Raw genomic sequence first — 112878 nt, 5'->3', positions numbered from 1 at the left:
CCGAAGCGGAAGCTCTGGAAGCTGGTCACGTACGTGAGGATCGGAAGGACCTCGACGTCGGCGGGAGCCGGAACACCGAACAGCACGAACGGGAGCGTGAAGTTGTTGATGTGGTGCAGCATGCCGATCAGGAATGCCAGAGCGAGGGGTCCCTTGAGGTACGGGAAGATGACGTAACGCAGCTTGTTCCACCACAGCGCACCATCCAGCGCAGAGGCCTCATGGACTTCATGGTCCACAGACTGCAAGCCGGAGAGTGCAAGCAGATAGATAAAAGGCCACGAAGCCCAGATCTGGACCAGGATGAGCGTCCAATAAGTCTGCGGCCCATTAAGCCAAAGCCCGGCATCCATCCCGAACGTTCCCAAGGCGGAGTCCACTACCCCGTTGGGCTGGAACATCGTCCGCCACACAGTGGCCACAACGAAGGACGGGAGCACGTAAGGGATCAGGAAGATCGATCGGATCACGGCGCGGCCCTTGAACGAGTTCTGGGTTGCCACCGCCGCAGCAATACCCAGCGGCAGCGTGACAATCATGGCGATCAGCGAGTAGCTGACGCTCAACCACACGGAGTGAAGCAGCGGCGAGTCGGTCAAGGCCTCCACAAAATTTCCGACGCCGATAAACGGTGCGCTGACCCACTTGCGGAGCGAGTACTGGTCCAGGTTGAGGGCCGACATGTAGATGCCAAGGAACAGCGGCAGAACAATGATGACGAACATCAGGAGCCCGCCCGGGATCAGCATCCACAAGGGGCGGTTGCGCTCGCTCAAACCCTTCCGGCGGACGGGTTTCTTCCCGCCTCCAGCCGGCTGGATGGTGCCTGTGCCCGCATCCGGCAACGTGCCGCCGTCGGACGCTTGGGCTGTTGTGGCCGGCCGGGCCAGCTGCCCTTCGGCAGCCGGGCCCGTCATGGCCTTCATTTCCCTGAAGGAATCAGTGGACATGGGAGACCCTGCCTAGGACTTCGCGGCCCGGTCGAGGGATGCTTGTCCCTTTGCCTGTGCGTCCTTGAGCCGTTGCTCCAAGGCTGCGTCGTCCACGGCGCCGTTGGCCAGTTCCGGAATGGACTGGACCGTGACGTTCAGGAGCCCAAGCTGGATGTCTCCCCACGCACCGGTGAAGGGGGTGGCCTTCGACTTGCCCGCGGCATCGGCAATCGGCTTGAGTTTCGGATCTGTCAGCGATGCCAGCGCGTCCGCGTTCGCGGGAAGTTCCCCGAAGATCTTCTGGTAGTTCAACTGCTCATCCTTTGACGTAATGAGCTCGATGTACGCGAAAGCCAGATCCTTCTGCTGCGAGTAGTCCGCAACCACCACGTTGTCGCCGGAGAGGATGCTAGCGGCTTTGTCGCCGTCGCCCTTCGGTGAAGTTTCTCCCGGTGCCGTGGTGGGCATGATGGAGTACGCGTACTTGCCTGCGATAGCGGACTTGTCCAGGGTGGGGACTGAACTCGACGTCGTCATCATCAGGTAGCCGGCCTTGCCGGAGGCGAAGGCGGCCACGGCGTTGCTGTTGCTCCAACCAATCGCGGCCGGATCCACCACCTTGTCCTTGGTCAGCCAGCCGAAGTAAGTCTCGTAGGCCTTCTTGACGGTGGGATCGTCCATCTTCAGTTTGTCGCCGTCCACCAAGGGGTTGCCGGCCTGGACGGACATGGCCCAAATGAACTTCCATGGGTCGAAGTTGTCCTTGTAGCCGGTGGCGAGGCCGAAGGTTCCCGTGCTGGCGTTGGTCATCTTCTTGGCTTGTTCGGCGAGTTCGTCCCACGTGGTTGCCGGCTTCTCGATCCCTGCAGCGGCAAGGATGTCTTTGTTATAGGCCATCACGAAGGGGCGGCTAACAAAAGGAATGCCGGCCTGGTGCTCAGAGTCCGGGCCGGAGATGCCCAGCGCTGCCTGGTTGAAGCGGTCCTTGCCGCCAACCTTCTTCCAGTCATCCGCAGAGAGGGTGACGAAGGCTTTGGTGGCGTATGCAGTGGGTGTGAACGTGGTGCCCAGGCTGTAGACGTCAGGGCCCTGGCCGGAAACCACCGACGTTTGGATCCGGGTCAGTTCGTCGTTCGCGGATGCGAACGTCTCGAATTCAACATCGGCGCCTGTCTTGGCCTTGAACTTGGCCGCGATGTCCTTGAACCATTCCTTCTGTTGCTCAGGGTACTGGCTGTTGACGCCGGTCAGGACGCTCAGCTTCTTGCCGGCGCCATCCACGGCACCTCCGGAGCTTTCAGAATTGCTGCTGCTTCCCCCGCAGGCCGTCAAAGCCAGCGCAGCCGTTGCGATGACGGCGGCCAGCTTTGCTGATGGTGCAAACCTCATTGTTTCCTCCTTGGATACCAAGCCCGCAGGTGTGGTGTCGTGCGTCACAGGGGCTTCGTTGTCGAGTCTAGGGAGTTGGCAATCAAAGCGGCAAGCGTTTGCCAAAAGTTGCCAAAAGTGCTGCAATTGCCACATGGCAGATGCAAAAGCCCGCGCGGCAGGGGCGCCTCCCACCATCCGTGACGTTGCGGAACTAGCGGGAGTCGCAACCTCAACCGTGTCCCGGGCGTTGTCCAATCCCGGCAGGGTGAACCGCGTGACCCGCGAGCGCGTTGAGCAAGCGGCAGCCTCGCTGAATTACGTGCCCAGCTCGCAAGCACGCGGGCTGAGTTCGGGCCGCACCAATGCAATCGCACTCCTGGTGCCCGACGTCACCAACCCCTTCTACTTCGACATCATCCGGGGCACCCAGAACCAGCTCAAAGCCGCCGGCTATACGCAGCTGCTCGTGGACACGGAAGAGTCCGCTGAGATGGAAGCCGATACCCTGCGCAAGATGCAGCGGACAGCGGACGGTTTCATCCTGGCCGCCTCCCGCCTCACGGATGCGCAAATCCTCGAAGCCGCCTCCTCACAGGCCATCGTCACCATCAACAGGTCCTCCGCCAACGCCCCCACGGTGATGATTGACACCCCCGGCGCAGTGGTTCAGGCCTTGGAACACCTCACCTCACTGGGACACTCCAAGATCTGCTACGTCGGTGGACCGGCGTCGTCATGGTCCAATGCCAAGCGCTGGAAGACGTTCGAAGACGAGAGCCGGGATCGGGGACTGACAACCTCCCACGTTGGCCCCTTTACGCCCAAGACGACGTCCGGCGCAGCGGCCGCCGACGCTGCAGCCCGCACGGGCGCGACAGCGTGCATCGTCTTCAACGACCTCTTGGCCATCGGTATGCTGCAGCGGCTACGCGAGCGCGGCATCCGGGTCCCTGAGGACATGAGCATCGTGGGCTGCGACGATATCTTCGGGGCTGACTTCTGCAACCCTCCACTCACAACCATTGCCTCGCCCATTGAGCAGGCCGGACGCGTGGCGGTCTCCATGCTGCTCGCGCAACTGGATCCATTGCACTCCGGCTCCACCCGCCGCTTGGCCGTCATGCCCACCCACCTCACAATTCGCGGCTCCACGGGTCCGGTCTCGACCTAGGTCCTGCGCGTTGTAGGCGTTGCTCTCTCACATCCTGCGGGTTTTCGGCGGTCGCTCTCCCACATCCTGCGGGTTTTCGGCGGTTGCTCTCCCACATCCTGCGGGTTTTCGGCGGTTGCTCTCCCACATCCTGCGGGTTTTCGGCGGTTGCTCTCCCACATCCTGCGCGACGCCGGATGGCCGCCATGCGCTAAAGTCCGACGCCGGCACTCCCGGGGGGAGTGTCCGTTTAACGGTGGATTCGGGTGTTGGTGTTTATGTGATTCTGCCTTCGAACGTGATGGCGAAGGCATTCAGTGCCGGTTTCCATCGTGCTATCCATCGTGCTCTGCTCCGGCCGGTGGGGTCCAGTGCCCGGGTGGCCAGGTAGAGGCATTTTAAGGCGGCGGGGATGGTGGGGAAATGTCCGCGTGCTCTGACTGCCCGCCGGTATCGTGCGTTCAGGGATTCGATGGCGTTTGTGCTGCAGATGACCTTACGGATCTCCACGTCGTAGTCCAGGAACGGGATGAACTCGCTCCAGGCGTTCTCCCACAGCCGGATGATGGCCGGATACTGCTTGCCCCATTTACCGGCGAACTCTCCGAGGCGTTCTTTGGCCGCGGTCTCGGACGGTGCGGTGTATATCGGGCGGAGGTCCCGGGCCATTTCGGTCCAGCACTTCCTTGAGGCGTAACGGAAGGTGTTCCGGACCAGATGCACGATGCAGGTCTGGACTACAGCCTGGGGCCAGACGGTATTGATCGCATCCGGCAGGCCTTTGAGCCCGTCGCAAACGGTGATGCACACGTCCTCGACGCCCCGGTTCTTGATCTCGGTCAGCACCGCGAGCCAGAACTTCGCCCCTTCACCGCCGTCGCCGGCCCACAACCCAAGGACGTCACGTTCACCATTGACGGTGACACCAATGGCCACGTAGATGGGCCGGTTGGTGACTTGCCCGTCGCGGACTTTGACGTGGATAGCGTCAATGAACATCGCCGGGAACACCCTGTCCAGAGGACGGTTCTGCCATTCGGTCATTTCTCCAACGACCTTCTCGGTGATCCTGGAGATGGTGTCCTTGGAAACCCTTGCGCCGAACACGTCAGCGAAGTGGGCCGCGATTTCCCCGGTCGTGAGTCCTTTAGCGCTCAATGACAGGATGATCTCGTCCACACCGGTCAAACGGCGTTGTCGCTTCTTCACCGTCTGGGGATCAAACGTGGAACCGGTATCCCGGGGCACGTCGATCTCCACCGGCCCGATCTCCGTCAGCACTGTCTTCGAACGGGTGCCGTTGCGTGAATTCCCGCTGCCCCGCCCTGCCACTTCGTGCTTGCCGTATCCCAGATGCTCATCCATTTCCGCTTCCAGGGCGGTCTCCAGGACGTTCTTGGTCAGTTTGTTCAACAGCCCTCCCGGTCCAACAAGCTCAAACCCCTGTTCCTTGGCCTGAGACAGGAGCTGCTGCGCCAACTCTTGCTGATCCACCTCGGTCGCCATGGGGCCCATGATCTCGCTCATGATCAGTCCTCCCCGCCAAGCAACGCTTGGCGTGTCAGGCCAACCCCGGATCCACCGTTATTCCGACACTCCCCTCCCGGGAGTGTCCGACGTCGGGCGGTGCGGCCGTCAGGTTTTTATCACACGGCGGATGTGAGAGAACGATCGCCAAATATCTGTTGGATGTGAGAGAGGATCCTGGAGGGCTATTTCCACCAAGTATCGAAGATAGTGACCGGCACGGTGCGCTTGTGGCGCGTGCGGAGGTACTTCTGCTCGATGATTTCAGCGACGCCGTCGGGAACTTCGCGGCCTTCGAGGTAGTCGTCGATCTGGTCGTACGTGACTCCCAGTTCGTCTTCATCGGTCCGGCCCGGTTTGTCGTCCAACAGGTCAGCCGTGGGTACCTTCTGCCAAAGTCGCGCGGAAGCGCCCAGCTCGGCCAGGAGTTCGCGGTTCTGGCGCTTGTTCAGCCCGAACAGCGGCAGGATGTCCGCACCGCCGTCGCCATATTTGGTGAAGAAGCCCGTGACGGACTCGGCGCCATGGTCTGTGCCGATCACCAGGTAGTTGTGTTCCCCGGCGATTGCATATTGGGCAACCATGCGAGCGCGGGCCTTTGTGTTGCCTTTGTGGAAGTCGGAGATTTCGGCACCGGTGGTTTTCTCGAACTCTTCCTCGAATCCGTCCACTGCGCGGGAGATGTTGAAGGTCCGTTCGGTCTTGGCCTTGATGAAGTCCAAGGCCGCCTGGGCGTCGTCTTCGTCGTGCTGGATACCGTAAGGGAGCCGGACCGCGACGAAGTTCGCATTGACGCCTTCAGCTTCCAGTTCCTCGACGGCCAGCTGTGCCAGTCGACCGGCAAGGGTGGAATCGAGTCCGCCGGAGATGCCGAGCACAAAACCGTGGGTACCTGTGGCTTTCACATATTCCTTCAGGAACGTAACCCGCTTGCGAACCTCCTCTTGGGGGTTGATCCGGGGCTGGACGCCCATTTCCTCGATGATCTTGGCCTGGAGTTCGCGCATGTGTCCAACACTAGTCAGCCCGATAACAAAGGCTCAACCATATTGCGCCGTGATTCGGCCCCGCTGTGATGCGAGCCAGACGGCGTTGGACGTGAGAGAACAATCCCCAAAAACCCGTTGGACGTGAGAGAGCAACCACCCAGACGGCGTTGGATGTGAGAGAGCAACCACCAAAAACCCGTTGGACGTGAGAGAGCAACCGCCAAAAACCCGTTGGATGTGAGAGAGAATCAGGCGAGGAAGCCGCGCAGGAGTGAAGCTGTCCCTTCAAGGTGTTCGATGGTTGCACGCTCGGCGGCGGGGGCATCGCCGCGCAGAATCGCTTCGGCGATCTCGGCGTGTTGTTCGTTGGCATGCTCCAGGTTGGTACTGAGCAAGGGGATCCGGTCCAGGAGTTCGTTGAGCCGGGACCGCGTTTCCGCCACCGCGCCTACCAAACTCGCAGAGCCGGACAACTCGGCAATCGCAATATGGAACCGGGCGTCGCGCGGACGGTAGCCCACGGCGGGGGAAGCGCTGACTTCAGAGAGGCAGACCTGCAGGTGCCTGCGGGCAGCCGCGGACAGGTCCGCTTTGGCGGCCAAAGAAGCAGCGGCAGGCTCGATGATGGACCTGAACAGGAGGACATCCTCCACCTCGGCGGGATCGAGCGGCCCCTGGTCCGGCTGCCGCTGGACCGCTGTGGTGGAGACGTACGTACCGCCATACCTGCCGCGCTGGACTTCCAAATAGCCGGCACTCTGCAACTCCCCCAACGCATCCCGAAGGGTGGCGCGGGAAACGCCCAGTTGTTCGGCCAGTTCGCGCTCGGGCGGCAGTTTTTCGGCGGGGGCGAAGATCCCCAGCTTGATGGTCTGCAGGATGTGTTCGATGGTCTCTTCGAACGCGTTGCCGCCCCTGACTGGGCGCAGCATCGAGAACGACGGGCCAAACGGTGAGTCCGGCACGGCATCTCCTTCCACGGAATGCGGGCTGCGCCAATCAGTGAGGCCATCCACAGACGCTGCTGCCTCCATGCTACCCATGCGAACCAATAAAGGTCATCAAATAAACCATTGGACACACCTTCAATGTGATCCCAGTCATCAGGTTTTTTAAAAAAGTCTTGACTCCCGGCGAATCACGCTCCAGACTTTGAAGCACACTTTGGACTGAAAACAGTCCTTTAGGATCTGGAAGATCCCCCGCTCGACTTTTCCCAGAAGCATTCCTCAGACGATAGGAACACGCATGGAAACAGTGCACCAGCCGCCCGGCGGCGAGGATGAATACCTGAAGCACCGGCGCCTCAAACGAGGTGCCGCCGGATGGGTTCTCCTCGCGGGGCTTGGAGTGGCCTATGTGATCTCCGGCGACTTCGCGGGCTGGAACCTTGGCCTGGCCCAAGGAGGTTGGGGTGGCCTGCTGATCGCCTTCCTGCTCATGGCCGTCATGTACACCTGCATGGTTTTCGGGCTCGCTGAACTCTCATCAACGCTCCCGACGGCGGGGGCTGGCTATGCGTTCGCCCGCCGGGCTTTAGGCCCACTCGGCGGATTCGCCACTGGCATGGCGGTCCTGATCGAATACGCGGTGGCCCCGGCCGCTATTGCCACCTTTATCGGCGGCTATGTGGAGGCACTTGGCCTCTTCGGCCTCACCAACTCGTGGCCGGTCTACCTGGTCACCTACGTCATCTTCATCGGGATCCACATCCGCGGAGTGGGCGAAGCCCTCAAGATCATGTTCGCCATCACCGCAGTGGCCACAATCGCCCTGGCCGCCGCCGTCGTCGGCCTGTTTCCAAAGTTCGATTCCGCCCGGCTGTTCGATATTGTTCCCGACGGATCCGCGGGGTCCAGCGCCTTCCTGCCAATGGGTATCAGCGGCATCCTCGCGGCACTGGTTTACGGGATCTGGTTCTTCCTGGCTGTGGAGGGCGTTCCCCTCGCTGCCGAGGAAACATCGAATCCCAAGCGGGACATGCCCCGGGGAATCATTGTGGCGGTCATTATCCTGGTCATTTTTGGCGCCCTCATGCTAGTGCTGGTCCCGGGAGCAGCTGGGTCGCAAGCCATGAGCGAGTCGGACAATCCCCTGCCGGAAGCGCTGCGCATCGCTTATGGCGGCAACACCTTTCTGGCCGACTTCATCAACTACGCTGGCCTGGCCGGCCTGGTGGCCAGCTTCTTCTCCATCATCTACGCCTATTCACGCCAACTGTTCGCCCTCTCCCGGGCGGGCTACCTCCCCCGCTGGCTGTCCCTCACCGGCAAACGTCGCACCCCCTACTGGGCGTTGATCGTCCCGGGCACGGTCGGCTTCCTACTGGCCGCCCTGACGCGGGACGGTGCCTTGCTCATCAACATCGCGGTCTTCGGCGCGACGGTTTCCTACGTCCTGCTGAACCTCTCGCACATTGTGCTTCGCAAGAAGGAACCCCATCTGGAACGCGGCTACAGGACGCCGGGTGGGATCGTCACGACGTCGATTGCCCTGGTCCTGTCCGCCGTGGCAGTCGTGGCGACGTTCGTCGTCGACGTCTTTGCCGCTTCCATCACGGCAGCCATCTTTGCCGCTGCCCTCCTCTACTACTGGCTCTACAGCCGGCACCGGATCGTGGCGGGCGCACCCGAAGAAGAGTTCGCCCAACTCGCCATGGCCGAAGCCGAACTGAAGTAACAGCCGGCAGAACCTGACATCCACTCACAGAACCACACTGCGGAGACATCATGAATTCCCACATCCAAGAGTCCAGCCGGAACCGGCAGCTCACCGTCGACGAACTGCGCGAATCCGTTGCAAGCGGCGAAATCGATACTGTCATTGTCGCAATCACCGACGCATTGGGACGCCTCCAGGGCAAGCGTTGCGGCGCACGCTCCTTCCTTGAGGACGTTCTGGATCACGGCGCGGAGGGCTGTAACTACCTGCTGGCCGTAGATGTTGAAATGCAAACGGTGGACGGTTACGCAATGTCGTCCTGGGAAACCGGCTACGGCGACATGGTGATGCTGCCGGACGTCTCCACCCTTCGCCGGGTTCCTTGGCTCGAAGGCACAGCCATAGTGCAGTGCGATGTCCTGTGGACGGACCGGACGCCGGTGGCCGCATCACCCCGGCAGATCCTGAAGGCCCAAATCGAGCGGCTCGAAAAGCTTGGCTACCGGGCCCACGTAGGGACCGAGCTTGAGTTCCTTATGTTCGATGACTCTTACAACCAGGCATGGCAGAAGAACTACACCGGCCTCGCGCCGTCCACGCAGTACAACGTGGACTACTCGCTCCTGGCCACCGCGCGGCTGGAACCAGTGATCCGCTCTATCCGCAACAACATGGAAGCAGCCGGCCTGGTGGTCGAGTCGTCCAAGGGCGAATGCAACCTCGGCCAGCAGGAAATCACGTTCCGCTTCGATGAAGCCCTCGCCGCCTGCGATAAGCACGCGTTCTACAAGAACGGCGCCAAGGAAATCGCCGACCAGCACGGCAAGAGCATCACGTTCATGTCAAAGTTCAACGAGCGTGAAGGCAACTCCTGCCACATCCACTTCAGCCTCACCGATTTGGACGGCAACCCCGTACTGGCGGGCGACGGCGAACACGGCTTCAGCCCCCTGATGGAACGGTTCGTTGCGGGTCAACTCGCGGCGCTGCGCGAACTGGCCTATTTCCTGGCGCCCAACATCAATTCCTACAAGAGATTCGTGGAAGGCAGCTTCGCCCCAACAGCTATCGCTTGGGGCCTGGACAACCGCAGCTGCGCGCTCCGCGTGGTGGGTCACGGCCGCGGCCTCCGCACCGAGAACCGCGTGGGCGGCGGCGACGTCAACCCCTACCTGGCGGTGGCAGCAATGATCGCCGCTGTCATCCACGGCATCGAAAACGATCTCCAGTTGCCGGCGATCACCAAGGGCAATGCCTACGACTCGGACGCTGAACGGCTGCCCACTACGTTGCGGGACGCGCGGGATCTCCTGGCCGAGAGCAGCATTGCGCGCAAGGCGTTCGGCGATGACGTGGTAGACCACTACGTCCACGCCGCCAACGTGGAGCTCACTGCTTACGACAGCGCCATCACAGATTGGGAGCGGGTCCGTGGCTTCGAACGACTCTGAAACGTACCGCCCGCGAATCGCGCTCACCAGTTACCTTCAAGAGGCCTCCTGGGGAGTTTGGAACACGACGGCGGCGATTCTCCCCGGAACGTACGTGGAGGCAGTGGTCGCAGCCGGAGCAACACCGATGCTGCTGCCGCCGCTCGGCACCGACGAATCCGTGCTGGAGCTTGTGGACGGCTTGGTTGTGGTGGGAGGTCCCGACGTCGATCCTTCCCTGTACGGTCAGCCACCGCATCCCACCACCAAGTCCCAACCACTGCGGGACAAGCATGACTCAGCGCTGATCCGTGCGGCGCTTGAGCGTGAGCTCCCGCTGTTCGCCATTTGCCGGGGAGCCCAGCTCCTCAACGTGGTTTTGGGCGGAACGCTGATCCAGCACATCCCTGACGTCATTCCCGGCAGCAACAGTCAGCCGGCACCAGGTGTGTATGGTGAGGCGGCATTCGACACCACCCCAGGCAGCCTCATCCATGGCCTTCTCGGCGATTCCGCTACGTCGCCGTGCTACCACCACCAGGCCCTGGACTCGGTGCCGGGCACCCTCCGTGTGACCGCCCGCTCCGCCGATGGCCTGGTCCAAGCCGTTGAAACTACAGACGCCGGATGGGTCCTTGGAGTCCAGTTCCATCCGGAACAGAACCCAGATGACCTAAGGCTGTTCCACGGCTTCGTGGAAGCTGCCGCTGGCTACCGCTCAGACCAGACCGCAACCATGAAAGCGATGTCCCCCGCATGACAGCAACAGTGTTTGATGTGATCAATCCGGCCACCGAGGAGGTCATCCAGACCGTGCCTCTGGCCGGCCTGGCGGAAACTGACGCCGCCATCGCCAAGGCAGCTGCCGCCTACGAAACCTGGCGCGCCGTTGCCCCGGCGGATCGTGCCTTACTGCTGCGCCGGTTCGCTGCCGCCGTCGACAATGACTTGGAGAACCTCGCCCAACTGGAGGTGCGAAACGCCGGGCATACCGTTGGCAACGCGCGATGGGAAGCCGGTAATGTCCGCGACGTCCTCACGTACTACTCCGCCGCGCCGGAACGGCATTTCGGCCGCCAAATTCCTGTGGCAGGCGGGGTCAACGTGACGTTCCACGAACCCCTGGGCGTTGTTGGCATCATTGTTCCCTGGAATTTCCCCATGCCCATTGCAGGCTGGGGCTTCGCTCCGGCCCTCGCCGCAGGAAACACGGTTGTCCTCAAACCCGCGGAAATCACTCCTCTGACTGCCATCCGCCTTGGCGAATTGGCCCTTGAGGCCGGCATACCCGAGGGTGTCTTCCAAGTGATTCCCGGCAAGGGATCCGTGGTGGGACAGAGGTTTGTCACGCATCCGGCGGTCCGCAAAGTGGTTTTCACCGGCTCCACAAGCGTGGGCAAGCAGATCATGGCAGGCTGCGCGGACCAGGTGAAGCGCGTGACGCTGGAGCTGGGCGGCAAGAGCGCCAACATCATTTTCGCTGACGCCGATCTTGAGATGGCTGCGGCCGCCGCTCCCGGCGGCGCTTTCGACAACGCCGGGCAGGACTGCTGCGCACGTTCCAGGATCCTGGTGCAGCGCAGCGTCTACGACCGCTTCCTGGAGCTGCTGGAACCAGAGGTCCTGGGCATGCGCGTCGGAGACCCCGCAGATCCCGCCACCACTATGGGTCCGCTGATTTCCGCCCAGCAGCTGAGCACCGTTTCCGCGTTCGTGCCCGACGGCGCACCGGTCGCCTTCCAGGGGAAGGCGCCGGAAGGACCAGGCTTCTGGTTCCCGCCCACGGTGCTGACACCGGATTTGAAGGCGCCTTCCTTCACGGACGAGATCTTTGGTCCGGTAGTCGCCGTCGTGCCGTTCGACGACGAAGCCGACGCTATTCGGATAGCCAACAACACCGAGTACGGATTGTCAGGCTCCATCTGGACATCCAAGGTGGACCGCGCATTGCGTGTGGCCCGGGGCGTCGAGTCCGGCAATCTTTCCGTGAATTCGCACTCCTCCGTCCGGTACTCCACACCATTCGGTGGCTTCAAGCAGTCCGGCCTTGGCCGTGAGCTCGGCCCCGACGCACTTGACGCCTTCAGCGAGGTCAAGAACATCTTTATTTCCACCCAGTCCGCCTGAACTTTTCCACTTTTTCAAAGGAGAGCACCAATGCAAGCAGTAGTTTCGAACCGTCTCGCCGGCCGCAGCGCAGTCATCACCGGCGGCGCCAGTGGCATCGGCCTTGCCACGGCGCGCCGGATGGCAGCTGAAGGCGCCAATGTTGTCATCGCCGACATCGAACCGACCTCCGGGATTGCAGCGGCCAACGAAGTAGGCGGCCTGTTCGTCAAAGTCGACGTGACCAGCGAAGAAGAAGTCCGCAACCTCTATGCGCAGACAAAAGAGACGTATGGCAGCGTGGACATCGCTTTCAACAACGCGGGCATCTCCCCCGCTGATGACGCCTCGATCCTGGACACCGGAATCGACGCGTGGCGCAGGGTCCAGGAAGTGAACCTGACCTCCGTCTATTACTGCTGCAAGTACGCCATCCCCTACATGCAGGAACAGGGCAAGGGATCCATCATCAACACGGCATCCTTCGTGGCTGTCATGGGAGCGGCAACGTCGCAGATTTCCTACAGCGCGTCCAAGGGCGGCGTTCTGTCCATGAGCCGCGAACTCGGTGTCGAGTTTGCGCGTCAGGGGATCCGCATCAACGCCCTTTGCCCCGGCCCGGTGAACACTCCCCTGCTGAAGGAACTCTTCGCCAAGGATCCTGAGAAGGCCGCACGCCGGTTGGTCCACGTTCCTCTGGGCCGCTTCGCGGAACCGGAAGAACTGGCCGCAGCGGTCGCGTTTCTTGCAAGTGACGACGCTTCCTTCATCACGGCGTCCACCTTCCTTGTGGATGGCGGCATCTCGGGAGCTTACGTCACTCCCCTCTCGTAGCATCCCGCCCGCGGTTCATCCGGCTGCCCCTGCCCTCTTTGGGCGGGGGCAGCTTTCACGTTTAGGAGTCTTGACGTCGCGATACTTACCGATATATCGTTAAGTATCGCCGATAATCCTTCGGCGAACCATTACACCGAAAGGACGATGCTGTTATGAAAGGCATCCACGAACACGACAACACCTTCCCGGAACATGGTTCCGGACTCCCCGAGCACGGCCACGGAAGAGGTCGCTTCAACCGAGGCAAAGGGCGCCGCGGTCCCCACGGACACGGCGGGCCCGGCTTCGGACCCGGCGGTTTCGGTCCTGGCTTCGGCCCCGGCGGCTTCGGACCCAGGGGCTTCGGTCCCGGTGGCGGGCGAAGGGCAAACCGCGGCGACGTCAGGGCAGCCATCCTGTCACTGCTGGCTGAGTCTCCGTCCAACGGCTATGGGCTGATCAAGACGATTGCGGAGAAGACGTCCGGAACATGGCGTCCCAGCCCCGGATCCGTCTACCCCACGTTGCAGCAGTTGGTTGATGAAGAGCTCATCACAGCGGTGGGCGAAGGGCGCCGCACGGAATTCACCTTGACCGACGACGGGCGCGCCTACGTTGCCGAGCATGAAGAAGAACTCGCCAACGCCTGGAACACCGAGGCCGACGGAAACATGCAGGAGTTCCACCAAAGCATCGGAAAACTGATGGGCGTCGTCCACCAGTTCCGTGCCGCAGCAACCGACGAACAGCGGAGGGCAGCGATCGAAAAGCTCGATGAAACCCGCCGTGCGCTCTACCTGATCCTGGCTGACTAAATCCCCCATCCACCCTTGACCTTGACGTAACGTCAACCATTACTGTCAAAGGACAAGCCAGGAACGAGAGGGCCAGGACGGAGGACCCATGGACTGGTCGATCCAGGAAATCGCCAAGATGGCAGGGACCACCAGCCGCACGCTGCGTCACTACGACGACATTGGGCTGCTCAAGCCAAGCCGGACCGGTCATAACGGTTACCGCTATTACGACGGTCCGGCCTTGGTGCAGCTCCAGCGGATCCTCCTGCTCCGGGAACTTGGGCTCGGTTTGCCTGCGATTGCCGATGTGCTTGCCCGGGAGACCGACACCGTCAAGGCGTTGAGCGGCCATCTGGAATGGCTTGGTCAGGAGCAGGACCGCCTGGCGCGGCAAATCGCGTCGGTGCGGCAAACCATTGAGACATTAAAGGGGGATGGAAATTACATGGCACAGGACATGTTCGACGGCTTCGACCACACTCAGTACAAGGACGAAGTAGAGGAGCGCTGGGGCAAGGAAGCGTACGCCACAAGTGACGCTTGGTGGCGCGGCATGAGCGCCGAAGAAAAGCAGGCGTGGAAGGACCGCTCCCGGAAGCTCGGGAGCGACTGGATCGCCGCCGCCGAATCCGGCGTCGCGCCGGATAGCGCCGAAGCACAAGAACTGGCAAAACGGCACGTCGAATGGCTCCGCGGAATCCCCGGCACACCATCCGCCACACCCGATGGGGACGTGAAAGGGTACGTCACGGGCCTCGGCGAGATGTACGTTGCCGACCCTCGATTTGCCGCCAACTATGGCGGAGAGTCAGGAGCTACGTTCGTTCGGGATACCCTGCGGGTTTACGCCGAGGCGAACCTGTAGGCAGCCGGGATGCGCCGATCCGGGTTAGGCAATAGTCTGGCCGAATGGGTACAAGCACCGTAAAGGCCGGCGAACAGGCTGACAGGCAGACACGCATTCTCGAAGCGGCCCTGGAACTACTGTCCCGCCACGGCATTTCCGGTATCAACATGCGCGCCGTGGCGCGTGAAGCCGGCGTCGCACTCGGGCTCGTGAACTATTACTACGAAGACAAATCGAGTTTGATCCGTGCGGTGCTGCACCAAATTGAACAGCACGACCTCATGCTGGTGGAGCCGGCGCCGGCCTCAAGCCCGGACGAGGAACTCCGAAAGGCACTTCGGCGCGTTGCGGACCCCGAACTCCTGACTACGCGGTACCTGTCCCTTCGCCTCCACCTGTGGGCTCTCGCCCAGGCTCATGAGGACTTTGCGCAGATCAACGCCGCCGCGTTTGATGGGTATCTCCAGGGCCTCGCGACCCTGATAGGGAATGCGATGTCCGGGCTGTCCCCGGAAGAATGCAAGGATCGGGCAGCCGACATCGTCGTAGTGCAAAACGGCATGTGGCTCACCACGCTCCTGGGCATAGACAAGGCTGCCATCGAGAGAGGCATTGCCCGCACAGAGCAGATCGCTTTCGCGCCTTCGCGGGACAACGACCGGCGGTGATGCGGCCGACCAACCGACATGGGCAGTAGGACTATGTGCCCTTCCGCCCTTGATCTGCGGTGGCGTAATTTCAAGCCCATGAAGACGCGGAAAGAAGGCGCCAACTGGAAGGTCGCTCCTTCGACGCGCTTGGGTTGGTGGGCTCTCTGGCTCGCAGCCGCCGTCGTCTTATACCCCCTGTACTGGAGCATCCTGCTCATCCTCCCCTCAGCTGCGGGACCGTGGGTGGGAGTGGTCCTGGCAATCCTTGCCATTGCGGCCATCTCTGCTGGATGCATAGCTGTTTTCCGGCGCCGGGACCGGAGTCGGCTGCTGCTCGCTGTCCTGATGCTGTTGGTCGTCTCTGCCATGTTCTTCATCGGCGGCGAGTTTCTGTTCCCGCATTAATATGAACGGCTCAATATGAACGGCGCCGAAAGCTGGACCATGCCGCGCTCGCCGTCATGGCATGCGCGCGAAGACCCGGCACACGGCGAGGCTAAACCAGAGCTGAAGGTCATGGAATCTGTCTCGGAGCAGGTGGCCGGCGAAGAGGCCGCTCGGCTCTTGGCGGTCAGCAAGCCAGTCCCGCGCCCGGTCGGTTTTCTTCGTCGTTAGCTCGGGTTGGATGTTGCTTATGGAATCGAGGGCGGAGACGAGATCGGTCATCCAGAAGGGGAAGCTGAATTCGGTCCAGTCGGCGATCCTCCCTTTGTCCCGGTAGGCGTCAGGCTCGAAGAAACGACTCGCCAGCAGTTCCGATGCCTTCCTCGCGGAGGGGCCCGAGCGGTGCCGGGGATGTGCCGCGTAGGCCCTGAGCACAACGCCTGTGATGAGGTGCGAGAACGGCCGGGTCGGATCCGGGGCAATAGTGGACGACTGGTCCAAGGCATCGAGGTTTCTTCCCCGCGTACGCAGTGGTAGGGCCCATCCGCCGTCGTCCTGTCGAGCGGACTCGAGCCACGCGAACGCGAGGTCAACCCTGGGGTCGTCCGTGTACCCGGCCTTGACAAGGAGTTCGATAAAGCCCGCGGTGTAGTTGGGGGAGTATTGGTTTCCGTAGATTCCCCGCAGGTCGCCTTCGGGTGTCTGATGGGACAAGACGTATTGGGCTGCTGCCGCAAGGGCGGGGTGCTCGCGCGTGAGTCCGAACATCTCCACCAGGAATCCGAGATTCCGGTAGGTCTCGAGCAGGTCGTAGTCTGTCCGGGAGCGGGGCCGCCTGCCCGGGTAGGGCCACGACCCGTCTGGGCCCTGATGCCGCATGATGCGCCGGGGAATGGGGAGATCCCAGAGGGCGGTCTCTGCCGTGCCAGCGGAACCCTGCAGGAACTCCCGCTCGGCCCAGTAGCGGACGGCCGGGTGCCCGCTGGACACCAGCGGGGCGATCGGGTCAAAACGGAGGCCATTAAGCCAAGTCATGTCCACCATCATGCCGCCATCACCAAAACGCAGCTACCATTCTTGAACATTTGTTCATACTGACTCTTGAACAGATGTTCAAGATCAACTAATCTGCAACGTATGACCCAAGCCACATTCTCCGATTCCGCATCCACTCTTTTCATCAACGGCTCGTGGGAGCCGGCTGCATCCGGCGCAGTCCGTCAAATCCACAACCCGGCCGACGGCGAACTGGTCGCCACAGTGTCCGAGGCCGGTCGAGAAGATGCCGAGCGCGCCATTTCTGCCGCTCGTGCAGCCTTTGACTCCGGCGTCTGGTCTTCAGTCCCCGCTCCCGAACGCGGCGCGTTCCTGCTGAAGGTCGCCGCAGAACTGCGCGAACGCCGGGAGAAGTTCGCCCGTGCCGAATCGCTGGACACCGGCAAGCGAATCATCGAAAGCCGCATCGACATCGACGACATCGCTGCCTGCTTCGAATACTTCGGAAGGCTCGCAGGGCAGTCCGCGGGCCGGGTAGTCGATGCCGGGGACAACGCCGTCGCCAGCAAAATCGTCTACGAGCCCGTTGGCGTCTGTGGCTTGATCACGCCGTGGAACTACCCGCTGCTGCAGGCCGCTTGGAAGATCGCACCCGCGCTGGCGGCTGGCTGCACCTTCGTCCTCAAGCCCGCCGAGCTGACCCCGTCCACGGCAATCCTTGCCATGCAGTTGCTCAAGGACCTTGGCCTGCCGGACGGCGTCGCCAACCTTCTCACCGGACCCGGCCGCAAGGTGGGCGCACCGCTCACCGAACACCCCGAGGTCGACCTCGTTTCCTTCACGGGCGGCTTGGAAACCGGCAAGCGCATCGCTGCTGCCGCTGCCGCTACGGTCAAGAAGGTCGCGCTTGAACTCGGCGGCAAGAACCCCAACGTCATTTTCGCGGACGCCGACTTCGACGCCGCCGTCGACAACGCCCTCAACGGCGCCTTCCTCCACTCAGGCCAGGTCTGCTCCGCTGGGGCACGACTGGTGGTGGAGGAATCCATCGCCGAGCGCTTCGTTGACGAGCTGGTCCGCAGGGCAAAGGACATCCGCCTTGGTGGCCCGTTCGATGAGGCCGCCGAAACCGGCCCGCTCATTTCCGCCGAACACCGCGACAAAGTCCACGAGTACGTCCAGCGTGGCGTGGCGGAAGGTGCGCGGTTGCGGTGCGGCGGCGCGGCCCCTGAAGGGGAGAAGTACGACGCCGGTTATTACTACCAGCCGACCATCCTGGACCGCGTCCAACGGGGAATGTCAGTGGTCGTCGACGAAGCCTTCGGCCCGGTAGTAACGGTGGAAACCTTCCGCACTGAAGACGAAGCCGTAGCCACCGCGAACGACACCATCTACGGACTGGCCGGCGCCGTCTGGACCCAGGATGCAGGCAAGGCGCAGCGGGTAGCAGGCCGGCTGCGGCACGGCACCGTTTGGATCAACGACTACCACCCCTACCTTCCACAAGCCGAATGGGGCGGCTTCGGCCAGTCCGGCGTCGGCCGCGAGCTCGGTCCCACCGGACTCGCTGAATACCAGGAGGCCAAGCACATCTACCAGAACACCAACCCGCAGGTAACCGGCTGGTTCGCTGACCGCAGCAAGGAGAAATAGATGCACACCGACAACATCGAGAACCTCAATGACCGAGGGTTCGACTACGTCGTCATCGGCGGCGGCTCTGCCGGAGCCGCTGTAGCCGCCCGACTGAGCGAGGATCCTTCCGTTTCCGTGGCGCTGGTTGAAGCCGGTCCGGATGACCGCGGCCTTCCAGAGATACTGCAGCTTGACCGCTGGATGGAACTGCTGGAGTCGGGATACGACTGGGACTACCCGATCGAGCCGCAGGAAAACGGCAACTCGTTCATGCGCCACTCGCGCGCCAAGGTCATGGGCGGCTGCTCAAGCCACAACTCCTGCATCGCCTTCTGGGCCCCGCGCGAAGACCTTGACGAGTGGGAGGCCAAGTACGGGGCCACCGGATGGAACGCTGCCACCGCCTGGCCGCTGTACCAGCGGCTGGAGACCAACGAGGACGCCGGCCCGGACGCACCCCACCATGGTGACTCGGGACCGGTGCACCTGATGAACGTACCCCCGGCGGACCCCGCCGGCGTTGCACTCCTTGATGCCTGCGAAGAAGCCGGCATCCCGCGCACGAAGTTCAACACAGGCGCAACCGTGGTCAACGGTGCCAACTTTTTCCAGATCAACCGCCGTTCGGACGGAACGCGTTCCTCCAGCTCGGTGTCCTATATCCACCCCATTGTCGATCGCGAAAACTTTACACTGCTGACCGGCCTGCGGGCCCGCCAACTGGTGTTCGACGCGGACAAGCGTTGCATCGGTGTCGACGTCGTGGATTCTGCCTTTGGCCGGACGCGCCGCCTCTCAGCGCATCATGAGGTCATCCTGTCCACCGGCGCCATCGACTCGCCCAAGCTCCTCATGCTCTCCGGCATCGGCCCGGCGGCGCACCTCGAGCAGCACGGCATCGAGGTCCTGGTCGATTCCCCCGGCGTCGGCGAGCACCTGCAGGACCACCCTGAAGGCGTGGTGCAGTTCGAGGCCAAGCAGCCCATGGTGCAGACATCCACCCAGTGGTGGGAGATCGGCATCTTCACTCCCACCGAAGAGGGTTTGGACCGCCCGGACCTGATGATGCACTACGGCTCTGTCCCGTTCGACATGAACACCCTGCGGTACGGCTACCCCACAACGGAGAACGGCTTCAGCCTCACGCCGAACGTCACCCACGCCCGTTCACGCGGGACCGTCCGGCTGCGCAGCCGTGACTTCCGCGATAAGCCCATGGTCGACCCCCGGTACTTCACCGATCCGGAGGGGCACGACATGCGCGTTATGGTTGCCGGGATCCGCAAGGCCCGGGAGATCGCCGCGCAGCCGGCCATGGCTGAGTGGACCGGCCGGGAGCTCTCCCCTGGCATCGAGGCACAGACCGACGAGGAACTGCAGGACTACATCCGCAAGACGCACAACACCGTCTACCACCCGGTGGGTACGGTCCGCATGGGGCCAGTGGACGACCAGCTGTCACCGCTGGATCCCGAGCTACGTGTCAAGGGCGTTACCGGCCTGCGCGTGGCCGACGCCTCTGTCATGCCTGAACACGTCACGGTAAACCCCAACATCACCGTCATGATGATCGGCGAGCGGTGCGCGGACCTCATCCGGGCCAGCCGGACGGATGAAACAACGACGGCGGAGGCGGACTTCAGCTTGTCCCTTGCCTGAGCAGGCGATCGCCGCTGAACGGAAACACCGGTGAAGGGTGCCCGCACCCCCACCGGCGTTTTTCGTGCCCTCGCGGGCAATCAGGGGCTGGAAATGCGCACGCATTATTCTTGAACATTTGTTCATGCGCAAGTCTTGAACGCCTGTTCAATCTGAACTAATCTGCTTCTTATGACCCACGCCACACCCAAACGGTTGCGGCTTGGCGGGCATGGACCGGACTTCGACTACATCGAGGTCCAGCAAGCCACGCAACAACAATGGGGGAAACAGCCGGAGGCACACAGTGGTGCCCGGCCTTTTGATTTCGACTGCGTCCAATGGCGGCCGCAGGTCATCACCATTCGTGCATGTCTGAGTTAGGAGTTCCGAATGTTAGAACCCAGCAAAATAGGACCCAGCAAGAGCGATACAAGCGGCATGGACGAGTTTGGCTACGCCCAAACCCTCGACCGCAGCATCGGTAAGTTTGCCAGCTTCGCCGCCGGCGTCAGCTACATCTCCATCCTCACCGGCGTTTTCCAACTTTTCTACTTTGGCTTTTCCACGGCTGGACCCGCCTACGCGTGGTCGTGGCCCATCGTCTTTGTCGGCCAATTGATGGTCGCCTTGTGTTTCGCGGAACTGGCGGGGCGGTACCCCGTGGCAGGATCTGTCTACAACTGGGCCAAGCGGCTCTCGACCGGAACCTGGGCCTGGCTGGCAGGGTGGTTGCTGTTGCTTTCCTCGATCATGGCTCTGGGGTCCGTTGCCTTGGCCCTTCAAATCACCTTGCCGCAGATCTGGAGCGGCTTCCAGCTTGTGGGCGATGGAACAGGTCCCTACGACTTCGCCGTCAACGGCGTCATCCTCGCCAGCATCATGATCGGCATTTCCACACTCATCAACGCATTCGGCGTGAAACTCATGACCATGATCAACAGCGTGGGCGTGTTCGTGGAACTGGTTGCGGCCGTCCTGCTGATCGCGGCGCTGATATGGCATAGCGTACGGGGACCGGAGGTCCTCCTGGACACCGCCGGATTCGGTGAAGAACATCCCCTGGGCTTCTTCGGAGTGTTCATGATTGCCGCCATGGCTTCCGGCTACGTCATGTACGGGTTCGACACGGCCAGTTCCCTGGGCGAGGAAACCAAAGACCCCAAGCGCACGGCTCCCAAGGCCATCCTGCGCGCCGTGACCGCGTCATTCCTCTTGGGGGGACTGCTCCTCCTGGGCGGGATCCTGGCCGCGCCCGACCTGTCCGATCCCAAGCTCGGTGCTGCCGATGGTGGACTCCAGTACATCGTGCTTTCCGTGCTGGGCGGCCCCTTCGGCAAGGCCTTCCTGGTTTGCATCGTGGTGGCAGTGATCGTCTGCACGCTTGCCGTCCATGCAGCAGCTATCCGGATGATGTTTGCCATGGCCAGGGACAACAACCTTCCCTTCAGCCGCCAGCTCAGCAAAGTGCACCCTACCCGGAAAACCCCCACAGTGGCTGCCATCGTTATCGGTGTAGTGGCTGTGATTCCGCTGATCGTTAACATCTCCCAGCCGGCCATCTTCACCATTCTCTCCAGCATCAGCATCGTCCTGATCTACCTCTCCTACCTGCTGGTGACGGTACCGATGCTGCGGCGCCGGTTCCTGAAGAAGTGGCCCCTGAAGGACGACGGGTCAGAACCGGGGTTCAGCCTCGGCAAATGGGGGCTGCCCGTGAACATCCTGGCAGTGCTCTGGGGTGGTGCCATGACAGTGAACCTGATCTGGCCACGGCCGGAGATTTACAACTCGGTGCCGCCGTTCGAGTGGTACCTGCAGTGGGGCGGCGTCATGTTTGTTGCCGCGGTAGTCATCGGCGGAACGCTCCTTTACCGCCTCCGCATCAGGCACCGGACAGGAGTCCTGGCCGAGCACGCCGCGGTGGCCCCGACCCCGGAACCGGAGCCCGCCCAAGTCGTAGTCCAAAGTTCGTAGCAGTCACGTCAGCAGTTCCCCAACGAGCATCCCTCCGCCAGCGTTCCACCGGCGGAGGGATGCTTTTTGGTTGTTGCCTCAGACGAAGGCGGACTTCCCCGTTACCGCCCTGGCCACGATCATCGAGTTGATCTCATAGCTGCCCTCGTAGGTGTACAGGATTTCGGCGTCGCCAAAAAGTTTGCCCATCTCGTAATCCGTGGTGATGCCATTTCCGCCCATCAAGGATCGGCCCATGGCCACGGACGAGCGCGCCAAACGCGTTGTGGTCGCTTTGCACATCGCTGCCTGCACCATTTCCAGTTTCCCGGCTTGTTGGATGCGTGCGAGTTCCACCATCATGGACAGTGAAGCGTTGGCGTTGCCCAGGATGTCCGCGAGTTGCTGCTGGATGAGCTGGAAGCGGGCCAATTCCTTGCCGAACTGCTTGCGTTCCAGGGCGTAGGACCGGGCAATATCGAAGGCCGCCAACTGGATGCCCGCGGCCTGCCAACCAACCCAGGCCCGCGAATCCCTCAACAGGTCATTGGCCCGCGAGAACGCCGTAGCTCCGGGCAGCAGGTTATCCAAAGGAATACGGACTTCGTTCAACGTGATGTCCGCATTCTGCATGATGCGGAGGCCGATCTTGTTGGTGATCTTAGTGGCTGAATAGCCGGCCCGGTCAGTCTCCACAATGAAACCCTTGATCTGGTGATCGGACACGTCACGCGCCCACACCAAGGCAAAGTCGGCGATCGTGCCGGCCCCGATCCAGCGCTTGGCACCGTTGATGACCCATTCGCCGCCGTCGCGCCGCGCCGTCGTCGAGAGTCCTCCGGCAATGTCCGAGCCGTGATCCGGTTCCGTGAGCGCGAAAGCACCCAATTGCGTGAAGGCCTCCAGTCCGGGCAGCCACTTTTGCTTCTGTTCGGAAGAGCCGAGCTCATGGATCATCCCGACGATGAGCTCGTTGTGGATGCCCACGAGCGCGGACAGCGAGACGTCGGCGCGAGCTACCTCGGTGTACATGAGGCCCTTGAATAGCTTGGAGGAGCCATCGGTCTGCAGTCCGCCGAGCCCGAACGCGGCCATCTCGGCCAGGAGCCCGAAGGGGAACTCTTCCCGATTCCAGTATTCGATGCTGGCAGCCCGGATCCGCGCCTGGAGGAACTCCCGCACCTCCAGGTACCGCGCACGCTCCCTCGGGGGAAGCAGGTCCACCACATGCATAAGGTCCGCCTCCGGATAAGGAGGCAGGATACTTTCTGTCAGTGCGCCGCTGGTAGCGGTTCCGGCAGCTGCTTTTTCGTCGAGCATTTGACCCCTTCGTCATGTCCAACGCAGGCTCTTCCAAACCCTTGGATGTCCTAGTATATTGCAAGGTGATGAGGATCACTAGGCGGGATGCTCCGGCGACGACGCCAAGGCAAGATCCCCCAGCGAAAGGTGGACTATGACAGTCACAGAAGACTTCCGCGCGGCCCGGGACCGGCTGCTGGAACTGCGTGAGGACTACAAGCAGGCGCACAGCGAATTCGAATGGCCACGGTTCGAGGAGTTCAACTTTGCCCTGGACTGGTTTGACCACATCGCGGCGGATCCCGAACGCGGCAACAAGCCCGCATTGGTCATCGTTGAGCAGGATGGCAGTTCCACACGGCGCACCTTTGCGGACCTTTCGCAACGATCCTCCCAACTCGCCAACTGGCTGCGCGGCCGGGGCGTGAAGCGCGGCGACCATATGATCATCATGCTCGGCAACCAAGTGGAGCTATGGGAGCTCATGCTGGCGGGCATCAAGCTGGGCATCGTCATGATCCCCACCACCACGCTCATGGGCGCCCGGGATCTGCAGGACCGCGTCGAGCGGGGCGGGGCCAACTGGGTGGCCGTGGGCAGTGCCAACATCGGCAAGTTCGCGGACGTCGCTGGTGATTACACGCTGATTGAGGTCGGGGCGGACCGCGCCAACGCCCAGGCGCTCCAGTACGCGGATTCGTACGACGCCGGCACGAACTTCACGCCCGATGCCCCCACCCGCGCAGACGAGACACTGCTGCTCTACTTCACGTCAGGCACCACCTCCCGCGCCAAACTCGTGGAGCACACGCACACGTCCTACCCCGTTGGCCACCTCTCCACGATGTATTGGATTGGCCTTGAACCCGGCGACGTGCACCTCAACGTTGCCTCACCCGGTTGGGCAAAGCACGCCTGGTCCAACGTTTTCACGCCGTGGATCGCCGAGGCCTGCGTCTTCATCTACAACTACCAACGCTTCGACGCCGCCGCCCTCATGGACCAAATGGGCCGCGAAGGAGTCACGAGTTTCTGCGCGCCGCCCACCGTCTGGCGCATGCTCATCCAGGCAGACCTCACGCAGTTGACCGCGCCGCCGCACAAAGTGGTGTCCGCCGGCGAACCGCTCAATGCCGAGGTCATCGGCCAGGTGGAGGAAGCGTGGGGCGTCACAATCCGCGACGGTTTCGGCCAGACGGAATCCACGGTGCAGATCGCCAATACGCCGGCCCAGTCGGTAAAGATCGGTTCCATGGGCCGGCCGCTGCCTGGGTACGACGTCGTCCTCGTCGATCCTCTCACCGGCGAGGAAGCCGACGACGGCGAGCTCTGCCTGCGCCTGGACCCCCGCCCCGTGGGGCTCATGAAAAGCTACTTCGGCGACGAAGCCAAGACGGCCGAGGCGTTCCGCGACGGTTATTACCACACCGGCGACATGGCCAGCCGTGACGCTGACGGCGTCATCACCTATGTCGGCCGGGATGACGACGTTTTCAAGTCCTCCGACTACCGATTGTCGCCTTTCGAGCTTGAAAGCGTACTGATCGAACACCCCGCAGTGGCGGAGGCCGCCGTCGTACCCTCCCCGGACCCGGTAAAGCTGTCGGTGCCGAAGGCGTTCGTGGTGCTCGCCGCCGGCTACGAACCCGGGCCCGCTGTTGCGGAGGACATCCTGCGATACTGCCGCCAGCACCTGGCGCCCTTCAAACGGATCCGGCGACTCGAATTTGGTGAACTGCCCAAGACCATTTCAGGCAAGATCAGGCGAGTTGAACTGCGTGGAACAGAAGTGGCGAGGCACGGTGCCGGACCACTGCCGGCAGGCCTGGGCTTGGAGTATTCAGAGGAAGAGTTCCCGAATCTGAGAGACTAGCCTACCGAGCAACGAAGGAGGCCCATGGGCACCCCACTCCCCCGCGACCCCATCGCCGACGCCCAACGCAACTGGGAACGGCATGGCTGGGGCGATGTCGCCGCGCCCATGGCTGCCATCACCGCGATCATGCGCACCCAGCAGATCCTGCTTGCACGCATCGAGACGGTCCTCAAACCGTTCGGGCTGACCTTCGCACGCTACGAACTCCTCGCCCTACTGAGTTTCGCTCGCAGCGGCGCGCTCCCCATGAACAAGGCGAGCGCGCTCCTGCAGGTGCATCCCACCTCGGTGACCAACGCCGTCGACCGTCTTGAAAAGGCCGCACTCGTGGCCCGTTCGCCACACCCCACCGACGGCCGCACCACCCTGATCGAGCTCACCGCCGAGGGCCGCACCCTCGCCAAGAAGGCGACGGCGGCACTCAACTCCGAGGTTTTCGGCAAGTCAGGCTTCGGGCCCGACGACGTCGATCACCTTATCCGGGTTCTTGGCACTTTCCGCCGGGACGCCGGGGACTTCACAGAGGAGTGACCAACGCGGGAGTGACCCAGCGCGGGAGTGACTCAAAGCGCTAACGGTTGTATCCTAAAGCTCCATTGCCGCAGTGGGGGTGGAGCATGGCCAAGGACCAGGGACAGCGCCGCAGCGTTCTTCTGCGCCCTCTCCTCGCGGCCATGCTGGGGTCATCCGCCGTGATGCTGTGGCTGACCGCGCCTTCGGCAGCCGCGGCGGATATCGTGCCCGTAATACCTCCGCTACCCAGCGGCACCACGACGCTCACGCAGACCCTGCAGGCGCCCTCGATCACATCCGTAGCCGATGCTGCGGACTCAGTGGCCTCCACTCTGGATCCGTTGCCGGAGGTTCCCACGCTGCCTGAGGCTCCCACGGTTCCCGCGCTACCGACGGTGACCGTCCCCCAAGTTCCGGGCGTCCCCCAGGTTCCGGGCGTCCCCCAAGTTCCGGGCGTCCCCCAGGTTCCGGTCGTCGGCCAGGTTCCCGAGGTACAGAAACTTCCTGTGGTGGAGGATGTTCTGGAGCTCCTGCCCGAAGTCACCGACGTGCTCCCCTTACCCGAAGTGCCCGGCTTACCCGAAGTGCCCGGCTTACCCGAAGTGCCCGGCTTACCCGAAGTGCCTGCGCTCCCGGAAGTGCCCGGCTTACCCGAGGCGCCCGACTTGCCGGGGCTTACTGCCCCTCCGCTTCCTCCGCTACCGGGCAGCACTCCGAACCCGCTCGACGGCGTCGCCCCGCCTGAGGTATCAACCTCCCCTGCAGCCACAACTTCGCCAGCAGGGGCTCCGACGCTGCCACTCGCCGTCGTACTCCAAACCACGCAAGCAGCGGCGCCTCTGTTTGGAGGCCCCAGCGTCCCGCAGCCCTTACCGACTTTTGATCCAGCAGGTGTTCCGCCCGCCGCGATGCTCGCACCCGGCAGCCCGGTTCCCGGCGCGCCGCTTCATCCGGTACCGACGCCAAGCACCACAGGCGTATCCGGAGCGGGCGGCTCAAACACTTCGGCCCCCGGGGCGTCCGACATCCCGGACGTCCTCTCACCGCTGCCGCCTCCGAGAGCCGGTCCAGTGACGGACCCGCAGCGAACGGCATCACCACAACCTTCGTTCGATCCAGGGTCCCGACCTGACTGATGCGGTGGCTCCTGCTTTGGCAGGCACCACCACCTGCGCCAACCGACGCAGGCATAAGACATCAGTCAGGAGGCACCCATGCTTCGCAAAATCCAGGTCCCCGTCCGCAACCACGCAAAGGCATCCGCCAGCCGACGTATCGGCTTTTGGCCCGACTTGGTCGGCAACTGGCCGGACCCGATGCACGCGGAAAGGAGCCGGATAGTCTGCTGAGGGGCGGCACACCGCCCAAGAAACATAAACGACGCCGGCCGGATAGTCAGTCTGACTGTCCGGCCGGCGTCGTGTTGGCCGAAGGCGCACATTTCCGCCAAGGCTACATGAGCTCCCAGAACCCATTTCGGAGCGAGCTATGGATGCCTGAGCCGGCGACATCTGTCGCGTCATGCAGCCGCAGCCACCACCGGCGGCTGCTAGGCTCCGTTTCTGAACTTCCAGGAGGAAACACCGTGGGCTTTGCCGAAGAACTCAGAAACAACTGCGCCGCAGATTGGTACGCCGCCGTCAATCATCCGTTCGTGGATAAGCTCTTGGACGGCAGCCTTCCGGATGATGAACTCCGCCACTACCTCGTACAGGATTATCAGTTCTGCGACGCCTTCGTTGCGCTGCTTGGACAGGCTGTTGCCTCGGCACCCTCGCTGCCTTCACGGTTGGTGTTCGCACGGGTGCTCGGGGCTTTCGCTTCGGATGAGAACACGTACTTCCAAGACTGCTTCGACGAACTGTCGGTTCCCGAACCTGACCGGAGCGCGCCGGCACTGGGTCCCGTGACGCGCGACTTCGACGCCCTCATGCGCAGCGCCCTGGCTACGGGCGCTTACCCGGACGTCCTGGCTGTGCTGCTCGTGGCGGAGTGGCTCTACGGAGACTGGGCAGCGCGGGCTGGCGACGCCTCCACGTGGCCGGCCCAAACAAAGCACTCCGAGTGGATCCGCCTGCACAACAACCCCGAATACAACGCGTGGGTGCAATGGTTGCGGGCAGAGTTCAACGCCGCCGAACCCAGCAACCCGGAAGATCGAAACAGGGTCGCCGAGACGTTCTATGAGGCCGTGCGGCTGGAGCGCGAATTCTTCGACGCGGCTGTGCTGCCTACGGCGGTCCGCTAGCCCTTCTTCCGGGCTTTGTTGTTCAGTTCCCTGAGCTCCAGAAGTGGCGGGTCATGCGCCGCGGGAGCCTACGCCGGGAAGCGTCGGGCGACAACCCCGGCGAGGTGGATACTTTCAGCGGCGTCTGGGCAGGCGGCGGTGGTCTCCCCCAAATCAGTCCAGTGCCAGCTGTCCAGGCAGTCGTCGTTATTGCAGAATTGCCACGTCATTTGCGTCTCTCAGTCATAGCCGTGTTGGTGTCCTTATATAGGACGAGCCAACAGCCGGGTCATGACGGGAAAAACGCAGGAAATTATTGCGAGGCGAGTGTGAACGCGTAAATGATCGCAGAGACCAACGCGAACGATGCGATAGCGTAGCCGATTGCCAGGGCGGTGATCGCCAGACCCCTGCCCCGCTCGGTTCCCTGCTGGATCTGGGTGAGGGCTACATGGCCCGCGCCCACCACAAAGACGGCTATGACGGCCATTCCGGAGAGGAACAGGCCGGCAACTGCTACTGCGGCCATCGCCACCGCCACAAGTGCCAAACGGTTGATCGGCTGGACGGGTGCCTGTGTCTGAGTGGTCTCAGTGTTCTGCACGGACATGATCTCTCCCCCATTGGTTAGTGCCCCGAGTCTATCCGGGTGGCACACGATTCCTCGTTGCGGGGCCCACTCTGCGCGCTTCGCGTCGGATATGACGCGCAGAGCAGGCCCCACAACGCAAGAACACCTAGCGGTGCTTGAACTCGGGCTGCCGCTTCCCGCTGAACGCGGCCATGCCTTCCTTCTGGTCTTCGGTGGCGAACAGTGAGTGGAACACCCGCCGTTCGAAAAGCACGCCCTGCGCCAGGCCCATTTCAAACGCGGCGTTGACGGCTTCCTTGGCCACCATGGCTGCGGGCTTGGACTTGGAAGCGATAACGTCAGCGGCTTTCACGGCCTCGTCAATCACTTCTGCTGCCGGGACAATCCGGGAGACAAGTCCGGAGCGTTCAGCTTCCTCGGCGTCCATGAAACGGCCTGTGAGGACCATGTCCATCGCTTTGGCCTTACCCACGGCACGCGTGAGCCGCTGCGAGCCGCCCATGCCTGGGATGACACCCAGGTTGATTTCCGGTTGGCCGAACTTGGCATTATCCCCGGCAATGATGAAGTCCGCCATCATCGCCAGTTCGCAACCTCCGCCGAGGGCAAAGCCGGAGACGGCAGCGATGACGGGGATGCGGAGTCGGGTGAGGTCCTCCCAGCGGCGGAACCAGTCCGCCGCATACATTTCCATGTAGCTCTTGGAGGACATCTCCTTGATGTCTGCACCTGCCGCGAACGCCTTGGCGGATCCCGTGATCACCACGGCACCAATCCCAGGATCGGTGTCCATCGCCGTCACGGCGTCCACCAGTTCGTTCATGAGTGCGGTGTTCAGCGCATTCAACGCTTCCGGCCGGTTCAACGTCACCAAACCTACGCGGCCCCGACGTTCCACCAGGATGTTTCCGTACTGCTCCGTCATTCTCTCCCTCTCACTCAACGTCGTCATATACAGAATCTCTCACGCAGACTTGTCGCGTATGTCCGTGATGATGCCTGAGAAGTCACGTCCGGCACCCTCCCCGGCCGCGAAGGCATCGTAGATACGTGAAGCAAGCGGCCCCATTTCCGCAGCAACGCCGGTGCTTTCCAAGGCATTGACGGCCAGCCTCAGGTCCTTGGCCATCAGCGCCCCGGCAAAGCCTGGCTGGTAGTCGCGGTTTGCCGGGCTGGTGGGCACGGGACCGGGAACCGGACAGTTGGTGGTCAGTGCCCAGCACTGGCCGGAAGCATTGGAAGCGACGTCGAAGAGTGCCTGATGCGTGAGTCCAAGTTTCTCCCCGAGCACGAAGGCCTCGGCAACAGCAATCATGGACACGCCCAGGATCATGTTGTTGCAAACCTTGGCTGCTTGCCCGGCACCGTGATCGCCGCAGTGAACGATCCTCTTGCCCATGAGTTCCAAGATGGGTTTGACGGTCTCGAAATCCTCCGGCAAGGCCCCCACCATAAAGGTCAAGGTGGCGGCTTCGGCGCCCACTACACCGCCGGAAACCGGGGCATCCACTGAACGATGGCCCGCTTCCACAGCAATGACGGCGGCCTCCCGGGCCTCGTCAACGTTGATGGTGGAGCAATCCAGGAACAAGGTATTCGGCCCGGCAACAGACAGCAGCCCGGGCCCGTCAACCCCGCGGTACGCGTCCAACACGTGCTTGCCGCTGGGCAACATCGTCAACACCACGGCTGCGCCGTCCACGGCTTCCTGGGCCGTGGATGCCATGGGAATACCGTGAGCCTTGGCGGCCTCGACGGCGGCTGGCACGGGGTCATAACCGATCACGTCGTGTCCGGCTTTGATCAGGTTGGCCGCCATGGGTCCGCCCATATGGCCGAGTCCGAGGAAAGCGATGAGTCCGGTTGCCGATGCTGCGTTCTCTGTCATGTCGTCTCCTTCAACTGGCTAACAAACTGGCTGGACAGGCGGGTGGACAAGATGGGTCACGTGGCGTCAGCGCCCAAGGCGGCGAGGCCCAACTCGCGCTCACCGAGCGAGGCAAAGTAGCCCTCGACGTCGGACTCGTGCACGTCAGCCAAAGTGGGAGGCTTCCATTGCGGGTTCCGGTCCTTGTCCACTACCTGGGCGCGGATCCCCTCCCGGAAATCGGGCCCGGCCAGGCAGCGCAGTCCCACCCGGTACTCCTGGTCCAGCGCTTCCTCCAGCGACATCCCCCGCACGCGCCGCAAGGACTCCAAAGTGACCTTCACGGAGGTAGGCGACTTCGAATCAATCGTGTCGGCCGCGGCAACTGCCTCCGCCCCGAGGGAACGCAAACTCCGCACAATTTCCTCCGCATCGTCATAGGCGTATGCGGCATCGATCCACTCCCGCTGGCCCGCCAGGGCCGAGTCCGGCGCCGCTTGGGCAAAACGCTCGACGGCGGCCTCCGCCGTCGAGCTTTCCAACGCCTCTGCCAGCGCGGGGAGGCTTTCGGACGGCACGAAGTGGTCCGCGAGTCCAAGGAACAAGGCATCCGCCCCGGAGAGATGGGCGCCCGTCAGTGCCGCATGGGTTCCCGTCTCCCCCGGCGAGCGGGACAGCAAAAAGGTGCCGCCGACGTCGGGCACGAATCCAATGGTGGTCTCGGGCATGCCGGTGCGCGTCCGCTCAGTGACTACGCGGAACGAGCCGTGCGCCGAAATCCCCACGCCGCCACCCAGCACCAGCCCATCCATGAAAGCGACATAAGGCTTTGGATACCGGGCAATGCGTGAGTTCAGCCGGTACTCGTCGGCCCAAAACTCCGCCGTTTCCTGACCGCCATGCAACATGTCCTTGTAGATGGCCACGATGTCCCCGCCGGCACACAGCCCACGGTCGCCGGCGCCGCGCACCAGGATGGTTGCCACTGCGTCGTCGTCAGCCCAGGCAGCCAACTGCTGGAGCATGGCTTTCACCATTCCCGCGCTGAGGGCGTTGACTGCCCGGGGCCGGTTGAGCGTCACGATGCCAAGATGACCGCGGCGCTCGAAGAGAACTTCGTCCGCGTCCACGGCCTCCATCAGCTGCCCGCCGGCATGATGAAGCTGGCGCCCTGGCGAATGCCGGAAGGCCACCGCGACGTCACCGTCTTGGTCTTGGTGTAGAAGCGGAAGGCGTCGGCGCCGTGCTGGTTGAGGTCGCCGAACCCGGAGGCCTTCCAGCCGCCGAACGTGTAGTACGCGATCGGCACGGGAATGGGCACGTTGATGCCCACCATGCCCACCTCGACGCGGCTGGCGAAGTCGCGGGCGGAGTCGCCGTCGCGGGTGAAAATTGCGACGCCGTTGCCAAACTCGTGCTCGCTGCAGAGCCTGAGCGCTTCGTCGTAGTCAGCCGCGCGCAGCACGCTGAGGACGGGACCGAAGATCTCTTCCTTGTAGATTTTCATGTCCTTGGTGACGTTGTCGAAGAGCGTGGGACCAACCCAGAAGCCGCCATCGTAACCGTCCACTGTGAGCCCACGGCCGTCGGTGACCAGCGTTGCCCCTTCGTCCACGCCGGACTGGATGTAACCCTCGATCCGTTCCTTCGCTGAGGCAGCCACCACTGGCCCGAAGTCCGATTCCTTGTCCAGGCTGTGGCCCACCTTAAGGTCCTTGACGCGCTCGGTCAGCTTTGCCACCAGGGCATCGGCGGTTTCCTGGCCAACGGGCACCGCTACAGAGATGGCCATGCAGCGCTCGCCGGCGGAACCGTACCCGGCACCAATCAGGGCGTCGGCAGCCATGTCCAGATCGGCGTCGGGCATGATCACCATGTGGTTCTTCGCGCCGCCGAAGCACTGCGCGCGCTTGCCGTGCGCAGCCGCGGTGGCGTAAATGTACTGGGCGATCGGCGTGGAACCAACGAATCCAATGGCCTTGACCCGCGGGTCCTCAAGGAGGGCGTCGACGGCCTCCTTGTCACCGTTGATCACGTTGAAGACGCCGTTGGGAACACCGGCCTCGCTGTACAACTCGGCGAGCCGCAGCGGAACGGAGGGATCCCGCTCGGACGGCTTGAGGATGAACGCGTTACCGGCTGCGAGCGCGGGGCCCGACTTCCATAGCGGGATCATGGCGGGGAAGTTGAAAGGCGTGATGCCCGCGACTACGCCCAGCGGTTGGCGCAATGAGTGAACGTCAATGCCCTGCCCAGCGTTGTCCGAGAATTCGCCCTTGAGGAGGTGCGGTGCCCCTGCCGAGAATTCGACTACCTCGATCCCCCGCTGGATGTCACCCTTGGCATCGGCAAGCGTTTTTCCGTGTTCGGAGGACAGCAGCTTGGCGAGTTCGTCAATGTTCTCGTTCACCAGGTCCACAAACTTGAGCAGGATGCGTCCCCGGCGTTGGGGGTTCATCGCCGCCCATTCGAGTTGGCCCTTTTCGGCGTTTGCGACGGCGTTGCGGACCTCGTCCGCGTTGGCCAGCGGAAGCCGCGCCTGCACTTCACCCGTGCAGGGATCGTAGACATCGCTGAAGCGGCCGGACGTGCCTTCGATCCTCTGGCCGTCTACGTAATGTGAAAGCTCGCGCACCATGATGGAATGCTCCTTTGCATCGTGAATGACTACCGTGGCGCTGGGTTGCAGTAATCGGCAGGAACGCCTCAGCGACTGTGATCCGGGTCATCTCTGAATCGAATATACTCGGACTTCCTACTAATTTCCAGAGGGCGTTTTCCGGTCCCTGCTCAACAACATGCAGAAGCTAGTGCACTTCTTTGAGTCCCTTGTAGGCTTCCAAGGCATCCTGCCTGGTGGTCTTGAGATCCACGATCTCCTCCGGATACTCGGGTGTGCCGAACTCCTGGATCCACTGGGCAATGTATTTTCCCCGGGGATCGAACTTGATGCGTTGGGCCTCCGGATTGAAGATCCTGAAGAACGGGGAAGCGTCTGCCCCCGAGCCCGCCACCCACTGCCAGTTCGCCGGGTTGGACGCCGGGTCAGCGTCCACCAAGGTGTCCCAGAACCACTGCTCGCCGAGTTGCCAATGAATGCCCAGGTTCTTCACAAGGAAGCTGGCCGCCACCATGCGCACCCGGTTGTGCATCCACCCCGTCTGCCAGAGTTGCCGCTGTCCTGCGTCCACCAAGGGAAAACCGGTGCGGCCCAGCTGCCAGGCGCGGAGTTCCGCGGCCGCAGTCTCGTGACCAGCGTGAGCCTTCGCGGGGCGGGAGCCGGAGCCATCCGGCCAAGCCCACGGGAATCGGTCAAATTCCTTACGCAGGTTCGCTGTGGCCAGATCCGGGTTATGGAAGTACTGGTGCCAACAGAATTCGCGCCAGCCGAGTTCGGAGGCGAAAATACTTGTGCTTTCCGATCTATTGGAAGCCAGGGCATGCCACACCTCGAACGGGCTGAGCTCACCCCAACGCAGGTATGGCGAAAGGCAACTGCTGCCATCGACGTCCGGGCGATTACGGCCTTCGCTGTAGTTTGTGAGTCCGTCAGTCACGAATTCATTGAGCCGCTGGTGCCCTGCAGCCGATCCCGGCGTCCATGCCTCCACCAACCCTGCGGACCAGTCCGGGTTGGTGGGCAACAGGTGCCAGGATTCCAACGAATCGCAGCCGGGCAGTTCGCCCGCGTAGCCGTGGCCTTGAGCCGGCACAGCCAAAGGATCCCGGAAGTCCTGCGATGAAACAGTCCGCCAAAAAGGGGTGAAAACCTTGTACTGCCCGCCGGTCTTGGTGGTGACTTCCCACGGCTCATGAAGCAGGGACGCCTGAAAGCTCTCCACATGCATGCCGGCCCCACGCGCCCACGCCTTGATCCCGGCGTCGACCGTCCGCTCCGCCGGACCGTACCGGCGGTTCCAGAACAACGCGCCGGCGCCGATCGCCGTCGTGATTTCCTGAACAACCGGGCCGGCCGGTCCTCGACGCAGCAGAAGCGGTACTCCGATGGCCGCGAGATCATCCCGCAGCGCCGTCAACGAGTGGTGCAGCCACCACCGCGCGGCACCGCCGTGGGGCCGGACACCGCGCGATTCTTCGTCCAGTACGTAAAGGGCCACCGCCCCGCCGTCATCGACGGCGGCATGCAAGGCTGGGTTGTCCCGGACCCTTAGGTCGTCGCGGAACCAGACGACGGACGGCTTCACTTATTACCTGCTTCCTCGGAGGGGGCTACCCCAAGGAAGGTACCGAGTCTTCATCTAGTTGGGGCATTGCTGGGGCGCTGGTCTCTGTACCAGTCCAGACGGGAACACTGTTCATCACGTAATCCCTGGCTGCAGGGCCAACCATGTTCAAGCCGGGGTAGATGCGTTGGCCGTGATCTTTCCTGGCGCGCAATCCTTCAAGTTCAAGGGCGGTCCTGAAAGCGGAATCAGGAACGGGCACCTTGCGTCCCAGGACGCACCAACTGATGTAGAGGCCGTAGAGGGTGTCGAAATCCAGCCCCTTCTCGGTGTCGTCGTCAAACACCACACAGTCACTCAGAAAACTACTGATTTGGGTGTCGGTCATTGCGGGGCCTCCGGTGGCGGAAGAAAAAACGGGCCGCCGGGCTGCATCAGCGAATGTCCTGTTCACCCACTATAGCCCTCCTGAAGTTCGCCCGTACCGGCAGGTAGGTTAACTCTGGATTGCATTTGATGTGGCGCGGCCGCCAAACGAGCGTTCAGGCTCTGGTGCCAACCGCAGCATCGGCGTAGCTTCGGATACGTCCACACATACGGCTGCACCCCGGACTTCAGGCGGGCCAGGCAACGGTTTGTGAGGGCATTGTTCCGCGCTGATTGACTGTTCCGCGCTGATTGACTGTTCCGCGCTGATTGGAGGCACAGACGTGGCTGGATGGAATGCCGATACTGCAGCCGGGCCCCTTGGCTCAGGCACGGTCACTCTGGTTGAGGGCTCGTCCTTCTGCATCTCTGCCGCCAACGGAGACATCCGTCCCGATCTACCGCAGGGTGTCTTCCATATGGACACCCGGATCCTGTCCAAATGGGAATTGACGGTCAACGGACAACCGCTTGAACCACTGGCCGCAGAGACCAAGGAGCCTTACCGTGCGCTCTTTGCCTGCCGGGTGCCCCGGCCCGATGGATACGCGGACAGTCCGCTGCTGGTGGAGCGGCTGCGTGAGGTGGGCGCCGGAATCCTGGAGACGATCACAGTCCGGAATTACTCCACCAATGCAGCGGATTGCCGGATCCTGCTGACGGTCGAGTCTGATTTCGCGGACCTCTTTGAAGTGAAGGAAGCCCGGATTACCCGCCAATGGACCGAGACCCGGCTGCCTGAAGGGGATTCCCTGGAAATTCGCGGTAGGTGGGAGGGTTATCGAAAAAGCGTTGTGATCCAGGCAGACGGTGCAGGCGCAGGGGCAAAGGCCTTGGGCTTCAGGACCACGATTCCACCATTCGGGCAATGGAGCACCCGCGTGAGCGTTTTGCCAACTGCTGATGGGACCCAAGCACCTTTCGCCCATCCGTCACGCGGCGAAATGTCCGCCAGCGACAGGCGCCGGCAGGAGTGGGTGGACAAGATCCCGGTCGTGCAGATGGGCAATCGATCCATCGAGCGGACCCTGCGGCGCAGCTACGAGGACCTCGGCGCCCTCAGGATCCAGGACCCGGACCATCCGGACAGGGTGGTGGTGGCCGCCGGCGCTCCATGGTTCATGACGTTGTTCGGCCGCGACTCCCTCTGGGCATCCGAGATGGCGTTGCCCGTTGACCCCTCCCTCGCTTTGGGGACGCTCCGGACGTTGGCCGATCTCCAAGGAACAGTAGTGGATGCGGTGAGCGAGGAAGAACCGGGCAAGATCCTGCATGAGGTGAGGCTCGACGTCTCCAGCGGCCTGGCTCTCGGCGGAAAGTCCGCTTACTACGGCAGCGTTGATGCAACACCGCTCTTCGTGGTTGTCCTGGGATCGGTCAGCCGTTGGGGATTTTCCAAGGACACCATCGCCGCCCTCCTGCCCAACGCCGACCGGGCCCTTGAGTGGATCCGCGATTACGGCGACCGGGACGGCGACGGCTTTGTTGAGTACGGTCGTCCCAACGCCCACGGGCTCATCAACCAAGGATGGAAGGACTCCTGGGACGGCATCAACTTTGCCGATGGCACCCTGGCGGAACCGCCCTTGGCGCTGTGCGAAGTCCAGGCGTACGTGCACGGCGCCTACACCTCCCGGGCCTGGATGGCGTACGACGCCGGCGACCTCACTTTGGCTGCGGAGTTCCAAGAACGCGCGGACCGCCTCAAGCAGAAATTCAACGAAGAGTTTTGGCTTCCGGACAAGGGCTATTATGCCGTCGCGTTGGACCGAGACAAGCGGCCTGTGGACGCGTGCGCCTCGAACATGGGCCACTGCTTGTGGTTTGGCTTAGTGGATGAGGACAAGGCCCCCTCTATGGTGGAGCACCTGATGTCCCCCGAGATGTTCAGTGGTTGGGGAGTCCGGACGTTGGCAAGCAACATGGGCGCCTACAACCCGGCCAGCTACCACAATGGCTCCGTCTGGCCTCACGACAATGCGTTGATTGTCCAAGGGCTGCTGCGGTACGGCTTTGTGGACGAAGCACAACGGATTGCCACAGCTTTGCTGGAAGCGGCCGAGTATTCAGGCGGCCGGCTCCCGGAACTCTTCTGTGGCTTCGACCGGAAACAGTTCAGCGAACCGGTTCCCTATCCAACCGCCTGCTCACCGCAAGCATGGGCTGCCACAACGCCCATTCAACTGGTCATGGGTCTCATGCGCTACGACGCCCACATTTCGTTGGGCGGCGTCTGGCTGGACCCCGTTTTGCCGCCGTCCTTCGGAGACCTCCACATCGGCAACGCCCCCATGGGAAGTGGCCGCATCACGATCGACGTTGTCGGCTCGAAGCCCACGGTCGATGGCCTGCCGGACGGGCTGACCTTCCACCACGCGCAGCGGCCCTGGCTCACGGAGCTACTGGAAGAGGCGCACCTTCCGAGCCCGGAAACCTGAGCCCGGAAAGGAAAAGCCGCCCGGAAAAGCACCTTTGAGTGGGTACTTTCCCGGGCGGCGACACCAACTGGCTGACGACGTCAACCAGGTTAGTGCGGTGGTCGCAGGCCCTACTGGATGGCGGCTTTGAGCTCCTTGGCGGCAAGCTCCGGATCTTCGGCGCTGTAAATGGCGCTGCCGGCCACGGCTACGTCTGCACCAGCCAGCTGCACTGCTGCGATGGTGGAGGCGTTGACGCCGCCTGCGACGGAGAACGGTACGCGGGCTTCCTCGCCGGCGTTAAGGAGGCCGCGCAGGTCGTAGCCAGGCTGGGCTTGCTCGTCCAGGCCTGCGTGGAACTCGATGAACTTGGCCCCGAGGGCCCGGGCTTCCTTTGCACGGGTGACCTTGTCGGCAACACCGATCAGGTCCACAACGATGCCCTTGTTGTGCGACTGTGCCGCCTTGACCGCACCTGCAATGGTGGAGTCGTCAGCCGTTCCGAGCACCGAGACCAGGTCGGCTCCGGCCTTGAAGGCGATGTCGGCTTCGAGTTCTCCGGCGTCCATGGTCTTCATGTCGGCGAAGACGATCTTGGTGGGGTGTGCTTCCTTGATGGCGGTCACTGCTGAGAGGCCCTCGGCCTTGATGAGCGGCGTGCCCAGCTCGATGATGTCCACGTGCTCGGCTACCTTGCCGGCCAGTTCCAGGGCGGCCTCGGTGGTGAGGAGGTCCAGTGCGACTTGAAGTTTCATGGTGTTCATACTTTCCTTGTGGGTTGTCGGTGTTGGTGAGTTGGAATCGCGCCAAAGAAATTGGCTACTTGGTTGGGCTTATTCGAGGTTTGCGTGACGCAACCAGAGCTGCTCAGCGGGTTCGTCCGCGGCGTCCCAAAGAGTCTGGAAAACCGACTCGGTGGCAAGGAACAGCGCCTGCTCGAACAGGCTGCCGGAGTACTGGCGCGAAATGTTGGAACCGTGGTCCGTCTTTTGGGCGGCCGGGATAACCACCACGACGTCGGCCAGTCCGGCCAAGGGCGAGGACGGGTTGGTGGTGATGGCGGCAACCTGTGCACCTGCTTCAAGCGCGGTTTGCGCAGCCTTGACCACACCGGAGGTCGTACCTGAACCGGACGCTACCACCAGCAAATCGCCGGAACTGATGGCGGGCGTGGTGGTGTCACCTGCCACGTGGACTGTCAGGCCGAGGTGCATGAGGCGCATCGCCGCCATCCGGAGGACCAGGCCGCTGCGTCCGGCTCCGGCGAGGAACACACGCCCGGCCCCACTGATCCTGTCAGCAAGGTGGGCCAACTGAGCGTACTCAATGCCAGAAGTAGTGTCAGCGACTTCGCCGAGGATCAGGGACACATTGTTGGCTACGTCCGTGCTCGTGGCAGTTGCTGTTTCTGCGGTGACGTTCACATTCACTCCTTCGTGTATAGGGTGCTCGAGCCTTTCGGGCCTGCAATCAAGTCTCCCGGTCAGTTCGGGTAGGTGGAACGCTGAAAAAGAGCAGTTGATACCACCCTTTTGGGTAGTACACGCGGCCTATTTCGTTTAGGCTTGGGAGCATGTCCGAGCCCACCGTCATCCCCTGGCAGCTTTTAAATGCCATCGCAGACATCACCCAGGCACCTCTCATGCGTATAGCGGACAGCCTGCGAACAGCCCTGCTGCCCTACGTCAAGTCCAGTGCCTTGGTCATCTTCACCGAGGACTGCACTGGCCGCCCCCAGAAGAAGGCAGGCGAGGAAAGCATTGTCAGCAGGGTCTCCATCCCGGAGTTGGATAAGGTACGGGCCGCGATTCCGGACGAGGGTCCATGGCGCGCCAAAGCTACCGTCGCCGGGGAGGAACGGGATGTCCTGGCTTTGGCGTACGCACCCAGCAATGCGCTGTTGGTCTTGACTGATCCCGGAGTTGGACAGGACAGCGAATCCCTGCGCGTCCTCTCCTACCTTTGGCGGCTCACCGCGGCACGTATCCAGGAGAAGGTCTCTGATGCGCCGCCGTCGTATCTGTTGGAGTCCCGTGCCGCATCAGCGGAGCGGATCCGGGTGACGGCCGAACTGGTGGACCAGCACTCCACCACGCTGGAAACCGTGCTCGCCGCGCTGCGGTCCAACAGCATGGACGATCACGCAGCCCGTGCTTTCGTAACCGACATGACTGCCAAGGCGCTGATCGGCCTGAGAACCCTTAACGACCGCACAAGCGATCTCGTGGAGGAACCAGTCAGCACGGCGTTCGAGCGGCTTCGCGTGGACCTCCGGCCGCTAATGCACTTCAGCAACATCGACATCCAGTTCATTGAGCCGCCTGCGAATGGCAGGGCATTGCCAGGAGAAGTAGCCCACGCTGCCCGTGCCGTGGTCCGGGGCCTGGTGCTCGCAATAGCCGAGCAACCTGATGTGCACCGTGTCCGGGCCCAGTGGGACTGCGATGGTGAAAACCTGCTTATCAACGTCCGGGACGATGGCCGGGGCGAGCTGTCCCCCGATTCCCCCAACATCGAACGGTTGCGCCAACGGGTGCAGGCCGTGGATGGCAGGATGAGCGTAGATGTCATGCAGGGCTGGGGAGCAGATATCTCTGTGGTGCTGCCGCTGGATCCACCATCGGCACCCGCTGGTGATGTCTCAGCGTGGGGCCTTGCCGCAAGAGAACTGGAAGTCCTTCAATTGCTGGCCGCTGGCCAGCGTAACCGGGCCATCGCCGCTGAACTCAGTGTCAGCGAAAATACTGTGAAATTTCATATCCGGAACCTCTTCCGGAAGCTGGACGTCCGGTCCCGCACTGAGGCCATCGCGTTGGCACACAGTGCGGGACTCCGGTAGTCGCTTGCTTTTCAGCCAGGGCAGCTGGAAGCGGCTAGGCGTCGATCACCAAATCGGTCTGCGCGGTGGAGCAGCAGGGCAGGAACTTCCCGGCCTCGATTTCCCGTGCGCGGATTCCGCCCTGGTGGTTCATCTCGACCTCCCCGGAAAGCTTGACCACCTTGCATGAGCCACACATGCCTTCCTTGCAGTTCGCGCCGATCCGAACGCCTGCACGCTGCGCCACCCCGAGGATGTGTTCGCTGGGGTCGATGCGAACATTGATGCCGGTGCGCATGAAGGACAGTGTGAGGCTTCCCGTCCCCACCGTGTCGAAGGTCGAGGCATCGGGTGCTTCGGCCTCCGGCGCCGGCCCCGAACCGCCGTCGGGTGCCTCGGAACCGGGCGCGTCCGGGTCGACGGTTTCCAGCGGCAGGCCCGTGGCCTGCAGGGTTCCCTCCGCGTCGTAGCCAGGCTCGTAGAGTCCGAAGGCGGTGGGCTGGCTTTCGTAGTAGTCCTCGGCGGAATCGGCGATTTCCTCAGCGATTTCCTCTGCGATGTCTGCCGCAAGCGCGAGCTCCGCCTGGTATTCAAGGAGCGTCTGGCGATCACCCGAGAAGAATTCCATATAGATGGAAGTGTCGTCGACGCCAACTTTGCCCAGGAGCTCGGTGGCTGTGTTCAGGTAACCCTCGGGGCCGCAGGCATAGACCTGGCGGCCGTTGGCATCCGGGGCAACCTCGTCCAGCATGGCTGCCGTCAACCTTCCACTGAGCCCTTCCCATCCCTCGGGTTTGCTGCGGTCACCCAGGGAGTAGAAGACCTTGACGCGAGAGTCCACGGAGGCGATGTAGGCCAACTCCTTGTGGAAGGCAAAGCCTCCGGCCTCCGCTCCGTGATAGAGCACCACAACATCGGCATGCCCGGGCAGGGAATGGATGGTCCGCAGCATGGACATGATGGGGGTGATGCCGGCGCCGGCGGCCAAGAAGAGGTACCGCGCCCGCCGGTCGGCATCGGGCAAGTGGAATGCGCCCACCGGTCCGAGCATCTCGAGCACAGTCCCGGGTTTGACGTTCTCGTGCACCCACGGTGAGACGAGTCCTGTGGCGTCGCGTTTGACGCTGATGCTGAAGGTCCAAGGCTCGGTTGGGGAACTGGACAGCGAATAGCTGCGGTCCACCGGTTCCTGGTCCTGGCCGTTCACGGGAAAAGCGACGTTTACATACTGGCCCGCACGGAACGCCAGGGGCGCACCGTCGCAGCGGCGGAACACGAAGGTCATCAAGCCGCCCGCCTCGGGAACGGTCTCCACACATTCGGCCATGAACTCCTGTGGATGCCAGGGGCCCAGTGCACGTGCAGCACGAGCGGGTGCCTCGGTGCTGCCCATGACCCTGTTCCATGGCATCTCAAGACCGCGAATGCGCTGTGGCTCTTGGTGGATTGCCGTCTCAGTGAGGAGTTCAATCATGCCAAGTGCTCCTGGACCCGCTGCACGTACCAGTTGATGAACGCCTCTACCTGGTACTCGCTCTTCATGTACGGGCCGGGCTCGTAGGCCGGGCTGCCGGCACCCTGCTGGCACAACTCCACGAACGCCTTGTCCTGCAGGTTCGTCTGCTTCCAGGTGTAGGTGAGTTTGTCGAGGTCGTAGTCAACGCCTTCCACGGCGTCATCAGCTACCAGCCAGGTGGTGCGGACCAGGGACTGGTGCTCATTGATCGGGAAGACACCAAACGTGATCACGTGGTCGCCCAGGAAGTGGAACCAGCTGTTGGGTTGCAGGTGCATCGAGCAGCGGCCAAGGCGGAAGTCCGGCAGGTCGCCGAGCAGCTTCTTGGAGAGCCTGCGCCCATCGGCCGAGAACGATTCGCCTTCGCCGTCCAGGGATTCGCGGGAAATGCGGATACCGGCAATACGGGTGTCCAGCTCCTCGACCACCTCGTAGGGCAGGCCGTAGCGGCGGCAACGCTCCTCGAGGGAGGACTGGGCTTCCTTGTTGCGGTCCCACACTTCTTCGAGATGGGCCGGGATCAGGCCCTCCGTCAGGCCCCAGGTGGGAAAGAGGGAACAGGCAAGCTCCGGGTGTCCGTCGCAGTGGTAGCACTCACGGTTGTTCTCCATGACGAGCTTCCAGTTGCCCTCCTCGATGATGTTCTGCTGGTAGGCGACCTTCGTCTTCGACAGATCATGGGGCGCGAGGTACGGCTCGAAGATCTTTGAGGTTTCGTCGAAGTCGGTTGGCGGTTCGTCGGCAATGCAGACGAAGATGAGTCCGGCGACCATGCGGCTGTGGGCACGCTTGAGGGCGAAGCAGTTCTTGTCGAATTTGGCTTCGCCAGGAGCGGAGGCGTGGATCAGGTTGCCCTCGGGGGAATAGGTCCAGGAGTGGTAGCCGCATACGAGGTTTCCGGTGGAACCGGCAGCTTCGGTCAGGACGCGGGCACCGCGGTGGCGGCACACGTTGTGCAGGACGTTAACGTCGCCATCGTCGTTGCGCAGGACGATCAGGGAGTAGGGCCCGTAATCGACGGTGACGTAGTCTCCCGGCTCCGGCAGCTCGGCCACGCTGGCGGCAAAGATCCAGTGCTGGCCAAAAATGGCTTCCATGTCGATCTTGAAAATCGTCGGGTCTGTGTAGAAGGGAGCATCGAGGGAGTAGCCCGTACGACGGAAGTCGAACAACCCGGCGATTTCCGCCAGCTGCTCAGCAGGCAATGATGAAGCGAGTTTTCCGCGTGATTTCAGGGGCAAGTTCACTGGAGCAGTCATGGGTTTCCTCCCGGGAGGCTGGATGAGTGTGCATTTTGTGGAGACCGCTGGTGCGTCATCGCGACCGGCGTTATCGAAGTCTTCGTAGTACGAGATTAGGGACGAATGAACTGCAACAAAAGCGCAATATTTAGGAGATAACCATGCACAATCAGTGCATGATGGGTGCATGATCGATCCAAGGCTCATAACCCTTCGCGTGTTTGCCCGATGCGGCACGATCGGCGCAACGGCGGAACTCACAGGATATTCTCCCTCCGCCGTCTCCGCGCAGTTGCGGGAGCTCCAGCGCATGCTGGGAATGCAGCTACTGACCAAGGACGGCCGCGGCGTCCGGTTGACCGCCACGGGGCGCTTTCTGGTGGCGGGCTCGGACACCCTCATTGCCGAATGGGAGAGCCTGCGCGCTGCAGCCATGGAGGCCGGCGACCAAGTGCAGTCCCATTTTGGCCTCGGCGGATTCTCCACGGCGGCCGCGCAGTTGCTCGCCCCGCTGGCCGCTACCCTGCGCTCCACCCGCCCCTTGCTGGAGGTACAGGTACTTGAGGCCAACCCGGCCCGCTGCTTCGACTTGTTGGTTGCGGAGAGAATCGACCTCGCGGTCATCGTTGCCATGCAGTCCGACACTTATGGTGAGGACGATCCGCGCTTCGAGCAGAGAGTCCTGCTCGACGATCCGCTGGACGTGATCATTCCCGCCGACCATCCGTTGGCGTCGCGGGAAACAGTGACGCTGGAAGAACTGGCGTCGGAACCCTGGATCACGGAGGCCGTCGGTTCCACCTACCATGCCCTCTTTACAGCGGCGTTCACGGCAGTCGGGGTGACACCGCGGATTGCCCACGAGGCCGTTGAGTGGGAAACCCAAATCGCCTTCGTGGGTGCAGGGCTGGGCGTGGGCCTGCTGCCGCGGCTGGCGCCGCTGCACAGTGCCGAAAACGTGGTTCGACTACGTATTACCGGCAAGGGGAAACCCGCGCGGCGCATTGTCGCTGCGATGCGCAGGGGCAGCATCGCATCGCCCCTGATCCAGGAGTCGCTCGGCATCCTGCAAGTCAACGCCAACCGGATCCTTGCCGCCCGGCCCGAAGACGATCTCTGACATCGCAGGCACCATGGAGGGGTAGGTCAAACCCAGACCTGATATCCGGTGGACTGATCGAAAAGCCGCCGCGTACTTGCTCCCGCGGCGGCGATCCATAGGACAGAGTCGTCGTCCGCCGCCTGCTCAACCACGCCAGTCATGACATGGTCATCCATGAGCCACACCTCAACCGTGTGGCCGGTCAACTTCGCCCAGTCCGTCCGCAAACCGCGGCCATCAACGGTCTTCAACGGCTTCGTGTCCAACTTTTCGCCCTACCAGCCGCGTTCTGCGAGGCGGTGGGGCTGCGGGATTTCGTCGACGTTGATGCCGACCATCGCTTCGCCCAGGCCGCGGGAGACCTTGGCGATGACGTCGGGGTCGTCGTAGTAAGCAGTGGCTTTCACGACGGCGGCAGCGCGCTCTGCGGGGTTGCCGGACTTGAAGATGCCGGAACCGACGAACACGCCGTCGGCGCCGAGCTGCATCATCATCGCAGCATCGGCCGGGGTGGCGATGCCACCGGCGGTGAACAGCACTACCGGGAGCTTGCCCGTGGCCGCGATTTCCTTGACCAGCTCGTACGGGGCCTGCAGTTCCTTGGCCGCAACGTACAGCTCGTCCTCGGGAAGTGCGGCGAGCTTGGCGATCTCGGCACGGATCTTGCGCATGTGTCCCGTGGCGTTGGAAACGTCACCGGTACCGGCTTCGCCCTTGGAACGGATCATCGCCGCGCCCTCGTTGATGCGGCGCAACGCCTCACCCAGGTTGGTGGCGCCACAAACGAAGGGAACGGTGAAGTTCCACTTGTCGATGTGGTTGACGTAGTCGGCCGGGGTCAGGACCTCGGACTCGTCGATGTAGTCGACACCGAGGGACTGCAGGACCTGGGCTTCGACGAAGTGGCCGATACGGGCCTTGGCCATGACCGGGATGGACACGGCAGCGATGATCTGATCGATCATGTCGGGATCGGACATCCGGGACACGCCGCCCTGGGCGCGGATATCGGCGGGCACGCGCTCAAGCGCCATGACCGCCACGGCACCGGCGTCCTCGGCGATGCGGGCTTGCTCGACGTTAACGACGTCCATGATGACGCCGCCCTTGAGCATCTCCGCCATGCCCCGCTTGACACGGCTGCTGCCCGTGAGCGGAATGTGTTCGAACAGGAAGGGTCTTGTAGTCACGTGATACTCCGAGGACTGAAGGGCTGCGTTTTCATCACCAGCTCCCGGATCGAGTGCTTTGCCAGCCGCCAAGCACTGATATCCGAGTGATATATTAGTGTGAGGTCCAGTATGCTGGCGGCCCGGCGCGGAGTCAACCGCCCTAAAGGTGCCCTTAGGCGGCGAAGAGTGCCTCACGGACGGCGCGCTCGAAGCCACTGACATGTACGCGGGCAAGTTCAGCGGCTTCTTCTTCATTCCCATCGATGACAGCCCGCAGAAGGTCCAAATGCTCGCGCACGTGATGCTCAAGATCCGGCAAGCGGTCCAGCACCATGCACCAGATACGCGTGGCCAGGTTGTCGTAGCGAATCAGAACGTCCTCCAGGTGTGGATTCGCAGCAGCCGCATAGATTCCCTGGTGAACGCTTGCGTCAAGGCGCAGTGTTTCAACCACCGACGCGGCGCTGACATCAAAGTCCTCAACTGCGCGCATTACTTCCCGCAGGTGTTCCCTGGTGGCCGCCGAAGCAACCCGCGCCGCACGCGCGGCGGCGAGCGGTTCCAGTTGGGCCCGGATCTCGGAAATAAAAGCGAGGTCCGTCACTTCCACACGGGTGGCGAACGTCCCACGCCTCGGGTAGGTAATCACCAGCCGGTCCAGCTCCAGCCGCTTCAGGGCCTCCCGAACTGGAGTGCGTCCGATCTCCAGCTCCTTGGCGAGCTGGTCATCATTGAGGAGGTCGCCGGGCTTAATGTCCAGCATGAGCAGCCTGTCGCGCAGCCGCTCGTAGGCGACGTCAGCCAAAGATTTCCTGGTGGCATCGCCGATGCTTGCAAGAGTTCCAAAAGCCACAGCGCCAGCCCCTTCTTCAAAACCGAAAAATCTATTGACCTGCTTCGGACACCAGTATACGCTGATTCCAATCCTAATATATCAGTTCAGGACCCAAGAATATATCTAAAGGAGGCGACATGACCCTCATGGCGACAGATTCCCCCGTAAGCAACCAGCCGAAGCCGGAATTGCTCAAAGACGAGCAAGCACAAAAGTTCGTACTCACATTGTCGTGCGTCGAACGCGCCGGCATCGTTCAGGCAGTCACCACCTTCCTGTTTGAGCGTGGTTTCAACATCGAAGAGCACCAGCAGTTCGACGACGGCCTCCGCCAGACGCTGCACCTGCGGACCGCTTTTTCCGGCCCACTGTCCTACTCGCCGGAGCGGCTCGAAGAGGAATTCAGCGCGATTGCTGACCGCTTCGAAATGAAGTTCAGCTTCCATGACCAAACCAAGAAGCGGGTCCTGGTGATGGTGTCCAAGTTCGGGCACTGCCTCAACGACCTCATCTTCCGCTGGCGGGGTGGCAGCCTGGGCGGCGACCTTGTAGTTGTAGCCTCCAACCACGAAACCCACCGCGCCATGGCTGAGGCAGCGGGCCTGCCTTTCGTCTACATTCCCGTCACCCCGGACACTAAGGCGGAGGCTGAGCAGCGGCTCCTGGACCTGGTTGAGGAATATAACGTGGACCTCGTGGTGCTCGCCAGGTACATGCAGGTGCTCTCGGATGATCTGTGCCGTGCCCTGGAGGGACGTGCCATCAACATCCACCACTCGTTCCTGCCGGGCTTCAAGGGTGCACGCCCCTATCACCAGGCCTACGACCGCGGCGTTAAGCTCGTTGGAGCAACCGCACACTACGTGACGGCGGACCTCGACGAGGGTCCGATCATCGAGCAGGAAGTCATCCGCGTGGACCACAGTTACGGCCCCACCACACTCTCAACTGTGGGTCAGGACGCCGAAGCCCTGGCATTGTCCCGTGCCGTCAGATGGCACTGTGAACACCGCGTACTTCTGGACCAGACCAGCACAGTGGTTTTCCGCTAGGCCACCCGCCTCCCCCGTCCACACACGAACTTCAGCAGGAGAATCTTTCATGGCATCCACGCCTCGCATTGTCATCATCGGAGCCGGGATTGTCGGCACCAACCTCGCCGACGAACTGGTCACCCGCGGTTGGAACAACATCACCGTCCTGGACCAAGGACCCCTTAACATGCCCGGGGGCTCCACCTCACACGCACCGGGACTGGTTTTCCAAACCAACCCCTCCAAGTCCATGGCACTTTTCGCCAAGTACACGGTGGAAAAGCTGCTGTCCCTCACCGAGGACGGTCAAAGCTGCTTCAACCAGGTGGGCGGCCTGGAAGTCGCCACGACTGAGACGCGCTTGGCTGACCTGAAGCGCAAGCTCGGCTACGCGGCATCGTGGGGCATTGACGGCAAGATCCTTTCCCGCGAGGAATGCAAGGCGCTCTACCCGCTCATCAACGAGGAAGACATCCTGGGTGGCCTCCACGTACCCACCGACGGCCTGGCCCTGGCCGCCCGCGCCGTCCAGTTGCTCATCAAGCGCACGGAAGCTGCCGGAGTAAAGTACATCGGCAACACCGAGGTGACCGGAATCGAGCAGTCAAACCGTCGCGTCACCGGCGTTCAGACGGCCGACGGCGTTATCCCGGCCGACATCGTGGTCTCCTGCGCAGGCTTCTGGGGTGCCAAGATCGGCGAGATGATCGGGATGTCCGTCCCGCTCCTCCCGCTGGCACACCAGTACGTCAAGACCACCCCGGTTCCTGCGCAGAAGGGCAAGAACGAGCTGCCCAACGGCGCCCAGCTGCCCATCCTGCGCCACCAGGACCAGGATCTCTACTACCGCGAGCACGGCGAGCGCTACGGCATTGGCTCCTACGCCCACCGCCCCATGCCCGTGGACCTGGACGAACTGGGCACGTATGCGCCGGAGACCATCAGCGAACACAACATGCCTTCCCGCTTGGACTTCACGTTGGAGGACTTCCTCCCGGCTTGGGAAGCCACTAAGCAACTGCTGCCGGCTCTCCGCGAAAGCGAAATCGAGGACGGCTTCAACGGCATCTTCTCCTTCACGCCTGACGGCGGCTCGCTGGTGGGCGAATCCAAGGAAGTGGATGGCTTCTTCGTGGCCGAGGCTGTGTGGGTCACACACTCCGCCGGCATCGCCCGCGCCGTTGCCGAACTCCTTGTGGATGGAAAGTCGCAGATCGATCTTGGCGACTGCGATATCCACCGCTTCGAAGAGGTCCAGCTGACCCCTGAATACGTCAGCGAAACCTCCCAGCAGAACTTCGTGGAGATCTACGATGTCCTGCACCCGCTCCAGCCCAAGCTCTCTCCCCGCAACCTCCGCGTCAGCCCGTTCCACGCCCGCCACAAGCAGCTGGGTGGTTACTTCCTGGAAGGCGGCGGCTGGGAACGCCCCTACTGGTTCGAAGCAAACGCCGAACTGCTCAAGGAAATGCCGGACGACTGGCAGCCGCCCGCACGTGATGCCTGGTCCGGGATGTTCAGCTCCCCCATCGCCGCCGCAGAAGCGTGGAAGACCCGCACCGCAGTTGCCATGTACGACATGACGCCGCTCAAGCGCCTGGAAGTATCCGGCCCGGGAGCCTTGAAACTGCTGCAGGAACTGACCACCGGCGACCTCAACAAGAAGCCCGGAGCCGTCACCTACACCCTGCTCCTGGACCACGCCGGCGGCATCCGAAGCGACATCACCGTTGCCCGCCTCAGCGAAGACACCTTCCAGCTTGGCGCCAACGGCAACATCGACACCGCCTACTTTGAGCGCGCAGCCCGCCACCAAACGGAGAATGGAACCGCCAGCGACTGGGTCCAGGTCCGGGACACCACCGGTGGCACGTGCTGCATCGGCCTGTGGGGTCCGCTCGCCCGCGACCTCATCAGCACGGTCAGCAGCGACGACTTCACCAATGACGGCCTGAAGTACTTCCGCGCCAAGAAGGTCACCATCGGCGGCGTCACCGTCACCGCAATGCGCCTGTCCTACGTGGGCGAACTCGGCTGGGAGCTCTACACCAGCGCAGACAACGGCCAGCGCCTCTGGGACGCCCTGTGGAAGGCGGGCCAGCCGTTCGGCGTCATCGCAGCGGGACGTGCGGCCTTTAGCTCACTGCGCCTCGAAAAGGGCTACCGTTCCTGGGGCACGGACATGACCACCGAACACGACCCCTTCGAATCGGGCCTTGGTTTCGCCGTGAAGATGACCAAGGAGAACTTTGTGGGCAAGGCAGCGTTGGAGGGGCGGAGCGAGGAAAGCTCCGCGCGCCGCTTGCGCTGCTTGACGGTCGACGACGGCCGCAGCCTTGTGCTGGGCAAGGAACCAGTGTTCTACAAGAACCAAGCGGTTGGTTACGTCACCAGCGCCGCGTACGGCTACTCGGTCAGGAAGCCGATCGCCTACGCCTACCTGCCGGCCGCGGTTTCCCTTGGTGATTCCGTGGAGATCGAATACTTCGGACGCCGCATCCAGGCGACCGTCACGGAAGATCCGCTGTACGACCCCACCATGAGCAGGCTCCGCGGCTAAGGCTGCCTGACCATTAGACGGCCAGCGGCCCGGACTCCCAACCTCGCAACCGAGTCCGGGCCGCTGCCTTTCCCGTATTCTTCAGCCTTTCTTCTTCAGCCAGTCCAGGAAGACACATGATCAGTTCAGAAACCATCAACGACTACCTCGCCAGGCTCGCTGCCCGCCAGCCCACCCCGGGTGGAGGTGCTGCAGCCGCCCTTCACGCCGCTCAGGGCGCCGCCTTGGTGGCCATGGTGGCCCGCTACACCACCGGCGAAAAGTATGCGCAGCACGAAGCACTGGTCACCCGGATCACCAGCGCAGCCGACCATTTGATCGTTGAAGCACTGCGCCTCGCGGACGCTGACGAGCACGCTTTCCAAGGTGTCATTGATTCATACAAGCTCCCGACCGGGACCGAGGAACTCAAGGCTGCCCGGGCTGCGGGCATTGTGGACGCGCTGATCCAAGCAGCCCAAACCCCTGCCCACCTCATCAAGCTTGCCGGTGAGGTGGTGGAACTCGCCGCGGAACTGTTTGACGTGGCAAATCCCAACGTCATCAGCGATGTCGCCGCGGCAGCCGATGCCGCCCGCGCTGCCGCCACCACCGCCCGGGTCAACATCGACATCAACGTAGTGGCCATCAAGGATGACGCTGCCCGTTCCCGCTTGGCCGAACAGACGGACGGCCTCGAGGAAAAGGTGGTTCTCGCCGCCGATTCCCTTGTAAAGCGCGTACGCGAAAGGATCCTCGCGTGAGTACAGAAGTGCTTTCCGGAAAGGGGCTTGCCGCACTCATCCGGCAACGGGCGCAGGATGAAGCGCGCCGCCTTGAAAGCGAAGGACTGCGCCCCTCCCTCGCTGTGGTGGTAGCAACCGACGTCGAAGCCACGCACTGGTATGTCCGGTCCATAGAGCGCGCCGCAGAACGCGCCGGTATTGGCTGCCGGATCCTTGATCTGGGGCATGACGCCACGGAACAAGTGCTGGCCACCGTATTGAAAGACCTCAGTGCTGAGCCTTCCGTCAGTGGCATCATTCTTCAGACGCCGCTGCCCGCGGGCGTTCGAACGGACGAACTGGTTGGGCTCATTGCCCCGGAAAAGGACATCGACGGCGCCAACCCACTCAGCCTGGGCCGCTTGGCTGTGGGGCAACCCGCCTTCGCTCCGGCTACCGCACGCGCCGTCGTCGAACTCCTCGAGCACTTCCAGGTTCCGCTTGCGGGAAGGAACGTAGCCGTCGTCGGGCGTTCCGCCGTGGTGGGCAAGCCGCTGTCCTTGCTCCTGCTCGAAAAGGACGCCACGGTCACCATCTGCCACTCGAAATCAGGCGAGCTTGGGCGCTACACCCAGCCAGCCGACGTCGTTGTTGTTGCCGCCGGGCGCACCGGGCTGCTGACCGGCAGCCACGTTTCGTCCGCGTCGGTAGTGATCGACGTCGGAACGAACGTCCTGCCCGACGGTTCCCTGGTTGGGGACGTTGACGAAGCCAGCGTCACCGGCGTGGCCGCTGCCCTGTCACCGGTCCCGGGCGGGGTTGGCTCGGTCACCACTGCGTTGTTGCTGCTGCACACTGCTGAGGCGGCGCGGAAACAGGCTGGCGCATTGGATCCAGACGCCTTGGTCCTGGGAACCGCTGGCTAGCGATGAACCCGGAATCCGGCGTCCCGGTTCGGTTGGAGGTAAGCCCATCCGCTGGCCTTGCCCGTCAACTGCCCCTCGCTTACGAAGCACCGGGCATGGTCAGCGTGACGTGCCTGCCGCATCATGGTCCGGCCAGGACTGTGGCTGCGTCGGTTGAACTGGCCCGGCTCGGCTACGACGTTGTCCCGCACTTGGCTGCACGGAGCATCGCAAGCCAGGCTGAGCTGCACTTGTTCCTGAAGCAACTGCGCCACGAGGGCGTCTCGGAACTTTTCCTCATTGCCGGAGACCGCAGCACCCCGGCCGGTCCCTATTCCTGGAGCGGCCAGCTCATGGAGGACGTCAAGGCCTTCTCGGAAGAGTTCTCGCCAAGTTGGCCCGCGGCACAGGAATGGCCAAGGCCCTCCTGGGTGGCTGCGACGTCCTGCGCTACGACAGCTCCGGCCTGATCAGCGACGTTCACATGGCACTTGCCGACCATCCGCTGTTCGCTGGCTTCCACGTCTACAGCTTCAACGACCTCAGCCGCCTACCCAGATCCGAAGGGAAGATCGCATGGCTTCCAAAGCCCCCCGTGAAAACATCGACGAGTCGAAGCTGACCGTCACCAAACCCAAGACAAAGGCTGTCGGCATTCCTGCTGTTGCCAACGCCCTGAAGATTTCGCTGGAACAAATGGGTCCGGTTCGGAGCGTGCAGACGCTGCTGGCAGTGAACCAGATCGATGGCTTCGACTGCATGGGCTGCGCCTGGCCCGAGCATGAAAAGCGAAATGCCGCGGAGTTTTGCGAGAACGGCGCCAAGGCTGTTGCCGAGGAAGCCACCCGACGCCGGGTCACGCCGGAGTTTTTCGCCCAGCACTCCGTCGCTGACCTGAAGACCCGAGATGACTACTGGCTGGGCCAGCAAGGCCGGCTGACCCACCCGATGTTCCTCGATGAAGGCGCCACCCACTACAAGCCGATTGAGTGGGACGCCGCTTACGACCTCATGGCCGAGGAACTCCGGGGCATGGACCACCCGGATCAAGCTGTCTTCTACACATCCGGCCGTACCTCGAACGAGGCAGCCTTCGTTTACCAGCTCCTGGTGCGGGGCCTGGGCACGAACAACCTCCCGGACTGTTCCAACATGTGCCACGAATCCTCCGGCTCCGCGCTGGTGGAAACCATCGGCATCGGCAAGGGTTCAGTCAGCCTGACGGACTTGGAGACGGCGTCGCTGATCTTCGTGGCAGGCCAAAACCCGGGCACCAACCACCCGCGCATGCTCAGCGCCTTGGAGAAGGCAAAGAAGAACGGTGCGATCATCGTGTCCGTCAATCCCCTTCCCGAAGCCGGACTCCTGCACTTTGAAAATCCTCAGCATGTATCCGGCATGGTGGTGGGCACGCAGCTGACGGATGATTTCCTGCAAATCCGCGCCGGCGGCGATCAGGCCCTCTTCCAGGGCCTGGGCAAATATCTCCTTGAGGCTGAAACCGCGGGCCGCAAGACCCCTGGCCTGGACACCGTGCTCGACCATGGGTTCATCAATGACCACACGGTTGGCATCGATGAATACCTGCGATTCCTCGAAAAGGTGGCGTGGGAGGACATTGTTGAAGCCACAGGCCTCACCCTGGAGCAGATCCATGCCACAGGTGAACGGCTATTGGCTTCGAATGCCACGATTGTCTGCTGGGCCATGGGGCTGACGCAGCATAAGCATTCGGTTCCCACGCTCCGGGATGTGGTCAACGTCCTGCTACTCCAAGGCAACATCGGCAAGCCCGGCGCCGGCGTTTGCCCGGTGCGCGGACACTCGAACGTCCAAGGTGACCGCACCATGGGCATCTTCGAAAAGATGCCGGAGAAATTCCACGACCGCTTGGACCATGAATTCGGGTTCCTGTCACCACGCGAGCATGGCTACGACACCGTTGCCGCCATCCGCGCCATGCGGGACGGGAAGGTTCGCTTCTTCATGGGAATGGGTGGCAACTTTGTTCGCGCCGCCCCTGACTCGGAGGTCACCGAGCAAGCACTGGCCAACACAAACCTGAGCGTCCAGATCTCCACCAAACTCAACCACTCGCACCTTTCCACGGGACGGCGGGCGCTGATTCTGCCTACTTTGGGACGGACCGAGAAAGACACCCAGCTGACGGGAGACCAGAGGGTCACTGTGGAAGACTCCATGAGCGCGGTCCACGCCTCGCGGGGCCGCCTCAAACCCGCAAGCGATTATCTCCACTCCGAGGTAGCCATCGTCTGCAACCTCGCCCACCGGCTCTTTACGGACGGACACAGCCGTTTGCCGAATACGCCGAATGCGGCGTGGCTTGCAATGCGGGATGACTACTCGCTGATCCGGAAACACATCGAGGCCGTCTTCGATGGCTTCGAGAACTTCGAGGAGCGGATCCAGCACCCCGGCGGCTTCGTGCTGCCCCACCCTCCGCGGGATGCCAGGAAGTTCGATACGCCATCCGGCAAGGCGCACTTCACGGGCAACGAGCTGGAATTCATCAAGACTCCGCCCGGCCGCCTGGTCCTGCAGACGCTCCGTTCGCATGACCAGTACAACACCACCATCTACGGCAAGGACGATCGCTACCGAGGCATCCACGGCGGCCGGCGGGTAGTCCTCATCAATGAAGCGGACATTACCGAACTGGGTTTTGCCGATGGTGAGATGGTCCACCTTGTTTCCGAATTCCAAGGAACCGAGCGTCGGGCCGAACACTTCCGCATCGTCTCCTACTCCACGCCCAAGGGCTGCGCGGCCGCCTATTACCCGGAAACCAACGTCCTTGTGCCGCTGGACTCGGTTGCCGATACCAGTGGGACGCCGACGTCCAAGTCCGTCATCGTTCGTCTGGAGAGGGCCTGAAAACTCTGGACACTGTGTGATTCGTGCCATAGTATGTGACTGATATATCTTTCCGGTAGCGGAAAAGATATCAGGGCCGAGGGTGCTCGGGCCCTTCGCCAGCCAGGCCCCTCCAGACCATCCGGCCCATGCAGACCAGCCAGCCCCTCCAGACCATCCGGCCCATGCAGACCAGCCAGTTCATGAAGACATCAATCAATGGAGAAACAATGTCTGATATCACCCAAGTCCAAGCAGATGCAGTACTTGCCGCAGCGCGCGACGCTGCCCGTGAAACCGAGACCGCAATGAACATCGCTGTGGTGGACGCCGGCGGAAACCTCAAGGCCTTCACCCGCATGGACGGGGCCTGGCTGGGCAGCATCGACATATCCGTCAAGAAGGCACGCACTGCCCGGTTCTTTGACATGCCCACCGGCGCAATCGGCGAGCTCTCGCAACCGGGTGGATCGCTTTACAACATCGAGGTCTCCAACGGCGGACTCATTACCTTCCCGGGCGGCCTTCCACTGCGCGCCGAAGACGGCACCGTGATCGGTGCAATCGGCGTCAGCGGCAGCACTGTGGAGAACGACCACACGGTAGCGTCCGCAGGCGCCGCCGTACAGCTTCAGGGCGCAGCCCAGCTCTGATGGGGGTTGGGCTCCACGCGCAGCCCAACCTCAAAAGAAAGCTGTCCACTTGTCCGTGACTGGTGCTTCGGTGGCCTGAAACCTGGGGAGGTATTCCTCATCGAAGCACCGCTCTCGGGCAAGTGGACAGAATTCATTTTCCGCACCAGCCATATGTACCAAGGAGTGTCCATGTCCGGAAACAGAGCAGTCGCCTACAAGGAACCCGGTGTCGTCGAAATCATCAACACCGACTACCCGACGTTCGAACTCAAGGACGGACCGGGCGTCAACCCGGCCAACGTGGGACGGAAGGTGCCGCACGGAGTGATCCTCCGCACCGTAACAACCAACATCTGCGGTTCCGACCAGCACATGGTCCGTGGCCGCACCACAGCCCCGCAAGACCTGGTCCTCGGTCACGAGATCACCGGAGAAGTGGTGGAGGTGGGCCCCGACGTCGAATTCATCAAGGTGGGCGACATCGTCTCGGTGCCGTTCAACATCTCCTGTGGCCGCTGCCGGAACTGCAAGGAACAGAAGACCGGCATTTGCCTCAACGTCAACCCGGACCGGCCCGGCAGCGCTTACGGCTATGTGGACATGGGTGGCTGGGTAGGTGGACAGGCGGAGTACGTCCTGGTCCCCTACGCTGACTGGAACCTGCTGCGCTTCCCGGACCGCGACCAGGCCCTGGAAAAAATCATGGACCTGACCATGCTCTCGGACATCTTCCCCACCGGATTCCACGGTGCCGTTACCGCCGGCGTGGGCGTAGGTTCCACGGTTTACATCGCCGGTGCCGGTCCAGTGGGCCTTGCTGCTGCCGTCGGCGCCCAGTTGCTTGGCGCCGCCGTCGTGATTGTGGGCGACATGAACGAAGACCGCCTGGCACAGGCACGCTCATTCGGCTGCGAAACGGTCAACGTGTCCAACGGAAACCCGAAGGACCAGATCGAACAGATCCTGGGCGTACCCGAAGTGGATTGCGGCGTGGACGCCGTAGGATTCGAGGCCCGTGGCCACGGAAAGGACGCTTCGCACGAAGCCCCTGCCACCGTACTGAACTCCCTCATGGACATCACCGCCGCTGGCGGCGCGCTTGGCATCCCCGGCCTGTACGTCACGGGCGATCCGGGTGGAATTGACGAGGCAGCCAAGCACGGTTCCCTCTCGCTGTCCCTGGGCACCGGCTGGGCAAAGTCGTTGTCGTTTACCACCGGGCAGTGCCCTGTCATGAAGTACAACCGTCAGCTGATGATGGCCATCCTTCACGACAAGGTCCAGATCGCCAAGGCAGTCAATGCCAAGGCCATCCCGCTCGAGGACGCTCCGCGCGGCTACGCAGAATTCGACGCCGGGGCGGCAACGAAGTTCGTGCTGAACCCCAACGGCTACGTGAAGGCTTAGTACGCACCAAACAGATACCGGGGACTGCGCGGCAAGAATTACGGGAATGCCGTGCAGTCCCCGATATCTGCGCACACCAGAAGCACCACCTCAGGAAGCGGACATCCATGCTTGCACAAGAAGTCGCCGCCAGCACTCCCCTCTTCCACGAACAGGAGTTGACTGACAGCAGGGAGTCAAGGCACAGCCGGGAGTTGACGGCCAGCCTCCAGCGGAAGCATGCACCCACGTGGGCGGAAGCACGGCAGCTGGCCTACCACTGCGCCGCACCGCTCCCGTCCTTGAAAGTCACCCTCGCTGAAGCCATCGGCTGCACGCTGACCACCGACGTCATCGCCCACCAGGACCTTCCCCACTATGCTTCGTCGGCCATGGACGGCTGGGCCATCAACGGCGGCGGTCCATGGACCATCACAGAGTCGGGCCGCCCCCTTTCAGCTGGTGAAGCCAACGTAATCGCCACCGGTGGGCGGGTTCCTCCCGGCGCCACGGCCATTCTCCGCAAGGAGAGTGGGCAGGTCTCCGCGGACGTGCAGCTCTCGCTCAGGAACGACGCGAAGCTGGGTGAGACACTCCCCGGCAGGCACATTCGTCCAGCCGGCGAAGAAGCCACAGCGGGCGATGTCCTCATACCCGCAGGGACGCTCCTCAACCCTGCACACATTGCCCTCGCCGCTGTGGCTGGGCACGATCACCTTCACGTACAGCGCAAGCCCAGGGTCGCCGTCGTACTGACGGGCTCGGAGGTAGTGACATCGGGTGAGCCTGCACCGGGCCAGGTGCGCGACGCGTTCGGCCCACAGCTGGACGCGGTCATTTCGCAATTGGGCGGAGTGCCGGGTGGCCAGCTCCGGATAGGCGACTCGTACGATGAGTGGCTGACAGCGCTGGCTGGCGCCCACCAGGGCGAGCGGCCCGACCTGACGATCACCACCGGCGGAACCGGGAAATCCGGGACAGACCACTTCCGCGACGCCGTGGCGGCGCTCGGTGGGCGGCTCCTCCTGGACGGGATCGCCATGCGGCCGGGTCATCCTGCAGTGTTGGCGGAACTTCCGGATGGCCGTTTCATCATCGGCCTGCCGGGAAATCCACTGGCCGCCATGCTGGCACTCATGACCCTTGGCGAACCCCTGTTGGCTGCCTTGGGAAACCGCCGTTTCCAAGGGATCTCGCACGCGCTCTCCGGCGCCGACCTGGAACCCACCCCGGGAAAAACACGGCTGGTACCCTGCGCTTTTGTCCACGAACTCGCGTTCCCCGCCTCCCACATCGGCCCCGGGATGATGCGTGGGCTTGCCTGGGCAGACGGATACATGGCTGTTCCCCCTGAAGGCGTATCGGCTGGCGATCCGGTTCCCGTCCTGCCGCTGCCGTGGACAGCGCCCATCAGCTCCGCGAACCAGAGAGGAAGGCACTCCGGATGGCACGCATGACGCAGCGCAGGAAAATCCATCGCTTCGTACTGGACGGGCCGGGCACCGAACATCCCGTGCGGTTCAAGGAGGACGTTCTGGCCGCCGAGGAACCCTTGGAAATCAGGATTGGAGGCTCGTCCTTCGCCGTGACCATGAGGACGCCGGGGGATGACTTTGATCTGGTGGCTGGCTTCCTGGTATCTGAGGGCATCATCCGCAGCCACTCGGAGCTGGTCTCCCTGCGCTTCTGTGCTGGTGAAAAGGACGGGATGCAGACCTTCAACGTGGTGGAAGCACAGCTTCGGCCGGATGTGCCCATGCCGGACACCATGCGCCACGTCTACACTTCCAGCTCGTGTGGCATCTGCGGCACGGACTCCATTGAGGCCGTGCGCAAGACCATCCACTTCGATCCATCCTTGGACGAATTACGCGTTCCCGTCGATCTCCTCGCCGAGCTACCGGAGCGCCTCCGTGAAGCCCAGGCCGTTTTCGACAGAACCGGCGGCGTCCATGCTGCAGGACTCTTCAAGGTAGACGGTCCCATCCCGGAGCTGCTGTGCCTGCGCGAGGACGTAGGCCGCCATAACGCCGTAGACAAAGTGGTGGGGTGGGCGCTCCGCCAGGACTTGCTGCCGTTGACTGGCCTGGTCCTGCAGGTTTCCGGCAGGGCGTCATTCGAACTCGTCCAGAAGGCCGCCCTGGCTGGCATTCCCGTCCTGTCCGCGGTCAGCGCACCCTCAAGCCTGGCTGTTGATCTGGCTACCGAGACCGGGCTGACGCTGGTGGGTTTCAGCCGGGGACACAGCTTGAATGTCTACTCAGGAAGAGACCGGCTGGCCAGCTCGCGAAAGGCGGTGCCGAAGGCTGCCATCAGCGCGTAATCGCGCGTGCCCCATGATGTGAAAGGGTCCGTGGAAAACTCCGTCTAGGATGAGAAAAGACGAGGGTGCAGGCAGGACAGGGCTTCCAGCCCAGGGCCGCCTGCCTGGACAACGACACGAGGCATCATGGCCGCACGCAACAACCCGGACATCGACAAGGACCCGGACGCCCAGGCCGGAGGCGTCCAGTCAGTAGACCGTGCACTCCAAATCCTGGAAATCCTGGCCCGGGAAGGCGATGCCGGAGTGAGCGAGATCGCTGAGGAGATGGGCGTCCATAAGTCCACCGTGTCCCGGTTGGTCGGCTCCCTGGTGGGCCGTGACCTGGTCCGGCAAAACAGCGAACGGGGCAAGTACCAGCTGGGCTTTGGGATCCTCCGCCTGGCATCTTCCATCCCCGGCCGGCTGAGCGTGGTGCATGAGGCGAGGGAAGTCCTGGAGGCGCTGGCAGCCGAATACAAGGAAACCGTCAACCTCGCCGTGCTGAGGTCAAACTATGCCGTCAATGTGGACCAGGCGATGGGACCGTCAACGCTGGCCACCTACGACTGGGTGGGCAGCCTGACGCCGCTGCACGCCACCTCCAGCGGCAAAGTTCTCCTGGCTGCACTGACCGTCGACGAAAGAAGCCAAGTCTTTAAGGCAGTCGGCCTTCCCGCGCGCACGCCTCGGACCGTGACAAACCGTGGGGAGCTGGAAAAGCAGTTGCTGGACGTGGCCCGCAAGGGGTACGCCACCGTCCACGAGGAGTTTGAAATCGGCCTCACCGCCATCGCGGTGCCCATTTTCAACCACGAGGGAAGTGTCATCGCCGCTGTCAGTATCTCCGGCCCGGCGTTCCGCTTCTCGCCGGAGGACCAGCCAGGCCTCATCGACGGCCTCCGCGAGGCCGGGCTGGCCATCAGCGCCCGTATGGGCTACAGACACCGGTAAGGCCGCGACGCCTCGCGGATGACGGCCACGTGGGGTTCGCACGCCTCGAAGCCAGCCGATGTTCGGCGCAGCAGATTGCGGCAACAAGTGTAGTAGCAATAATGACGCCGCAGAGCGTAATATTTCGGCCTTCCTAGAGCTGAGACCGGGTTCAAAAGCTTGCCCCTCCTATGCCCGGAATTCATGAGGCGATAACGCTTTCTACGCAACAACCATCACGATATGCAACATGGATGATCAATTCCGGCCACCCTGTCAAGGTATCGGCCAACATGGAAAAGTTCTTGACTTTGACTGTGACCGGGCGCACTCTGTTGCTTAGCGCGAATGTTGTTGATTCATGCGGAACGCTCGTAAGGCCGAGAGCCCGGCGCCGAACCAACCCGTCTCACTAACCAAATGAGGTGCAAGATGCATAAGGCCTGCCCCCTCAGTGCACTTGCTCCCGGGGAGGCGTCAGGGCTCGACACAGCTCCGCCGATCGCCGCTTTCCATGCCGGCAGAAGGCAGGAATTTCCAGAACGGCGGTACGCGCACCGCACCATCATGGTCATCGAATCGGAGGAAGCCCCCAACCTTCCTCCCGGACGCACACTTCAGGGCCATGTATAAACGCAAACCCATGACCCGCCGAGCAAAGGACCCGCTCATGGCTATAAACAGTGACACCAAACCCCTAACGCCAGAGGAGTTACCTGCCGACGACCGCTTGGCAGACACTCCCGCGACACGTAAGACCGCACGTACGGAGATCTCTGAAGAATTCATCAGCGTCTCCCCTGACGAAACCAACCCCGCAGTCCTCGACGCTGAGGATGGAGGTGCAGAACTCCTCCCGGATGCTGAAGAATACGAACAGATCCTCGAAGAACTGCGCTCCGCAAAGACCGAGCAGGCCGTATCGGCACGCCGGAACCAGAAACTTACGCTCGACAAAGTCACCTTCGGAATCACGGGCGCCATCGCCGTCGCCTTCGTGGTCTGGGGCTTCGTCGGCCGGGACAGCCTCTCTGAGACGTCCAAGGGTGCCCTGAACTGGGTCATGGAGTACACCGGCTGGCTCTTCATGGTCCTCGCCTCCTTGTTCGTCGTCTTCGTCCTGTGGCTCGCCCTGGGCAAGTTCGGAAACATCCCACTGGGCAAGGACGGCGAGAAGCCGGAATTCCGAACCGTCTCCTGGGTAGCGATGATGTTCGCCGCCGGCATGGGCATCGGCCTCATGTTCTACGGCGTGGCTGAACCGCTGTACCACTACATCTCGCCACCACCGGGCACTGTGGACGGCCGCACACCCGCTGCCATCCAGACCGCCATGGCCACATCGATCTTCCACTGGACCCTGCACCCTTGGGCCATGTACGCAGTGGTGGGCATCGCCATGGCCTACGGCACGTACCGCCTTGGCCGCCGGCAACTGGTCTCGGCAGCGTTCACTTCGCTGTTCGGCATCAGGATGGTCGAAGGGCCGATCGGGAAGTTCATCAACATCCTCGCTATCTTTGCCACCCTGTTTGGAACCGCTGCTTCCCTGGGCCTTGGCGCCCTTCAGATCGGCAGTGGCATGACCTCCAACGGCTGGATGGGTGAAATCGGTACTCCCGTGCTGGTGGTCATCGTGGCCATTCTGACTTTCTGCTTCGTTGCTTCAGCCGTCTCGGGCATCAGCCGCGGCATCCAGTGGCTTTCCAACATCAACATGGTCCTGGCCGTCGTACTTGCCCTTATCGTCTTCGTTGCCGGCCCTACTTTGTTCATCCTGAACCTGATCCCGTCAGCCGTCGGCGACTACGCCCGGGACTTGGCAGAGATGTCGTCCCGGACCGAAGCGGTCGGCGACGATGCGCTTCGTAGCTGGATGACGAGCTGGACCATCTTCTACTGGGCATGGTGGATCTCCTGGACGCCCTTCGTAGGCCTCTTCATTGCACGCATCAGCCGCGGCCGCACCATCCGCCAGTTCGTTACCGGCGTACTGCTGGTGCCCAGCGTGGTCAGTGTAATCTGGTTCGGCATCTTCGGCGGGGCCGCATTCCACGTGCAGCAGGAAGCCGACAAAGCCGGCACACCGGGCCTGGTGACCACGACCAACGGGGTCCCATCAGTCAACTTCGACGGCGCACTCTTCGACCTCGTGAAGAACCTCGGCATGCCTGGCTGGCTCACAGCAGCCGTCATCGTGCTGGCCATGGTCCTGGTGGCGATCTTCTTCATCACCGGTGCCGACGCAGCCTCCATCGTCATGGGATCCCTCAGCTCCAATGGAGCAGAACACCCGCGGCGTGCGGTAGTGATCTTCTGGGGCAGCCTCACCGGTGCAGTAGCCGCGGTCATGCTATTGGCCGGCGGCGACGAACCATCTGAGGCCTTGGCCGGGCTTCAAAGAGTCACCATTGTGGCGGCACTACCCTTCGTCGTAGTCATGTTGCTGCTCTGTTTCGCCCTGACCAAGGACCTGCGCCGCGATCCTCTGGCATTGCGCAGACGCCTGGCGACATCCGTTGTTGAACGGGCCATCCGCACCGGTGTTGAACAACACCGCGGTGTCCAGTTCGACCTCGTGACCAAGCACGACTGCGCGGAGAACTGCCCGGATACCGACTGTCCCGGCGGAACCCCCACGGGGAGCATTCCCACCGTTCGGTCTCCGCGCCCGGAGCCAACCGATAACTAACCAGCTTTTGGCCGACCAATCCACACACCAGTAAGGTCCACCATGTCCAACAACCCTGCTCAAGGCACCCTCCGTCTCAGCAACGAAGCCACAAACGATGTGACTCTCACCCTGGACGCGTCCAAACCCATGACAGTCCGGCTTGAGGTTGACCATTGCCCCTGCGGCTCGGAACATAGCCGGCCCGGCTCATACGTCGACAGCGATCTGGGCCAGCGCTGACCGCCCAACCCCCTTCCAATACAAAGAAGCAGGTGCCGGATTCCGGCGCCTGCTTCTTTTTTGTATTGCTTCGGACCCCAGGACTATTTGGATCTCAGGACTATTTGGGCATCAGGACCGAGTCGATCAGGTAGACCGTTGCGTTGGCTGTGTGCACGCCGCCGCAGATCACGTTGGCGCCGTCAACGGTGAGGGCATCCTTGGTGCCGCCAACGGTCACTTCGCCACCCTGTACTGTCTTGTGCGTTCCGACTACCTGGTCCGGAGTCAGCTGGCCCGGGACCACGTGGTAGGTGAGGATCTTGCTCAGTAGGGCATCGTCCGTCTTGAGCGTCTCAATCGTGGCGGCATCGATCTTGGCAAAGGCGTCGTCAACCGGTGCGAAGACAGTGAACTCACTGCCATTCAGGGTTGAGACCAGATCCACTTTGGGGTTGAGCTGACCCGAAACGGCAGCCGTGAGGGTCTTGAGTAGCGGGTTGTTGGAGGCGGCCACCGCAACGGGGTCCTGGGCCATGCCCACTACCGAGCCGGCGCCGTCAGGAACCTTTGCGGCATAACCGGCGCAGCCGGGGCCAACAAGATCGCGGGCCGGGTCCATGGCAGCGCTGGTCATGGCTGAAGCCGACGGCGACGGCGCCGCGGAGGTCATCTCCGGGGCTGCGGACGATGACGAAGGTGTGCTGGAGCTGCTTGTACCACCACAGGCCGTGAGTCCGAGAAGGGCGGCTGCAGTGAGGCCAACGAAGGCGAGGGCGGGGCGCTTTGTGGACAACATGTCATTCTCCTTGTTTTTGGAACCAGGGCGTTGGGTCCATTGGGTGTGGGCACTGGCTGCCCGGTGTTGCTTTTGCGTTACCGGCGTTTGTGCCTCACCAGCTATTCGGAGGTTGCAGTGGTGTGGATGGGTGCGGATTGAAAAAGATTTGAACCAAGCCGTCGCGGCTTCGGCTCCGAACTGCCTACAGATATCCGGAGCCGCCCCCTCACCGTCGGCCCGGCAACATTGGGAGACGCAATGCTGCAATTAGCACTTATCGGCCTGCTGGGCGGGCTAATCACAGGGATTTCGCCCTGCATCCTGCCTGTCCTGCCTGTCATCTTTCTTTCCGGAGGTGTACAGGGCGCCCGGAAGGTCACTGGTAGTGGTTCCGTGGCCACCGAAACCCGGCCAACCGCCGTCGAGCTTAAGGCCCAAGCCAGGCAACGTAGTCAAGCCGGCTGGCGCCCGTACTTGGTGATCCTCGGCCTGGTGATCAGCTTCAGCACGTTCACCTTGGTTGGTTCGTTCCTGCTGAGCCTGGTGAACCTGCCACAGGATCTGCTCCGGTGGATCGGCCTGGTGGTCCTGGTTCTGATTGGGCTCGGCCTGATCTTCGACCGTTTCCAGCACATCCTGGAAAAGCCGTTCTCGTGGATCCCGCAGCGCAAGGTGGGCACGGAAAACGGCGGACTGGTGCTGGGGCTGGCGCTCGGCGTCGTCTATGTGCCCTGTGCAGGACCAGTGCTTGCTGCGATTGCCGTGGCCGGTGCCACCGGTCAGGTTGGCGCCGAAACAATCGTCCTCACGCTGACGTTTGCCGTGGGTGCGGCCCTTCCCCTGCTGGTGTTTGCGTTGGCTGGCCGCCGTGTGGCAGAGCGGGTCAAGGCCTTCCGCAAGAACCAGCGCAAGATCCGGATCGCCGGCGGCGTCATGATGATCGCACTGGCTATCGGCCTGGTGTTCAACCTCCCGCAGCTGCTCCAGAAACTTGTCCCGGACTACACCTCCACACTGCAGGAACAGGTCCAGGATAACGAGTCCGTGAAGAAGGCGCTGGATCTGGGCGGACTGGTTAACGACCAGAACCGGGATCTGGACAAGTGCAGCAACGGCGCCACCGAGCTTGAATCCTGCGGTACGGCACCAGATATCAAGGGCATCCAGGAATGGTTCAACACTCCCGGTAACCAGGCTGTGAACCTGAAGGACCTCAAAGGCAAGGTGGTCTTGGTGGATTTCTGGGCCTACTCCTGCATCAACTGCCAGCGCTCCGTTCCGCACCTGACCGCTTGGTACAGCAAGTACAAGGAGTCCGGCCTGGAGATCATCGGCGTCCACTCCCCCGAGTACGCGTTCGAGAAAGAGACCCGCAACGTTATGTCCGGCGCTCAGGGCTTGGGCATCAGCTACCCGGTGGCCATCGACAACAACCTCTCAACGTGGACCAACTACCGCAACCGCTACTGGCCGGCGCACTACCTGATCGATTCCGAGGGCATGGTGCGGCACATCAAGTTCGGCGAGGGCGGCTACCAGACCACGGAGAAGCTGATCCGCGAACTCCTGCAACAGGCCAACCCTTCGGTGACGCTCCCCGCGCCCATTGAAGCGTCCGACGACGGCCCGGTAGCAGGTGCCACCACTCCCGAGACATATTTGGGCACCACCAAGAAGGTCAACTATGCCGGTACCCAACCGTACAAGGCCGGAGCCGGTGAATACACGGTCCCGGCCGACCAAGCAGCAGACAGTTTCGCACTTGCTGGCGGCTGGGATCTGGGTACGCAGTCCATCACACCCGCCGGAGCCGGCTCCTCCATTGCCCTGAACTACCACGCCAAGCAGGTGTACATCGTGGTCAGCGGCGAAGGAATGATTGACGTTGTCCGGGACGGCAAGACGACGTCCGTTCCAGTGTCAGGAACGCCCACCCTCTACAAAATTGTGGACGACACCGACATCCGCGAGGGCAAGCTCGAGGTCAGGATCCCGGAGGGCATCCAAGCGTACTCGTTCACGTTCGGATAAGCGCTGACAGAGCGCGTCAGAGGTCGGCCGGGTAACCAATCCGTGCAGGGCCAAAGCCCGATCCGGTCATCACGTCCAGCCGTCTAGCGGAGGGCTGGACGCCGGTGACAGGATGGGCGGCATGGCAATCGAGGTTCGTCCCGCAACCGAGTTCGATGACGTGAGAACAATGGTCGGCCCCAAACGTCCGGACGCCAACGTGTGCTGGTGCCTGAGCTATCGGATTCCTTCGAAGCAAAATCTTGCGCTCCAGCGGGAAGAGCGGGGAAAGTTCGTCGAGAAGCTGGTGGCGGAGGATCCGCCGCCAGGGGTTCTCGCTTACGACGGCGGCGAAGTAGTTGGGTGGGCAGCCGTTCACCCACGCGCCGACACCAGCTTCGCAACCAACCGAAAGATCCCACACGTGGACGACGCCAATGTGTGGTCCATTTGGTGCATCCGGGTGCGGCCTGGGCATCGAGGCAAGGGCATCTCCCATCATCTGTTGAAGGGTGCCATTGATATGGCCCGCGAGTATGGTGCGCCAGCCGTTGAGGGCTACCCCGTGGACAACAAGGGCAGCAAAGTGGACTTGACCATGGCGTACGTTGGCACCCGCAGGCTGTTCGAGAAAGCCGGCTTCACAAAGGTCGCCGAAACAACGTCCATCCTCAACGGCTTCCCGAGGGTCCTCATGCGCCTGGACCTGCGCTAACCCTTGCAGCTGAGTCAGCCTTGCAGTTTCGCCGTCATTCGGTGGGCTTCCTCCAGCAGCAATTTGCCCAGGACGTCCTGCCGATCCGGACGGAAGCGGGGTTCGATCCCTGTCAAGGACAAGGCCCACGCCGGCCGCCCTTGTTGGTCAAAAACCGCAGCCCCCATCCCCCAACTGCCTTCCAGGACCAGGCCGGGATTCACTGAATAACCCGCCAGACGGGTGCTCTCCAGGTTGGCCCGCACCACGTCCGCCGTGTGGCCGGCAGCGAAGGCACCAGCATGCATGTCCCAGTCGGCGAGAAATGCTTCCTGTTCCTCAGGCGGCAGGAAGGCCATAATGGCCGTCCCTGCGGAGGCGACTCCCAGCGGAAAGCGCACGCCTTCATGCAGCACGAAGGACCTCACAGGGAACGAGCCCTCCTCGCGCAGCACGCAGACGGTTTCGTTCCCACGACGGATGGAGAAGAAGGCACTCTCGCCAGTCTCGGCGGCCAATCTGCGCAGCGACGGCCGGGCAAGGTCCTCCATGGGGAACCTGGCGGCAGCTACCGAACCCAGCAGGAAGATTTCCGGACCAAGAACCCATTTCCCCGCGGCGGAATCGTGTTCCAGCAAGCCCTCAGCGGCAAGGGACGTCAGAAGTCGGTGCACAGTTGGCCTGGTCAGCCCTGACTCCCGAACCAATCCGGCCAGCGAGGTCCCGTCAGGCTTGCGCCCCACCAACCTCAGCAGCAGGGCAACGCGGCCCACCACTTGGGCGCCCTGCACCGGGCTCTGCAAAGATTTCTGCTCCGTCAAGGCCAGCTCCTAAAGATTTCATCCACAATATGGACACAATCGAGCCTACCGTCCACACCATGAGTAGCCAAGCATTGCGACCGTTGACGCGGCCCGGGATGAATCCTAGGCTCCTCTACAGGTCACCCCGTCCACAAAGTGGATACATCCACCACAAAGGCTCAAAGAGGAGTTCCACATGTCGAAGATGCACGCCAGCGCAACGCAAGCGCTCCAGGACCTGATGGCAGACGGCCTGACCATCGCCGTCGGGGGTTTCGGCCTGAGTGGCATCCCCGCGGACCTGATCGACGCCGTCCGCGAGTCGGGGGCCAAGGACCTAACTATCGTCTCGAACAACATGGGCGTGGATGGCAAGGGCTTGGGTGTGCTGATCGAGTCCGGCCAGGTCCGGAAGGTCATCGCATCCTACGTCGGTGAGAATAAGCTCTTCGCAGAGCAATATCTCGCAGGCCAACTCGAAGTCGAATTCACTCCGCAGGGCACACTGGCGGAGCGTCTCCGCGCCGGCGGCGCCGGCATCCCCGCCTTCTACACGCGGACCGGCGTGGGCACCCTGGTTGCCGAGGGCAAGCCGCTGGAAGAGTTCGACGGCGTAACGTACGTCCGCGAGCGCGCCATCACCGCCGACGTCGCACTGGTTCATGCCCACACCGCGGACACGGACGGAAACCTGATCTACCGCTACACCGCCCGCAACTTCAACCCTGTGGTGGCGACCGCGGGCGCCATCACCATCGCGGAGGCAGAGGTCATTGTGCAGCCCGGCGAGCTTGACCCCAATCACATCGTCACCCCGGGCGTCTACGTCCAAAGGCTTGTGCAGGCCAGCGCACGGGTCAAGGACATCGAACAGCGAACAGTCCGCCCCCGGCCCGAAGCACTGGCCGTCTAACGCTTACCAGGAACAAGGAGCACAATCATGGCTTGGACACGAGACCAGATGGCCGCCATCGCGGCTGAAGAATTGCACGACGGCGACTACGTCAACCTCGGCATCGGCATCCCCACACTGGTGGCCAATAACCTGCCCGAGGACGTGCGGGTTGTCCTTCAGAGCGAGAACGGCCTGCTGGGCATGGGCGCATTCCCGTATGAGGGCGAGGAAGACGCCGACCTCATCAACGCTGGCAAGCAGACGGTCACCATCACTTCCGGCGGCAGCATCTTCGACTCCGCTACCTCGTTCGGCATGATCCGCGGCGGCCACGTGAAGGTGGCCATCCTTGGCGCGATGCAGGTGTCGGGCAGCGGCGATCTCGCCAACTGGACCATCCCCGGCAAGATGGTCAAGGGCATGGGCGGCGCGATGGACCTGGTGGCGGGGACACCGCGAGTGGTGGTCCTCACCGAGCACAACGCCAAGGACGGCTCGGCCAAGATCGTCACCGAATGCACGCTCCCGCTGACGGGGCTGAAGTGCGTTGACCGGATCATCACGGACCTCGCCGTTTTCGACATCGAGGACAACCACGACGGCGGTACGCGCCTGCTGCTGACCCGCCTCGCCCCGGGAGTCACTGTGGAAGAGATCCGCAGCAAGACCGGAGCGGAATTCGCTGTCGCGCTCGAGTCTGAAGAAGAAAGCACCCTCGAAGGAGTAAGCGCATGAGCCTGAAAGACCAGTTCGGCAAGGACGTCCTGCTCACAGGATGGGGCCACAGCAAATTTGGCAAGCTCACAGATGAGACCTTGGAGTCCCTGATAGTGCAGGTGGCCGGCGAAGCCATCCGTAACTCGGGGCTGGAGCCGAAGGACATCGACGAGATCTACCTCGGCCAGTTCAACTCAGGCATGCAGCCGCTGGGTTTCACGTCGTCCTTGGCACTCCAGCTCTCAGGAGATCTGGCCAACGTTCCCGCGACGCGCACCGAGAATGCTTGTGCTTCCGGTTCCGCCGCGTTCCAGCAAGGTGTGAAGGCAGTGCTCGCCGGGACTGCGCGCAATGTTTTGGTGATCGGCGCCGAAAAGATGACCGACGCCGGGGCGGACGTGGTGGGAGCAGCCCTCCTTGGCGCTTCCTACGAAATGGCCGGAAAGGCCTCAACCACCGGGTTCACCGGGCTGTTCGCCGAGGTCGCCAAGCATTACGGGAAGCGCTACGGCTCGTCCATCAGCGGCCCGGGTTACGAGGCCGGACTGGGTGATGTCCTAGGTTCCATCGCCGCAAAGAACCACCACAACGGCATGGACAACCCCTACGCCCAGATGCACCGGGACTTCGGCGAAGAATTCTGCCGAACCGTTTCAGACAAGAACCCCATGGTTGCCGAACCCTTGCGCCGCACGGATTGTTCGCCGGTCTCGGACGGTGCTGCCGCCGTCGTGATTTCAACGTCGGCAACCGCCGGTGCAACTGCACCGGTCCGCCTGGCTGGTTTCGGACATGCCAACGACTTCTTCCCGGCAGAACGCCGCGACCCCACCGAATTCGCGGCCACGCGTGTTTCCTGGGAGCGCGCGCTGGGCATGGCCGGGGTGGGTATTGAGGACCTGGACTTCGCCGAGGTGCACGACTGCTTCACCATCGCCGAGCTCATCATGTACGAGGCCATGGGACTGACACCACGCGGCGAAGGTTCGCGCGCCGTCAAAGAGGGCTGGGTCTACAAGGACGGCAAGCTGCCCGTCAACGTCTCCGGCGGGCTGAAGGCCAAGGGCCACCCCGTCGGCGCCACCGGCGTGTCGCAGCATGTGATTGCGGCCATGCAGCTCACGGGAACCGCCGGCGCCATGCAACTTCCCAACGCCCGGCGCGGCGCTGTCCAGAACATGGGCGGCGTGGGCATCGCCAACTACGTGAGCGTGCTGGAGGCGGTCTAACCCAAGTAAGTCGCAGCTGTGCGCGTTTTGAGGGCTGAAAACGCGCACAGCTGCGACTCAGTTGGGTCAGCGGTTCCGGATCAGCGCCGCGATCTCCGTAAACCCGAGCCGCTCTGCGTTCTGCAGGGCGGTTCGGCCTTGGGGATCACGGATATCCGGATCAGCTCCCGCGGCCAGCAACTGCCGGACCACGTCCTGCTGGTTGGGGCCGCCGTTGTTGAGCAGGATGGCTTCCTGCATGGCGGTCCAGCCGAGGTTGTTGACGTGGTCCACGGGCACGCCAGCTGCGATGAGGATCCGCACAGTTTCGGTGTGCCCGTGTTCGCTCGCCGGAATGAGGGCTGTGCCGCCGTATCGGTTGATGCTGCCCACGTCCGCTCCAGCCGCCAAAGTCAGTTGCAGCACCTCGTTGAAGCCCTCCGCGCCTGCATAAAGAAACGCAGAGTCCTGGATGTCGTCCTTGGCGTTGACGTTGCCGCCAGCGTCGATGAGTTCGCGGACCCGCACGGGATCGTTGGCTTTCGCCGCGAGGATCAGGAGTCGGTCGGTTTCGATTTGGGCCTCCGGTGACAGTTTGGGCGGCAGGGCAACGGACGACGCCGGGACAGGGCCCACGCTCGACGGCGTCGCTAGGGTGGGCGCCGGGCTGGCAGGTGAGGCGGCCGCCGTCGTACTCGCTGTTGGCGAACCCGACGACGGTGTCTCGACAGGCGAGGACGGCGCGCAGCCAGCCACAAGCCCGGCGATCAGTAAACCCGCACTGATTGCCGAGCTCACAGCCAGACCGCGCGCCTTCATGGAACTCATACCGTCGAGGCTACTTCGCAGCTACAGCCAAAGCCTCGGCACCGGCGGTGGCGCAAGCCTCGTCCAAGGCGCCGTCGGGAGCGCCGCCGACGCCGATGCCCGCCACGGACACGCCGTTGACCTTCAGTGGGACACCACCGGCCAGGAAGAGCGTGCCGGGGAGGTCAGCAATGGACGGTCCATTGCCGTTGATGCGCTTGGCCAGTTCACTGGTGGGCGCACCGAAAGCAGCTGCGGTGTAAGCCTTCTGCTTGGCGGCCTCGATAGTGTGCTCGGCTGCGTTGTCGCCGCGGAGAAGGGCCTGGACGGTACCGAAGCGATCCACCAAGGCGACGGTCACGAACGGAAGCTTGTCCGCCTGGCACTTGGCAAGCGCCGCATTTACCGCCGCGCTCGACGCTCCGACGGCGATACGGTTCTGGGCAACCACATTCTCAGCTGCGGGCTGGACTTCGGCTGCTACCGGCGCGGCGGGTGCGGTAACGGGTGCGGCTTCGGGAGCCACTGCGTTGGCCACAGCGGTGACCCCGCCAGTGAGCAACAGCGCTCCGGCGGCTGCGGCGGCGATCATCTTGTTGGACTTCTTCATGGAGTGCTCCTCATGGCGTTCATTGGCAATTTCGGGTACACATCCATGCTTCCGGAGCACCCCTCAGGCCACATCGGCCATGTGCTGGGTCCAAGCTCATCCGTTCCGCCAGCCGTATCAGCCAAAAGGTGGAGAGGCCAGCGACCGCAAGGGATCTAGCATGGAAAGAGCGCCTACCACCGACCGGAACGGAAACGGGACCCCCAATGCCAGCAGCCCCTCAAAGGCCCGATCCCAGCAGCCGGATCGATAACCGCATCGACGCGGTGGTGCACCTTGGTTTCGCCGTGTTGATGGTCGCGTCTGCCGTCCGCTACGTCATGCGCCATTCCCCTGCGGACAACCTCTGGACCGTGGCCTTGGCTGCGGCAGTGTGCGCGCTGTACGCCGTCACTGCGGTCCTCTGCCAGCGTCGCCAAAAACAGCAGCACCGCCAGCCATGGATGCCTTGGATGTTCGCTTTGGTGGCAGCCTGGGCAGCGCTGGTCATCGTCGCCCCGAGTTTCGCGTGGTGTTCCTTCGCCATCTTCTTCCTTGTCCGCACCGCGTTAAGCGGGTGGGCGGCGTATCTGGCGGGAGGCGCGACGGCGGCGGCCACCGCCGTCGGGCTCTTCCGCATGAGCGACTGGACCGACGTCGCCATGCTGCTGGGACCGCTGGTCGCAGGCGCGCTGCTGACGCTGGTTTACGACAAGATCGAGCGGGATGCCGAGCTTCAACGCAAGCTGCTTAGCCAAGTCTCCAAGACTCAGGAACAGCTGGCCGCGAGTGAACGGGAAGCAGGAGTCGCCGCCGAACGCGAGCGCGTCTCCCGCGAAATCCACGATACCGTCACGCAGGGACTCGCCAGCAGCCTGCTGCTCCTGGAGGCCGCCCAACGGTCCTGGCCCGACGCCGACGCCCACGATGACGTGCGCAAAGCTGCCAGCCTCCTCCGCGGGAATCTCGCCGACACCCGCAGCCTGGTGCACGAACTCTCCGCGCCCGGCCTCGAATCCGGTCCCCTCCCGCAGGCCCTGGAACAGGCTGCCCGGCAATACGTGGATACCATCCGAGTGCAAGTCACCGGCGTCGCGCGGCCCGTCCCTGCAGAAGTTCGGCACGCCCTGCTCCGCGTGACACAGAGCGCCGTGGCCAACATCAAACTTCATGCCCACGCGGACAATGCCAGCCTGACTCTTGGGTACCTGCCGGACGCGATCACCCTTGACGTGTTCGACGACGGCCGCGGCTTTGATCCCGGAGCGGTACCTCCGCCGTCGGAAACGGGAGGATACGGTCTGCGCGCCATGCGTCAACGCATTGAGCAGCTGGGCGGAGAATTGAGCGCGGAAAGCACACCGGGAGAAGGCACCATCATTGCCGCGCAGCTTCCGCTGCCGGCTCTGCCCGAAAATACGCTTGCCGAAGATACCTCGCCCCAAGATACGTCGAAGGAGTCGCTGTGAGCACCATTTCCGTGCTCCTTGTGGACGACCACACCGTAGTCCGGAGCGGACTCAAGGCGCTGTTGGGCACCCAGGCCGATATCGTCATCGTCGGTGAAGCATCATCCGGTGAGGAAGCGCTGGAAGCAGCGCAACAACACTCACCCGCAGTGATTCTCATGGACCTTGCGATGGGTGCGGGAATGGACGGCATCGAGGCCATCAAGCAGTTGCGGCAACGCAATCCCCGGCAAGCCGTGATCGTGTTCACCACCTACGATTCCGACGCCGATATTGTCCGCGCGGTGGACGCCGGCGCCATGGGGTACTTGCTCAAGGATGCTGCGCCTGAGGAGATTTTCGCCGCAGTAAGGGGTGCCGTGCAGGGTAAAAGCGTGATGAGCGCGCCGGTAGCATCCCGGCTTTTCCAACAACTGCGGAACCCCGACGAAGTCCTCACGCCCCGGGAGGCGGAGCTCCTCAGTCTCCTGACTGAGGGCCTCAGCAACCGCGACCTGGGCAAACGCCTCTTCATTTCCGAAGCAACCGTCAAAACCCATCTGGCCCATATCTACGCCAAGCTCGGCGTGGAGACGCGGGCCGCGGCGATCGCAACCGCCATTCGCCGCGAAGGCATGCGGTAGGACCTTCTCTGCCCCGGATTGGGCGCCCTTTCCTATATATCCGCGGCCCGCATTCGGTTAAGCTGGCACTATGTCCGACGCCTCAGGACGCAAGATGTTCAAGCACTCCGGAACCGCCCTGCTGTTCCGCGGAATCCTGGCCGTGCTCTTTGCTTTCCTCGTGGCATCTTTGCCAGTAGCCACGGTCTTCGGACTGGTTCTCGTGTTCGGCCTCTTCGCAATCGTGGACGGCCTCACCAATGTGGCCCACTACTTTTATGACCCTTCACGCCATTCCCGCTGGACGATGGTGGGAGGCTTCATCTCCATCGCCGCGGGTTTGGTCGCAGTTGCGTGGCCGGGTATCACAGCAGCAGCGCTTGGCGTGCTGATTGGACTCTGGGCCTTGGTCCTGGGGCTTTCCGAGATCATCTTCGCGTTTGCTGCAAGGAACTCCGTCAATGGCTGGGGAGTCTGGGTGCTCACGGGTCTTGTGACTGCGCTTTTTGGCCTCTTCGTCCTGATCAACCCTGGTCTCGGCTTCCTGGGCATGGTGGGTTTGCTGGCAGCATTCTCCGCTGTTGCGGGGCTGTTGTTGATCGTTTGCGGGATCAAGATGCGCAGGGGCGCCTCGTCCGCCTTCATGTACGCCCACTGATCGCCCCTGCAGTGAAGTTGTCACGGCGGGCAATCCTTCATGAGGGGATGCGCTGGGCGCCAAGTTCGGTAAGTTAGTGGCTGTGAAGATAGCTACCTGGAATGTGAACTCCCTCCGTGCCCGTGCCGACCGCGTTGAAGCGTGGCTTGAGCGCAGTGACTGTGATGTCCTGGCCATCCAGGAGACCAAGTGCAAGGACGATAACTTCCCGTGGGAGCTCTTTGAGCGCATGGGCTACGAGGTTGCGCACTTCGGCGTGAACCAGTGGAATGGCGTCGCCATCGCCTCCCGCGTAGGACTGGAGGATGTTGAGCGCACCTTCCTGGACCAGCCAATGTTCGGCAAGGCAGGCAAGGATCCAGCTCAGGAAGCCCGTGCCATCGCCGCTACCTGTGGCGGCATCCGCATCTGGAGCCTTTACGTTCCAAACGGCCGCTCGCTTGACGACGAACACATGCCGTACAAACTCAAGTGGCTGGACGTCCTTCAAGGCAACGCCTCGGAATGGCTGAAGTCTGCTCCGTCAGCCCAGGTCGCGCTGATGGGCGATTGGAACATTGCCCCCTTTGATGACGACGTCTGGGACATCGAGCTGTTCCGCAACAACAACTTCACCCACGTGAGCGAACCCGAGCGCGCCGCTTTCCACGCCTTCGAGGCTGCCGGTTACACCGACGTCGTCCGCCCCTACACACCAGGCCCCGGCGTCTACACCTACTGGGACTACACGCAGCTGCGCTTCCCCAAGAAGGAAGGCATGCGCATCGACTTCTGCCTGGCCTCCCCCGCGTTGGCTGCCCGGGTTACCGGTGCCTCCATCGACCGTGAGGAACGCAAGGGCAAGGGCGCTTCGGATCACGCTCCCGTGATCGTGGAGCTTGCAGACTAATCACCGCTAATGGACGAAAGGGGCCGGCTGGACATGAATGGAAACCTGTATCGGGGCCAGGCAGGACTGCCGTTCTCTTCGTCCCTGCGCATTTACGAGCCCCTTGAGGCGTTTCCTCCCGAGCAGCAGCGCCAGCTCGTGGCGGACAGCAGCAAGATAGGTTCCCGCGCCGCCGTCGAAAATGCGGAACTCCAAGCCTCGCTGGGCCGCATCACACGGACCGGCGGGGACCCCTTCCCCACCGGGCGGACTGATTTGGTGCGCATGACGCGGGTCCCTGGCGGGCGGCACACCGCGGTGGACGGTGCCGCGGACGAAACAACCGGCAAGCCACCGCAGGATAAAGAAACCCACGACGCCGGACGGCTGCTTTATTGCCCCAGCCAACTGGTGATTCGGGCCGGGTTGGCGGCGAATGCCCTCATGGATGGTGTGCACAGCCCCCTGGCTGATCTGCTGATTCCGGTTTCCCAGCGGGACAAGCATCAAGCAAGGATCGATCGGATCAACGCAGGGGAAGAAGCCAAGCGGGTACACACCCGGGCCTCCACCTGGGGTATCCCGTTCAGCTGGTTCTCGCTGTTCGCAGAGTCTGACCGCAAGGACGTGGTGGAGTCGGATGGGCATATCCTCACCGTCCGGGTGTGGACACCATTGACGGACGCCCTGGACCGGGCACGCTTTGCCGTAGCCCATCTGGCCTTGGCAGCTCCGGACCTGGACATGCTGGATGACCTGACGCAGCTCACCGAATGGCTGGAGTTGTTCCACGTCCAGTCCATGGTGGAGCTGGACTACGGCGCCGTGGCGGATAAGGTCTATCCGGACGAATCCCCGATGGATGTGCGCCTTGGGATCGAGTGCTTGGCTGAGGGTGACATGACCGGCGCTGCCGCTGCTTATCGTCGACTCGCCTCACGGTGGATCCCCATCCGGCAGTTGGCGCGGGCTTCGTAGCTTGGGTCAGGACCTGCAAGGCGGCGCTGTTGTCTCCCTGACAATCAATTGATGCGGCGCCACCTCTGAATGCACGGCACCCGCAATCCCATCCAGCTCGTCGAGGAGCATTTTGGTGGCCAGTTCAGCCTGGTTGTCGGGCCGTTGGCCCACGGTTGTGAGGCCCAACGACGCGGAAAAATCGTGATCGTCAATGCCGATGACCGAAAGATCCCCGGGCACTCGAACGCCGTGACGGGCGGCCTCGAAGATAACCCCCATGGCCATCTCGTCCGAAGAACAGAAAATAGCTGTCGGCTTTGGCCCGGGCTGGTTCCATAGCCGAACAAACGCCTGCTGCCCGCTGGCAACGGTGAAGTCGCCCCATTCATCCCACTCGGGGCGTACTTTCAAGCCGGCATCGGCCATGACCTCCTGGAAGGCCCGGATACGGACACGCGGAACGTCGAAGTTCAGGTCCGTTTCGTCATCGCCGTGGAGCAAAGCAATGTCCGTGTGGCCCAGATCCAGCAGGTGCCGCACAGCCGTTGAGGCGGCTTCGTAATCGTTGATGCCGATGTACGCGCAATCCTCGACGTGCCCGCCAACCACCACCAGCGGGATATCGATCTTGTGGAGGTGTTCCAATTCCTCCTCACTGAGCGCCATACAAAGCACCAGCAGGGCATCGATCTGCTTGTAGACCATGGTGGAGCTGAAAAGCCGCTCGCGATTACTGCCGTGGCCCCCGAGGTTGAACAAGGAGAGGTTGTACTTGCGCGAATGCAGTTCCCTGTCCGCGCCTTCGATGGCCTTCGAGAAGAACCATCGGGAGACGAACGGCGCCAGGACACCGATGGTGCGCGTGCGTCCGGTGGCCAACCCCGAAGCCGAGGACGAGGCCACGTAACCAAGGGACGCCGCGACTTCCAGGATTTTCTCACGGGTTGCCGGTGAGACGCGGGGCAGTCCCCTGACGGCCCTGGACACAGTGGCAGTAGACACTCCGGCGGCCGCCGCCACGTCTTCGATGCTGACGCCTGTGTGGCCACCGCGTTGGGACCTACCCGTTGTTCGTGTCACAGGCCCCCCTCTCCGGCTGCCTTTGGATTCGCCGATTTCTTTCTTACGGCGAAGAAACAGTCTATTTTGTGCAGGCCTTGGTTACGCAGCGGAGCCATCCGCTGCGTAACCAAAGCTGCAATTATCAGCCCTTAAGGCCGCCGGACAGCAGGCCCCTGACGAAGTACCGCTGGAGGCCGAAGAACACCAGGAGCGGGACGATGATCGAGACGAATGCTGCGGCAGGGTTCAAGTAATCCCTTGCACCGCGGGTACCGGAAATTTCCGCAAGACGCTGCGTAATAGGCGCGACGTCCGCCGTACCTCCGGAGAACACCAAGGCCACAAGCAGGTCGTTCCAGACCCACAGGAACTGGAAGATGGCCAGCGATGCCAACGCCGGAACGGACAGCGGAAGGATGATCCGCCAGAAAATGGTGCTGTGTCCGGCACCGTCAACCCTCGCCGCCTCGATAACCTCACCCGGAATCTCGGAGATGAAGTTGTGGAGGAGGAAGATGCCCAAGGGAAGCCCGAACATGGTGTGCGCGATCCACAGCTGCGCGTACGAACCCGCCGGAAGGTGGAGGGTCTGCGTGAAGAACTGCAGGAGCGGAATCAGTGCCATCTGGAGCGGGATGATCTGCAGGGCAAAAACGAAGATAAAGAGCGCGTCGCGGCCCTTGAACTTCCCCCATGCGAAAACGTAGGCCGCCATGGAAGCGAGCACCAGCACAAAAATGGTGACCGGGATGACGATCGCTATGGAGTTGACGAAGTACTGGGACAGGTTGGCCGACTGCGAGCCCGCGGGAGTAACGACGTCTACATAGTTCTTGAAGGTGAAGTCCCAGTCCAGGAAGGCATTCCACCAACCGTTTGAGCGGGGACCCACCTGCTTCGGGGCGGGACGGAACGAGGTAACAAGGAGACCGAACGTCGGTACAGACCATACGACGGCGATGATGATCGCTGCCGCTGTTGCCCACTTGGACGTGAGCTTGGTCTTGACCCTGCGCATGATCGGCTGGGCGTCCTCCGTGGGATCGGATCCAGGACGCTGCCGAGTCGGGACCGTCGAGGCCTCTTTCGGGGCTGGCGTGGCTGTCAATGGATCTCCCTTTGCTTGCGAAGGACTCGAGCGTTGTACACCACAATTGGCAGCACCATAAGGAACAGGATCAGGGCCAGTGCAGCACCGCGTCCTGGCTCACCGGCACGGAAAGCCTGTGTGTACATTTCGTTGGCCACAACCGAGGTGTCGTAGTTTCCGGCCGTCATGGTTCGAACAATGTCGAACACCTTCAGCGTGGCGATCGTAATGGTGGTCAGTACCACCACCAAGGCCCCGCGGATGCCGGGGACCGTGACGTTGCGGAACTGCTGCCAGGCATTTGCCCCATCCAGGCGGGCTGCCTCAATGAGTTCCACCGGGACACCCTTGATGGCCGCAGACAGGATCACCATGGCGAAGCCAGTCTGGATCCAGACCATCACGATGATCAGGAAGAGCGTGTTTTCCGGGGCATCCAGGAGGAACTGTTTGGGGTCCATACCCAGGGCGGCACGGATAAAGTTGATGACGCCGGTCTGTTCAATGCCTGGACCGCGGTAGTCGTAAACGAGCTTCCAGATGATGCCGGCGCCCACAAAGGAGATCGCCATCGGCATGAAGACCAGTGACTTCAGGACCCGCTCGCCGCGGGCCTTGTCAATGAATACGGCATAGGCAAGTCCGAAGCTGGTGGACAACAGCGGAACGAGGACTGTCCAGATAACGGTGTTGCGCAAGGTGGCCAGAGCCTCCGGCTGCGTGAACATCCAGACGAAGTTGTCGAATCCGTTTCCTTGGCCGCTTGCATCCGTGAACGCCAACATTGACGTGCGGACAGCGGGATAAACGAGGCCCACCAGCATCAGGATGGCTGCCGGAGCAAGGAAGCCAGCCACGGTAACCCTGTCCTTGACCGATTTCGGTGCCCTGTCCACCACCAGCATGATGATGCCGATAACAGCCGCGAAGATCGCGATTGCTATCACTACTTGAAGGAGTTTTCCTCCGATAAAATCCATACCCAACCTCCGGGGCGTGAGTGAATCACTAGGTTCCGGGAAAGGCGCTGCCTCCCCGGCTGGGCAGACCAGCCAAGGGAGGCAGCGCCTTTATCGTCAGCTCTTAGGCCAGCTGGACTCGATGCTGTCCGTTACCTGCTGGGCAGAGGAGCCGTTGATCCAGGCAACAATGCCCTTCCAGAACGAGTTGGAACCCACTGCGCTCGGCATCAGGTCAGAGCCGTCAAAACGGAAGACGGTCTTGGGGTCCTGAAGGAGCTTGATGGACTGCTTGTCCAAAGCGGACTGTGCATTGTTCGGGTCGAGGCCCTTGTTGGCGCTGATGGCACCGCCGAGCTTCACGCGGTTGTTGGCGAAGTCCGCACTTGCCATGAAGGCGAGGTAGGCCTGGACCTCGGGGGTGTCCTTGTAGGCGCCAACGGATTCACCGCCACCGGTGATGGCTGTGCCCTTGGATTCATCCACGGGAGGTGTCATGAAGGCCCAAACATCGCCGTCCTCGGCAACATTGGTGCCGGCAGGCCAGTTGGCTGCCTGGAACGATGCCTGGTGGTGCATGGCGCACTGTCCGTCAAGAACAGGCTGACCGGCCTGGGCGAACGCCGTGCTCAGGATCGAGCGGGGGTCACCGAAACCGCCGTTGACGTAATCCGGGTTGAGCAGGATGTCGCCAACCTTGTTGAAGGAGTTGACGATCTTGGGATCGTTGAAGGGAATCTGGTGGGTAATCCACTTGTCGTAGACTTCCGGGCCCTCGGCGCGAAGGACGACGTCCTCGATCCAGTCGGTGCCCGGCCAGCCGGTAGCTTCGCCCGACTCAAATCCGGCACACCACGGCTTCATGGTCTTGTCGGCAGCGATCTTCTTGGTCAGGTCCATCATTTCGTCCCACGTCTTGGGGACTTGCCAACCCTTGTCCTTGAAGGTCTTGGGCGAGTACCAAACGTAGCCCTTGACGTTCGCGAGCATCGGTGCGGCGTAGAACTTGCCGTCCACGGTGCCGTACTTCTTCCAGTCCGGGGACCAGTTCTTGTCCACAAGATCGGACACAGTCTTCGGGGCGGGCTTCAGGTAGCCGGCGCGGGCTTGGGTGGCAAGGAGGCCAGGCTGCGGGAAGATCGCCACGTCCGGGGCCGTGCCTGATTGTGCACGGACACCGATCTGGGTTTCGAACTCCTTGCTGCCCTCGTACTTGACGGTGATGCCTGTGCACTTTTCGAACTGTGCCCAGGATTCCTCGAGGTTTGTTGCTTCGACGTCAACAATGGTGGAGTACACCGAGACGGTCTTGCCGTCATGCTTGCCGTAGGTGTCGTAGGCGGAACAGTCATTCGACGCGGTGCTAGCGCTGCCGCCGCCGCTGTTGCCGCTACATGCGGACAGGGTAAGTGCCAGAACGCCGGCCGCCGCGACCGGGAGCAGGTACTTGGTTTTTTTCATGCTGGAGACTCCTCGCTGAGTACAAGAAAATCGTGGCGCAATTGATGTGGTGGCCCTCACACTAGCTAAACTTGCAGCAAGAATGCAAGCGCTTACACCCGAACGTGACCGCAACGATACAAAGCAACCTTTGCATCGCGCCCGACACGCCAGGCTGGGGTTCCCTCGGGATCCGGGAACTGCCTCGCAGCAAGGCTGCAGCGATCAGCCGCGGCCGGCTCAAACCCAACTGCGCAGCATGGCTTGTGGCGGAGTAGTCGCGCCATCCGATTTGATTGCCTAGTGTTGCCTATGCAACAGTGGGAAGTGTGGATGAACTTGAAGCACTCCAGACCATTGGCCGACTGATCAAAGAAGAACGCTTGGCCCAAGGGCTGAGCCAGGTGCAGTTGGCAAAGCAGGCTGGAACGGCCATCAAGACTGTCCGGACGCTGGAGTCAGGCACTCGCCGCACCCAGGAAATCAATCAGCGCAAGCTCGAGCACGCCCTGGGCTGGCGGGCCGGATCAGTCGCTGAAGTTCTCAAGGGAAAATCCAGCTTTGCCCCGGACCAAATCACCCCCGACGACATGCGCAGCAGCGACGACCAGCGGCAGTCTTCAGGGCCGCGGGTCGTGGTACCTGCGGCCCCCATTGCCCGCGCCTCGCATCTTTCCGACGAGGAACTTCTCGCTGAACTGACATACCGGATGATGCACCGCAACAGGGGCTAGCTGTACTGAGTCAGTAGGTTGTTTGCACCTGCTGATGGGTGGTTTGCCTCCGAGGCTGCCGTGCGGCCGGTGGTTGTTGTAGAAGTCTAGCCATGGCTGCAGGGCGTCTGTCCGGGCCTGGTTGGAAGTGAATGGTTGCCGGTAGGCCCAGCCTTCTTGAAGGGTGCGGTTGAAGCGTTCTGCTTTGCCGTTCTGCCAGGGATGGCGGGGTTTGATCAGGACGTGCTTGGCGACCAGTGCAGCGAGTGCGTCCTGGAAATCTTTCGATAACCGGTAGGCAAAGGCGTTGTCGGTCATGACCCGTCTGACTGGCGCGCCGTTGGCTGCCATGGCCGCTGCGGCCCGGGTGAGGAACCCTGCGCAGGTCGGGCCTTTCTCGTCGGGCAGGACCTCGGCGTAGGCCAGACGAGTGTGGTCATCGACGGCCACGTGGACGTAGTCGAAACCGACCCTTGTATGGCCTGTTGAGTGGTTGCGGGCGGATTGGTTCGGGTCTGCCCGCCAGCCTCCGCCGTCGGGAATCCGGCCTAGTTTCTTGACGTCGATGTGGATCATGTCTCCGGGAGCGTCGCGCTCGTACCGGCGGTCCGTGGCACGGGATGCCCGGATCCGTTCCCCGGTCACCGGGTCCAGGTCCCACAGCCGGGGCATGCCCGCCCGGGTCAGAATCCGGGAGACCGTCCGGGCGCTCGTCCCGCACCGGGCTGCCAGGCCCGCTGGCCCTTCGCGGTGCTTCACGCGCTGGGTCAGGACATCGGCAACCAGCGCAGCAGAAGTCGCGTGTGGGCACGACCTTGGGCGGGAGCTGCCCTCGAGGCCGGCCCAGCCATGGGTGCGGTACCGGCTGATCCAGCGGTGCGCGCAGGTCCTTGAGATGCCCATTTCTTTGGCCACATGGGCCACGGGACGGCCGGCGAGGACGCGCTCGATAAGGATCCGCCTACCGGTCGGGGTCAAGCGGGCATTACATCGTGAATAGGTGAAGACCTCTTAGTCGTTGGCTGTGTGTGGTAACCACCAACCTAAGAGGTCTTCACCTATTCACGATGTAACCAACGTCCTGACTCAGTACAGCTAGCTGCCTGTTGGGAGTTGCTGCCTACGCACCATCTCATTGATCCAGGTGGGCGCGAAGGGAGAGGTGCAGTTGGGCGGAGTGGGATAGTCCTTGAGCACTTCCAGACGCTCACCTATAGCCAAGGCACGGGCGCGATGTTCGGGATGTTCGATTCCGATCTGGGCAAGGCAGGTGTTCATCGCCCATTGGAACCGATCTGGGGCTTCCTTCATCCGGGCCTCGATAACATCAAGCAGCCCGGCAAGGTCCAGGCCTGCCGGATCCTTGATGACACGCTCTGACGTCAGCGCCCAGCCGGCACTCGCAACCACCGGATCATTGTCCGCAAACCAGGCCAGTCGCAGCTCTTCGACGTGCGGATTCTTCTTGACCACGTAGTTCACAAGCCAGTCGTGCACTTTGGGTGTACGGGCCTCGCGCAGCATCGTGTCCAACTGCTCACGCCCATACGACTTTGGGCGGCAAATCAGCAGTGCCAGTAGCTTCGCCGCCGTGTCATCCGTCGCCCAGAGCTCGCGTGAGAGCTCCTGCTGTGCCTTCAACCGTTTCGCCATGGCCCGCAACTTACTGAGGTTCACACCGTGATCGTCACCGTGTTTCTCGTTTACCTCGCGCGACTTCGGGTCTTCCAACGCAGCCAACTCGGCCATCACCTCAGCCAGAGTCGTACCGGTCGCAGCTGTACCAGCCCTCGCCGTCGTACCAGCCATCGCAGCCTCCAGTCCATCTCGTGTGAGGCACAGCCTACTAGGCGTAGGTGCGGTAAATCAGCCGCTTAAGACAGCAGGATGGCAGCTCATGGGAGTGCGTTTAGCACTGCCCTGAACTGCCATCCCCGACACGCTGTGTAAAGGCTATTTCCCGCCCTTGAACAGGCCTGCGATCTTGGAGCCGAGGCCCTTCACGTTTTCGGTGACATCTCCGGCGATTTCCTTGGACTTCTCCGCGACGTCACCAGCAAGTTCCTTGGCATTTTCCCCGACGTCACCGGAGAAGAATTCCTTAACATTTCCGGCAGCCTCGCCCGCGAACTCCTTGACGTTTTCGGCGGCCTCGCCAGCAAATTCCTTGACGTTTTCCGCGGCCTCGCCAGCAAATTCCTTCGCGTTTTCAAGCGCCTCGCCAGCTACGTCCTTGGCGTTACCGGCAGCGCCTTCTACCGCTTCCGATCCCGTAGTTTCTTCACTCATGGTGCTCTCCTTCGTGACGGTTGGAACGCTGATTGCTTTCGGGGTCTTATCCCGCAAGGCAATCCATCGCATCAGGGATTTTTCCCCCTCTGCTTTCAAACTATTGGCATACGTGTGGCTTAAGCAACGCAAAACACCCTGAGTGAAATATTCGGCAAAATTGCCCGGTAACGTCGGATCAGTCAGCGGACCCGTTCAGCTTTTGTAAATTTCGCCCGGGCACCGGATGCCATATGCACCAACACGGGTGTCTTCTTGCCAATCACCAAGTCCAAGGCTTCAACCAGGCGCGAAACCTCGGCGGCAAGGAGGTGTGGCGCCACTCCTTGGCGTGGTTGGATGCGCACGCGTAGGCACGGCTGGCCTTTGACCTCATACGTCGCAACAGACGCTCCGGCGAGGTCCGGCCGATCCGCCAAGGCTGCCCGAAGCGCCTGTTCGGCTACTCCGCCACCGATCTGCACTTCACCGTCCACATCGCTCTCGTCGCCACTGGCCACCAAGAGGTTGGCCCTGCCTTTGCCTTGTTGCGACACCCAAGCGACCATCGCAACAATGATGGCAACCAAAACCAGGCCGGCCACGATCCACAGCCAGCTTTCCTCACGCCCAGGGAAGCGGGTTTGCCGGAAGGCGTCCTCCGCACGGGCCCACGTCCCCGCAGCCCAGCCATGCCACCACGTTGCCACGGCGGGGACAGTGGCCAGCAGCAGAAGAAGTAGCCCAACGGCCAAGAGTTTCACGCCAATGATGAAGAGAAGGACCCGGTTAAGGGCACGCGGAGTACCGTTCACGCGCCCACCACCCCCGAGGTAGACAGGTTCACCTGAACCGTTGGCATGGGAAACAGTGACATCTCATCCAGCTCCGCCTGCACTGCCCTCAATACGGCCTCTTCACTGACCTTGCTCCCTGACGTGGGACGGACATTAACCACCACCGCCTGCCTGGACACAATCACCATGACTTGTTCCTGGGTCACGTTCGCGGCAGTCCGTGCACGACGCGCAAGTGCCGAGGCCAACACTTCGTCGTCAACTACGACGGCGGTGCGTGGGTCCCGCAGCAAATGCCGGGCCCGCCTGCCTGGCAATAAGGAGTGAAGGAGGAAGAACAGTCCGACCATGGCGATGACAGCACCGCTTGCGCCGAGAAGAAGAGGCGAGATACCCGCCGGAAGTGCGATGATGCGTTCTGCCGCGGTGCTTGGGTCAACGAGCCATGGCGGCTGCCCAATGGCACGGAGGGCAGATTCCAGAAGTGCAAGAACACAGAGAATGATCACCAGCACAGCTGCGATGCTGGCTGCCCCTGCCCGGGACGAGTGAGTTTCCCGTCGCAGAATCCGGCTCATGGCCGGGTCCTCGCCGGCAATGGGGCTGGCTCCGGAGCCAGCGTCCGAAGGTTCGATGGCTGTTTCCTGGTCCTGTGTCACCGGACGCGGCCTCCCTCTTTAACGTGGGCTCCGCTGATCCTGATGTCCACCCTGCTTATCTGCGAACCACTCAGCCGTGTGACAGTCTCCAACACGCTTGCCTTCGCCGCCACGGCACGGTCCCAGATGGAGCCCCCGAAGCCCTGGACACGCTGCGGATGACCGAGTACCTCGGTCAGGGCGGGGATGCTGATAGGTGCCACGATGGACAAAGCCAGCAGGCCGTCGTCGTCCGACCAATCGGCGCGGATGTCGCTGGGTTCCACGCCAAGAGCCTCGGCGGCCGCGGCCTGCGCAAGCGATGTCAAAGCCTGGGTACTGATCCGGTTATGGCCGACCAGGCTGGTGGTAGGTTCCACAGCCTCAGCCACGCTCATGACGAAGAGCGCCGGCCCGTAATGGCGTCCAGGACGCTGCGGAGATCAAGCTTGCCTTCAGCTGCACGGCCAAGGAGGGCTCCAATACCCATGAAGAGCAGCGAGATAAGGAAGCCCCACAGGCCGAACTGGAAGGACATGAACGCCACGAAGGCGCCGATCGCGATTCCCACGACGGTCATGCTCATTGCAGTGCCTCCCTTTCAACCACGACAGTTTTGGGCTTGGGGGGCGGGGCCACGTAGACATCATTGATCTCGATGTTGACCTCGATGACCTGGAGCCCGACGAGTTCCTCAACAGCCCGGTAAACAGCAGCGCGGACCTGGTTGGCGACCCCGTGCAGAGGGTACCCGTACACAGCCACCAAGTTGATGTCCACGGCTACTTGGGTCTCCCCTACTTCGGCGCGAACACCAGCGGCATGGTCCAAACTGCCAACAGCGTCACGGATGGCGCCAAGCGCGCGGGACGGACCTGAGCCCAGGGAGTAGACACCCGGAACCGCGCGTGCAGCGATGCCGGCGACTTTTGCGACAGCGGCCTCGGAGATAATGGTGCGTCCGGTACCGAGGACCTCGCCCTCAGGCACAGGGTCGATCTGCAAGTTCTGGTCTGACATCGAGCACTCCCCTTCTCTTGTGTACCACCCTAGCGTCTAGCTCCGACGCTTTGTGAGAGGCGTCCTGCCTGAAGGGAACGCGCGCGGCGCCTATTTGCAGTTCTTATCCATCCAGTCCTGGATCGGCTTCATAAGTTCCTCGAATTCGGGCTCCCCGTACTTCCGGAAATCCGTGCCGGCCGACTCCGTATACGCCCTCAGCTTCTCAAAGCTCGGCTTCAGTTCCTCGGGCACCTTGGCCTGCATCCGGGACAGTTCTTCCTTGGCCTTCTCGATATCTTCCGGGTCGCCGCCCACCAAGGCCGCCAACGGCAGGATGGTCACGCTCAACATGGTGGCGCTCACCGAGATGCATGCTTCAGACAAGGACGTGAATTCGCCGTAGACGCCGCCTGTGCCTGTGGCCGCATCCGGGCTTGCATTGATCTCCGCGGACGGTTCAGTGCTGGATTCCGGGGCGCTGTTGGATGTTGCGGCGTTCGACGACGATGCTATGGGCGTGGGCTGCGCCACCGGCAACGGGAACGAGCAGGCACCGAGCGCCAAGGTTCCGATCAGAAGGCACCCGACCAGCAGCGGGGCTGTACCTCGCCGGCTGCCACCTTTCCTGCGATTCCTGCCAGGAAGCATGGACGTGCTGAAGCGTGTGGTTTCAATCATGGTGTCCCCCCCGTTGGATTGCATGCGATGACAAACCGGCGAGGGCAAGAATACGCCCGGCGGCCTGCAGTGAACAGAGGTTGAGTTATCCACAGCCGGTTCTCTTCGAGGGGGTCGGGACAGCCCAAAACACCTAAACTGGCGGACACATCGCCAAACAGCCGCTGGGGAGCCTGTCATGTCACGCCTTTCATTTGCCTCTTTTCCTGTTCTTACTGTCCGAGTTGGGTCTGTCGCGTTGGCGGTTTCGCTGCTTCTCAGCGGCTGCCAGGGCGGCAGCTCGCCGAGCAGCGCACCCACAGAAACAGGCTCGACGACGGCCGCCCCCACCCCGGATACGAGCAGCCCGGGTTCTCCCGCTGTTACTTCCGGGACCACCGCACCATCCGGTGTCTATAAGCCCGCGGATGCGAAGGGCAAAGCACAGAATGTGCCCGTTCCTGTGATGCCCGAGTTGGCGAAGGAGAACACAAAGGAGGGGCTGGAGGCGTTTATCAGGTATTGGTACGCCACTTTTTCGTATGCCACGGAAAGCGGAGATGCTGATCCTTGGGCTGCAATAACGGATACCACGAACGTGGTCGCTGCTGCATACAAGGAGGCATTGGGACGCAACTACGCTCAAGGAAGGTGGATGGTCGGAGGAAAGATCACTACCCCAGCGATCGAAATATTGTGGACGCCAGGAGCCAACACTCAAGAAGCCAAAGTTCAGGTTATTCAGGAAGAGATTCGTTACGTCAACGCCGACGGGACGAGGGGCAAGGATCCAACACCTCCGTCCAACATAGCCGAGGCCGTCTTCGCGGAATTTACCGATGGATCATGGCGGGTTACGGACAACGGAATGATTGTTGGCTAGACATGAGGCTACTTCGCTTTGCTTGCCTCATAACGCTTTGCTTCCTCATCCAAGGGGCCGCTGGCACTGCCAATGCGTTGCAGGATGACGGCGGGCAGATCAGCGTCGGAAGAGGCGAAACCGCGCTGACTGTCGGGGGGACGTTCATCTTCAACCCTGAGACAGGAAAATCAGAGCCACGCCTAGGAAGTGCGTCGCTCTCCGTTGATCCCAACCAGTACATGGCCGACACCCACTGCCGGGCAGACGGTCCCGACACCGTCGATCCCGGCTGTCTGGCCCTGAGCTGCCCTGCCAAAACACTGGGCGGTGAAGAGGGCACACCTGTGATCTGGAGGCAAGCTCCGAAGTCAATCGCGAATCCGCAGTGGACAGATTATCCGGCGATCAGCGGACCCACCTGCCTGTACGACGCCCAACCCGAGAACGTCCTGGCGAACATCGCAGCCCGGATCCTGAACGACTTCCGCCAACTACCGATCAACTCAGGAACCCTCGAAGCCCAACCCTTCCCCCACACCCTCAAAGGCGGGCCAACAAACTTCTACACCACCGCCACCGAACAAGCCTTCAACGTCATCATCCTCGGCCAAGCCGTCCACCTGACCGCCACCCCGGCAAGCTTCACCTACAACTTCGGCGACACCACCAGCCTCGGCCCCACCCCCGCAGCCGGCTACGCCATCCCCGAAGCCGACTGGCTCCTCAACAGAACCCGCACCAGCCACATCTACACAGAAACAGGCAACTACCCTGCCACCATCACCACCAGCTTCACCGGCACCTACTCCGTGAACAACGGCCCACCACTACCCATCAACGGGACACTGGACCTAACCACCCCACCCAAAACCATCCAGGTCTGGAAAACAGAACGAGCACTCGTCGCCGACACCTGCCAGGAAAACCCCAAATCCTGGGGCTGCCCCGAAGCCGAAAAATAGCCGGCTTCGGGTAAGGCTTATGGGATGAGGTTTGGCCGGGCCAGGTCCGTTCTAGGCCGGGGAACCCATGCGCAGCAATGGCAACGTCATGGGGCGGGGCACGGGAAGAGGCTCGCCCAACCCGCCCAGGACTTGCCGGGCCAAGGCAACGTCGTTGACGCAGATCCCATCGACTCCGAGCTGGACCGCCGCGCTGATTTCATCACTTGTCGCCAGAGTCCACGGAAACACCTTGAGTCCGGCGGCATGAGCTTCGGCGACCAGTCCGGCGTCGAGAATTCCACATTCCGGCGCAACGGCGGAAGCCCCGGTTGCCAAGGCAGCGCTCACGAGGTCTTGGACGACGGAAGGATACAGGCCCACCGATCGTCCCGGGCTCTCCCTGCTCAGCGCCACCAAGGGAACAACTCCGGGCAGCATTCCGGACATTGCCCGGATGATTTGGGGATCAAAGCTGCGGACGCGCAAGGCCTGTTCGTCACGGTGAGCCTTAAGCACCTTGGACAAAGCGGTCACTATCGCGTGGCCATAGTTGTCCCAGGCGGCACCCTCGGTTTTGACCTCGATGTCCAGGACGACGTCGGTTGCATTGGCGAAGCGCAACAGGGCCAGGGTTTCCGGCAGAGATGGTGGACGTGATTCAAGATCAACGTCGGTAGTCGTCGCCGGGTGCTTCTCGACCACGGCCTGAAGCATGGTCTCCAACCTGATGTCGGCGCTACCGATGACGGCATCGTGTCGCAATACGAGCTGCTTGTCAGACGTGAGCCAGACATCGACTTCTATCGCGTCCACGCCAAGGCGAAGTGCCTCGACGAAGCTTGCCAGGGTATTCCCGTGCCGTGTGGCCAGAACGCCTCGGTGGCCTTGAATCTCGATCATTGTTCTTCCTATTCCGATTCGTCCACGAGGGAAACTTCAGTAACCGTGGCGAGCTGAGACAGCTGCGCGACAATGTCCGACGCTGCCATGGTGCCTTCAATTTCCAGCTCTATCTCAATGAGATCAGCCACGGCGGCGGTTTCTGTCCCTGTTATCAAGCGGTCCATCACGCCCTTGGACTCCGCCGAACCCCGGGTCGTAGCGAATCCCTGAACACGGAATCCTTGCTCGGTGCATGTTCGGAGCACATCCCTTAGGGCGCCCACACCGTCCATGTAGGTAACTTTCAACAGCCACTGGCTTGGCAAACCAAAGCGAAGTTTCGCAGTCACCACGGGATAGACGTAGACGATGACGAAGTGGGCCGCGGTGACGAATACCGCGGGCAGCACCAAGCCTGCCCCAGCGGACGTCCCGACTGCTGCTGTAACCCAGATGGAGGCTGCGGTCGTCAATCCGCGGACTTGGTTACGCCGCACGAAGACGAGCCCCGCGCCGATGAAGCCAATGCCGGAGACCACTTGAGCCGCCAGCCGGGAGGGATCCAGCCTCACCAGATCCACCATCAATACGTCACTGAAGCCGTATTTGCTCACGACCATAAACAGGGCCGCGCCCAATCCCACCATCGCATGGGTTCTCATGCCCGCCGATTTGTTTTTGCTTTGGCGTTCGAACCCGATGGCTGTCGATAGGACCAGTGCCACGGCCAAGGCCAGGCACATCTGCCACCATTGCGTATCCGCGCTGAAGATCACTTAGTGCTCCGATTCGGTTATGAACCCCCTTCTTCTGCCTCCACGTGGAAGATCCAGTCCGATACGGATGTTCCATGCAAAGGCAACTCAAAGGTAGACGCGGCGCGAGCCGGTGCTGTGGCTAATTCTTCAAGCTGCAGCACGTTCCAGTCAACGCTTGTGCACATTCGTGCAATTTGATGACTACGATTTGTTAGGACGTATTAGCATGATATTTTTTACGGTTGCTCACGGCTGAAAAGCGCGCCTTCGCGCCTAACGAGCCTCCTTGCACAGTCCTGAAATCGAGTCTTGTGATAACCGATCTTTGTGTGTAGGTTGTCAAATGACCTGAAGTTAGGTTGTCAGGTCAAATGTGAAACAAATGCTTTTTTGCAAGTGCTAAGTCGCCCGGACAGCGATGACGAGGGGGTCAACGTGAGGGTTTTCCATGGGCAGATTAGACACAACTGGCGCGCCCGCAGCCGTCTCGACGGCGGTGGGCGCAGAACGCGGACGGGCCAACACTAAAAGCCGCGATTCGCAAACGAGCAGGGCACCGGTTCACAGATGGCCGACAGGCACCCCGAAGAGCCGCCGATGGAATCGGAGAACTCGCAGGGACGCATGGGTTTTTGCCGCTTTCGCGGCACCCAATGTCCTGCTTATCCTCCTCTTTACCTACCGACCGCTGGTCACCAACTTCTACTATTCCACCCTGGATTGGACGCTCGGTGCCGCCACCGCAACCTCCGTGGGGCTGGGCAACTATGTGGAGTTCTTTACCTCTCCTGACGCTTCGAGCGTGTTGGGCGTAACAGCCATATTCACCATCACCACCGTTGGCGGTGCGATGATCCTGGGCCTGCTGGTGGCGTTGGCGCTGAACCAGAGGCTGAAGGGCACAACGTTTGCGCGGGCTGTGGTTTTCGCCCCCTACGTCCTTTCCGGCGTCGGTGTCGGCTTGGTGTGGCTGTTCATTTTCGATCCAACGTACGGCGTCCTTTCCTGGATTCTCCGCACTGTTGGCCAGGCAAGTCCCCAGTGGGTCAACGATCCGAAGCTGGCACTGCTCATGGTCATCATCGTGTACGTATGGAAGAACCTCGGCTATTGCGCTGTGGTGTACCTGGCAGGGCTGCAGTCCATTCCCACCCAGCTCTTGGAGGCCGCCGCGTTGGATGGCGCCAGTAGTCTTCGACGCTTCACGTCGGTGGTGGTTCCCCTGCTTTCCCCGACCACTTTCTTCCTCCTGATCACCTCGCTGCTGAGCTCGCTGCAGGCGTTCGACATCATCCGCATCATGACTCCATCAGGCAACGGAACCAGCACCCTGATCTTTGACTCCTATCTCCAGGCGTTCGGCTCATACAACCGTGCCGGATACTCCGCAGCCATTTCCGTTGTGTTGTTCGCCGGATTGCTCATCATGACAGCCGTGCAGTTGCGATTCGTGGAGCGAAAGGTTCACTACTCATGAGCACCAACACCATTGAAACCACGCCGCACCGCGATCATCCGTTCTCCTGGCAAAACCTCGGCAGGACTATTGCCGGGGGCTACGTCCCCCTCCTGCTGGCAACCCTGGTTGTCTTCGTGCCCCTCCTCTGGATGATGCTGTCTTCCCTCAAGGCGCCGGGCGAAATCGTCACAACAAACCTGACGCTGCTGCCAAAGAGCCCAAATCTGCAGAATTATGCAGACGCGGCATCAACTGTGCCCTTCGCCCGGTTCTTCCTCAACAGCGTGATCGTCACCGTCATCGGATCCACCATCAAATGCGTCCTTGCTGTCTTCACGGCCTACGCACTGGTGTTTGTCCGGTTCCCGTTTAAGAGGGTCATCTTCCTGCTGATTCTGGTTGCACTGATGGTCCCGCCGCAGGTGTCCGTGCTTCCCAACTACGTTTTGATCGCAGGCATGGGAGGGCTGAACACGTATTGGGGGATTATCCTTCCGGGCCTGGGAACAGCGTTTGGCACGTTCCTCCTGAGACAGCATTTCCTCACACTGCCACCAGCAATCCTGGAATCGGCGGAAATCGACGGTGCAGGCCACTGGCGCAAGCTCTGGAAGATCGTTGTCCCGGTGTCCGTGCCGAGCATCGCGACTGTCGCCTTGGTAACCATCGTTTCTGAATGGAACGAGTACATCTGGCCGCTGATCGTCACTGACCATCCGGACATGATGACCCTTCCGGTAGGCCTGACCCAGCTGGTCAACAGCGATGGCAGCACCCAGAACTGGGGCATGCTCATGGCCGGCGCGGTGATCGTCCTCCTACCGATCCTGCTGATCTTTGCCGCACTGCAGCGGTACATCGTCTCCGGGCTAACTCAAGGCTCGGTAACCGGCTAAAACACCACACCCTCCGAGGATCTGCTCAAGCACCTCGTTCACTAGAAAGGCACTTCCTGCATGTCAACATCACTTTCCCGGAAGCATTTCCTCGGCTTGGCCGGGGCCTCCCTCACCGCCGCCGCTCTTGCAGCTTGTGGCGGCCCCTCTACCGACCCCGGAGGCTCATCAGCAAAGACGCTCTCCCAGGACTGGTCCAAAATCAAACCCGCCTCGAGCATCAGCTTCATGTCCAGCCACCCCGGAAAGTCCCGGGATACGGAACAGAAGCTGATAGAAGCCTTCCAATCGGCCAATCCGGACATCAAAGTCAACCTCATCACAGGAGGATCCAACTATGAGGAAGTGGCGCAGAAGTTCCAGACATCCCAGGCAGGGAGCGAAGTGCCGGACGTCGTTGTCGCCTCGGACGTATGGTGGTTCCGTTACGCCGTCTCGGGTGCCATCCTCCCCATCGATGACCTCCTCAAAGCAGTCAAGGTCAGCTCCGCCGACTACAAGCCCGGTTTGATCGGTGACTACGAATACTCGGATCAGCTGTGGGCAGTCCCATACGCACGCTCAACGCCGTTGTTCTATTTCAACAAGGACCACTTCAAGGCTGCCGGAGTCCCCGAGAACCCTCCAAAAACCTGGGAAGAGTTCGCCGAGTGGGCGCCGAAGATCAAGGCGGCAAATGCTTCATCTTCCGGATACCAGAACGCTTACCAGTACCCGGCGATCGCGGGTTATGCCGGTTGGACGCTTCAAAACGTTCTCTGGGGCCAAGGTGGTGGCTGGTCCAAGGAATGGGACATCACAGCGGATTCAAACCAATCGGTGGCTGCGATGCAGTGGGTGCAGGACTCCATCGTGAAGAATGGCTGGGCCGGGGTCTCCTCCAAGAATGCCATTACCGACCTTCAAGCTGGCGCCGTCAGCTCCACCATCAGCTCGTCCGCAGACCTCGCTGCCACCATGAGGGCGGCGAAGGAAGCGAACATGAGGATCGGCGTCGGGTTCTTGCCGGGTGGGTCCGCCTCAGCCTCCCAGGTTTGTCCCACGGGTGGTTCCGGTCTGGTGATCGCCAGCAAGACGTCGCCGGAAAGACAACTTGCAGCGGCCAAGTTCGTCACGTTCATGACGAATGCGCAGAGCACTTCTACTTTGTCTGCTGCAACCGGCTATCTACCGGTAGCCGAGGCTGCGGACATCTCAGCAATTGTCGCCCAGACTCCGGAATTCCAAACAGTGGTTGACCAACTAAAAGAGACCCGCACTCAGGACTTTGCCCGAACGTTCCTCCCCGGCGGAGACCAGGAGCTGGCCAAGGCAGCTACCAGGATCATGAATGAAAAGGCCGATGTGCAAGCAACGCTGACCGAGTTGAAGGGAACACTTGAAGCCATCTACAACAAGGACGTGAAGCCGAAGCTGAAAGCCTAGTCCAGGGCTGCGCAAGCGTGGGCATCCGCTGGTGCCTACGCTTGCGCAGACGACCGGGTTAAAGCAGCCTGACAGCGAGAGCGCTCACAAGCCGGCTGTCTTCGCAAGATTGTGACAACGTAGATATGCTCAGCATTGGCCCTCCGTCTATCTGCTGGCGATGTCAGAATTTAGGCGAGTGGGCGGACCAACATCACCCACAGTTCCCTCCACCTGTTCCTGCGAGGCTGATTGTCGACGACTGGCGTCCCCGCCGTGCCATTCCCGTATGCACTACTGCAGGTTGAACGCATCGGTATGTGGACGTCGGGCTAATCCGGAATTGATGTGCCTACTGACCTGGGAGCCACCGTGGCTGCCCCGTGTTGCGCTCCTCAAGCGTTTCACTCGTAATGAAAAGGTCATCAGTTCGATTCTGATAGGAAGCTCGGTAGAGAACCGGCCTTGCACATCGCATGCAACCTTGTTCGCAAAGCCAGAACGGTGCGCGGCCTCCATTCCAAAGACCCATCCCATTCAGGCGCGAGCTTTGTTCGCCAAGCGACAGACCTGCAGACGGTCCAAGCAGGGCTTTACCTACCCAGCAGGTTGGCCAAAAATGCACACGGGAATCCGCTTCAGCAGATCACGGCGCAGGGCCTGTGGGCTAGGAACGATGGCTCAGGGAATCTGCATCGTGTTCCCAGATGAAACCAAAGGGAACACGAGGGTTGAGCGCAACGCTATAGAAGCCCGGCCGGTGGCGTGTTACGAGGATGCCTTGCCCGCCGTCATCAGTGGCGCGCAGCCGCGCCAGCTCCACGGCGGCGTCGATGCCGGTTTGGATTTCATTGGGCGTTGTTCCACTTACGTAGAAATGCTTGCCCTGTTCAATGGTCTCGATCATGGCTTATCGCTCCTCAAGGACTCCACCATGGAGCGGTTCTTCGATGCCGCCTGGGTTGAGAATGGTTCGTGCGGCTTCGAGTCCGCTTTCAATGGCACCGTCAATGAAACCGCCCCAACCGTTTGCGTAGTCGGATCCCGCGAACAGGAGCGGACCGTGTGGCTGGTGGAACGAGGCCAGAGCCTTGGTCAGGAAGCCAGTGCGGTGCATGGGCCAGGTCTGTCGTGAAAGGGGGTCGTTGGTCCAGTCATGGCTGGCGACTTCCAGCACTTCAAGGTCAGGTGCAAGCAGGTCCAGCGCGGCCTGGACCTGCATGATGTCTCCCCCGTCAAGGCGGGCTGCGTCAGGTCCAAAGGCGACCAGGATCGTGTTGCCGCCCTGTTCGTATTCCGGCTGGACGTAGTTCAACGCCCATTCGGCTGATCCCAGGGCGACAAATGGCCTGACCTTGCCTCGAACGGTGACCCAGATCTTGATGCCCTTGGATATTTGCCCCTCGGCGATGGCCTTTCGTTGCTGCTTCGGCAGAGAAGGTTCAAATTCCACCGCCGTCAGCGCCCCCAGGGGCAGTGTGCTGATGACGTGCGATGCCTCGAACACTCCGCCGTCCAGGGTGGTGATCATAGCTTTTCCCCCGGAGTAATTAACCGACCCGACAGTTTGTCCAAGGCGGACGTCCGTGTCCCCTGCAATGCAGTTGATGAGTTTGCCTGTACCGCCATTGATCTTGAAGGTCGCGCAGGCTTCGAAACTGACCATCCAGTCGCCGTTGGTTAGGGCAACCCATCGAAGGGCCTGGGTGAACGCTGCCCCTGCCAGGGGGCCGTTGAAGTTGAGCGTCCAAAATGATTCCAGGAGGTCGCGAGAATAATCCGAGAGACCCAGCTCGGTGAACTTTTCCGGCAGCGAGACCCCGTCGATTCTTTCAATCTCGGGGCTTGTGAAGGGACTGAACGGCTCCGGGAAATAGCGCCGTGATTCCTGTACCAGTCGCCGGTTGGGCTCATCGATGTCCAGGAGCAGCTGTTCCGGAGTTCCTTCGTGCCGCTCGCCATCGGCCCACCAATATGCTTTTTCGGGTATGGGGCTCTGGACAGTACCAAGGCCATAGCGTTTCATTTCAGACCAAACGTAGGGCTGGGTCCAATGCACCCATGTCCCGCCAATCTCCAAGGGCCTGCCGAGACGGCTATCGACCCAGGTGCGGCCGCCGATCCGGTCGCGTGCTTCGAGGACAATCACTGACTTGCCGGCTTGGCGAAGTTCACGGGCAGCCGTCAGTCCGGCAAAGCCTGCCCCGATGATGACGACGTCGGCCGCTTCAGGGGTAGTTGAGGTTGTGCTCACGATGGATTCTGCTTTCAGAATTCTTCTACGGGATCAGGAGTAGACGAAGAACTCGGTCGTGTCCTTGAGAACCGTCCACCGGGTCCGGGTGCCCTTGTTGAAGGAAGCCACCGACCCGGCTGTGAGGTCGAAACTCTCGCCGCCCTCGATTTCGATGCGCAAATGACCTTCGATGATGTGAAGGGTCTCGTCTGCTTCGATCAGCAGGTCGAATGGCTCAGGGGCTTCTTCCGTGGTGACGTGCCAGAATCCGGCCGAAAGCGCCGGCCTGTCACCATCCCCCGGGCGCCGCACCCACTGGACTTGTCCCAGGATGAAAGGTTCGTATTTTTCCGGCTCAAAAGCGTCATGGATGAAAAAGCCGGTGGCGGCGGGTGTTGTAGACATCATTGTCTCCTTGAATCAGCAACTGAGCAGATGCTTAGTTATACGGGAATCAAATCTAAGCATCTGCTCAGGTTTTAGGTCAATACCCCGTACGGGAAAGCTAGAATCAAGCCATGAACGGCGACAAACCCAAGGGGTATGGAACAGGACGGGAAGCCCTGTTGGCTGCAACCGTGTTCGTTGTCGCACGCAAAGGTCTCAGGGGTGCGACTTTCCGGGCGGTCGCCGACCAGGCTGGCGTCAACAACTCTCTTGTTGCCCATCATTTCGGCACGCGCGATGCGCTCATCGAGGCTGCCTTGGAATGGTCGGTCCAGCAATCCATCGGTATGTCGCAGCTGGAAGCACTCCCGGGAACGGAAGAAGAGTTCTGCCAGAGCATACTGGCGTTGATAGCCGAGAACCCGGACCTGCAGATTTTTCAGTACGAAATGATCCTTGAGGCACGCCGCAGACCCGAGCTTGGCGCGTCCGTACGGAAGCTTTACTCCAGCTACGTCTCCGCACTTTCGGACGGGCTGCGCCGGATCGGAGTCGATACCGGGGCCGGTACTGCGGAGGCAGTCTTCGCGGCCCTGGATGGGCTGGTCCTCCAGCTTCTTGCCGGGGTGGATCCCTCGGGAGTTGAGAAAGCGATCCGACACCTCTGGGCATCCCTGGGCAGCAATGTCCGCGAGCCGGTCCCCAACGCCTGACACCATCCATCAGAGTCGTCCCCGCGACGGGCACACTGGACCTATTTCCGCGTCTACACCGCCTGTCAGGTCAAGCGCCAGATCTTGAAGTCGCCGGAGTTCAGAATTTGCCGGTCTCCACTGGACTGCCGCCGCACCCAGAGCACACCCAGCTCCGGAGCTGTTTCCTCTACGCGCAGCGGGTCCTGGACATAGGGATCGTCCGCGATGGCCACCATTTCACCGGCCTTCAGAACAGACCAATCCTTCACTTCAACTGCATGCTTGCTCTGTTTCATGGGGTTCCTCGCTTCCTGGTGGGCTGGACTGCTGTGACTGCAATGGGTCTTTACGGCGGGAATCTCCCTTTGCCGGGTGAGCGGCACGGCGGGTGTGTGGCCCGCCGTGCCGTCCGGGTGTTCACTTAGCCGTTGATGACCTGGGGAACGCCGAGTGCCTTGAGGCCTTCGACGCCGAACTCCAGGCCGTAGCCGGACTGCTTGGCGCCACCGAACGGGACGCGGGGGTCCACGGCGCCGTGCTTGTTGATCCACACAGTGCCAGCCTGGATCCGGGAGGCGACTTCGCGTGCCGCGTCCAGGTCCGAGGACCAGACCGAGGCGCCCAATCCGACGTCGAGAGCGTTCGCTTTGGCGACTGCCTCGTCAACGGTGCTGTACTTGATAATCGGCAGGGCCGGGCCGAACTGTTCCTCGGCCACCAACGGGTTGTCGTTGTCGATGTCCGCGATCAGCGTGGTCGGGTAGAAGTAGCCCGGCGCGTTGGCGTCGGGGTTGCCGCCGATCAGTACGCGGGCGCCGGATGCCTTGGCGTCCTCCACAAGGCGGGCGACGATGTCGTACTGCTGCTGGTTCTGCAGCGGGCCCAGGACGTTGTTCTCATCCAGGCCGTTGCCCATCGGCATGGCTTGTGCAACGTTGGTCAGGGCATCGCATACCGCGTCGTACTGGGACTCGTGGACGTAGAGGCGCTTCAGTGCCGCGCAGGTCTGGCCGGTGTTGATGAACGCGCCCCAGAACAGGCCCTCGGCGATGGCCTGGGGATCGGAATCCGGGAGGACGATGCCGGCGTCGTTGCCGCCGAGTTCCAGTGTGAGGCGCTTGACCGTGTCGGCCGAGGAACGGATGATTGCTTTGCCCGTTGCGGTGGAGCCGGTGAACATGACCTTGCCGATGGCGGGGTGGGATGCGAGGGCTTCGCCGACGTCGCGTCCGCCGGAGACGACCGCGACAAGGTTCTCGGGGAGGGCCGTGTTGATGGTTTCAACCAGTGCCAAGACCGACAGTGGCGTGTATTCGGAGGGCTTGACCACCACGGCGTTGCCCATGCGCAGGGCCGGGGCGATCTGCCAGACGGTGATCATCATCGGCCAGTTCCATGGGCCGATGGCACCGACGACGCCGATGGGCCGGTAATGCAGTTGGGCACGGGTTTCTCCGTCGTCCACAACGGTTTCGGCCTCCAGGGGCGTGCCGGCAGCTGCTCGCAGCCACGCGGCGCACGCGCCGACTTCGAAGCGGGCATTCGGGCCGTTCAGCGGCTTGCCCTGCTCGCGGGAGAGCAGCTTGGCGAGTTCCTCGGCGTTGGCTTCGACAGCGTCGGCTGCTTTCATGAGCGCGGCTGACCTGGCTTCGTGGCCCAGGACGGCCCAGGCAGGTTGCGCTTCGGTGGCGGCGGTGATGGCCGCTTCGAGGTCCTCGACGGTGTGGACCGGTGCTTCACCGACAGCTTCACCGGTTGCCGGATCAAGGATGGTCCGGGTCGGTGTGGATGTCGAGGTGAGCAGGCTGTTGGTGTTCATGGTTCCTCCTGGTTGGAAAATTTGTGGAGCTGATTCGGTGGTTGCTGTTCGATGGCAGGACGTGCGGGGCGGGACCGGGGGTTCCGGGCTACGTCGTTGGTGTGGGGAATCTACTCATGCGGTACGACCTTCGAGTGTTTCCAGGGCCAGGCGAAGCTGTTCGATCATGTATTCGGCATTTTCACGGTCGAAGACCATCGGCGGTCGCATTTTGAGGACGTTTTCGTGGCGGCCGATCTTTCCGATAAGAACGCCGCGTGTGCGTAGTTCTTCAGTGAGTGCCTTGGTGATGACAGGGTCCGGTGTCGAGTCCTCAGGGTTCACCAGCTCCAGACCGAAGAAGAGTCCGCTGCCGCGGACGTTCTTGATCCGGGGGTTGCCTTTGGCCAGGGCGGCGAGTTCGTCAGCGATGTATTTACCCAGCTGGTGGGCGTTTTCCAGCAGACCCCGTTCTTCCATGACGCGCAGGACGGCAAGGCCTGCTGCGGAGGACACCGGACTTCCTGCGAAGGTGTTGAAGTAGGTGTTGTTTTCCCCGAATTCCTCCAGGAGGGCCGAGGTGGTGACGACGCCACCTACGGGATAGCCGTTGCCCATGGGCTTGCCGAGTGTGACCAGGTCTGGGGTGGTCGCGAAAGCCTGGTGTCCCCACATGTGGGTGCCGATGCGTCCGAAGCCGGATTGGACCTCGTCGGCGATGACCAGGCCGCCAGCGGCATGGACACGGTCGGTGACAGCTTCAATATAGCCCTGGGGGGTTTTCAGCAGCCCTTCGGTGGAGAACAGCGGGTCGTAGAGGATGGCGGAGAGGCCGTAGCCCTCTGCTTGGAGTGAGGCTATTGCTGCGTCGACTTCGCGCAGCGCCTCCGTCAGGACACGCTTTCGCTTGGCAGCTGTGAGTCCGGCGGCATCCGGAATGCGGATTGCTCGGACGTTGGCGCCGAGGGGTTCCTTGACGTGAAGACCAGTGGTCAGCTCGGCCAGGGTCGTTGTGTTGCCGTGGTAGCTGTGGTCGGAAATAAGGACGCCTGTGTTGCCGGTGTGCTGTCTTGCGATCCTTAAGGCCAATTCGTTCGCTTCCGAGCCGCTGTTGGTGAAGAACACTCTTTCCAGTGGCTGATCGAAAAGTGAGAGGAGCTTTTCGGCGTACTCCACCACTCCGGAGTTGAGGTACCGGGTGTGAAGATTGATTCTCTGGAGCTGGTTGGTGATCGCATCCCTGACGTCCGGGTTGGAGTGTCCGACGTGGGGGACGTTGTTGTAGACGTCCAGGTACCGCTTGCCGGCGGCGTCTTCGACCCACACTCCTTCACCGGCCACAATTTCCAAGGGCGTGGCATAGAACAACGGCGAGTGAGGCCCGATGGTGCGTTCGCGGCGTTCCATGAGGCTTTCCTGGAGGATGGCCTCGGGGGCCGGTTCTGTGGCTGTTTCGAGTGTCATTGCTGTCCTTGGCCGTTGGTGCGGATTCGAATCGGGAAACGTGGGGCGTTGCCGGGCCGGACGGTCGATGGCCTGACCCGGCAACGGTCTAGAGGGCGTTGACGCCGGCTGTGGCAACCAGGTGGTCGTTTTCCACGGTGCTGCCGCTGACGCCGATCGCACCGATGATGACACCGTCCTTGGTCAACGGGATGCCTCCGGGGAAGGTGATCAGGCCACCGTTGGAGACTTCGATGTTGAACAGTGAACCGCCGGGCTGGGAGATGGCACCGATGTCTCCGGTGGGCATGTCGAAGTACCGCGCTGTGCGTGCCTTTTTGATGGCGATGTCGATGCTGCCCAGCCAGGCACCGTCCATGCGGGCGAAGGCTTTGAGGTTTCCGCCGGCGTCCACGACGGCGATGTTCATCAGGGTGTCGGAGGAGCGTGCTGCTTCGCGTGCCGCTTCGAGTACCTGTTGTGCTTGTTGTTCGGTGATGTCGTTCATGTGGTGCTCCTGTTGGTTATTTCCCGTTTTTGGGCGTAGTTGTCACGGCTGATGGTTAGTCAGCCTGTGTTATCGACCCGTCGGGCGGTGGTTTTTGTCTAGACGAGTGCTGCCGGTGTCGCGGCGGTCTTTATCAGTTCAGGGAAGTCAGGGGAGGTGATTTCCGTGATCAGCCCTTCCCAGCTGGTTCGCAGTTCCCCTGCGTAGTCGGCGTCGTCGTTCGGTCGGGCGTTGCCCAGTGCGGTGATCCACAGTCCGCTGTTGGACCAATGGGCCACTGCCATGAAAAGCCGTGCGCGGGCGATTTTCACAGGGTCCCCGTTTCCGAAGTAAGCCTGGAAGAGGGCGTGGGCTTTTTCTTGTCCGAACCCGTTTTGAGCGGCAACAAAGCCGACTTCGTAGCAGGGGTCTGAGTTGCCGGCGAGGTCCCAGTCGATGATGTTGTACGTCATCGAGGAGGTCTGCTTGATGATGTTCGCATCCCAAATATCCAGGTGGCAGGGTACGAACTGGGCTGGATTCAGTGCCAGGACCGTCTCAAGGCGGTCCATCAGCGCTTGTATGGCCCTCGCTCCCGGGGGAAGTTCAATGCCGTGGCTTTTCGCCGCGGCCATCCTTTGTTTGGCTTGGTCGAAGGGATTGATGTCGTTGAGGAAGCGGCGGCCTGAATGGTGCAGCCGGTGCAGCGCGGGGACGAGCCGGGCGATGGAGTCCTCGTCAGCGTTGAGCTTGGGATGGCCGCCGGCGACGAAGTCCAGGGCCAACGCCAGAGGTTCGGCGGAGACCGTGATCACCGGCGCGCCGACGCCTATGTCAGCGGCGATCTTCGTGTTCTCCAGCACGACCTGCGCTGCTGGCAGAACTCCTACTGTTTCCCAGTAGTTGTTCCAGAGCTTGACGACGCAGCGGCGCTGCCCGTCTTCGACCAGGTAGTTCTTATGTGCCTGGCCGCCCGAGAGCGAACGCGCGGTGACATGACAGCCACCCCACTCCGGGGAGGATGAAAGCACCGCCTCAATGCTGGTGATTTCGGTATCAGGGACGATGGTCATTAGAGTTGGATGTCCTTCGAATTTAGAATGCAGGTGCACTGTGTTGTTGTCGGGGACCGTCCTGGCTGCACTGTTCGCACTGTTCTACGAGCTCCCACAAGCTCTGTAACGGTGCGGTCAGGACATCAACGGATGACATTTCTCATGCCTTTGCTGTAACGAACCGTGAAGGCAGGAACAGGCTGGTTTCCGGTCGGGAAACGCCGTCAACATGGTCGGCCAACATTTCACCGACAGCCGCCGCATAACGGAATCCCCGGCCCATGTCGCCGGTACCGATCACCACATTCGATGACTCGGGGTGCTCGCCGATGACCCAGTGACCGTCCTCGACTTCGGCCCACATGCACACCGTGGTGGACACCGGGTTGGGGTCAATCTCCGGAAGCCTGTCGCGCAGCACGTCCTGGATCCGTTCGAGGTCTCCGGGACGGAGGTCCTGGCTGAGGTCCTCGGGGTCGATCCAGTTTCCCTTTCCAGGGACGGAGAATTTCCAGTCACCACTGGGCTCAGAGCAACCGTAGGACGGCGCCTCATCCGATCCCGGCGGCTTCGCGAAGTAGATGGCCGGCTTCGGCGGCCCGGCCTGACGGAAGTTGGCCAGCACCTGACGGTCCACCTTGTAGGGCAGATCCAGCTGCATCAAGTGGTTGGCTCGGGCGCCCACGGTCACCACAATTTTGTCGGCGCTGTACTTACCCCGCTCGGTGTTCACAACGATGCCCGACGCCGTCTCGTCCCAGCCCAGAACGGCCTCCCCTGTCCGCAGGGTTGCCCCCAGCCGCCGGGCCTCAGATTGGAGTGCCTCGATGGCTGGGTGGACGAGGGCGACCGTGCCGTTTGGTTCCCACACGGCGACTTCTTCGTCGGCGATGCGGGCCCAGGAAAAACGCTCATGTGCTGTCTTGCCGTCAAGGACGTCATATTCGAAGTCAGAAGACCCCAGGGAAGCGACGGTCTTGTCGAACCACATAGACCCGGGTTCACCGACGAACACCGTTCCCGATCGCTCCAACAAGCGGGTCCCGGTCTTCGCGGCCAGCTCATCCCACAGTTCGAAGGTCCGCTTGGTAAAGGGCGTGTATTGCGCTCCGGCGCTGCTGGACTGACGTGCCAACCTTGTAGCTCCACCGTGCGAGCCGTGCATATGCGGAGGTGCAAATCGATCCAAGCCCAGCACGGTCTTGCCGCGGGCCGCCAGATGCCATGCCGCCGAGGAGCCCCACGGGCCCAATCCGATGACGATGACATCGTAATGTTGTTCAGACACAAGTTCCTCCGTTGGTGTTTTGACCCAGTGGCGGGTCAGACAGTAGCTCGTACGAGAAGTCCATCAATGAGCAGCCGCACAGCCTCGACAGCCTGCTCAGCGTTCTCAGGTTTGCCTGCTGCAGCCGCTCCGGCGGCACGGATAGCCCCGGTAATCGTTGCGGCCAGGACCTCTGTTGGTGCGTCCGCATCCAAGGTCCCGTCCTCTTGAGCGTGCTTCAAATCCTGGGCAATCAGTTCCTCAAAGGAACGGGACGTCGAACCCAGGACACCGGACAGCGCCGAGACCAGGTCCGGGCCCATGACGCCATAAAACCGGCCCGCTGGCTCCTTCGTGGCCTCCACCAAAGCGAACGCCAGAGCGGTGATCCTCTCGCTGGGATGGGTCAGCGCATCGCGCAGGCTGATACCCCGCACGTAGACTCCATCGGCGATCCGGAGATACACCTCCCGGACGATCTCTTCCCTGCCGCCTGGGAAGTGGGAGTAGATCGTCCCACGCGAAACACCCGATCGTTGGCTGAGAACTTCTATGACCGTGGCGGCATACCCCTCGGAGCCCAGAAGCTCCGCTGCGGTGTCCAGGATGTCTCCACGGGTCCTCATGCGGTTCCGTTCCCGTACCGAAAGGGGCTTGTCAGCGGCGCTCATTTTCGTCCTTTGCTTGGGTAATAAGGTGACCTTCTTCACATGATTGCACACCCAATCCTAAAAGTGAACACTCAGTCCAAACTTTGGTAACAGCTGGCAAAGTCTGACGATGAACCGCCGCACAAGAACATTGAACAGTATGACCATCTTTTGGACTAGGTGTTTAACATCGAATTAACATGTTCTATTGCCGAACGACACATACAGGGTTTAGCTTTGCTGTATGAAACAGGTCACAGTCGGGTCGGGTGCATCCATGGCCCTGCAGAGCGTCCGGAACTTCCGGAGCATTGGTGGTCTGCGTGCCCACGGAGGATCCCGCCTCGCTGAAGGACTGGTTTACCGGAGTGGACACTTCGGGTCCGCTACGTCCCAGGACCGTGAGCTGCTGCGCGCCGCAGGCCTGCAGTTCATTGATCTGCGCAACCCTTGGGAATCACACGCCGAAGACCGCACTGTTCCTACCTGGAAGGGCGTCCAAACGCCCCTCCAATCCAAGGACGGCAGGGATGCCGTTCTCTGGTCGGCAGTCCGGGAAGGCCGGCTCACAGAACTGGCCGACACCCTCTCCGCCGAAGAAGCTGAAGAAGCGATGCACCGCCTCTACGCAAACGACATCGCCGGCAACCCTTCAGTATTTGCCAACTTCCTTACCTCCCTGGCCACCGGCGACCTGCCCGTGGTCGTCCACTGCTCGGCAGGAAAAGACAGGACCGGCTGGGCCATAGCCGTGCTCCTGACCGCCCTGGGTGTACCCGAATCCGTAATCCGCGATGACTACACCCGAAGCTCTTTACCCGAAAACCAGTACCTCATCCGCAACACCGCAGGGGACGTCCCACCCATCGACAAGCACCTGCGCACCATCATCACGCCCCTGCTGGAAGCCCGACCCAGTTATCTCGAAGCCGCTTGGTGCAGCGTCGAAAACACCTGGGGAACGCGCCATTCCTACCTGGAAGACGGCCTCGGGCTCACCCCGGCACTCAGCCAAAAACTCCAGGCCCGTCTCCTCGTCTGAGGACTCCGGGCCACGGCCACGGCCGCCCTTTTGAAAGAGAAACCCCATGATTGATAACGTCAGCGAGTTGCCGGCAACGACGCCGTCCAACACTCCTGCACCGCAACCAGGTCACCTTCGCTCCAACAAACTCGGTGTCTTCGCCATCGCCTTCTTCGTCATCGCCGCCGCAGCGCCGATGGCAGCGGTCGTCGGAACCGGGCCCGTTGTCTTCGCCTCTGTAGGAGGCGCAGCCCCACTCATCTACGCCATCGCCGCTCTGCTCATCGCCCTGTTCTCCGTCGGGTACCTGCGCATGAGCCGATTCGTCATCAACGCCGGCGGCTTTGTTGCCTACATCGCGAAAGGCCTCGGCACGCCCTGGGCCACAGCAGGTGCCGGGCTGGCGGTACTGATGTACCTGAGCCTGCAGGTAGGGCTATGGTCGCAGTTTGGGGTGTTCGCCGGGCAGCTGCTTGAGAGCCTCACAGGACTCGCCGTTCCCCCGGTCGTCTGGATCATCGTGCTGCTCGTCATCACCACGGCACTGACCATGCGGGGCATCGACGCGAGCATCCGGCTTCTTGCTGTCCTCATCATCGGCGAAACCCTCGTTGTCGCCGCCCTGGTCATCGCCCTCGTAGCCAGCAAAGGCCCTGAGGTCTTCTCGGTTTCCGGTTTCACTGCTGAAAACCTCTTCAGCCCGGGCCTGGGCATCGCTTTGCTGTTCGCGTTCCTGTGCTTCACCAGCTTCGAAGCCACGGTCGTGTTTTCCGAAGAGGCAGTCAACCCCCGCAAAACCATCCCGAGGGCCCTCTATGCCGTGATCGCCTTCGTTGGCATTTTCTACACCCTCTCCATCTGGGTTATCGGTGGCGCCATCGGCGTCGACAACATCCAGCAGACCGCCACGGAGGACCCTGCAGGGTTCATCTTCAACCTGGCCAGCGCCAGCGGCGGCGACGCCCTAAGCATGTCCATGCAGGTCCTGGTCGTCACCAGCTACCTGGCCATGCTCCTGGGCCTGATGAACATGTTCGCCCGCTACCTCTTCGCCCTGAGCCGCGCCGGCGTCCTGCCCACCCGGCTCGCCGCAGTCTCTAAAACCGGAAGCCCCGCCCCCGCTGCCCTGACCAACGGCATCGCCGTGGGCATCGTCGTTGTCGCCTTCCTGCTCTTCGGCGCCGACCCGATCACGGTCGTTTTCGCCTGGTTCAGTGCCCTGGCAACCGCGGCGTTCATCACCATCCTGATCGTGACGTCCATATCGATCGTCGTGTTCTTCGTCCGGACCAAAGACTCATCCAACATCTGGGCGACCAAAATCGCCCCTGTACTCTCCACGCTGATCCTCTCCTACATCGGATACGTGACCATCGAGAACTACGACTCACTGATCGGCCCTGACAACGCCGCCGCGAAGTGGCTGCTCATCCTGATTCCGGTCCTGATCGTTGCCGGCCTGGTATTCGGCAAGGCCAAACGCAGCATCGACTACGCCAAAGAGAACGTCTAACTCCTGCCCGGTCGTCACGTTCCCGAGGACGGCAAGAGATCCACATTTGCTTGGAAGGACTACAGAGTGAGTACTGCGTACACGAACGGAAAAATCTACACAGTCAACCCTGACCAGCCCTGGGCGGAAGCCCTGCTGGTCGAAGACGGGCTAATAGTGGCCATCGGAACTGAAGAGGACATCCGGCCCAGGATTACCGAGGATACCGAGATCGTGGACCTTGAGGGCCGGATGATGATGCCGGGCATCCACGATGCACACCTGCATCTGCTGTTCAGCGGCCTCAAATTCCGGTTCGAGCCCAGGCTGAGCCCCGGCGGCGACCAGCAGCGGGTCATCGAAGACATCCGCTCGTGCAACTGCAGCGGCCCCGTCGAAGCGGACGGCACCAGCTGGGTTCTTGGCGGCGACTTCTTCCCACCGGACCTGGGACCCGCCGGCGTCACCAAGGACTTCCTGGATGAGGCCTTCCCCGATCAGCCGGTCTTCCTGTACGACTACACGATCCACCACGGCCTGGCGAACTCGAAAGCCCTCGAATTGGCCGGGATCTCCGAGGACATCACCGACCCTCCCGGGGGACGCTACATCCGGGACGAAGCCACCGGCGCACTGACCGGTGAGATGGTCGAACAGGCCCGCTGGCCTGTTCTACGGTCGATTCCGGACTACTCCCGCACCACCAATGCCGAAGCCATCGCCTGGGCGGTATCGGTCTGCCACGAATTCGGCATCACCTCCGTGCAGGAAGCTTCCGCATCCCCACAAGCCTTGCGGGCGTTCCGCGATCTGGACCAGGAAAACCAACTCAAGATCCGTATCGCGGCGCACCTGGTGTGGCGCGATGAAGGCTTCGGCATGGCCACGCTCGACGTTCTCGAATCCACGATCAAATCCCGGGACGAATGGGCCTCACAACACGTCGACACAAAATTCATCAAAGTCTGGCTGGACGGGGCACCCTTGCCGCCAAACTTCACTCAGGCCGACCTGACTGAAGACGGGGCGGTTGACGAAACCAACATCCTGGTTCCCGAAGAGGAATTCGTGACCAGGCTCGCTGAATTCGACGCCGCCGGCCTCACCGTCAAAATCCATTGCGCCGGTGAAGGATCCACCCGCCGGGCCCTGGATGCCATCGAAAAAGTCCGCACCATCAACGGTCCCGACGGCCCTCGCCACGAAATCGCACATGCCGGGTTCATCAGTCCCAGCGACTACGGCCGCCTCCAAGAACACAACGTCGTCGCCGAAATGTCCCCGGCCATCTGGCACGTGCCCGAATACGGACTAACCGATTATTACCACTTCAACTCCGTGCTCAAGAATGATGCACACATGACCGTCGGATCGGACTGGATCATCACCTCCGATCCCAACCTCTTCCCGGCACTTCAAGGCATGCTGCAGCACGCCAGCGAATCCATCGACCTCCCGGCCGCCCTTGAAGCGATGACCATCAGCGGTGCCAGGGCCGTCAACCAGCAAAAACACCAAGGCTCCCTTGAAGTAGGGAAAGCAGCCGATTTCATCGTCCTGGACCGGAACCTCTTTGACGTACCCGTCGATGAAATAGGGGCCACGCAAGTGATACGCACCGTCTTCGAAGGCGAAACGGTGTTCCACAGGCAATGACCTGGCACACGTCGAGGGCACGATGAACGCTGACCGTCACCGTGCCCTCGACAACCCCAGAATCACCCATTTCGCCTAAGCGGGCAGGCCGTGGGCCTACCCACGGCCGCCCCTCACGTGAGGATTACACATGAACAACTCTTCAGTCGCGATTGTCAGCGGCGGAGGTACGGGCATTGGCGCCGCCACCGCAGCAACGCTTCGAGACCAAGGATGGGAAGTAGTCATCTGCGGCCGACGCCCCGATGTCCTGAATGAGGTAGCCCGCAGCACAGGATCACATCCGATAATTGCCGATGTTTCCTCAGATGCGGACATGAAGCGACTGGTCACCGAGACCATCGACCGGTTCGGGACCCTCAACGGTTTAGTGCTCAACGCCGGAATCGTCCGCCCCGGTGCGGCCGGTGACCTGAGCGATGAGGACTGGGATGCAATGCTCAGCACGAATCTGTCAGGGCCGTTCTATCTGATCCGGGCAGCCCTGCCGCACCTCCTGGCCACCAAAGGAGCCATTGTCGGCGTCGCCTCCGCCGCTGCACTGCGGGCCACAGCAGGTATCGCCGGCTACGACGCCACCAAAGCAGCGCTGGCAATGCTGATCCAGTCCGTCGCCATTGATTACGGGCCGGACGGCATCCGGGCCAACTCCGTATGCCCAGGGTGGACCCGGACCGAAATGGCAGACATGGAAATGAGCGAATTCGGTTCCGAACTCGGCGTCAGCCGCGAAGACGCCTATGAGCTGGCGACGGCCTTCGTTCCCAGCCGACGCCCCGGCTCTTCGTCCGAAGTCGCCGCTCTCATCTCCTGGCTGCTATCGGACCAAGCGTCGTACATCAACGCCGCCACGATCCCCGTCGACGGCGGGCTAGTGGCTGTTGAACCAAGCGCGATCGCCTTCGACCCGCGAGTGACGGTCGGTTCCAACAGCCAGAACAACAGATCCCCGGAAATACCCTCACACATGGCTGCAGCGAAGTAGCGCAGTTCCGCACCAAGGAAAAAGCTGGCAGCTGTGCGCATTAAGGGGCCCTTCTCAACCGAGAAGGGCCCTTAAACTTCTTTCCAGTCCCTTCGTGAAGGGTGACTTCCGTTCGGTTGTCTCTATGAGGATTTGGCCGTGGGCAGCTTCGAGTTCAGTGATCCTTTCGGTTGGTTCAGCATCTGGCGCTTAACCTGACCGGTCTGGCTAACCCAAAAGCGACCCCTGCTCCTCAACCAGGGCCATTGCTCCTAGCGTCAAGGAGCTACTGAGAGTAGCGTCCAAGGCAATAAGGCAACGAGGGACACCTGCCTCGCTTCCGAACATTGGGACTGTATGTGCGCTGAGGGGCTTGGAGGAGTCGTCCAAAGGAGCGACATGGCTGGATGGAACGCTGACACGGCTGCAGGTCCGCTTGGGGCAGGAACAGTCACGCTAGTCGAGGGTTCGTCGTTTTGCATTTCAATGGCGAACGGGGACATCCAGTCCGAACATCCTCATGGTGTCTTTTTCCAGGACACCCGCATTGTGTCGGGGTGGGTCCTGACAGTTAATGGCCAGCACGTTGAACCGCTGGGCTCGGAAACGAAGGAGCCATATCGAGCCCTGTTTGCCGGGCGGGTTCCTCGTGGGGATGGCTATGCGGATAGCCCGCTGATTGTGGAGCGCCTGCGTGAAGTGGGCGCTGGCATTCAGGAGCAGGTCACCTTGCACAATTACTCGAAGGAGCCTGCCGTTTGCGTTGTCTCTTTGAAGGTGGAGGCAGATTTCGCCGATCTTTTTGAAGTAAAGGACGGGCGGGTCCAGAGGAGCTGGAACCATTCACGCGATGTGGACGGCGCCTCACTGATCATCCGGGCCTCCTGGCACGAAGTCCGGAAGGGTATTCTCGTCCTCGCTCCCGGCGCCGATGTCTCACCGGATAGCCTTACGTACAGCTTGACAGTTGCTCCGCACAGCCAGTGGAGCTGCACCTTCACGGCCGTGCCGAGCAAGGAGGGGACAAGCCCGACGCCGCCGTCGTTCGTTCATCTTGATACGGACGGGATGTCCGTGAGTGACCGCCGCCGGCAGGAGTGGGTGGCGAAAATCCCTGTGGTACACGTTGGGAACCGCTCCATCGAACGGACTTTGAGGCGGAGCTACGACGATCTGGGAGCCCTGCGGATCGAAGACCCGCACCATCGGGATCGTGTGGTGGTGGCCGCAGGGGCGCCCTGGTTTATGACCCTGTTTGGCCGGGATTCGCTGCTGTCCTCACAAATGGCCATGCCCGTGGATCCTTCCTTGGCTCTGGGCACGTTACAGACGCTGGCAGACCGACAAGGCCGGGTAGTGGATCCTCTGAGCGAGGAGGAACCGGGAAAGATTTTGCACGAAGTCCGGCTGGATATTTCCAGCGGGCTGTCCCTGGGAGGGAAGTCCAACTATTACGGCAGCGTCGATGCCACCCCTCTGTTCGTGTGCATATTGGGCGAAGTCAGCCGCTGGGGCTTCGCGAAGGACACCATTGCGGCGCTGCTCCCCCATGCAGACCGGGCAATGGACTGGATCCGACATTATGGGGACAAGGATGGTGATGGATTCGTAGAGTATGAGCGCTTGAACCCTCATGGACTGATCAACCAGGGGTGGAAGGACTCCTGGGACAGTATCAACTTCGCTGACGGCACGCTGGCCGAACCGCCCATCGCGCTCTGCGAGGTACAGGCCTACGTGTACCAGGCACACATGGCCCGTGCGTGGATGGCGTACGACGCCGGCGATTCAGTTTTGGGAGATGAACTGGCAGATCTTGGGGCGCAGTTGAAGAAGCGGTTCAACGAGCAGTTTTGGATGCCGGACCGCGGCTACTATGCCGTCGCCCTGGATGGAAAGAAGCGCCAGGTCGATGCCTGCGCCTCAAACATGGGCCACTGCCTCTGGGTCGGCCTCGTGGATGAAGACAAGGCTCCGCAAGTAGCAGAGCGGCTGATGTCTCCGGAAATGTTTAGCGGCTGGGGGGTGAGAACACTTGCCAGCGACATGGGCGCTTACAACCCGGCAAGCTACCACAACGGATCGGTCTGGCCCCATGACAACGCCATCATCGCCCAAGGACTCATGCGTTACGGTTTTGTGGCGGAGGCGCAACGTATCGCCACCGCGTTGCTTGAAGCGGCAGAATTCACGGAGGGCCGGCTGCCGGAACTGTTCTGTGGTTTCGCCCGTGAGCAATTCGAAACTCCACTGCCGTACCCAACGGCTTGTTCGCCTCAGGCCTGGGCAGCCACAGCGCCGATCCTCCTCGTGACCAGCCTGATGCGTTACGACGCCCACGTTTCCCTCGGCGGTGTCTGGATGGATCCTGAACTGCCCACGTCCTACGGCGACCTGCACATCAGCAACGCCCCCTTGGCCGGCGGCCGGATCACGATCGATATCACCCAACACAAACCATCAATCCAAGGCCTGCCGGATGGCATAACCTTCCACCGCGGCCATCGGCCCTCAATGAAAGAGCTGGTTGAACAAGCAGGTCGAATCACCAAGGCGCCGCGATAGAGACCATCACCGATCGCAGTGCCTTACCCTGGCTAGGCGATTTTGGCACAAGGCCGGATCATAAAGACTTCCAACTCGAAGGCCGCTCCGATACATCTACACCCATTCAGGCTGCGGCGCCGTGCAACGCCACGGTACCGCAGCCTGAGACATATTCCACGACCCGGCAACGCGACTGCGCCTTCCGATTCCGGTCTGCGGCGCGTTGCATGTGCGATGCCCACAACGACGATAGAAGTACCTGCGCGGACAGTGTTCCATTTCCTTAGAACCCGGACACCTGGCATGGACACTCCCCCACCCCGAAACTGCCAAGTTCGCGAAACATGACTGTCCCGTATGTAGTACCAAAAGTCCCGCCACAAATCCTTGTTGCGGAGACAACTTTCGGCACGGTTCACACATTCCCTTTCCAAGAAGGAAAGGTGCGCGCCTCGGCCGTAGCCGCAGCCCGCGACCAGGATGACCGCAGACACTAGGCATTGAACTGTGATCAAAGCCAGAGCAAAGTCATGGGTAGGGTTCTGCTATGGACAAACGAATACCGGTAGATGAAGCAACTTCGCTCGCCTGGACTGAAGTTGCGCACAAGGCTCGCTTGGCTCATCACATGCTCACAGGAACTCCGGGCCCGAGCCCGAGTTCCAACTTTGCACAGATCAATGCTTTCTACCCGTATGAGAAGGCCTCGGACTGGCATCGTTCCTATCTCACCGCTGCCGTGGAGCATCTTCTGATCTGGGCCAATATGGTTGCCCCCTTGAAGTTCCACCCAGAGCATGAAGTGACGCATACATTCAGGCCGGCGTTCACCCTCGCGCGAGCCGCTATGGAAGCGTCATCGCAAGCAGTCTGGATGTCATCCGGAGAGACAGCAAAAGAATGCGCCCGCCGCCATTTAGCTCTTATTCGCTGGGATTACGAGGAACACAGAAAGAGCGTCGCTGGCCATGACCGAAAGAAGCTCATCAGTGACCTGGATGAGCGTCTGGTCAGTCGAGCATCGGAAAACTTCCCTGAAAGCACCCTGAAGAGGCCAAATCACCTCACGGTCCTACGTGCCGCTGCACCGGAAATTAGCTTCGATCCGGACGTTCTCGAGGGCATCTGGCGTGCAGCGAGCGGTTCTGCGCACGGCAAAGTGTGGCCCGCTTTGTCACTGCAGCACATCGTGCCGCTGGACGAGTATGAACCGGGACAGTTCCGCACTATCCGCATTCCTGACCCGGATCGAATGACTGAAGTGCTGAATGCGGCTTGAGAAATGACGATGCATGGAGTTTTGCGGCACGCTGACTTCTGCAAGGCAGACATTCCGGGCCTCATGCAGGAAGCCAGGCTCTGGCTTGCCTCGGTCGTTCCGCTTCGAGAAGACGCGGATCCAGCGGTGATCGCTGAATTGAACCGCAGGGATTGATGTCCAGCTCGGTGGACTTTGGCCTGCACTCATACCCATTAGCCTGGCAGGTCAGCCTTAAGTCCCTTTGCGCCCGTTGATGCCGGTAGAGGGTCGCCCGACTCCACCCAACCAGCTGGGCGGCCTGTTCTGCTGTATGCCCCTTGGCCCGTTCCTGCTCCGCAATCTCGAGTTTGCCCGCAACCACTGACGGCTCCACAACAGGCGGCCGAACCTGGTCCCCCTCCCTCTAGCGGCGGCGATACCGGCGTTCACACGTTCGGTGATCAGCTCGCGTTCATAGTCCGCCAAAGTAGCCAGCATATTCAGCATGAGCCGGCCCGTGCTGGTGGCCGGGTCAATCCCATCTGAAAGGGAACGCATCGCCACTCCCCTGTCCTGCAGCAGGTTCACAGTATTGAGCACATCGATCAAGGACCTGCCCAGACGGTCAACCCGCCACACTCCTAAGGTGTCCCCGTCTCGGCATAGTCGAGAAGCCTCTTCATCCCCGGCCGCTCTACGGCAGTCCTGCTCCCCGAGGTCACATCCGCGAATACATCCCGCTTCTGCACACCAACAGACAAGGGCGCGTCGAGCTGCAGCTGCGCATCCTGGACGGCCGTACTGACTCGCGTGTACCCGAGCATCCTCATCCCGCCATTCTGC

The 112878-nt window shown here is 61.9% G+C and carries 107 protein-coding genes and 2 pseudogenes (1 of these 109 running past the window's edge); 57 read left to right on the top strand and 52 right to left on the bottom strand.

Annotated elements, in window-relative coordinates:
* Window positions 1-950, bottom strand: the 5' portion of a protein-coding gene (locus ACZ5G6_RS02500; RefSeq protein ID WP_223935625.1) for a carbohydrate ABC transporter permease. It extends 112 nt beyond the left edge of the window; only the first 950 of its 1062 coding nucleotides appear in the window; the start codon lies at window positions 948-950; its stop codon lies off the left edge, out of view.
* A gap of 12 nt (window positions 951-962) precedes the next feature.
* The gene (locus ACZ5G6_RS02495; RefSeq protein ID WP_223935624.1) at window positions 963-2321 is read right to left on the bottom strand and encodes an ABC transporter substrate-binding protein; all 1359 of its coding nucleotides are present in this window, start codon (window positions 2319-2321) and stop codon (window positions 963-965) included.
* A gap of 133 nt (window positions 2322-2454) precedes the next feature.
* On the opposite strand from ACZ5G6_RS02495, the gene ACZ5G6_RS02490 reads away from it, so the two are divergent.
* Complete coding sequence (locus ACZ5G6_RS02490; RefSeq protein WP_498689152.1) at window positions 2455-3474, top strand: LacI family DNA-binding transcriptional regulator; 1020 nt, start codon at window positions 2455-2457, stop codon at window positions 3472-3474.
* 255 nt (window positions 3475-3729) lie between these two features.
* Here the strand turns inward: ACZ5G6_RS02490 and ACZ5G6_RS02485 are convergent, their stop codons facing one another.
* The 3 genes from ACZ5G6_RS02485 to ACZ5G6_RS02475 form a co-directional block, all read right to left on the bottom strand.
* Window positions 3730-4968 (bottom strand): IS256 family transposase, encoded by a 1239-nt coding sequence (locus ACZ5G6_RS02485; protein ID WP_498691724.1) that lies wholly within the window; start codon window positions 4966-4968, stop codon window positions 3730-3732.
* A gap of 197 nt (window positions 4969-5165) precedes the next feature.
* A complete protein-coding gene (gene nadE, locus ACZ5G6_RS02480; protein ID WP_498689150.1) occupies window positions 5166-5987 on the bottom strand; it encodes an NAD(+) synthase in 822 nt (273 codons plus the stop codon).
* 230 nt (window positions 5988-6217) lie between these two features.
* Entirely contained in the window at window positions 6218-7012 is a 795-nt protein-coding gene (locus tag ACZ5G6_RS02475; RefSeq protein ID WP_498689147.1) for a FadR/GntR family transcriptional regulator, read from the bottom strand.
* Window positions 7013-7217: 205 nt separating this feature from the next.
* On the opposite strand from ACZ5G6_RS02475, the gene eat reads away from it, so the two are divergent.
* The 9 genes from eat (at window position 7218) to ACZ5G6_RS02430 (ending at window position 15681) form a co-directional block, all read left to right on the top strand.
* Window positions 7218-8648 (top strand): ethanolamine permease, encoded by a 1431-nt coding sequence (gene eat, locus ACZ5G6_RS02470; protein WP_223935620.1) that lies wholly within the window; start codon window positions 7218-7220, stop codon window positions 8646-8648.
* Between the two features lie 50 nt (window positions 8649-8698).
* Window positions 8699-10081 carry a glutamine synthetase family protein gene (locus tag ACZ5G6_RS02465; RefSeq protein ID WP_223935619.1) on the top strand — a complete coding sequence of 461 codons (1383 nt, stop codon included), beginning with the start codon at window positions 8699-8701 and terminating at the stop codon, window positions 10079-10081.
* Window positions 10062-10820 (top strand): gamma-glutamyl-gamma-aminobutyrate hydrolase family protein, encoded by a 759-nt coding sequence (locus ACZ5G6_RS02460; protein WP_223935618.1) that lies wholly within the window; start codon window positions 10062-10064, stop codon window positions 10818-10820. The genes ACZ5G6_RS02465 and ACZ5G6_RS02460 overlap by 20 nt, the downstream gene beginning before the upstream one ends.
* Window positions 10817-12187 carry an aldehyde dehydrogenase family protein gene (locus ACZ5G6_RS02455; protein ID WP_498689144.1) on the top strand — a complete coding sequence of 457 codons (1371 nt, stop codon included), beginning with the start codon at window positions 10817-10819 and terminating at the stop codon, window positions 12185-12187. Before ACZ5G6_RS02460 ends, ACZ5G6_RS02455 begins: the two co-directional genes overlap by 4 nt.
* Window positions 12188-12217: 30 nt before the next feature.
* The gene (locus ACZ5G6_RS02450; protein WP_223935616.1) at window positions 12218-13000 is read left to right on the top strand and encodes a 3-oxoacyl-ACP reductase; all 783 of its coding nucleotides are present in this window, start codon (window positions 12218-12220) and stop codon (window positions 12998-13000) included.
* A 155-nt stretch (window positions 13001-13155) separates the two neighbouring features.
* Window positions 13156-13797 carry a PadR family transcriptional regulator gene (locus ACZ5G6_RS02445; RefSeq protein WP_223935615.1) on the top strand — a complete coding sequence of 214 codons (642 nt, stop codon included), beginning with the start codon at window positions 13156-13158 and terminating at the stop codon, window positions 13795-13797.
* Between the two features lie 88 nt (window positions 13798-13885).
* Entirely contained in the window at window positions 13886-14644 is a 759-nt protein-coding gene (locus ACZ5G6_RS02440) for a MerR family transcriptional regulator (protein ID WP_223935614.1), read from the top strand.
* Between the two features lie 44 nt (window positions 14645-14688).
* Entirely contained in the window at window positions 14689-15294 is a 606-nt protein-coding gene (locus ACZ5G6_RS02435) for a TetR/AcrR family transcriptional regulator (RefSeq protein ID WP_498689141.1), read from the top strand.
* 78 nt (window positions 15295-15372) lie between these two features.
* Window positions 15373-15681: a hypothetical protein gene (locus ACZ5G6_RS02430; protein WP_223935612.1), complete on the top strand. Its 309-nt coding sequence runs from the start codon at window positions 15373-15375 to the stop codon at window positions 15679-15681.
* 54 nt (window positions 15682-15735) lie between these two features.
* Here ACZ5G6_RS02430 and ACZ5G6_RS02425 read toward each other — a convergent pair whose 3' ends face one another.
* Window positions 15736-16695, bottom strand: coding sequence for a prenyltransferase/squalene oxidase repeat-containing protein (locus ACZ5G6_RS02425; RefSeq protein ID WP_223935611.1), 960 nt, complete (start codon window positions 16693-16695; stop codon window positions 15736-15738).
* A gap of 102 nt (window positions 16696-16797) precedes the next feature.
* On the opposite strand from ACZ5G6_RS02425, the gene ACZ5G6_RS02420 reads away from it, so the two are divergent.
* The 3 genes from ACZ5G6_RS02420 (at window position 16798) to ACZ5G6_RS02410 (ending at window position 21906) form a co-directional block, all read left to right on the top strand.
* Window positions 16798-18309: an aldehyde dehydrogenase family protein gene (locus ACZ5G6_RS02420; RefSeq protein WP_498689138.1), complete on the top strand. Its 1512-nt coding sequence runs from the start codon at window positions 16798-16800 to the stop codon at window positions 18307-18309.
* Window positions 18310-19950 carry a GMC family oxidoreductase gene (locus ACZ5G6_RS02415; protein ID WP_498689136.1) on the top strand — a complete coding sequence of 547 codons (1641 nt, stop codon included), beginning with the start codon at window positions 18310-18312 and terminating at the stop codon, window positions 19948-19950.
* Window positions 19951-20322: 372 nt separating this feature from the next.
* Window positions 20323-21906, top strand: a complete 1584-nt coding sequence (locus ACZ5G6_RS02410) for an APC family permease (RefSeq protein ID WP_498689134.1) — start codon at window positions 20323-20325, stop codon at window positions 21904-21906.
* Window positions 21907-21984: 78 nt separating this feature from the next.
* Here ACZ5G6_RS02410 and ACZ5G6_RS02405 read toward each other — a convergent pair whose 3' ends face one another.
* On the bottom strand, window positions 21985-23205 hold the full coding sequence (locus ACZ5G6_RS02405; protein WP_498689132.1) for an acyl-CoA dehydrogenase family protein: 1221 nt from the start codon (window positions 23203-23205) through the stop codon (window positions 21985-21987).
* 136 nt (window positions 23206-23341) lie between these two features.
* Here ACZ5G6_RS02405 and ACZ5G6_RS02400 point away from each other — a divergent pair, with 136 nt between their 5' ends.
* The 4 genes from ACZ5G6_RS02400 (at window position 23342) to ACZ5G6_RS02385 (ending at window position 27824) form a co-directional block, all read left to right on the top strand.
* Window positions 23342-25060: an AMP-binding protein gene (locus ACZ5G6_RS02400; RefSeq protein ID WP_498689130.1), complete on the top strand. Its 1719-nt coding sequence runs from the start codon at window positions 23342-23344 to the stop codon at window positions 25058-25060.
* Between the two features lie 24 nt (window positions 25061-25084).
* Complete coding sequence (locus tag ACZ5G6_RS02395) at window positions 25085-25594, top strand: MarR family winged helix-turn-helix transcriptional regulator (RefSeq protein WP_223935605.1); 510 nt, start codon at window positions 25085-25087, stop codon at window positions 25592-25594.
* Window positions 25595-25680: 86 nt separating this feature from the next.
* Window positions 25681-26712: a hypothetical protein gene (locus tag ACZ5G6_RS02390; protein WP_498689127.1), complete on the top strand. Its 1032-nt coding sequence runs from the start codon at window positions 25681-25683 to the stop codon at window positions 26710-26712.
* Between the two features lie 449 nt (window positions 26713-27161).
* Window positions 27162-27824 carry a TenA family protein gene (locus tag ACZ5G6_RS02385; RefSeq protein ID WP_498689125.1) on the top strand — a complete coding sequence of 221 codons (663 nt, stop codon included), beginning with the start codon at window positions 27162-27164 and terminating at the stop codon, window positions 27822-27824.
* A 68-nt stretch (window positions 27825-27892) separates the two neighbouring features.
* Here the strand turns inward: ACZ5G6_RS02385 and ACZ5G6_RS02380 are convergent, their stop codons facing one another.
* The 8 genes from ACZ5G6_RS02380 to ACZ5G6_RS02345 all read right to left on the bottom strand — a co-directional run bounded on the left by ACZ5G6_RS02380 (window position 27893) and on the right by ACZ5G6_RS02345 (window position 34834).
* Window positions 27893-28033 carry a hypothetical protein gene (locus ACZ5G6_RS02380; RefSeq protein WP_223935602.1) on the bottom strand — a complete coding sequence of 47 codons (141 nt, stop codon included), beginning with the start codon at window positions 28031-28033 and terminating at the stop codon, window positions 27893-27895.
* 83 nt (window positions 28034-28116) lie between these two features.
* Window positions 28117-28413 carry a DUF4190 domain-containing protein gene (locus tag ACZ5G6_RS02375; protein WP_223935601.1) on the bottom strand — a complete coding sequence of 99 codons (297 nt, stop codon included), beginning with the start codon at window positions 28411-28413 and terminating at the stop codon, window positions 28117-28119.
* Between the two features lie 127 nt (window positions 28414-28540).
* Complete coding sequence (locus tag ACZ5G6_RS02370; protein WP_223935600.1) at window positions 28541-29320, bottom strand: enoyl-CoA hydratase; 780 nt, start codon at window positions 29318-29320, stop codon at window positions 28541-28543.
* A 39-nt stretch (window positions 29321-29359) separates the two neighbouring features.
* Window positions 29360-30283, bottom strand: coding sequence for a 3-hydroxyisobutyrate dehydrogenase (gene mmsB, locus ACZ5G6_RS02365; RefSeq protein WP_223935599.1), 924 nt, complete (start codon window positions 30281-30283; stop codon window positions 29360-29362).
* A gap of 56 nt (window positions 30284-30339) precedes the next feature.
* On the bottom strand, window positions 30340-31401 hold the full coding sequence (locus ACZ5G6_RS02360; protein ID WP_498689122.1) for an enoyl-CoA hydratase/isomerase family protein: 1062 nt from the start codon (window positions 31399-31401) through the stop codon (window positions 30340-30342).
* Window positions 31401-32900 carry a CoA-acylating methylmalonate-semialdehyde dehydrogenase gene (locus ACZ5G6_RS02355; RefSeq protein WP_498689120.1) on the bottom strand — a complete coding sequence of 500 codons (1500 nt, stop codon included), beginning with the start codon at window positions 32898-32900 and terminating at the stop codon, window positions 31401-31403. The genes ACZ5G6_RS02360 and ACZ5G6_RS02355 overlap by 1 nt, the downstream gene beginning before the upstream one ends.
* Before the next feature lie 169 nt (window positions 32901-33069).
* A complete protein-coding gene (locus ACZ5G6_RS02350) occupies window positions 33070-34467 on the bottom strand; it encodes a cryptochrome/photolyase family protein (RefSeq protein ID WP_498689118.1) in 1398 nt (465 codons plus the stop codon).
* Window positions 34468-34492: 25 nt separating this feature from the next.
* Entirely contained in the window at window positions 34493-34834 is a 342-nt protein-coding gene (locus ACZ5G6_RS02345; RefSeq protein ID WP_223935595.1) for a hypothetical protein, read from the bottom strand.
* Between the two features lie 322 nt (window positions 34835-35156).
* Here ACZ5G6_RS02345 and ACZ5G6_RS02340 point away from each other — a divergent pair, with 322 nt between their 5' ends.
* Window positions 35157-37310 carry an amylo-alpha-1,6-glucosidase gene (locus tag ACZ5G6_RS02340; RefSeq protein WP_498689116.1) on the top strand — a complete coding sequence of 718 codons (2154 nt, stop codon included), beginning with the start codon at window positions 35157-35159 and terminating at the stop codon, window positions 37308-37310.
* Between the two features lie 110 nt (window positions 37311-37420).
* Here the strand turns inward: ACZ5G6_RS02340 and hxlA are convergent, their stop codons facing one another.
* Window positions 37421-38044: a 3-hexulose-6-phosphate synthase gene (gene hxlA, locus ACZ5G6_RS02335; RefSeq protein WP_223935593.1), complete on the bottom strand. Its 624-nt coding sequence runs from the start codon at window positions 38042-38044 to the stop codon at window positions 37421-37423.
* Window positions 38045-38122: 78 nt separating this feature from the next.
* Complete coding sequence (gene hxlB, locus ACZ5G6_RS02330) at window positions 38123-38713, bottom strand: 6-phospho-3-hexuloisomerase (protein WP_498689112.1); 591 nt, start codon at window positions 38711-38713, stop codon at window positions 38123-38125.
* A 149-nt stretch (window positions 38714-38862) separates the two neighbouring features.
* On the opposite strand from hxlB, the gene ACZ5G6_RS02325 reads away from it, so the two are divergent.
* The gene (locus ACZ5G6_RS02325) at window positions 38863-40128 is read left to right on the top strand and encodes a helix-turn-helix transcriptional regulator (RefSeq protein WP_498689110.1); all 1266 of its coding nucleotides are present in this window, start codon (window positions 38863-38865) and stop codon (window positions 40126-40128) included.
* A 34-nt stretch (window positions 40129-40162) separates the two neighbouring features.
* Here ACZ5G6_RS02325 and ACZ5G6_RS02320 read toward each other — a convergent pair whose 3' ends face one another.
* Together ACZ5G6_RS02320 and ACZ5G6_RS02315 are read right to left on the bottom strand one after the other, a co-directional pair.
* Window positions 40163-41581: a ferredoxin reductase gene (locus ACZ5G6_RS02320; protein WP_223935590.1), complete on the bottom strand. Its 1419-nt coding sequence runs from the start codon at window positions 41579-41581 to the stop codon at window positions 40163-40165.
* On the bottom strand, window positions 41578-42882 hold the full coding sequence (locus ACZ5G6_RS02315) for an aromatic ring-hydroxylating oxygenase subunit alpha (protein WP_223935589.1): 1305 nt from the start codon (window positions 42880-42882) through the stop codon (window positions 41578-41580). Before ACZ5G6_RS02315 ends, ACZ5G6_RS02320 begins: the two co-directional genes overlap by 4 nt.
* A gap of 169 nt (window positions 42883-43051) precedes the next feature.
* On the opposite strand from ACZ5G6_RS02315, the gene ACZ5G6_RS02310 reads away from it, so the two are divergent.
* Entirely contained in the window at window positions 43052-43984 is a 933-nt protein-coding gene (locus tag ACZ5G6_RS02310) for a LysR family transcriptional regulator (protein ID WP_498689108.1), read from the top strand.
* A gap of 26 nt (window positions 43985-44010) precedes the next feature.
* Here the strand turns inward: ACZ5G6_RS02310 and ACZ5G6_RS02305 are convergent, their stop codons facing one another.
* The 3 genes from ACZ5G6_RS02305 to ACZ5G6_RS02295 all read right to left on the bottom strand — a co-directional run bounded on the left by ACZ5G6_RS02305 (window position 44011) and on the right by ACZ5G6_RS02295 (window position 45991).
* Window positions 44011-44232 carry a hypothetical protein gene (locus ACZ5G6_RS02305; RefSeq protein WP_498689107.1) on the bottom strand — a complete coding sequence of 74 codons (222 nt, stop codon included), beginning with the start codon at window positions 44230-44232 and terminating at the stop codon, window positions 44011-44013.
* A gap of 9 nt (window positions 44233-44241) precedes the next feature.
* Window positions 44242-45090, bottom strand: coding sequence for a pyridoxal 5'-phosphate synthase lyase subunit PdxS (gene pdxS / locus ACZ5G6_RS02300; RefSeq protein ID WP_275959814.1), 849 nt, complete (start codon window positions 45088-45090; stop codon window positions 44242-44244).
* Between the two features lie 220 nt (window positions 45091-45310).
* Window positions 45311-45991: a GntR family transcriptional regulator gene (locus ACZ5G6_RS02295; RefSeq protein ID WP_498689104.1), complete on the bottom strand. Its 681-nt coding sequence runs from the start codon at window positions 45989-45991 to the stop codon at window positions 45311-45313.
* Window positions 45992-46110: 119 nt separating this feature from the next.
* Here ACZ5G6_RS02295 and purU point away from each other — a divergent pair, with 119 nt between their 5' ends.
* The 13 genes from purU (at window position 46111) to ACZ5G6_RS02230 (ending at window position 62220) form a co-directional block, all read left to right on the top strand.
* Window positions 46111-47025 (top strand): formyltetrahydrofolate deformylase, encoded by a 915-nt coding sequence (purU, locus tag ACZ5G6_RS02290; RefSeq protein WP_223935586.1) that lies wholly within the window; start codon window positions 46111-46113, stop codon window positions 47023-47025.
* 49 nt (window positions 47026-47074) lie between these two features.
* Complete coding sequence (locus tag ACZ5G6_RS02285; protein WP_498689103.1) at window positions 47075-49567, top strand: GcvT family protein; 2493 nt, start codon at window positions 47075-47077, stop codon at window positions 49565-49567.
* 116 nt (window positions 49568-49683) lie between these two features.
* Window positions 49684-50310, top strand: a complete 627-nt coding sequence (locus tag ACZ5G6_RS02280) for a cyclodeaminase/cyclohydrolase family protein (RefSeq protein ID WP_223935584.1) — start codon at window positions 49684-49686, stop codon at window positions 50308-50310.
* Window positions 50307-51197 (top strand): bifunctional 5,10-methylenetetrahydrofolate dehydrogenase/5,10-methenyltetrahydrofolate cyclohydrolase, encoded by an 891-nt coding sequence (locus tag ACZ5G6_RS02275; protein ID WP_498689100.1) that lies wholly within the window; start codon window positions 50307-50309, stop codon window positions 51195-51197. The genes ACZ5G6_RS02280 and ACZ5G6_RS02275 overlap by 4 nt, the downstream gene beginning before the upstream one ends.
* A 2-nt stretch (window positions 51198-51199) precedes the next feature.
* Window positions 51200-51646: a hypothetical protein gene (locus tag ACZ5G6_RS02270; protein WP_223935582.1), complete on the top strand. Its 447-nt coding sequence runs from the start codon at window positions 51200-51202 to the stop codon at window positions 51644-51646.
* Window positions 51647-51752: 106 nt separating this feature from the next.
* Window positions 51753-54071 carry an FdhF/YdeP family oxidoreductase gene (locus ACZ5G6_RS02265; protein ID WP_498689099.1) on the top strand — a complete coding sequence of 773 codons (2319 nt, stop codon included), beginning with the start codon at window positions 51753-51755 and terminating at the stop codon, window positions 54069-54071.
* A gap of 209 nt (window positions 54072-54280) precedes the next feature.
* Window positions 54281-54703: a GlcG/HbpS family heme-binding protein gene (locus ACZ5G6_RS02260; RefSeq protein WP_223935580.1), complete on the top strand. Its 423-nt coding sequence runs from the start codon at window positions 54281-54283 to the stop codon at window positions 54701-54703.
* Window positions 54704-54874: 171 nt separating this feature from the next.
* Window positions 54875-56092 carry a formaldehyde dehydrogenase, glutathione-independent gene (gene fdhA / locus ACZ5G6_RS02255; RefSeq protein WP_223935579.1) on the top strand — a complete coding sequence of 406 codons (1218 nt, stop codon included), beginning with the start codon at window positions 54875-54877 and terminating at the stop codon, window positions 56090-56092.
* 107 nt (window positions 56093-56199) lie between these two features.
* Entirely contained in the window at window positions 56200-57528 is a 1329-nt protein-coding gene (locus tag ACZ5G6_RS02250; protein WP_498689096.1) for a molybdopterin molybdotransferase MoeA, read from the top strand.
* Window positions 57516-58394 carry a formate dehydrogenase accessory sulfurtransferase FdhD gene (gene fdhD, locus ACZ5G6_RS02245; RefSeq protein ID WP_498689095.1) on the top strand — a complete coding sequence of 293 codons (879 nt, stop codon included), beginning with the start codon at window positions 57516-57518 and terminating at the stop codon, window positions 58392-58394. The genes ACZ5G6_RS02250 and fdhD overlap by 13 nt, the downstream gene beginning before the upstream one ends.
* Window positions 58395-58520: 126 nt before the next feature.
* Window positions 58521-59327 (top strand): IclR family transcriptional regulator, encoded by an 807-nt coding sequence (locus tag ACZ5G6_RS02240; RefSeq protein ID WP_223935576.1) that lies wholly within the window; start codon window positions 58521-58523, stop codon window positions 59325-59327.
* 649 nt (window positions 59328-59976) lie between these two features.
* Window positions 59977-61998, top strand: coding sequence for a BCCT family transporter (locus ACZ5G6_RS02235; RefSeq protein WP_223935575.1), 2022 nt, complete (start codon window positions 59977-59979; stop codon window positions 61996-61998).
* A gap of 42 nt (window positions 61999-62040) precedes the next feature.
* Complete coding sequence (locus ACZ5G6_RS02230) at window positions 62041-62220, top strand: hypothetical protein (protein WP_498689091.1); 180 nt, start codon at window positions 62041-62043, stop codon at window positions 62218-62220.
* 100 nt (window positions 62221-62320) lie between these two features.
* Here the strand turns inward: ACZ5G6_RS02230 and ACZ5G6_RS02225 are convergent, their stop codons facing one another.
* Complete coding sequence (locus tag ACZ5G6_RS02225; protein ID WP_223935574.1) at window positions 62321-62998, bottom strand: fasciclin domain-containing protein; 678 nt, start codon at window positions 62996-62998, stop codon at window positions 62321-62323.
* 240 nt (window positions 62999-63238) lie between these two features.
* On the opposite strand from ACZ5G6_RS02225, the gene ACZ5G6_RS02220 reads away from it, so the two are divergent.
* Window positions 63239-65011, top strand: a complete 1773-nt coding sequence (locus ACZ5G6_RS02220; protein WP_498689088.1) for a cytochrome c biogenesis protein DipZ — start codon at window positions 63239-63241, stop codon at window positions 65009-65011.
* 121 nt (window positions 65012-65132) lie between these two features.
* The gene (locus ACZ5G6_RS02215; protein WP_498689086.1) at window positions 65133-65705 is read left to right on the top strand and encodes a GNAT family N-acetyltransferase; all 573 of its coding nucleotides are present in this window, start codon (window positions 65133-65135) and stop codon (window positions 65703-65705) included.
* A gap of 14 nt (window positions 65706-65719) precedes the next feature.
* Here the strand turns inward: ACZ5G6_RS02215 and ACZ5G6_RS02210 are convergent, their stop codons facing one another.
* Window positions 65720-66505, bottom strand: a complete 786-nt coding sequence (locus ACZ5G6_RS02210) for an IclR family transcriptional regulator (RefSeq protein WP_498689085.1) — start codon at window positions 66503-66505, stop codon at window positions 65720-65722.
* Window positions 66506-66683: 178 nt separating this feature from the next.
* On the opposite strand from ACZ5G6_RS02210, the gene ACZ5G6_RS02205 reads away from it, so the two are divergent.
* The 3 genes from ACZ5G6_RS02205 to ACZ5G6_RS02195 are packed head-to-tail and all read left to right on the top strand — an operon-like array spanning window position 66684 to window position 69328.
* Window positions 66684-67400, top strand: coding sequence for a CoA transferase subunit A (locus ACZ5G6_RS02205; protein ID WP_498689084.1), 717 nt, complete (start codon window positions 66684-66686; stop codon window positions 67398-67400).
* A gap of 27 nt (window positions 67401-67427) precedes the next feature.
* Window positions 67428-68117, top strand: coding sequence for a CoA transferase subunit B (locus tag ACZ5G6_RS02200; protein ID WP_498689082.1), 690 nt, complete (start codon window positions 67428-67430; stop codon window positions 68115-68117).
* Window positions 68114-69328 (top strand): acetyl-CoA acetyltransferase, encoded by a 1215-nt coding sequence (locus tag ACZ5G6_RS02195; RefSeq protein ID WP_498689080.1) that lies wholly within the window; start codon window positions 68114-68116, stop codon window positions 69326-69328. Before ACZ5G6_RS02200 ends, ACZ5G6_RS02195 begins: the two co-directional genes overlap by 4 nt.
* Before the next feature lie 66 nt (window positions 69329-69394).
* Here the strand turns inward: ACZ5G6_RS02195 and ACZ5G6_RS02190 are convergent, their stop codons facing one another.
* On the bottom strand, window positions 69395-70126 hold the full coding sequence (locus ACZ5G6_RS02190; RefSeq protein WP_498691722.1) for an ankyrin repeat domain-containing protein: 732 nt from the start codon (window positions 70124-70126) through the stop codon (window positions 69395-69397).
* A gap of 19 nt (window positions 70127-70145) precedes the next feature.
* On the bottom strand, window positions 70146-70724 hold the full coding sequence (locus tag ACZ5G6_RS02185) for a GlcG/HbpS family heme-binding protein (protein ID WP_223935566.1): 579 nt from the start codon (window positions 70722-70724) through the stop codon (window positions 70146-70148).
* 206 nt (window positions 70725-70930) lie between these two features.
* On the opposite strand from ACZ5G6_RS02185, the gene ACZ5G6_RS02180 reads away from it, so the two are divergent.
* From ACZ5G6_RS02180 to ACZ5G6_RS02160, 5 genes are all read left to right on the top strand, one after another.
* Complete coding sequence (locus tag ACZ5G6_RS02180) at window positions 70931-72172, top strand: sensor histidine kinase (protein ID WP_498689077.1); 1242 nt, start codon at window positions 70931-70933, stop codon at window positions 72170-72172.
* The gene (locus ACZ5G6_RS02175; RefSeq protein WP_498689075.1) at window positions 72169-72795 is read left to right on the top strand and encodes a response regulator; all 627 of its coding nucleotides are present in this window, start codon (window positions 72169-72171) and stop codon (window positions 72793-72795) included. Before ACZ5G6_RS02180 ends, ACZ5G6_RS02175 begins: the two co-directional genes overlap by 4 nt.
* Before the next feature lie 70 nt (window positions 72796-72865).
* Entirely contained in the window at window positions 72866-73432 is a 567-nt protein-coding gene (locus ACZ5G6_RS02170; RefSeq protein ID WP_223935563.1) for an HdeD family acid-resistance protein, read from the top strand.
* Between the two features lie 82 nt (window positions 73433-73514).
* Window positions 73515-74321, top strand: coding sequence for an exodeoxyribonuclease III (locus tag ACZ5G6_RS02165; protein WP_223935562.1), 807 nt, complete (start codon window positions 73515-73517; stop codon window positions 74319-74321).
* A 33-nt stretch (window positions 74322-74354) separates the two neighbouring features.
* On the top strand, window positions 74355-75278 hold the full coding sequence (locus tag ACZ5G6_RS02160) for a DUF8083 family protein (protein ID WP_498689072.1): 924 nt from the start codon (window positions 74355-74357) through the stop codon (window positions 75276-75278).
* A 6-nt stretch (window positions 75279-75284) separates the two neighbouring features.
* Here ACZ5G6_RS02160 and ACZ5G6_RS02155 read toward each other — a convergent pair whose 3' ends face one another.
* The 4 genes from ACZ5G6_RS02155 to ACZ5G6_RS02140 all read right to left on the bottom strand — a co-directional run bounded on the left by ACZ5G6_RS02155 (window position 75285) and on the right by ACZ5G6_RS02140 (window position 79832).
* On the bottom strand, window positions 75285-76340 hold the full coding sequence (locus tag ACZ5G6_RS02155) for a LacI family DNA-binding transcriptional regulator (protein ID WP_223935560.1): 1056 nt from the start codon (window positions 76338-76340) through the stop codon (window positions 75285-75287).
* Window positions 76341-76464: 124 nt separating this feature from the next.
* Window positions 76465-77430 carry a carbohydrate ABC transporter permease gene (locus tag ACZ5G6_RS02150; RefSeq protein WP_223935559.1) on the bottom strand — a complete coding sequence of 322 codons (966 nt, stop codon included), beginning with the start codon at window positions 77428-77430 and terminating at the stop codon, window positions 76465-76467.
* On the bottom strand, window positions 77427-78392 hold the full coding sequence (locus ACZ5G6_RS02145) for a carbohydrate ABC transporter permease (RefSeq protein WP_223935558.1): 966 nt from the start codon (window positions 78390-78392) through the stop codon (window positions 77427-77429). Before ACZ5G6_RS02145 ends, ACZ5G6_RS02150 begins: the two co-directional genes overlap by 4 nt.
* A 96-nt stretch (window positions 78393-78488) precedes the next feature.
* The gene (locus tag ACZ5G6_RS02140) at window positions 78489-79832 is read right to left on the bottom strand and encodes an ABC transporter substrate-binding protein (RefSeq protein ID WP_223935557.1); all 1344 of its coding nucleotides are present in this window, start codon (window positions 79830-79832) and stop codon (window positions 78489-78491) included.
* 308 nt (window positions 79833-80140) lie between these two features.
* Here ACZ5G6_RS02140 and ACZ5G6_RS02135 point away from each other — a divergent pair, with 308 nt between their 5' ends.
* Window positions 80141-80545 (top strand): helix-turn-helix domain-containing protein, encoded by a 405-nt coding sequence (locus ACZ5G6_RS02135; RefSeq protein ID WP_498689069.1) that lies wholly within the window; start codon window positions 80141-80143, stop codon window positions 80543-80545.
* Between the two features lie 12 nt (window positions 80546-80557).
* Here the strand turns inward: ACZ5G6_RS02135 and ACZ5G6_RS02130 are convergent.
* The 9 genes and pseudogenes from ACZ5G6_RS02130 to ACZ5G6_RS02090 all read right to left on the bottom strand — a co-directional run.
* Window positions 80558-81502, bottom strand: a pseudogene (locus tag ACZ5G6_RS02130) (IS481 family transposase); the annotation flags it as partial.
* Between the two features lie 117 nt (window positions 81503-81619).
* A complete protein-coding gene (locus tag ACZ5G6_RS02125; RefSeq protein WP_498689067.1) occupies window positions 81620-82333 on the bottom strand; it encodes a DNA alkylation repair protein in 714 nt (237 codons plus the stop codon).
* 144 nt (window positions 82334-82477) lie between these two features.
* Window positions 82478-82813 (bottom strand): hypothetical protein, encoded by a 336-nt coding sequence (locus ACZ5G6_RS02120; RefSeq protein WP_223935553.1) that lies wholly within the window; start codon window positions 82811-82813, stop codon window positions 82478-82480.
* 182 nt (window positions 82814-82995) lie between these two features.
* Window positions 82996-83607 (bottom strand): hypothetical protein, encoded by a 612-nt coding sequence (locus tag ACZ5G6_RS02115; RefSeq protein WP_498689065.1) that lies wholly within the window; start codon window positions 83605-83607, stop codon window positions 82996-82998.
* Entirely contained in the window at window positions 83604-84248 is a 645-nt protein-coding gene (locus tag ACZ5G6_RS02110) for a DUF6286 domain-containing protein (protein ID WP_223935551.1), read from the bottom strand. The genes ACZ5G6_RS02115 and ACZ5G6_RS02110 overlap by 4 nt, the downstream gene beginning before the upstream one ends.
* Window positions 84245-84625, bottom strand: a complete 381-nt coding sequence (locus ACZ5G6_RS02105) for a hypothetical protein (RefSeq protein WP_223935550.1) — start codon at window positions 84623-84625, stop codon at window positions 84245-84247. The genes ACZ5G6_RS02110 and ACZ5G6_RS02105 overlap by 4 nt, the downstream gene beginning before the upstream one ends.
* The gene (locus ACZ5G6_RS02100; RefSeq protein ID WP_216922303.1) at window positions 84622-84813 is read right to left on the bottom strand and encodes a hypothetical protein; all 192 of its coding nucleotides are present in this window, start codon (window positions 84811-84813) and stop codon (window positions 84622-84624) included. Before ACZ5G6_RS02100 ends, ACZ5G6_RS02105 begins: the two co-directional genes overlap by 4 nt.
* Window positions 84810-85247, bottom strand: a complete 438-nt coding sequence (locus ACZ5G6_RS02095; RefSeq protein WP_223935548.1) for an Asp23/Gls24 family envelope stress response protein — start codon at window positions 85245-85247, stop codon at window positions 84810-84812. The genes ACZ5G6_RS02100 and ACZ5G6_RS02095 overlap by 4 nt, the downstream gene beginning before the upstream one ends.
* A 90-nt stretch (window positions 85248-85337) precedes the next feature.
* The gene (locus tag ACZ5G6_RS02090; protein WP_498689063.1) at window positions 85338-85907 is read right to left on the bottom strand and encodes a hypothetical protein; all 570 of its coding nucleotides are present in this window, start codon (window positions 85905-85907) and stop codon (window positions 85338-85340) included.
* 178 nt (window positions 85908-86085) lie between these two features.
* Here ACZ5G6_RS02090 and ACZ5G6_RS02085 point away from each other — a divergent pair, with 178 nt between their 5' ends.
* The gene (locus tag ACZ5G6_RS02085) at window positions 86086-86769 is read left to right on the top strand and encodes a DUF6318 family protein (RefSeq protein ID WP_498689061.1); all 684 of its coding nucleotides are present in this window, start codon (window positions 86086-86088) and stop codon (window positions 86767-86769) included.
* A 2-nt stretch (window positions 86770-86771) separates the two neighbouring features.
* Window positions 86772-87713 carry a hypothetical protein gene (locus ACZ5G6_RS02080; RefSeq protein ID WP_498689059.1) on the top strand — a complete coding sequence of 314 codons (942 nt, stop codon included), beginning with the start codon at window positions 86772-86774 and terminating at the stop codon, window positions 87711-87713.
* A gap of 51 nt (window positions 87714-87764) precedes the next feature.
* On the opposite strand, the gene ACZ5G6_RS02075 is transcribed toward ACZ5G6_RS02080, so the two are convergent.
* A complete protein-coding gene (locus ACZ5G6_RS02075) occupies window positions 87765-88595 on the bottom strand; it encodes a glycerophosphodiester phosphodiesterase (RefSeq protein WP_498689057.1) in 831 nt (276 codons plus the stop codon).
* A gap of 8 nt (window positions 88596-88603) precedes the next feature.
* Window positions 88604-89353, bottom strand: coding sequence for an MgtC/SapB family protein (locus tag ACZ5G6_RS02070; protein WP_223935543.1), 750 nt, complete (start codon window positions 89351-89353; stop codon window positions 88604-88606).
* A 430-nt stretch (window positions 89354-89783) separates the two neighbouring features.
* Between ACZ5G6_RS02070 and ACZ5G6_RS02065 the strand changes: the two genes are divergently transcribed.
* Genes ACZ5G6_RS02065 through ACZ5G6_RS02055 form a run of 3 tightly spaced genes read left to right on the top strand, consistent with a single transcriptional unit; the run spans window position 89784 to window position 93115 of the window.
* Window positions 89784-90812 carry a carbohydrate ABC transporter permease gene (locus tag ACZ5G6_RS02065; RefSeq protein ID WP_498689053.1) on the top strand — a complete coding sequence of 343 codons (1029 nt, stop codon included), beginning with the start codon at window positions 89784-89786 and terminating at the stop codon, window positions 90810-90812.
* The gene (locus ACZ5G6_RS02060) at window positions 90809-91690 is read left to right on the top strand and encodes a carbohydrate ABC transporter permease (protein WP_498689051.1); all 882 of its coding nucleotides are present in this window, start codon (window positions 90809-90811) and stop codon (window positions 91688-91690) included. The genes ACZ5G6_RS02065 and ACZ5G6_RS02060 overlap by 4 nt, the downstream gene beginning before the upstream one ends.
* 60 nt (window positions 91691-91750) lie before the next feature.
* Window positions 91751-93115, top strand: coding sequence for an ABC transporter substrate-binding protein (locus tag ACZ5G6_RS02055; protein WP_498689047.1), 1365 nt, complete (start codon window positions 91751-91753; stop codon window positions 93113-93115).
* Window positions 93116-93761: 646 nt separating this feature from the next.
* On the opposite strand, the gene ACZ5G6_RS02050 is transcribed toward ACZ5G6_RS02055, so the two are convergent.
* From ACZ5G6_RS02050 to ACZ5G6_RS02040, 3 genes are read right to left on the bottom strand one after another with little or no spacing between them, the layout of a single operon-like run.
* Window positions 93762-94001 carry a hypothetical protein gene (locus ACZ5G6_RS02050; RefSeq protein ID WP_223935539.1) on the bottom strand — a complete coding sequence of 80 codons (240 nt, stop codon included), beginning with the start codon at window positions 93999-94001 and terminating at the stop codon, window positions 93762-93764.
* Window positions 94002-94004: 3 nt separating this feature from the next.
* Entirely contained in the window at window positions 94005-95348 is a 1344-nt protein-coding gene (locus tag ACZ5G6_RS02045) for a flavin monoamine oxidase family protein (RefSeq protein WP_223935538.1), read from the bottom strand.
* Window positions 95349-95381: 33 nt separating this feature from the next.
* Window positions 95382-95738 carry a cupin domain-containing protein gene (locus tag ACZ5G6_RS02040; RefSeq protein ID WP_346347158.1) on the bottom strand — a complete coding sequence of 119 codons (357 nt, stop codon included), beginning with the start codon at window positions 95736-95738 and terminating at the stop codon, window positions 95382-95384.
* Window positions 95739-95848: 110 nt separating this feature from the next.
* Here ACZ5G6_RS02040 and ACZ5G6_RS02035 point away from each other — a divergent pair, with 110 nt between their 5' ends.
* A complete protein-coding gene (locus ACZ5G6_RS02035) occupies window positions 95849-96430 on the top strand; it encodes a TetR/AcrR family transcriptional regulator (RefSeq protein ID WP_091470859.1) in 582 nt (193 codons plus the stop codon).
* Window positions 96431-96495: 65 nt separating this feature from the next.
* Here the strand turns inward: ACZ5G6_RS02035 and ACZ5G6_RS02030 are convergent, their stop codons facing one another.
* From ACZ5G6_RS02030 to ACZ5G6_RS02000, 7 genes are all read right to left on the bottom strand, one after another.
* On the bottom strand, window positions 96496-96708 hold the full coding sequence (locus ACZ5G6_RS02030; RefSeq protein ID WP_091470861.1) for a hypothetical protein: 213 nt from the start codon (window positions 96706-96708) through the stop codon (window positions 96496-96498).
* Between the two features lie 125 nt (window positions 96709-96833).
* Entirely contained in the window at window positions 96834-98231 is a 1398-nt protein-coding gene (locus ACZ5G6_RS02025; RefSeq protein ID WP_223935537.1) for an aldehyde dehydrogenase family protein, read from the bottom strand.
* Between the two features lie 114 nt (window positions 98232-98345).
* Window positions 98346-99674 (bottom strand): aspartate aminotransferase family protein, encoded by a 1329-nt coding sequence (locus ACZ5G6_RS02020; RefSeq protein ID WP_223935536.1) that lies wholly within the window; start codon window positions 99672-99674, stop codon window positions 98346-98348.
* Between the two features lie 88 nt (window positions 99675-99762).
* Complete coding sequence (locus ACZ5G6_RS02015) at window positions 99763-100161, bottom strand: GlcG/HbpS family heme-binding protein (RefSeq protein WP_223935535.1); 399 nt, start codon at window positions 100159-100161, stop codon at window positions 99763-99765.
* 98 nt (window positions 100162-100259) lie between these two features.
* Window positions 100260-101213 (bottom strand): phosphotransferase, encoded by a 954-nt coding sequence (locus ACZ5G6_RS02010; RefSeq protein WP_223935534.1) that lies wholly within the window; start codon window positions 101211-101213, stop codon window positions 100260-100262.
* A 142-nt stretch (window positions 101214-101355) separates the two neighbouring features.
* Window positions 101356-102483: an N-methyl-L-tryptophan oxidase gene (gene solA / locus ACZ5G6_RS02005; RefSeq protein WP_223935533.1), complete on the bottom strand. Its 1128-nt coding sequence runs from the start codon at window positions 102481-102483 to the stop codon at window positions 101356-101358.
* A 35-nt stretch (window positions 102484-102518) separates the two neighbouring features.
* Window positions 102519-103133, bottom strand: coding sequence for a TetR/AcrR family transcriptional regulator (locus ACZ5G6_RS02000; RefSeq protein ID WP_223935532.1), 615 nt, complete (start codon window positions 103131-103133; stop codon window positions 102519-102521).
* Window positions 103134-103356: 223 nt separating this feature from the next.
* Here ACZ5G6_RS02000 and ACZ5G6_RS01995 point away from each other — a divergent pair, with 223 nt between their 5' ends.
* The 7 genes from ACZ5G6_RS01995 (at window position 103357) to ACZ5G6_RS01965 (ending at window position 112230) form a co-directional block, all read left to right on the top strand.
* On the top strand, window positions 103357-104154 hold the full coding sequence (locus ACZ5G6_RS01995; protein ID WP_223935531.1) for a tyrosine-protein phosphatase: 798 nt from the start codon (window positions 103357-103359) through the stop codon (window positions 104152-104154).
* 46 nt (window positions 104155-104200) lie between these two features.
* Entirely contained in the window at window positions 104201-105649 is a 1449-nt protein-coding gene (locus ACZ5G6_RS01990) for an APC family permease (RefSeq protein WP_223935530.1), read from the top strand.
* A 66-nt stretch (window positions 105650-105715) separates the two neighbouring features.
* Window positions 105716-107284, top strand: a complete 1569-nt coding sequence (locus ACZ5G6_RS01985; RefSeq protein WP_223935529.1) for an amidohydrolase — start codon at window positions 105716-105718, stop codon at window positions 107282-107284.
* 130 nt (window positions 107285-107414) lie between these two features.
* The gene (locus ACZ5G6_RS01980) at window positions 107415-108269 is read left to right on the top strand and encodes an SDR family NAD(P)-dependent oxidoreductase (protein WP_223935528.1); all 855 of its coding nucleotides are present in this window, start codon (window positions 107415-107417) and stop codon (window positions 108267-108269) included.
* A gap of 378 nt (window positions 108270-108647) precedes the next feature.
* Entirely contained in the window at window positions 108648-110813 is a 2166-nt protein-coding gene (locus tag ACZ5G6_RS01975; RefSeq protein ID WP_223935527.1) for an amylo-alpha-1,6-glucosidase, read from the top strand.
* 529 nt (window positions 110814-111342) lie between these two features.
* On the top strand, window positions 111343-112074 hold the full coding sequence (locus ACZ5G6_RS01970) for a hypothetical protein (protein WP_223935526.1): 732 nt from the start codon (window positions 111343-111345) through the stop codon (window positions 112072-112074).
* Between the two features lie 3 nt (window positions 112075-112077).
* On the top strand, window positions 112078-112230 hold the full coding sequence (locus ACZ5G6_RS01965; protein WP_498689034.1) for a hypothetical protein: 153 nt from the start codon (window positions 112078-112080) through the stop codon (window positions 112228-112230).
* Window positions 112231-112287: 57 nt separating this feature from the next.
* Here the strand turns inward: ACZ5G6_RS01965 and ACZ5G6_RS01960 are convergent.
* A pseudogene (locus tag ACZ5G6_RS01960) lies at window positions 112288-112859 on the bottom strand (recombinase family protein).
* Window positions 112860-112878: the final 19 nt, after the last annotated feature.

This window comes from Arthrobacter sp. TmtSoilC51, from assembly GCF_055388015.1.
The sequence above is the reverse complement of the archived record's forward strand: the minus strand, read 5'-3'. Positions and strand labels throughout refer to the sequence as shown.

What these genes read in the sequence shown, in the direction of transcription:
- ACZ5G6_RS02075 (WP_498689057.1), bottom strand. Translation starts at nt 88,595, where the DNA reads ATGATCGAGATTCAAGGCCACCGAGGCGTTCTGGCCACACGGCACGGG.
- ACZ5G6_RS02105 (WP_223935550.1), bottom strand. Translation starts at nt 84,625, where the DNA reads ATGAGCGTGGCTGAGGCTGTGGAACCTACCACCAGCCTGGTCGGCCAT.
- ACZ5G6_RS02495 (WP_223935624.1), bottom strand. Translation starts at nt 2,321, where the DNA reads ATGAGGTTTGCACCATCAGCAAAGCTGGCCGCCGTCATCGCAACGGCT.
- ACZ5G6_RS02440 (WP_223935614.1), top strand. Translation starts at nt 13,886, where the DNA reads ATGGACTGGTCGATCCAGGAAATCGCCAAGATGGCAGGGACCACCAGC.
- purU (WP_223935586.1), top strand. Translation starts at nt 46,111, where the DNA reads ATGACCCTCATGGCGACAGATTCCCCCGTAAGCAACCAGCCGAAGCCG.
- ACZ5G6_RS02490 (WP_498689152.1), top strand. Translation starts at nt 2,455, where the DNA reads ATGGCAGATGCAAAAGCCCGCGCGGCAGGGGCGCCTCCCACCATCCGT.
- eat (WP_223935620.1), top strand. Translation starts at nt 7,218, where the DNA reads ATGGAAACAGTGCACCAGCCGCCCGGCGGCGAGGATGAATACCTGAAG.
- ACZ5G6_RS02205 (WP_498689084.1), top strand. Translation starts at nt 66,684, where the DNA reads ATGTCGAAGATGCACGCCAGCGCAACGCAAGCGCTCCAGGACCTGATG.
- ACZ5G6_RS02125 (WP_498689067.1), bottom strand. Translation starts at nt 82,333, where the DNA reads ATGGCTGGTACGACGGCGAGGGCTGGTACAGCTGCGACCGGTACGACT.
- ACZ5G6_RS02055 (WP_498689047.1), top strand. Translation starts at nt 91,751, where the DNA reads ATGTCAACATCACTTTCCCGGAAGCATTTCCTCGGCTTGGCCGGGGCC.
- ACZ5G6_RS01995 (WP_223935531.1), top strand. Translation starts at nt 103,357, where the DNA reads ATGAAACAGGTCACAGTCGGGTCGGGTGCATCCATGGCCCTGCAGAGC.
- ACZ5G6_RS02390 (WP_498689127.1), top strand. Translation starts at nt 25,681, where the DNA reads ATGGCCAAGGACCAGGGACAGCGCCGCAGCGTTCTTCTGCGCCCTCTC.
- ACZ5G6_RS02315 (WP_223935589.1), bottom strand. Translation starts at nt 42,882, where the DNA reads ATGACTGCTCCAGTGAACTTGCCCCTGAAATCACGCGGAAAACTCGCT.
- ACZ5G6_RS02465 (WP_223935619.1), top strand. Translation starts at nt 8,699, where the DNA reads ATGAATTCCCACATCCAAGAGTCCAGCCGGAACCGGCAGCTCACCGTC.
- ACZ5G6_RS02375 (WP_223935601.1), bottom strand. Translation starts at nt 28,413, where the DNA reads ATGTCCGTGCAGAACACTGAGACCACTCAGACACAGGCACCCGTCCAG.
- ACZ5G6_RS02285 (WP_498689103.1), top strand. Translation starts at nt 47,075, where the DNA reads ATGGCATCCACGCCTCGCATTGTCATCATCGGAGCCGGGATTGTCGGC.
- ACZ5G6_RS02035 (WP_091470859.1), top strand. Translation starts at nt 95,849, where the DNA reads ATGAACGGCGACAAACCCAAGGGGTATGGAACAGGACGGGAAGCCCTG.
- ACZ5G6_RS02200 (WP_498689082.1), top strand. Translation starts at nt 67,428, where the DNA reads ATGGCTTGGACACGAGACCAGATGGCCGCCATCGCGGCTGAAGAATTG.
- ACZ5G6_RS02395 (WP_223935605.1), top strand. Translation starts at nt 25,085, where the DNA reads ATGGGCACCCCACTCCCCCGCGACCCCATCGCCGACGCCCAACGCAAC.
- ACZ5G6_RS02260 (WP_223935580.1), top strand. Translation starts at nt 54,281, where the DNA reads ATGTCTGATATCACCCAAGTCCAAGCAGATGCAGTACTTGCCGCAGCG.
- ACZ5G6_RS02345 (WP_223935595.1), bottom strand. Translation starts at nt 34,834, where the DNA reads ATGACCGACACCCAAATCAGTAGTTTTCTGAGTGACTGTGTGGTGTTT.
- ACZ5G6_RS02145 (WP_223935558.1), bottom strand. Translation starts at nt 78,392, where the DNA reads ATGGATTTTATCGGAGGAAAACTCCTTCAAGTAGTGATAGCAATCGCG.
- nadE (WP_498689150.1), bottom strand. Translation starts at nt 5,987, where the DNA reads ATGCGCGAACTCCAGGCCAAGATCATCGAGGAAATGGGCGTCCAGCCC.
- ACZ5G6_RS02040 (WP_346347158.1), bottom strand. Translation starts at nt 95,738, where the DNA reads ATGATGTCTACAACACCCGCCGCCACCGGCTTTTTCATCCATGACGCT.
- ACZ5G6_RS02450 (WP_223935616.1), top strand. Translation starts at nt 12,218, where the DNA reads ATGCAAGCAGTAGTTTCGAACCGTCTCGCCGGCCGCAGCGCAGTCATC.
- ACZ5G6_RS02220 (WP_498689088.1), top strand. Translation starts at nt 63,239, where the DNA reads ATGCTGCAATTAGCACTTATCGGCCTGCTGGGCGGGCTAATCACAGGG.
- ACZ5G6_RS02425 (WP_223935611.1), bottom strand. Translation starts at nt 16,695, where the DNA reads ATGACTTGGCTTAATGGCCTCCGTTTTGACCCGATCGCCCCGCTGGTG.
- ACZ5G6_RS02095 (WP_223935548.1), bottom strand. Translation starts at nt 85,247, where the DNA reads ATGTCAGACCAGAACTTGCAGATCGACCCTGTGCCTGAGGGCGAGGTC.
- ACZ5G6_RS01990 (WP_223935530.1), top strand. Translation starts at nt 104,201, where the DNA reads ATGATTGATAACGTCAGCGAGTTGCCGGCAACGACGCCGTCCAACACT.
- ACZ5G6_RS02370 (WP_223935600.1), bottom strand. Translation starts at nt 29,320, where the DNA reads ATGACGGAGCAGTACGGAAACATCCTGGTGGAACGTCGGGGCCGCGTA.
- ACZ5G6_RS02270 (WP_223935582.1), top strand. Translation starts at nt 51,200, where the DNA reads ATGAACCCGGAATCCGGCGTCCCGGTTCGGTTGGAGGTAAGCCCATCC.
- ACZ5G6_RS02265 (WP_498689099.1), top strand. Translation starts at nt 51,753, where the DNA reads ATGGCTTCCAAAGCCCCCCGTGAAAACATCGACGAGTCGAAGCTGACC.
- ACZ5G6_RS01975 (WP_223935527.1), top strand. Translation starts at nt 108,648, where the DNA reads ATGGCTGGATGGAACGCTGACACGGCTGCAGGTCCGCTTGGGGCAGGA.
- ACZ5G6_RS02405 (WP_498689132.1), bottom strand. Translation starts at nt 23,205, where the DNA reads ATGCTCGACGAAAAAGCAGCTGCCGGAACCGCTACCAGCGGCGCACTG.
- ACZ5G6_RS02120 (WP_223935553.1), bottom strand. Translation starts at nt 82,813, where the DNA reads ATGAGTGAAGAAACTACGGGATCGGAAGCGGTAGAAGGCGCTGCCGGT.
- ACZ5G6_RS02310 (WP_498689108.1), top strand. Translation starts at nt 43,052, where the DNA reads ATGATCGATCCAAGGCTCATAACCCTTCGCGTGTTTGCCCGATGCGGC.
- ACZ5G6_RS02215 (WP_498689086.1), top strand. Translation starts at nt 65,133, where the DNA reads ATGGCAATCGAGGTTCGTCCCGCAACCGAGTTCGATGACGTGAGAACA.
- ACZ5G6_RS02235 (WP_223935575.1), top strand. Translation starts at nt 59,977, where the DNA reads ATGGCTATAAACAGTGACACCAAACCCCTAACGCCAGAGGAGTTACCT.
- ACZ5G6_RS02240 (WP_223935576.1), top strand. Translation starts at nt 58,521, where the DNA reads ATGGCCGCACGCAACAACCCGGACATCGACAAGGACCCGGACGCCCAG.
- ACZ5G6_RS02000 (WP_223935532.1), bottom strand. Translation starts at nt 103,133, where the DNA reads ATGAGCGCCGCTGACAAGCCCCTTTCGGTACGGGAACGGAACCGCATG.
- ACZ5G6_RS02015 (WP_223935535.1), bottom strand. Translation starts at nt 100,161, where the DNA reads ATGAACGACATCACCGAACAACAAGCACAACAGGTACTCGAAGCGGCA.
- ACZ5G6_RS02025 (WP_223935537.1), bottom strand. Translation starts at nt 98,231, where the DNA reads ATGAACACCAACAGCCTGCTCACCTCGACATCCACACCGACCCGGACC.
- ACZ5G6_RS02280 (WP_223935584.1), top strand. Translation starts at nt 49,684, where the DNA reads ATGATCAGTTCAGAAACCATCAACGACTACCTCGCCAGGCTCGCTGCC.
- ACZ5G6_RS02250 (WP_498689096.1), top strand. Translation starts at nt 56,200, where the DNA reads ATGCTTGCACAAGAAGTCGCCGCCAGCACTCCCCTCTTCCACGAACAG.
- ACZ5G6_RS02140 (WP_223935557.1), bottom strand. Translation starts at nt 79,832, where the DNA reads ATGAAAAAAACCAAGTACCTGCTCCCGGTCGCGGCGGCCGGCGTTCTG.
- ACZ5G6_RS02455 (WP_498689144.1), top strand. Translation starts at nt 10,817, where the DNA reads ATGACAGCAACAGTGTTTGATGTGATCAATCCGGCCACCGAGGAGGTC.
- fdhD (WP_498689095.1), top strand. Translation starts at nt 57,516, where the DNA reads ATGGCACGCATGACGCAGCGCAGGAAAATCCATCGCTTCGTACTGGAC.
- ACZ5G6_RS02065 (WP_498689053.1), top strand. Translation starts at nt 89,784, where the DNA reads ATGGGCAGATTAGACACAACTGGCGCGCCCGCAGCCGTCTCGACGGCG.
- ACZ5G6_RS02400 (WP_498689130.1), top strand. Translation starts at nt 23,342, where the DNA reads ATGACAGTCACAGAAGACTTCCGCGCGGCCCGGGACCGGCTGCTGGAA.
- ACZ5G6_RS01970 (WP_223935526.1), top strand. Translation starts at nt 111,343, where the DNA reads ATGGACAAACGAATACCGGTAGATGAAGCAACTTCGCTCGCCTGGACT.
- ACZ5G6_RS02320 (WP_223935590.1), bottom strand. Translation starts at nt 41,581, where the DNA reads ATGATTGAACTCCTCACTGAGACGGCAATCCACCAAGAGCCACAGCGC.
- fdhA (WP_223935579.1), top strand. Translation starts at nt 54,875, where the DNA reads ATGTCCGGAAACAGAGCAGTCGCCTACAAGGAACCCGGTGTCGTCGAA.
- ACZ5G6_RS02230 (WP_498689091.1), top strand. Translation starts at nt 62,041, where the DNA reads ATGTCCAACAACCCTGCTCAAGGCACCCTCCGTCTCAGCAACGAAGCC.
- ACZ5G6_RS02420 (WP_498689138.1), top strand. Translation starts at nt 16,798, where the DNA reads ATGACCCAAGCCACATTCTCCGATTCCGCATCCACTCTTTTCATCAAC.
- ACZ5G6_RS02430 (WP_223935612.1), top strand. Translation starts at nt 15,373, where the DNA reads ATGAAGACGCGGAAAGAAGGCGCCAACTGGAAGGTCGCTCCTTCGACG.
- ACZ5G6_RS02080 (WP_498689059.1), top strand. Translation starts at nt 86,772, where the DNA reads ATGAGGCTACTTCGCTTTGCTTGCCTCATAACGCTTTGCTTCCTCATC.
- ACZ5G6_RS02355 (WP_498689120.1), bottom strand. Translation starts at nt 32,900, where the DNA reads ATGGTGCGCGAGCTTTCACATTACGTAGACGGCCAGAGGATCGAAGGC.
- ACZ5G6_RS02050 (WP_223935539.1), bottom strand. Translation starts at nt 94,001, where the DNA reads ATGATCGAGACCATTGAACAGGGCAAGCATTTCTACGTAAGTGGAACA.
- ACZ5G6_RS02225 (WP_223935574.1), bottom strand. Translation starts at nt 62,998, where the DNA reads ATGTTGTCCACAAAGCGCCCCGCCCTCGCCTTCGTTGGCCTCACTGCA.
- ACZ5G6_RS02475 (WP_498689147.1), bottom strand. Translation starts at nt 7,012, where the DNA reads ATGGGTAGCATGGAGGCAGCAGCGTCTGTGGATGGCCTCACTGATTGG.
- ACZ5G6_RS02185 (WP_223935566.1), bottom strand. Translation starts at nt 70,724, where the DNA reads ATGAAGAAGTCCAACAAGATGATCGCCGCCGCAGCCGCCGGAGCGCTG.
- ACZ5G6_RS02435 (WP_498689141.1), top strand. Translation starts at nt 14,689, where the DNA reads ATGGGTACAAGCACCGTAAAGGCCGGCGAACAGGCTGACAGGCAGACA.
- ACZ5G6_RS02190 (WP_498691722.1), bottom strand. Translation starts at nt 70,126, where the DNA reads ATGAAGGCGCGCGGTCTGGCTGTGAGCTCGGCAATCAGTGCGGGTTTA.
- ACZ5G6_RS02030 (WP_091470861.1), bottom strand. Translation starts at nt 96,708, where the DNA reads ATGAAACAGAGCAAGCATGCAGTTGAAGTGAAGGATTGGTCTGTTCTG.
- ACZ5G6_RS02090 (WP_498689063.1), bottom strand. Translation starts at nt 85,907, where the DNA reads ATGATTGAAACCACACGCTTCAGCACGTCCATGCTTCCTGGCAGGAAT.
- ACZ5G6_RS02325 (WP_498689110.1), top strand. Translation starts at nt 38,863, where the DNA reads ATGTCCGAGCCCACCGTCATCCCCTGGCAGCTTTTAAATGCCATCGCA.
- ACZ5G6_RS02085 (WP_498689061.1), top strand. Translation starts at nt 86,086, where the DNA reads ATGTCACGCCTTTCATTTGCCTCTTTTCCTGTTCTTACTGTCCGAGTT.
- ACZ5G6_RS02485 (WP_498691724.1), bottom strand. Translation starts at nt 4,968, where the DNA reads ATGGGCCCCATGGCGACCGAGGTGGATCAGCAAGAGTTGGCGCAGCAG.
- ACZ5G6_RS02170 (WP_223935563.1), top strand. Translation starts at nt 72,866, where the DNA reads ATGTCCGACGCCTCAGGACGCAAGATGTTCAAGCACTCCGGAACCGCC.
- ACZ5G6_RS02020 (WP_223935536.1), bottom strand. Translation starts at nt 99,674, where the DNA reads ATGACACTCGAAACAGCCACAGAACCGGCCCCCGAGGCCATCCTCCAG.
- ACZ5G6_RS02360 (WP_498689122.1), bottom strand. Translation starts at nt 31,401, where the DNA reads ATGGAGGCCGTGGACGCGGACGAAGTTCTCTTCGAGCGCCGCGGTCAT.
- ACZ5G6_RS02100 (WP_216922303.1), bottom strand. Translation starts at nt 84,813, where the DNA reads ATGAGCATGACCGTCGTGGGAATCGCGATCGGCGCCTTCGTGGCGTTC.
- mmsB (WP_223935599.1), bottom strand. Translation starts at nt 30,283, where the DNA reads ATGACAGAGAACGCAGCATCGGCAACCGGACTCATCGCTTTCCTCGGA.
- hxlA (WP_223935593.1), bottom strand. Translation starts at nt 38,044, where the DNA reads ATGAAACTTCAAGTCGCACTGGACCTCCTCACCACCGAGGCCGCCCTG.
- ACZ5G6_RS02445 (WP_223935615.1), top strand. Translation starts at nt 13,156, where the DNA reads ATGAAAGGCATCCACGAACACGACAACACCTTCCCGGAACATGGTTCC.
- ACZ5G6_RS02010 (WP_223935534.1), bottom strand. Translation starts at nt 101,213, where the DNA reads ATGACCATCGTCCCTGATACCGAAATCACCAGCATTGAGGCGGTGCTT.
- ACZ5G6_RS02410 (WP_498689134.1), top strand. Translation starts at nt 20,323, where the DNA reads ATGTTAGAACCCAGCAAAATAGGACCCAGCAAGAGCGATACAAGCGGC.
- ACZ5G6_RS01980 (WP_223935528.1), top strand. Translation starts at nt 107,415, where the DNA reads ATGAACAACTCTTCAGTCGCGATTGTCAGCGGCGGAGGTACGGGCATT.
- pdxS (WP_275959814.1), bottom strand. Translation starts at nt 45,090, where the DNA reads ATGGCGGAGATGCTCAAGGGCGGCGTCATCATGGACGTCGTTAACGTC.
- ACZ5G6_RS02380 (WP_223935602.1), bottom strand. Translation starts at nt 28,033, where the DNA reads ATGACGTGGCAATTCTGCAATAACGACGACTGCCTGGACAGCTGGCAC.
- ACZ5G6_RS02160 (WP_498689072.1), top strand. Translation starts at nt 74,355, where the DNA reads ATGAATGGAAACCTGTATCGGGGCCAGGCAGGACTGCCGTTCTCTTCG.
- ACZ5G6_RS02415 (WP_498689136.1), top strand. Translation starts at nt 18,310, where the DNA reads ATGCACACCGACAACATCGAGAACCTCAATGACCGAGGGTTCGACTAC.
- ACZ5G6_RS02195 (WP_498689080.1), top strand. Translation starts at nt 68,114, where the DNA reads ATGAGCCTGAAAGACCAGTTCGGCAAGGACGTCCTGCTCACAGGATGG.
- ACZ5G6_RS01965 (WP_498689034.1), top strand. Translation starts at nt 112,078, where the DNA reads ATGACGATGCATGGAGTTTTGCGGCACGCTGACTTCTGCAAGGCAGAC.
- ACZ5G6_RS02060 (WP_498689051.1), top strand. Translation starts at nt 90,809, where the DNA reads ATGAGCACCAACACCATTGAAACCACGCCGCACCGCGATCATCCGTTC.
- ACZ5G6_RS02180 (WP_498689077.1), top strand. Translation starts at nt 70,931, where the DNA reads ATGCCAGCAGCCCCTCAAAGGCCCGATCCCAGCAGCCGGATCGATAAC.